The 111,847-nt window shown below is 71.5% G+C and carries 107 protein-coding genes and 1 pseudogene; 50 read left to right on the top strand and 58 right to left on the bottom strand.

What is annotated here, in order from left to right; genetic code table 11:
* The first annotated feature begins 58 nt into the window (after nt 1-58).
* Together ACWC94_RS15745 and ACWC94_RS15750 are read left to right on the top strand one after the other, a co-directional pair.
* On the top strand, nt 59-829 hold the full coding sequence (locus ACWC94_RS15745; RefSeq protein WP_450797272.1) for a 3-hydroxybutyryl-CoA dehydrogenase: 771 nt from the start codon (nt 59-61) through the stop codon (nt 827-829).
* Nucleotides 830-887: 58 nt separating this feature from the next.
* Nucleotides 888-1,499 carry a TetR/AcrR family transcriptional regulator gene (locus ACWC94_RS15750; protein WP_450797103.1) on the top strand — a complete coding sequence of 204 codons (612 nt, stop codon included), beginning with the start codon at nt 888-890 and terminating at the stop codon, nt 1,497-1,499.
* Between the two features lie 102 nt (nt 1,500-1,601).
* Here ACWC94_RS15750 and ACWC94_RS15755 read toward each other — a convergent pair whose 3' ends face one another.
* From ACWC94_RS15755 to ACWC94_RS15765, 3 genes are all read right to left on the bottom strand, one after another.
* On the bottom strand, nt 1,602-1,817 hold the full coding sequence (locus ACWC94_RS15755; protein ID WP_450797104.1) for a hypothetical protein: 216 nt from the start codon (nt 1,815-1,817) through the stop codon (nt 1,602-1,604).
* Nucleotides 1,818-1,920: 103 nt separating this feature from the next.
* Nucleotides 1,921-2,163 (bottom strand): hypothetical protein, encoded by a 243-nt coding sequence (locus ACWC94_RS15760; protein ID WP_450797105.1) that lies wholly within the window; start codon nt 2,161-2,163, stop codon nt 1,921-1,923.
* A 100-nt stretch (nt 2,164-2,263) separates the two neighbouring features.
* The gene (locus ACWC94_RS15765; RefSeq protein WP_450797106.1) at nt 2,264-2,908 is read right to left on the bottom strand and encodes a TetR/AcrR family transcriptional regulator; all 645 of its coding nucleotides are present in this window, start codon (nt 2,906-2,908) and stop codon (nt 2,264-2,266) included.
* A 126-nt stretch (nt 2,909-3,034) separates the two neighbouring features.
* Here ACWC94_RS15765 and ACWC94_RS15770 point away from each other — a divergent pair, with 126 nt between their 5' ends.
* The 4 genes from ACWC94_RS15770 to ACWC94_RS15785 all read left to right on the top strand — a co-directional run bounded on the left by ACWC94_RS15770 (nt 3,035) and on the right by ACWC94_RS15785 (nt 9,692).
* Nucleotides 3,035-3,445 (top strand): nuclear transport factor 2 family protein, encoded by a 411-nt coding sequence (locus ACWC94_RS15770; protein ID WP_450797107.1) that lies wholly within the window; start codon nt 3,035-3,037, stop codon nt 3,443-3,445.
* A gap of 60 nt (nt 3,446-3,505) precedes the next feature.
* The gene (locus ACWC94_RS15775) at nt 3,506-4,258 is read left to right on the top strand and encodes a hypothetical protein (protein ID WP_450797108.1); all 753 of its coding nucleotides are present in this window, start codon (nt 3,506-3,508) and stop codon (nt 4,256-4,258) included.
* 555 nt (nt 4,259-4,813) lie between these two features.
* Nucleotides 4,814-5,212, top strand: coding sequence for an effector-associated constant component EACC1 (locus ACWC94_RS15780; protein ID WP_450797109.1), 399 nt, complete (start codon nt 4,814-4,816; stop codon nt 5,210-5,212).
* A complete protein-coding gene (locus ACWC94_RS15785; RefSeq protein ID WP_450797110.1) occupies nt 5,199-9,692 on the top strand; it encodes a caspase, EACC1-associated type in 4,494 nt (1,497 codons plus the stop codon). Before ACWC94_RS15780 ends, ACWC94_RS15785 begins: the two co-directional genes overlap by 14 nt.
* A gap of 45 nt (nt 9,693-9,737) precedes the next feature.
* On the opposite strand, the gene ACWC94_RS15790 is transcribed toward ACWC94_RS15785, so the two are convergent.
* Nucleotides 9,738-10,145: a YrdB family protein gene (locus ACWC94_RS15790; protein WP_450797111.1), complete on the bottom strand. Its 408-nt coding sequence runs from the start codon at nt 10,143-10,145 to the stop codon at nt 9,738-9,740.
* 124 nt (nt 10,146-10,269) lie between these two features.
* On the opposite strand from ACWC94_RS15790, the gene ACWC94_RS15795 reads away from it, so the two are divergent.
* From ACWC94_RS15795 to ACWC94_RS15805, 3 genes are all read left to right on the top strand, one after another.
* Nucleotides 10,270-10,749 carry a diadenosine tetraphosphate hydrolase gene (locus ACWC94_RS15795; protein ID WP_450797112.1) on the top strand — a complete coding sequence of 160 codons (480 nt, stop codon included), beginning with the start codon at nt 10,270-10,272 and terminating at the stop codon, nt 10,747-10,749.
* Nucleotides 10,750-10,872: 123 nt separating this feature from the next.
* A complete protein-coding gene (locus tag ACWC94_RS15800; RefSeq protein WP_450797113.1) occupies nt 10,873-11,322 on the top strand; it encodes a hypothetical protein in 450 nt (149 codons plus the stop codon).
* A 114-nt stretch (nt 11,323-11,436) separates the two neighbouring features.
* The gene (locus tag ACWC94_RS15805) at nt 11,437-11,712 is read left to right on the top strand and encodes a hypothetical protein (RefSeq protein WP_450797114.1); all 276 of its coding nucleotides are present in this window, start codon (nt 11,437-11,439) and stop codon (nt 11,710-11,712) included.
* A gap of 275 nt (nt 11,713-11,987) precedes the next feature.
* Here ACWC94_RS15805 and ACWC94_RS15810 read toward each other — a convergent pair whose 3' ends face one another.
* The 7 genes from ACWC94_RS15810 to ACWC94_RS15840 all read right to left on the bottom strand — a co-directional run bounded on the left by ACWC94_RS15810 (nt 11,988) and on the right by ACWC94_RS15840 (nt 20,018).
* Nucleotides 11,988-12,143, bottom strand: a complete 156-nt coding sequence (locus ACWC94_RS15810) for a DUF6131 family protein (protein WP_450797115.1) — start codon at nt 12,141-12,143, stop codon at nt 11,988-11,990.
* A gap of 142 nt (nt 12,144-12,285) precedes the next feature.
* Nucleotides 12,286-14,751 carry a SpoIIE family protein phosphatase gene (locus ACWC94_RS15815; RefSeq protein WP_450797116.1) on the bottom strand — a complete coding sequence of 822 codons (2,466 nt, stop codon included), beginning with the start codon at nt 14,749-14,751 and terminating at the stop codon, nt 12,286-12,288.
* Between the two features lie 124 nt (nt 14,752-14,875).
* Complete coding sequence (locus tag ACWC94_RS15820; RefSeq protein WP_031168938.1) at nt 14,876-15,091, bottom strand: DUF4177 domain-containing protein; 216 nt, start codon at nt 15,089-15,091, stop codon at nt 14,876-14,878.
* A 139-nt stretch (nt 15,092-15,230) separates the two neighbouring features.
* On the bottom strand, nt 15,231-17,012 hold the full coding sequence (locus ACWC94_RS15825; protein ID WP_450797117.1) for a glycoside hydrolase family 15 protein: 1,782 nt from the start codon (nt 17,010-17,012) through the stop codon (nt 15,231-15,233).
* Between the two features lie 280 nt (nt 17,013-17,292).
* A complete protein-coding gene (locus ACWC94_RS15830; protein ID WP_450797118.1) occupies nt 17,293-17,823 on the bottom strand; it encodes a DUF488 domain-containing protein in 531 nt (176 codons plus the stop codon).
* Nucleotides 17,824-17,954: 131 nt separating this feature from the next.
* On the bottom strand, nt 17,955-18,800 hold the full coding sequence (locus ACWC94_RS15835) for a lipocalin-like domain-containing protein (RefSeq protein WP_450797119.1): 846 nt from the start codon (nt 18,798-18,800) through the stop codon (nt 17,955-17,957).
* Nucleotides 18,801-18,983: 183 nt separating this feature from the next.
* Complete coding sequence (locus ACWC94_RS15840) at nt 18,984-20,018, bottom strand: Lrp/AsnC family transcriptional regulator (RefSeq protein WP_450797120.1); 1,035 nt, start codon at nt 20,016-20,018, stop codon at nt 18,984-18,986.
* A 114-nt stretch (nt 20,019-20,132) separates the two neighbouring features.
* Here ACWC94_RS15840 and ACWC94_RS15845 point away from each other — a divergent pair, with 114 nt between their 5' ends.
* The 3 genes from ACWC94_RS15845 (at nt 20,133) to ACWC94_RS15855 (ending at nt 23,666) form a co-directional block, all read left to right on the top strand.
* Nucleotides 20,133-21,293 carry a lactate 2-monooxygenase gene (locus tag ACWC94_RS15845; protein WP_450797121.1) on the top strand — a complete coding sequence of 387 codons (1,161 nt, stop codon included), beginning with the start codon at nt 20,133-20,135 and terminating at the stop codon, nt 21,291-21,293.
* A 214-nt stretch (nt 21,294-21,507) separates the two neighbouring features.
* Entirely contained in the window at nt 21,508-22,233 is a 726-nt protein-coding gene (locus ACWC94_RS15850; RefSeq protein WP_450797122.1) for an FAD binding domain-containing protein, read from the top strand.
* Nucleotides 22,234-22,493: 260 nt separating this feature from the next.
* Nucleotides 22,494-23,666, top strand: coding sequence for a carboxylate-amine ligase (locus ACWC94_RS15855; RefSeq protein WP_450797123.1), 1,173 nt, complete (start codon nt 22,494-22,496; stop codon nt 23,664-23,666).
* A 77-nt stretch (nt 23,667-23,743) separates the two neighbouring features.
* Here the strand turns inward: ACWC94_RS15855 and ACWC94_RS15860 are convergent, their stop codons facing one another.
* The 6 genes from ACWC94_RS15860 to ACWC94_RS15885 form a co-directional block, all read right to left on the bottom strand.
* Nucleotides 23,744-26,401, bottom strand: a complete 2,658-nt coding sequence (locus tag ACWC94_RS15860) for an MFS transporter (RefSeq protein ID WP_450797124.1) — start codon at nt 26,399-26,401, stop codon at nt 23,744-23,746.
* Between the two features lie 133 nt (nt 26,402-26,534).
* The gene (locus tag ACWC94_RS15865; protein WP_450797125.1) at nt 26,535-27,011 is read right to left on the bottom strand and encodes a CGNR zinc finger domain-containing protein; all 477 of its coding nucleotides are present in this window, start codon (nt 27,009-27,011) and stop codon (nt 26,535-26,537) included.
* A 101-nt stretch (nt 27,012-27,112) separates the two neighbouring features.
* Nucleotides 27,113-27,487, bottom strand: a complete 375-nt coding sequence (locus ACWC94_RS15870) for a VOC family protein (protein WP_450797126.1) — start codon at nt 27,485-27,487, stop codon at nt 27,113-27,115.
* A gap of 525 nt (nt 27,488-28,012) precedes the next feature.
* Entirely contained in the window at nt 28,013-28,702 is a 690-nt protein-coding gene (locus ACWC94_RS15875; RefSeq protein ID WP_450797127.1) for a GAF and ANTAR domain-containing protein, read from the bottom strand.
* Between the two features lie 248 nt (nt 28,703-28,950).
* Complete coding sequence (locus tag ACWC94_RS15880) at nt 28,951-29,172, bottom strand: ferredoxin (RefSeq protein WP_450797128.1); 222 nt, start codon at nt 29,170-29,172, stop codon at nt 28,951-28,953.
* Between the two features lie 8 nt (nt 29,173-29,180).
* A complete protein-coding gene (locus ACWC94_RS15885) occupies nt 29,181-30,371 on the bottom strand; it encodes a cytochrome P450 (protein WP_450797129.1) in 1,191 nt (396 codons plus the stop codon).
* Between the two features lie 141 nt (nt 30,372-30,512).
* On the opposite strand from ACWC94_RS15885, the gene ACWC94_RS15890 reads away from it, so the two are divergent.
* A complete protein-coding gene (locus ACWC94_RS15890) occupies nt 30,513-31,172 on the top strand; it encodes a TetR/AcrR family transcriptional regulator (RefSeq protein ID WP_450797130.1) in 660 nt (219 codons plus the stop codon).
* A gap of 914 nt (nt 31,173-32,086) precedes the next feature.
* Here ACWC94_RS15890 and ACWC94_RS15895 read toward each other — a convergent pair.
* The 3 genes from ACWC94_RS15895 to ACWC94_RS15905 are packed head-to-tail and all read right to left on the bottom strand — an operon-like array spanning nt 32,087 to nt 35,162.
* Complete coding sequence (locus tag ACWC94_RS15895; RefSeq protein ID WP_450797131.1) at nt 32,087-32,710, bottom strand: NUDIX hydrolase; 624 nt, start codon at nt 32,708-32,710, stop codon at nt 32,087-32,089.
* Nucleotides 32,707-33,165: a hypothetical protein gene (locus tag ACWC94_RS15900; protein ID WP_450797132.1), complete on the bottom strand. Its 459-nt coding sequence runs from the start codon at nt 33,163-33,165 to the stop codon at nt 32,707-32,709. Before ACWC94_RS15900 ends, ACWC94_RS15895 begins: the two co-directional genes overlap by 4 nt.
* Nucleotides 33,162-35,162 (bottom strand): ABC transporter ATP-binding protein, encoded by a 2,001-nt coding sequence (locus ACWC94_RS15905; RefSeq protein ID WP_450797133.1) that lies wholly within the window; start codon nt 35,160-35,162, stop codon nt 33,162-33,164. The genes ACWC94_RS15900 and ACWC94_RS15905 overlap by 4 nt, the downstream gene beginning before the upstream one ends.
* Before the next feature lie 794 nt (nt 35,163-35,956).
* Between ACWC94_RS15905 and ACWC94_RS15910 the strand changes: the two genes are divergently transcribed.
* The 6 genes from ACWC94_RS15910 to ACWC94_RS15935 are packed head-to-tail and all read left to right on the top strand — an operon-like array spanning nt 35,957 to nt 44,359.
* Complete coding sequence (locus ACWC94_RS15910; RefSeq protein ID WP_450797134.1) at nt 35,957-38,746, top strand: phosphoenolpyruvate synthase; 2,790 nt, start codon at nt 35,957-35,959, stop codon at nt 38,744-38,746.
* A complete protein-coding gene (locus ACWC94_RS15915) occupies nt 38,743-40,413 on the top strand; it encodes a hypothetical protein (RefSeq protein ID WP_450797135.1) in 1,671 nt (556 codons plus the stop codon). The genes ACWC94_RS15910 and ACWC94_RS15915 overlap by 4 nt, the downstream gene beginning before the upstream one ends.
* Nucleotides 40,414-40,451: 38 nt before the next feature.
* Nucleotides 40,452-41,546: an SDR family oxidoreductase gene (locus ACWC94_RS15920; protein WP_450797136.1), complete on the top strand. Its 1,095-nt coding sequence runs from the start codon at nt 40,452-40,454 to the stop codon at nt 41,544-41,546.
* Nucleotides 41,543-42,475, top strand: coding sequence for a nucleoside-diphosphate kinase (locus ACWC94_RS15925; protein ID WP_450797137.1), 933 nt, complete (start codon nt 41,543-41,545; stop codon nt 42,473-42,475). The genes ACWC94_RS15920 and ACWC94_RS15925 overlap by 4 nt, the downstream gene beginning before the upstream one ends.
* 10 nt (nt 42,476-42,485) lie before the next feature.
* A complete protein-coding gene (locus ACWC94_RS15930) occupies nt 42,486-43,469 on the top strand; it encodes a ScbA/BarX family gamma-butyrolactone biosynthesis protein (protein ID WP_450797138.1) in 984 nt (327 codons plus the stop codon).
* On the top strand, nt 43,466-44,359 hold the full coding sequence (locus ACWC94_RS15935) for a hypothetical protein (protein WP_450797139.1): 894 nt from the start codon (nt 43,466-43,468) through the stop codon (nt 44,357-44,359). The genes ACWC94_RS15930 and ACWC94_RS15935 overlap by 4 nt, the downstream gene beginning before the upstream one ends.
* Before the next feature lie 118 nt (nt 44,360-44,477).
* Here the strand turns inward: ACWC94_RS15935 and ACWC94_RS15940 are convergent, their stop codons facing one another.
* Entirely contained in the window at nt 44,478-45,542 is a 1,065-nt protein-coding gene (locus ACWC94_RS15940) for a LacI family DNA-binding transcriptional regulator (protein ID WP_450797140.1), read from the bottom strand.
* Nucleotides 45,543-45,874: 332 nt separating this feature from the next.
* Here ACWC94_RS15940 and ACWC94_RS15945 point away from each other — a divergent pair, with 332 nt between their 5' ends.
* The 6 genes from ACWC94_RS15945 (at nt 45,875) to ACWC94_RS15970 (ending at nt 53,192) form a co-directional block, all read left to right on the top strand.
* Nucleotides 45,875-47,173: an ABC transporter substrate-binding protein gene (locus tag ACWC94_RS15945; protein ID WP_450797141.1), complete on the top strand. Its 1,299-nt coding sequence runs from the start codon at nt 45,875-45,877 to the stop codon at nt 47,171-47,173.
* Nucleotides 47,174-47,184: 11 nt separating this feature from the next.
* Nucleotides 47,185-48,246, top strand: coding sequence for a carbohydrate ABC transporter permease (locus ACWC94_RS15950; protein WP_450797142.1), 1,062 nt, complete (start codon nt 47,185-47,187; stop codon nt 48,244-48,246).
* Nucleotides 48,243-49,076: a carbohydrate ABC transporter permease gene (locus ACWC94_RS15955; RefSeq protein ID WP_450797143.1), complete on the top strand. Its 834-nt coding sequence runs from the start codon at nt 48,243-48,245 to the stop codon at nt 49,074-49,076. Before ACWC94_RS15950 ends, ACWC94_RS15955 begins: the two co-directional genes overlap by 4 nt.
* Nucleotides 49,077-49,135: 59 nt before the next feature.
* A complete protein-coding gene (locus tag ACWC94_RS15960) occupies nt 49,136-50,809 on the top strand; it encodes a glycoside hydrolase family 13 protein (RefSeq protein WP_450797144.1) in 1,674 nt (557 codons plus the stop codon).
* 372 nt (nt 50,810-51,181) lie between these two features.
* On the top strand, nt 51,182-52,570 hold the full coding sequence (locus ACWC94_RS15965) for a (2,3-dihydroxybenzoyl)adenylate synthase (RefSeq protein WP_450797145.1): 1,389 nt from the start codon (nt 51,182-51,184) through the stop codon (nt 52,568-52,570).
* 295 nt (nt 52,571-52,865) lie between these two features.
* Nucleotides 52,866-53,192: a hypothetical protein gene (locus ACWC94_RS15970; RefSeq protein ID WP_450797146.1), complete on the top strand. Its 327-nt coding sequence runs from the start codon at nt 52,866-52,868 to the stop codon at nt 53,190-53,192.
* Here ACWC94_RS15970 and ACWC94_RS15975 read toward each other — a convergent pair.
* Nucleotides 53,074-54,030, bottom strand: a complete 957-nt coding sequence (locus ACWC94_RS15975; protein WP_450797147.1) for a MerR family transcriptional regulator — start codon at nt 54,028-54,030, stop codon at nt 53,074-53,076. The two genes, ACWC94_RS15970 and ACWC94_RS15975, sit on opposite strands and share 119 nt — an antisense overlap.
* Nucleotides 54,031-54,254: 224 nt before the next feature.
* Between ACWC94_RS15975 and ACWC94_RS15980 the strand changes: the two genes are divergently transcribed.
* Nucleotides 54,255-54,713 carry a hypothetical protein gene (locus ACWC94_RS15980; protein ID WP_450797148.1) on the top strand — a complete coding sequence of 153 codons (459 nt, stop codon included), beginning with the start codon at nt 54,255-54,257 and terminating at the stop codon, nt 54,711-54,713.
* Between the two features lie 42 nt (nt 54,714-54,755).
* Here ACWC94_RS15980 and ACWC94_RS15985 read toward each other — a convergent pair whose 3' ends face one another.
* From ACWC94_RS15985 to ACWC94_RS15995, 3 genes are read right to left on the bottom strand one after another with little or no spacing between them, the layout of a single operon-like run.
* Nucleotides 54,756-55,607 (bottom strand): class I SAM-dependent methyltransferase, encoded by an 852-nt coding sequence (locus ACWC94_RS15985; RefSeq protein ID WP_450797149.1) that lies wholly within the window; start codon nt 55,605-55,607, stop codon nt 54,756-54,758.
* Between the two features lie 52 nt (nt 55,608-55,659).
* Entirely contained in the window at nt 55,660-58,056 is a 2,397-nt protein-coding gene (locus ACWC94_RS15990) for a glycoside hydrolase family 65 protein (protein ID WP_450797150.1), read from the bottom strand.
* Nucleotides 58,053-58,796: a beta-phosphoglucomutase family hydrolase gene (locus ACWC94_RS15995; RefSeq protein ID WP_450797151.1), complete on the bottom strand. Its 744-nt coding sequence runs from the start codon at nt 58,794-58,796 to the stop codon at nt 58,053-58,055. The genes ACWC94_RS15990 and ACWC94_RS15995 overlap by 4 nt, the downstream gene beginning before the upstream one ends.
* 143 nt (nt 58,797-58,939) lie before the next feature.
* Between ACWC94_RS15995 and ACWC94_RS16000 the strand changes: the two genes are divergently transcribed.
* The gene (locus tag ACWC94_RS16000) at nt 58,940-59,275 is read left to right on the top strand and encodes a hypothetical protein (RefSeq protein ID WP_450797152.1); all 336 of its coding nucleotides are present in this window, start codon (nt 58,940-58,942) and stop codon (nt 59,273-59,275) included.
* A 484-nt stretch (nt 59,276-59,759) separates the two neighbouring features.
* On the opposite strand, the gene ACWC94_RS16005 is transcribed toward ACWC94_RS16000, so the two are convergent.
* Together ACWC94_RS16005 and ACWC94_RS16010 are read right to left on the bottom strand one after the other, a co-directional pair.
* On the bottom strand, nt 59,760-60,317 hold the full coding sequence (locus tag ACWC94_RS16005; protein WP_450797153.1) for a pyridoxamine 5'-phosphate oxidase family protein: 558 nt from the start codon (nt 60,315-60,317) through the stop codon (nt 59,760-59,762).
* A gap of 114 nt (nt 60,318-60,431) precedes the next feature.
* On the bottom strand, nt 60,432-60,938 hold the full coding sequence (locus ACWC94_RS16010) for a MarR family winged helix-turn-helix transcriptional regulator (protein WP_450797154.1): 507 nt from the start codon (nt 60,936-60,938) through the stop codon (nt 60,432-60,434).
* 86 nt (nt 60,939-61,024) lie between these two features.
* Here ACWC94_RS16010 and ACWC94_RS16015 point away from each other — a divergent pair, with 86 nt between their 5' ends.
* Nucleotides 61,025-61,870, top strand: a complete 846-nt coding sequence (locus ACWC94_RS16015) for an SDR family NAD(P)-dependent oxidoreductase (protein WP_450797155.1) — start codon at nt 61,025-61,027, stop codon at nt 61,868-61,870.
* Nucleotides 61,871-61,925: 55 nt separating this feature from the next.
* Here ACWC94_RS16015 and ACWC94_RS16020 read toward each other — a convergent pair whose 3' ends face one another.
* The 4 genes from ACWC94_RS16020 to ACWC94_RS16035 all read right to left on the bottom strand — a co-directional run bounded on the left by ACWC94_RS16020 (nt 61,926) and on the right by ACWC94_RS16035 (nt 65,977).
* Nucleotides 61,926-62,147, bottom strand: coding sequence for a hypothetical protein (locus tag ACWC94_RS16020; protein WP_450797156.1), 222 nt, complete (start codon nt 62,145-62,147; stop codon nt 61,926-61,928).
* 174 nt (nt 62,148-62,321) lie between these two features.
* Nucleotides 62,322-63,566: an LmeA family phospholipid-binding protein gene (locus tag ACWC94_RS16025; protein WP_450797157.1), complete on the bottom strand. Its 1,245-nt coding sequence runs from the start codon at nt 63,564-63,566 to the stop codon at nt 62,322-62,324.
* A gap of 66 nt (nt 63,567-63,632) precedes the next feature.
* Entirely contained in the window at nt 63,633-65,165 is a 1,533-nt protein-coding gene (gene glpK, locus ACWC94_RS16030) for a glycerol kinase GlpK (protein ID WP_450797158.1), read from the bottom strand.
* Between the two features lie 44 nt (nt 65,166-65,209).
* Nucleotides 65,210-65,977 carry an IclR family transcriptional regulator gene (locus ACWC94_RS16035; RefSeq protein WP_450797159.1) on the bottom strand — a complete coding sequence of 256 codons (768 nt, stop codon included), beginning with the start codon at nt 65,975-65,977 and terminating at the stop codon, nt 65,210-65,212.
* 196 nt (nt 65,978-66,173) lie between these two features.
* Between ACWC94_RS16035 and ACWC94_RS16040 the strand changes: the two genes are divergently transcribed.
* Nucleotides 66,174-66,599: an ATP-binding protein gene (locus ACWC94_RS16040; protein WP_450797160.1), complete on the top strand. Its 426-nt coding sequence runs from the start codon at nt 66,174-66,176 to the stop codon at nt 66,597-66,599.
* Here ACWC94_RS16040 and ACWC94_RS16045 read toward each other — a convergent pair.
* Complete coding sequence (locus tag ACWC94_RS16045) at nt 66,596-67,777, bottom strand: PP2C family protein-serine/threonine phosphatase (RefSeq protein WP_450797161.1); 1,182 nt, start codon at nt 67,775-67,777, stop codon at nt 66,596-66,598. The two genes, ACWC94_RS16040 and ACWC94_RS16045, sit on opposite strands and share 4 nt — an antisense overlap.
* Nucleotides 67,778-67,875: 98 nt before the next feature.
* Nucleotides 67,876-68,634 carry an IclR family transcriptional regulator gene (locus ACWC94_RS16050; RefSeq protein ID WP_450797162.1) on the bottom strand — a complete coding sequence of 253 codons (759 nt, stop codon included), beginning with the start codon at nt 68,632-68,634 and terminating at the stop codon, nt 67,876-67,878.
* 199 nt (nt 68,635-68,833) lie between these two features.
* Between ACWC94_RS16050 and ACWC94_RS16055 the strand changes: the two genes are divergently transcribed.
* A complete protein-coding gene (locus ACWC94_RS16055; protein WP_450797163.1) occupies nt 68,834-69,097 on the top strand; it encodes a hypothetical protein in 264 nt (87 codons plus the stop codon).
* 39 nt (nt 69,098-69,136) lie between these two features.
* Nucleotides 69,137-70,051 carry a GNAT family N-acetyltransferase gene (locus tag ACWC94_RS16060; protein WP_450797164.1) on the top strand — a complete coding sequence of 305 codons (915 nt, stop codon included), beginning with the start codon at nt 69,137-69,139 and terminating at the stop codon, nt 70,049-70,051.
* A 171-nt stretch (nt 70,052-70,222) separates the two neighbouring features.
* Here ACWC94_RS16060 and ACWC94_RS16065 read toward each other — a convergent pair whose 3' ends face one another.
* A complete protein-coding gene (locus tag ACWC94_RS16065) occupies nt 70,223-70,360 on the bottom strand; it encodes a hypothetical protein (protein WP_450797278.1) in 138 nt (45 codons plus the stop codon).
* A gap of 112 nt (nt 70,361-70,472) precedes the next feature.
* A pseudogene (locus ACWC94_RS16070) lies at nt 70,473-70,604 on the bottom strand (hypothetical protein); the annotation flags it as partial.
* 194 nt (nt 70,605-70,798) lie between these two features.
* On the opposite strand from ACWC94_RS16070, the gene ACWC94_RS16075 reads away from it, so the two are divergent.
* Nucleotides 70,799-71,356, top strand: a complete 558-nt coding sequence (locus tag ACWC94_RS16075; protein WP_450797165.1) for a DoxX family protein — start codon at nt 70,799-70,801, stop codon at nt 71,354-71,356.
* A gap of 57 nt (nt 71,357-71,413) precedes the next feature.
* Here ACWC94_RS16075 and ACWC94_RS16080 read toward each other — a convergent pair whose 3' ends face one another.
* From ACWC94_RS16080 to ACWC94_RS16110, 7 genes are all read right to left on the bottom strand, one after another.
* Nucleotides 71,414-72,325, bottom strand: a complete 912-nt coding sequence (locus tag ACWC94_RS16080; RefSeq protein ID WP_450797166.1) for an NAD-dependent epimerase/dehydratase family protein — start codon at nt 72,323-72,325, stop codon at nt 71,414-71,416.
* Nucleotides 72,322-73,461: a cytochrome P450 gene (locus ACWC94_RS16085; RefSeq protein WP_450797167.1), complete on the bottom strand. Its 1,140-nt coding sequence runs from the start codon at nt 73,459-73,461 to the stop codon at nt 72,322-72,324. Before ACWC94_RS16085 ends, ACWC94_RS16080 begins: the two co-directional genes overlap by 4 nt.
* On the bottom strand, nt 73,458-74,219 hold the full coding sequence (locus ACWC94_RS16090; RefSeq protein ID WP_450797168.1) for a glycosyltransferase: 762 nt from the start codon (nt 74,217-74,219) through the stop codon (nt 73,458-73,460). The genes ACWC94_RS16085 and ACWC94_RS16090 overlap by 4 nt, the downstream gene beginning before the upstream one ends.
* Nucleotides 74,216-75,694 (bottom strand): class I adenylate-forming enzyme family protein, encoded by a 1,479-nt coding sequence (locus ACWC94_RS16095; RefSeq protein ID WP_450797169.1) that lies wholly within the window; start codon nt 75,692-75,694, stop codon nt 74,216-74,218. Before ACWC94_RS16095 ends, ACWC94_RS16090 begins: the two co-directional genes overlap by 4 nt.
* Nucleotides 75,694-76,434, bottom strand: a complete 741-nt coding sequence (locus ACWC94_RS16100; protein WP_450797170.1) for a glycosyltransferase family A protein — start codon at nt 76,432-76,434, stop codon at nt 75,694-75,696. Before ACWC94_RS16100 ends, ACWC94_RS16095 begins: the two co-directional genes overlap by 1 nt.
* Entirely contained in the window at nt 76,431-77,378 is a 948-nt protein-coding gene (locus tag ACWC94_RS16105) for a 3-oxoacyl-ACP synthase III family protein (RefSeq protein WP_450797171.1), read from the bottom strand. The genes ACWC94_RS16100 and ACWC94_RS16105 overlap by 4 nt, the downstream gene beginning before the upstream one ends.
* Before the next feature lie 209 nt (nt 77,379-77,587).
* Nucleotides 77,588-77,899 (bottom strand): hypothetical protein, encoded by a 312-nt coding sequence (locus ACWC94_RS16110; protein WP_450797172.1) that lies wholly within the window; start codon nt 77,897-77,899, stop codon nt 77,588-77,590.
* Nucleotides 77,900-78,050: 151 nt separating this feature from the next.
* On the opposite strand from ACWC94_RS16110, the gene ACWC94_RS16115 reads away from it, so the two are divergent.
* Nucleotides 78,051-80,570 (top strand): DUF4132 domain-containing protein, encoded by a 2,520-nt coding sequence (locus tag ACWC94_RS16115; RefSeq protein WP_450797173.1) that lies wholly within the window; start codon nt 78,051-78,053, stop codon nt 80,568-80,570.
* The gene (locus ACWC94_RS16120; RefSeq protein ID WP_450797174.1) at nt 80,570-80,962 is read left to right on the top strand and encodes a hypothetical protein; all 393 of its coding nucleotides are present in this window, start codon (nt 80,570-80,572) and stop codon (nt 80,960-80,962) included. The genes ACWC94_RS16115 and ACWC94_RS16120 overlap by 1 nt, the downstream gene beginning before the upstream one ends.
* A 73-nt stretch (nt 80,963-81,035) precedes the next feature.
* Here the strand turns inward: ACWC94_RS16120 and ACWC94_RS16125 are convergent, their stop codons facing one another.
* Nucleotides 81,036-81,491 carry a hypothetical protein gene (locus tag ACWC94_RS16125; RefSeq protein ID WP_450797175.1) on the bottom strand — a complete coding sequence of 152 codons (456 nt, stop codon included), beginning with the start codon at nt 81,489-81,491 and terminating at the stop codon, nt 81,036-81,038.
* A 164-nt stretch (nt 81,492-81,655) separates the two neighbouring features.
* Here ACWC94_RS16125 and ACWC94_RS16130 point away from each other — a divergent pair, with 164 nt between their 5' ends.
* Complete coding sequence (locus ACWC94_RS16130; RefSeq protein WP_450797273.1) at nt 81,656-82,084, top strand: hypothetical protein; 429 nt, start codon at nt 81,656-81,658, stop codon at nt 82,082-82,084.
* A 40-nt stretch (nt 82,085-82,124) separates the two neighbouring features.
* Here the strand turns inward: ACWC94_RS16130 and ACWC94_RS16135 are convergent, their stop codons facing one another.
* A complete protein-coding gene (locus ACWC94_RS16135) occupies nt 82,125-83,633 on the bottom strand; it encodes an MFS transporter (RefSeq protein WP_450797176.1) in 1,509 nt (502 codons plus the stop codon).
* Between the two features lie 39 nt (nt 83,634-83,672).
* On the opposite strand from ACWC94_RS16135, the gene ACWC94_RS16140 reads away from it, so the two are divergent.
* Nucleotides 83,673-84,062 carry a winged helix-turn-helix transcriptional regulator gene (locus ACWC94_RS16140; protein ID WP_450797177.1) on the top strand — a complete coding sequence of 130 codons (390 nt, stop codon included), beginning with the start codon at nt 83,673-83,675 and terminating at the stop codon, nt 84,060-84,062.
* A 74-nt stretch (nt 84,063-84,136) separates the two neighbouring features.
* Here the strand turns inward: ACWC94_RS16140 and ACWC94_RS16145 are convergent, their stop codons facing one another.
* Nucleotides 84,137-84,793 (bottom strand): TetR/AcrR family transcriptional regulator, encoded by a 657-nt coding sequence (locus ACWC94_RS16145; RefSeq protein ID WP_450797178.1) that lies wholly within the window; start codon nt 84,791-84,793, stop codon nt 84,137-84,139.
* A gap of 104 nt (nt 84,794-84,897) precedes the next feature.
* Here ACWC94_RS16145 and ACWC94_RS16150 point away from each other — a divergent pair, with 104 nt between their 5' ends.
* Nucleotides 84,898-85,377: a cupin domain-containing protein gene (locus ACWC94_RS16150; RefSeq protein WP_450797179.1), complete on the top strand. Its 480-nt coding sequence runs from the start codon at nt 84,898-84,900 to the stop codon at nt 85,375-85,377.
* Here ACWC94_RS16150 and ACWC94_RS16155 read toward each other — a convergent pair.
* From ACWC94_RS16155 to ACWC94_RS16165, 3 genes are all read right to left on the bottom strand, one after another.
* The gene (locus ACWC94_RS16155) at nt 85,374-85,583 is read right to left on the bottom strand and encodes a hypothetical protein (RefSeq protein ID WP_450797180.1); all 210 of its coding nucleotides are present in this window, start codon (nt 85,581-85,583) and stop codon (nt 85,374-85,376) included. The two genes, ACWC94_RS16150 and ACWC94_RS16155, sit on opposite strands and share 4 nt — an antisense overlap.
* A 415-nt stretch (nt 85,584-85,998) precedes the next feature.
* Complete coding sequence (locus tag ACWC94_RS16160; protein WP_450797181.1) at nt 85,999-86,427, bottom strand: hypothetical protein; 429 nt, start codon at nt 86,425-86,427, stop codon at nt 85,999-86,001.
* Nucleotides 86,428-86,665: 238 nt separating this feature from the next.
* On the bottom strand, nt 86,666-87,076 hold the full coding sequence (locus ACWC94_RS16165; RefSeq protein ID WP_450797182.1) for a VOC family protein: 411 nt from the start codon (nt 87,074-87,076) through the stop codon (nt 86,666-86,668).
* A 452-nt stretch (nt 87,077-87,528) separates the two neighbouring features.
* On the opposite strand from ACWC94_RS16165, the gene ACWC94_RS16170 reads away from it, so the two are divergent.
* Both ACWC94_RS16170 and ACWC94_RS16175 read left to right on the top strand, forming a co-directional pair.
* The gene (locus ACWC94_RS16170; protein ID WP_450797183.1) at nt 87,529-89,913 is read left to right on the top strand and encodes a phosphoketolase family protein; all 2,385 of its coding nucleotides are present in this window, start codon (nt 87,529-87,531) and stop codon (nt 89,911-89,913) included.
* Nucleotides 89,901-90,107: a hypothetical protein gene (locus ACWC94_RS16175; protein ID WP_450797184.1), complete on the top strand. Its 207-nt coding sequence runs from the start codon at nt 89,901-89,903 to the stop codon at nt 90,105-90,107. The genes ACWC94_RS16170 and ACWC94_RS16175 overlap by 13 nt, the downstream gene beginning before the upstream one ends.
* Before the next feature lie 87 nt (nt 90,108-90,194).
* Here ACWC94_RS16175 and ACWC94_RS16180 read toward each other — a convergent pair whose 3' ends face one another.
* Complete coding sequence (locus ACWC94_RS16180) at nt 90,195-90,815, bottom strand: histidine phosphatase family protein (protein WP_450797185.1); 621 nt, start codon at nt 90,813-90,815, stop codon at nt 90,195-90,197.
* Between the two features lie 265 nt (nt 90,816-91,080).
* Between ACWC94_RS16180 and ACWC94_RS16185 the strand changes: the two genes are divergently transcribed.
* The 7 genes from ACWC94_RS16185 to ACWC94_RS16215 all read left to right on the top strand — a co-directional run bounded on the left by ACWC94_RS16185 (nt 91,081) and on the right by ACWC94_RS16215 (nt 97,354).
* Entirely contained in the window at nt 91,081-92,313 is a 1,233-nt protein-coding gene (locus ACWC94_RS16185) for an ATP-grasp domain-containing protein (RefSeq protein ID WP_450797186.1), read from the top strand.
* Between the two features lie 3 nt (nt 92,314-92,316).
* Nucleotides 92,317-93,567, top strand: coding sequence for an ATP-grasp domain-containing protein (locus ACWC94_RS16190; protein ID WP_450797187.1), 1,251 nt, complete (start codon nt 92,317-92,319; stop codon nt 93,565-93,567).
* Nucleotides 93,568-93,736: 169 nt separating this feature from the next.
* Nucleotides 93,737-94,102, top strand: coding sequence for a DUF1330 domain-containing protein (locus tag ACWC94_RS16195; protein WP_450797188.1), 366 nt, complete (start codon nt 93,737-93,739; stop codon nt 94,100-94,102).
* Nucleotides 94,103-94,283: 181 nt separating this feature from the next.
* Entirely contained in the window at nt 94,284-94,604 is a 321-nt protein-coding gene (locus ACWC94_RS16200) for an AAA family ATPase (RefSeq protein ID WP_450797189.1), read from the top strand.
* Nucleotides 94,605-94,747: 143 nt separating this feature from the next.
* On the top strand, nt 94,748-95,458 hold the full coding sequence (locus ACWC94_RS16205; RefSeq protein WP_450797190.1) for a hypothetical protein: 711 nt from the start codon (nt 94,748-94,750) through the stop codon (nt 95,456-95,458).
* Nucleotides 95,459-95,584: 126 nt separating this feature from the next.
* Nucleotides 95,585-96,385, top strand: a complete 801-nt coding sequence (locus ACWC94_RS16210; protein ID WP_450797191.1) for a thioesterase family protein — start codon at nt 95,585-95,587, stop codon at nt 96,383-96,385.
* 441 nt (nt 96,386-96,826) lie between these two features.
* A complete protein-coding gene (locus tag ACWC94_RS16215; RefSeq protein ID WP_450797192.1) occupies nt 96,827-97,354 on the top strand; it encodes a transglycosylase SLT domain-containing protein in 528 nt (175 codons plus the stop codon).
* Between the two features lie 543 nt (nt 97,355-97,897).
* On the opposite strand, the gene ACWC94_RS16220 is transcribed toward ACWC94_RS16215, so the two are convergent.
* Nucleotides 97,898-99,100, bottom strand: a complete 1,203-nt coding sequence (locus ACWC94_RS16220; RefSeq protein WP_450797193.1) for an alpha/beta hydrolase family protein — start codon at nt 99,098-99,100, stop codon at nt 97,898-97,900.
* Between the two features lie 310 nt (nt 99,101-99,410).
* Here ACWC94_RS16220 and ACWC94_RS16225 point away from each other — a divergent pair, with 310 nt between their 5' ends.
* Complete coding sequence (locus ACWC94_RS16225; protein WP_450797194.1) at nt 99,411-99,848, top strand: PPOX class F420-dependent oxidoreductase; 438 nt, start codon at nt 99,411-99,413, stop codon at nt 99,846-99,848.
* A gap of 295 nt (nt 99,849-100,143) precedes the next feature.
* On the opposite strand, the gene ACWC94_RS16230 is transcribed toward ACWC94_RS16225, so the two are convergent.
* Nucleotides 100,144-100,347 (bottom strand): hypothetical protein, encoded by a 204-nt coding sequence (locus tag ACWC94_RS16230; protein WP_450797195.1) that lies wholly within the window; start codon nt 100,345-100,347, stop codon nt 100,144-100,146.
* A 395-nt stretch (nt 100,348-100,742) separates the two neighbouring features.
* Between ACWC94_RS16230 and ACWC94_RS16235 the strand changes: the two genes are divergently transcribed.
* Nucleotides 100,743-101,252, top strand: coding sequence for a DinB family protein (locus ACWC94_RS16235; protein WP_450797196.1), 510 nt, complete (start codon nt 100,743-100,745; stop codon nt 101,250-101,252).
* A 69-nt stretch (nt 101,253-101,321) separates the two neighbouring features.
* Here the strand turns inward: ACWC94_RS16235 and ACWC94_RS16240 are convergent, their stop codons facing one another.
* Nucleotides 101,322-102,539 carry a glycosyl hydrolase family 28-related protein gene (locus ACWC94_RS16240; protein WP_450797197.1) on the bottom strand — a complete coding sequence of 406 codons (1,218 nt, stop codon included), beginning with the start codon at nt 102,537-102,539 and terminating at the stop codon, nt 101,322-101,324.
* Nucleotides 102,540-102,856: 317 nt separating this feature from the next.
* On the opposite strand from ACWC94_RS16240, the gene ACWC94_RS16245 reads away from it, so the two are divergent.
* Entirely contained in the window at nt 102,857-103,567 is a 711-nt protein-coding gene (locus ACWC94_RS16245) for an SGNH/GDSL hydrolase family protein (protein WP_450797198.1), read from the top strand.
* Here the strand turns inward: ACWC94_RS16245 and ACWC94_RS16250 are convergent.
* The 6 genes from ACWC94_RS16250 to ACWC94_RS16275 all read right to left on the bottom strand — a co-directional run bounded on the left by ACWC94_RS16250 (nt 103,533) and on the right by ACWC94_RS16275 (nt 110,780).
* Entirely contained in the window at nt 103,533-104,474 is a 942-nt protein-coding gene (locus ACWC94_RS16250) for an aldo/keto reductase (protein ID WP_450797199.1), read from the bottom strand. The genes ACWC94_RS16245 and ACWC94_RS16250 overlap by 35 nt on opposite strands.
* 201 nt (nt 104,475-104,675) lie before the next feature.
* Complete coding sequence (locus ACWC94_RS16255; RefSeq protein WP_450797200.1) at nt 104,676-106,259, bottom strand: oxidoreductase; 1,584 nt, start codon at nt 106,257-106,259, stop codon at nt 104,676-104,678.
* A gap of 253 nt (nt 106,260-106,512) precedes the next feature.
* Entirely contained in the window at nt 106,513-107,310 is a 798-nt protein-coding gene (locus tag ACWC94_RS16260; RefSeq protein ID WP_450797201.1) for a LysR substrate-binding domain-containing protein, read from the bottom strand.
* Nucleotides 107,311-107,525: 215 nt separating this feature from the next.
* Nucleotides 107,526-108,239, bottom strand: coding sequence for a peptidoglycan-binding protein (locus ACWC94_RS16265; RefSeq protein ID WP_450797202.1), 714 nt, complete (start codon nt 108,237-108,239; stop codon nt 107,526-107,528).
* Between the two features lie 396 nt (nt 108,240-108,635).
* Entirely contained in the window at nt 108,636-109,487 is an 852-nt protein-coding gene (locus ACWC94_RS16270) for a DUF6424 family protein (protein ID WP_450797203.1), read from the bottom strand.
* Nucleotides 109,488-109,793: 306 nt separating this feature from the next.
* Nucleotides 109,794-110,780 carry a DUF5937 family protein gene (locus tag ACWC94_RS16275; protein WP_450797274.1) on the bottom strand — a complete coding sequence of 329 codons (987 nt, stop codon included), beginning with the start codon at nt 110,778-110,780 and terminating at the stop codon, nt 109,794-109,796.
* A gap of 68 nt (nt 110,781-110,848) precedes the next feature.
* On the opposite strand from ACWC94_RS16275, the gene ACWC94_RS16280 reads away from it, so the two are divergent.
* Nucleotides 110,849-111,757, top strand: coding sequence for an oxidoreductase (locus ACWC94_RS16280; protein ID WP_450797204.1), 909 nt, complete (start codon nt 110,849-110,851; stop codon nt 111,755-111,757).
* Nucleotides 111,758-111,847 lie beyond the last annotated feature (90 nt).

Here is a 111,847-nt window from a genome sequence, read left to right on the forward strand (position 1 = left end):
GGCCGGCCTGCCGGTCACGGTCGTGCAACGCGACGCGCTGGCGGCCCGCGCGGGCCGCCTGCGCATCACCCGCTCCCTCGACCGGGCCACCGCCCACGGCCGGCTCACCGCCGAACGGCGCGAGGCCGCCGCCGATCTGATCACCGTGGTCGACGAGATGGCGGCGCTGCACGACCGCGACCTGGTGATCGAGGCGGTGGCGGAGGACGAGCGCCTCAAAATCGATGTCTTCACCCGCCTCGACCCCGTGGTCACGGGCGAGAACACCGTCCTCGCGACGAACACCTCCTCCATCCCGGTCATCCGGCTGGCCTCGGCGACCAGCCGCCCCGACCGCGTCATCGGCGTGCACTTCTTCAACCCCGTACCGGTCCTGAGTCTGGTCGAGCTCGTCCCGTCGCTGCTCACCTCGCCCACCACCACGACGCGGGCCGAGGAGTTCGTGACCGGCACCCTCGGCAAGGAGGTCGTCCGCACCCGGGACAGGGCCGGGTTCATCGTCAACGCGCTGCTCGTGCCCTATCTGCTGGCCGCCGTCCGCATGGTGGAGTCGGGCAGCGCGAGCGTGGCGGACGTCGACCGCGGCATGGTCCTCGGCTGCGCGCACCCGCTGGGACCGCTGGCCCTGGCGGACCTGATCGGCCTGGACACCACCCGGGCCATCGCCGAGTCGCTGTACACGGAGTTCCGCGAACCGCAGTACTCACCGCCGCCCCTGCTGTCCCGGATGGTGGAGGCCGGACTGCTGGGGCGGAAGTCCGGGCGCGGCTTCCACACGTACGACGAACCGCCGCGGCGTGAGACGGCGCCACCTGCGGGGCCGCGGTGAGGGAAAGCTGAGGGAAGATGGTCATGGCGTACGACCACCGAACGAGGGGAGCCGCAGGGTGTCCACCAAGGTGCGCACGGCAGACACGCGCGAGCGCATCCTGACCGCGGCGTGCGAGGCCATCGCCGAGATCGGTTTCGAGAAGATCCGGATGCGCATGGTCGCCGAGCGGGCCGGCGTGTCGACGGCCCTGCTGCACTACCACTTCGACACGCGCGAGAAGCTGTTCACCGAGGCGATGACCCACTCCTTCGCCAACACCGCCACCGATGTGGAACGCGACGCCGGGACGGCTCCGGCGGCGGTCATCCTGGCCCGCATCCTCCGCAACCTGCTGCCGACCGACCCGGAACTGCACCAGGACTGGCGGCTGTGGCAGGAACTGTGGGTCCGGGCCCTGCGGGACGAGGCCACCCGGGCCTATGCCGTGGATCTGTACGCCCAGCTGCACACCTGGGTCGCCGACGCGGTCCGGCGCGGCATCGCCTCCGGTGAGTTCGAGCCGACCGACGTGGACGAACTCTGCACACTCGTGCTGTCCCTGAGCGACGGCTACGGCATCCGCCTCATGCTGCGCGACCCGGCGGTCACCCTGGACACCGCGCTCGCCTCCATCTGGCGCCATGTCTCCGCGGCGCTGGGTCTGCCGGAGGCTGTGCCGGTGGAGTGAGTTCCCGCCTCGCGGGGCGTCCCTGTCCTGTCGTTCGGGAAGGACCGCCCGGACGGGACGTGACGCCGTTCGGCGACGCCGGGATGATCCAAACGAGAGGGCCTAGCCGGCTCCGCGGTCCAGGACACGGCGGGCCGCCTCCGCCTCGGCCGCCGGCGGGGACAGTTCGTCGAGCGTGTCGAGCTCGTCGTCCGATTCCAGTTCCCGTTCCCAGGCCGCCGCGAGCTTCTCCTGCTCCCGGCGCGGCTTGGCGCCGATCGTCTCCCGGTGATCCGGGTCGAGGGCTGCCAGGAATCGTCCTACCGGATCCGTCGGCATACCGTGCTCCTTGTCGCATGGAGGGGTGCCACTCTGGGTCAGTATGGCCGAATATGCGTGCATCGGCCGCCCGAGTCGCGGGGGGGGGGGAGCACTCCGTGGGCTACTCGACGGCCGGGTCCTCCTGGGAGTGCCGCACCGCCCGCTTCACGGCCTGCTCCACCTCGAACCGGCTGGCCTCGGTGGCCGCGGCGTGCGCGGTGATGGCCGCCTGTACGGCCTCGGACGCCTCGCGCCAGCGGCGCAACTGGGCGTCGTACTCGTCACCGGTCAGGCCCGCGAGCTTCGCGCGCTCTACCTCGGCGGATCGTTCCAGCTTGATCAACTCATCGGGGACCTCTGCCACGGGCACGGATCCTAGACGGAGGGTGTGCCGCGTCGGCCGAGGACTTACCGGCCGATCGGGTAGAGCCGCCGTCGGTCTCGCACCGGGCGGAGTCCCTCCTCTACGCCCCCGCGCGCCGCAGAGCGGACTCCAGGAGCGCTCCCGCCGCCCAGCGCATGACCTCCTTCGCCTCGTCGGCGTCGAGTCCGCACGCGTCGCGGGTCGAGACGAGCGCTTCCACGCCGTACACCAGCATGACCGCCATGGTCAGGCGACGGTGCTCGGCGGGCGGGAGGACGTCGGCGAGGGGTTCCAGGGCGCTGTGGGTCAGGTCCAGGCGGGTGCGGTTGCGGAAGGGGAGATCGCCGGCCCGCTCACCCTTGTCGACCTGCTGCCAGCGGTCCAGGCTCGCCCGCAGCACCGCCCGCCACATGACCTCGTCACCGAGTTGCTCGTCCGCGATCCGGGAGACCACCGCGTCGAGCCGCTCGGCCGGCTCGTCCGGAAGACCGGTCAGGACGTCCGGCGCCCGCATGAGCGTGCGGGCTTCCAGCAGCAGGTCGGAGGGGTGGGAGAAGTATCGATACGCCGTGGCCGTGGACACCCGGGCCGTCTCGGCGGCCTCCGCGATCGTGACCGTCCTGCCCTCGCGCAGCAACGCGACCGCGGCGTCGATGAGCGCGCGCCGCGTACGCAGCTTCTGGTTCCGGCGGCCGTCCCCCGAGCCCTTCGCGCCCCGTGTGCTTCGCGCGCCCCCGTCAGTCATGAGAACAACCTCTTGTTGTGAGAAATTCTTCTCATTACGATAGCACTGTCTCACCACGGGGGCCGCGGGCCGCGTGCGGCGCGAGAAGAGAGGGGGCCTGTCATGGGCTCCACGACACCAGAGGAAATGGAAGCTCTGATCCGGCAGCACATGGCCGCCGAGGAGCGCGGCGACCCGGAGGGGTCGGTCGCGATGTACACCGACGACATCGAGCACGACGTCGTGGGCGACCCCGCGGGCCCGAAGCACGGGGTCCCGGCGGCGCTGGAGTTCTACCGCCGGCTGTGCAAGGACTTCCGCGCCGAGAAGGAGGAGAGGACCCACACGTACTACGCCCAGGACGCCGTCACCATCGAGAACGTGATGACGGGTACGGTCCCGACCTCCTTCATGGGCCTCCCGGGCAACGGCCGGCGGATCTCCTTCCGGATCCTGCACGTCTTCGAGTTCCGGGGCGGTCGGATCTCGCGGGAGAACGTCTGGCTGGACAGCGCGTCGATCGCCGCCCAGCTCACGGCTCCCGCCCAGAACGGCTGACGCCCGTCACCCGGCAAATCCCCGTTCCCTCGCCCCACTTCGCAGAGAAAAGGGACAAGAGTGCGCCACACCTTACGCGTCAGAGACTGGCTCTTCGCCGCCGTCGGTGCCCTCGCGCTGGCGCTGGTGCCGAGCCTCGCCCGTGCGGTCACCACCGCTCCCGCCCAGGACGGCCGGCAGGCGGCGGGCAGGTATCTGAACCTGCAGCAGTGCCTGTACTACTCGGCATCCGCCGCCGACCACTTCACGACCTTCGTGCCGAGCCGGGACAACCGATTCCTGGCCGGCACCAACGTCTCCGACACCCAGGACAGCGCGCCCACCTGCGGTGGAGGCGACGGGAACTTCGGCCTCATCGCCCTCCTGTCAGGCGTAAAACCGCTGGATCTGCGCGCCGGCCGTTACCTGAACCTGCATCAGTGCACGTACTACTCGGCGTCCGCCGTCAACTACTTCACGACGGTGGTACCGAGCCGGGACGGCCGCTTCCTGGCCGGCACGAACATCTCCGACACACCTGAGACACACGTCAGTTGCGGCAGCGGTGACGGCAACTACACCGTCGTTGCCAACCTGTCCTATGTGAAGGCCCTGGACCTGACCACGGGGAGCTTCCTCGACCTGCACCAGTGCGTGTACTACTCGACCGCGAACACCGACCACTTCACGACCGTGCTCGGCGGAGGCGGGGCCTTCTCGACCGGGACGAAGGTGTCCCCGACCGCCGAAACGACCCCAGTCTGCGCAGCCGGAACGCAGGGCTACGACCTGCTTCCCTTCCTGCCGGGCGTCAAGGCGCTGCCGCTGACCTGAGGCGTGTGCCTGCCGTCGGGCTGAGCGGCGGACCGGAGGGGCCGGTCCGGTCGACGACCAGTGAGGATCCGGCCCGTGCGCGGGTCGGGTGGCGACCGGCACCGGCCCGCCCGGCCCGTCAGTGTGCGTCGTCCGTCGGCAGGCCCGGCAGACCGGCGCGGAAGAGACCGACCAGCAGGCCGTACGGCTCGCCGCGTGCGGGGTCCGACGGACGTCCTCGACCCCGCCTGCCGGCAGGACCGTCACGTCGTGACGCGACGCCCGAACGACTCGGTCGCGGCGGACGAACGGGTGGACCCGGTGATGCTGCCGGTGCACGACGGGGTGACCAGCGCCCGGTGCCGCTGACACCCGCGCCCCGCGCCCCACCGAACCCGACGACGCGTCAACTCGCCGCAGAGCCGGGCGTACAGCCGTCCCGGCCGGTGTACACGACGCGTGCGGTGCGGGGTTCGAGGGAGCGGTCCGCGTCACGTCACACCATTCGCTCCACTGACGACCAGTCCCTCTGTCAGGATGACCACGTAAAGGGGCCAGGACTGACGGGAGGTCTGCGTGGAGGAGCGGTTGGTGGTCGAAGTCGCCGGTGACCGGGCTGCCGACGAGCTTCGGTCCCTGCGTGACTGGCTGGTCGCCGAGGAGGAACTGCGCGGACGGGTACGGCTGGAGCTGCCACCCCCGGCGCCGGGTGCCCTGGGCTCGCTCGTGGCGGCACTGACGGTCGCGCTCGGCCCCGGAGGCGTGGCGACGGCCGCCGCCAGCGTCCTGATCTCCTGGCTGCGCCGCCGTACCGGCGACATCTCGGTCAAGGTGGTCCGGCCCGACGGGACATCGGCGGAGTTCAGCGCCACCCACGTCCTCAGCCTGGACGCGGCGGAGGTACAGCGGATCACCGCTGAACTCTCCCGTTCCCTCGGCCCCGTCGACGATCGGGAAACCGGTGACGCAGACTGAGCCGCCCGGCGCGTCCCCGGCCACCGGGCTCGGCTCGCCCGGATCGCGCGCCCTGCTCATCGGCACCGGACGTCACCTCCCCGGCTCTCAACTGCCCGACGTGCCCGCGGTGTCGGCCACCGTCCGGGAACTCGGCCGCACTCTGGTCGACACCTGCGGGCTGCGCCCGGAGAACCTTCTCCCGCCGCTCCTCGATCCCAAGGACCCGATCGAGTTCGGCAACGCCGTCGTCACGGCCGCCAAGCAGGCCGAGGACGTCCTCCTGCTCTACTACGTCGGCCACGGACTGGTCAGCCCGGGCAACGAGCTCTATCTGGCCACGGCCGCGACGGACGACCTGGCCGAGGGGCTGGCGTTCAAGGCGCTGCCGTATCAGGCGGTGCGCGACGCGTTCAGCAACTGCCGGGCGCGCTCCATCGTCGTGGTGCTGGACTGCTGCTTCGCCGGACGCGCCCACGGCTCCTTCGGCACGGCCGCCACCGACGCGTTCGCGCTGGCCTCGCTCAGCGGCAGCTACGTGCTGGCTTCCGCCTCACGGGACGAACAGGCGCTGGCCCTGCCGGGAGAGCCGTACACGGCGTTCACCGGAGAGCTGCTGCGCTTTCTGCACGAAGGCGACCCGGGCGGCCCACCGGGACTCACCCTCGAGGGCGCCTACCGCCATCTGCGCCGCGTTCTGCCGCTTCGGCACCTGCCCGCACCGGAGCGGCACCTCAGCGGCCGGGCCGGGGACCTGGTGCTGGCGGCCAACCCGGCCGCCGCACCCCGGCACGCTCCGCCGGCCGCCCCTGCGTCGCCCGAACGGTTCGACGAACCAATCTGCCCGTATCCGGGCCTCGATCCGTTCACCGCCGACGACGCCAGGTTCTTCTTCGGCCGGGCCCAGGTCACCGCCGAGTTGCTCACGAACCTGGCCGACTGGTCGCAGGACGACGGGCCGGTCGCCGTGATGGGGCTGTCCGGCGCGGGGAAGTCCTCGCTGCTGCGGGCCGGCCTGCTGCCCGCCGTCAAACGCGGCGAACTCCCGCTGCCCGGTGCCGGTACCTGGCCCCAGTTCATCCTCACGCCCGGCGAACATCCGCTGGACAGCCTGGCCGGTCAGCTGGCCCGCCCGACCGGACACCCGAAGGCCGAGCTGATCGCCGAGCTGCGGGCGGACCCGACCCGCTCGGCCGCCCTGATGCGCCGCGCCCTGCACCGGTTGAGCGGCGGCCGGGACGTGCCGGGCGGCCGGCTGCTGCTCGTGGTGGACCAGTTCGAGGAAGTGTTCACCGCCTGCCAGGACGAGCAGGAGCGGCGGAGCTTCATCAGTGCGATCTGCTCGGCCGCGACGGGCGATCAGGCCGCCGCCGGGGCACCGGCCCTGGTCGTGCTCGGTATCCGAGCGGACTTCTACGCCTCCTGTCTGGCGCACCCCGAGTTGGTCGACGTGCTCAAGCACCGCCAGTTCCCGGTCGAGCCCATGACGCCGGGGCAGTTGCGCGAGGCGATCGAGAAACCCGCCGAAGTGGCCGGCCTCGAGCTCGAAACCGGCCTGGCCGACACCCTGTTGCGCGATCTGCGTGCCGACCGCGAGTTCGCCGGCGGCACCCTCCCACTGCTGGCCTACGCGCTCTGGCTGACCTGGGGCCGCCGGGAGGGCCCCACCCTGACCCTCGCCGGGTACGGCGCGACCGGCGGCATCTGGGACGCGATCACCCGACAGGCCGACCGCACCTACGACAGCCTGACCCCGGCTGCCCAACGGGCCGCCAAGCTGATGCTGCTCCGCATGGTCCGGATCAGCGAGAGCACCGAGGACACCCGCCGTCGGCTCGACCTCACCGACCTGCTGGCCCAACGCCCGCCGGACGAGGTCGCCGCCATCGCCGCCGCCCGCGACGCGCTGGCCGGTGCACGCCTGATCACCGTGGACGGCGACAGCGCCCAGATCGCCCACGAGGCGCTGCTGCGCGCCTGGGACCGGCTGCGTGGCTGGATCGACACCAGCCGCGCCGGCCTGCTGGTCCAGCAGAAGCTCCTCGACGCCGCCGAGTCCTGGGAGAGAGACGGACGCGACCCGAGCGGTCTCTACCGTGGCAGCCAACTGGAGCTCGCCCGCGACCAGGTCGGCGACACCGGCCGGCACGGTGGCCACGACGGCCAACTCGGTGAGCTCGCGGCCGAGTTCTATGCCGCCAGCGTACGAGCCGACCGGCGGCGCCGCCGCATACGGACGGGAACAGCCGTCACGCTGATCCTCTTGGTGGTGGCCTCCCTGATCGCGACCGGGTTCGCCGTGCAGGGGCGCAAACAAGCGCAGAGACAACAGCGCTCGGCGATCGCGGAGGCACTGGTGCGCGACGCGGACTCCGCCCGAGGCAACAATCCCAGGCTGGCCCTGCAACTCGGCATCGCGGCCGACAGCCTGGACCACACGCCCGCCACCACCGCGAACCTCCTCAGCAGCCTGTTCCAGCCCTACGCCGGCACCCTCGTGGGCCACACCGGCGTGGTGGCCGGCGTCGCGTTCGCGCCCAGCGGTCGGACCCTGGCCACCGCAAGCCAGGACGGCACCGTCATCCTGTGGGACACCAGCTCCCCGCAGCATGCCCAAAGGCTCGGCCGGCCGCTGCAGGGCCCCAGCTATGGCGTGTACACCGTGGCGTTCAGCCCGGACGGGCGGATCCTCGCGGCCGGCGGCAGCGACCGTGCCGGGCTCACCGTACAGATGTGGGACGTGAGCTCCCCGGGACGACCACGCCGCCTCGGCGGGTTGACCGGCCCGCGAAGCGTCGACACGCTGGCCTTCGCACCGGACGGACACATGCTGGCGGCCGGCGCACCGGACGGCAGGGTCTGGCTGTGGGACACCGGCGACCCCGGACACCCCCACCACCTCGGACAGCCCCTGACCATCCAGAACACGGACGTGTCGGCTTTGGCGTTCAGACCCGACGGCCACCTGCTCGTGACCGGCGGCCTCAACGGCACCGCGGTTCTGTGGGACGTCACCGACCGCTCTCACCCCCGGCGGCTCAAGAACCCGATCAGCCACCCGGACGGGGTGACCGCACTCGGCTTCACCCCCGACGGTCGTACGCTCGTCACCGGCGGCGGAGACGGAAAGGCCAACCTCTGGAACACCGGGAACCCGGACCACCCCGCCTGGGTGAGCCAGATCCCCGCCGGAGTCGCCCCCGTGAAGGCACTGGAGGTGTTCCGGCACCAGATCGACGTGGTATTGGCCGACCATTACACGACCGTGTGGAACACCGCGCAGCCCACCGCTCCCCGCATGATCAACAGTTCCATCAGCGGGGCGTCCAACTGGACCGGCGCCGTGGCGTTCGCCCCGCACGGCACCCTGCTCGCCACCGGGAGCGCCGACAACACGGTGATCCTGTGGCAGAGCAAGGCCACCAACGGAAGCGTTCCTCTCTGGGCCCGAATCGAAGCCAACCCCGGTGGTGTGCAGACGATGGCGCTGCGCCCGGACGGTCACGCGGCGGCCATGGGCGGAGCGGATGGCAAGGTGACGCTGTGGGACCTGGCCGATCCGAAGCATCCCCGCGGAGTCACCCGCAACACCGTGCGCCATGCGGGCAGGGTGTCCGGGATGGACTTCAGCCCCGACGGGCGCGTCCTGGCAAGCGGCAGCCTGGACCACACCGTGATCCTCTGGGACACCAGTGACCTCCACCGTCTCCGCAAGATCACACAGTTCACCGCCAACAACGGCGGAGTCGACGGGCTGGCTTTCAGCCCCGTCGGCCATACCCTCGCCACCGTGGGCGGGGATGCCGCGATCACGCTCTGGGACACGTCGGATGCCTCCCGTCCCAGGCTCGTCGGTCGGCCGATCACGGGGCACCGCGCAGGTGTGGACGCGGTCGCCTTCAGCCCCGACGGACACACCTTGGCCACCGGAAGCTGGGACGGTACGGCCAGACTGTGGAACATCGACGACCTGGCCCGGCCGCGTCCCCTGGGCACGCCACTCTCCGGCCACACCAACTGGGTCACCTCCGTGGCCTTCAGCCCCGACGGACACACGCTGGCAACCGGCAGTCTGGACTCCAGCATCATCCTGTGGGACGTCACCGACCCGGCCCACGCCCAGCACCTCGGCCCGCCGCTGGTCCAGCACAGCAGCTGGGTCCTCGGACTGGACTTCGGCCCCGACGGTCATACCCTGGTGTCCGGCAGCGCCGACCAGACGGCGATCCTCTGGGACGTCACCGACCCCGTCCACCCCTACGACCTCGGCGTGGTCGGCAGCAGCCACACGGACTCGGTCACGTCCGTGGCGATCAGCGCCGACAACAAGACGCTGCTGACCGCCTCCGCGGACGGCATCGTCAACCTGAACAGCCTGGCGAAGCTCGACAACGCGCGTACCCACGCCCGCGACCTCGCCTGCGCCCGGGCAGGTGGGGGATTGGACCCCGAGCAATGGGCCCGCTACATCCCCCCTCTCAAGCCGCAGCACACCTGCTGACGGTGACAGGACGACCGCACGTGCCCCCGCCCACCGCCGCCCCGTTCACCGGCCGGTGTCGGTGGGCGAGGTGGGCGGCCTGCGGCGAAAGATCTCGGCCACCGCTGTGTTGGCGACCACGATGAACGCCATGGCCACGGCGGCGACAGGGTGCCCGGCCCCGTACAAGGCCGCTGCCCCGCCCCCCAGCACGACCGCCTTGACGGCGAGCACGAGGGGCAGCCGTGGCCGCAGCCGCGCCTTGGGTGCCGCGAACAACCCCCACAGCACGATCGCCGACAGGGGCGTTCCCAGGCCGAGCAGGAGGCGAAGGCCTGCGCCGTAGCCGACGGTGAACCCCCACCAGCTCAGACATGCCAGCGCAGCGAGCTCGAGCAGAAACGCCAGGAGTTCGTTGGCGGTGTACCAACCCCGCTCATCGATCACGACCATGGCGTCAGGGCCTTGTGTCATGGAGTCCTCTCGATGCGCCGGGACCCCAGCATGACAGGGCGGTGGCGCGCGCAGTGCCGTTTCCGGGAAGCGCGGACAGACCCCGGGCAACGGCCAGGAGGACTCCTTGACTAGGTTGGGGGGCATGGATGATGACTGGCGGTCGGATCGGATCGGGGCTGCGCTGCGGGGTGAGAACCCGACGGTGCTGCGGCGGCTCGTGTCGGGGTTCGCGGCGATCGGCGACGTTCAGTTCTTGCCGGGTTACTCGGTCCTCCTCGCGGACGAACCGGGAGTTCAACGGTTGTCCGACCTGCCGAGGGCCAAGCGGCTGGCGTTCCTGTCCGACATGGACCGGCTCGGCGAGGCGGTCGAGCGGGCCTGCCGGCGCGTGGACCCCGCCTTCCGCCGGGTCAACCTGGAGATCCTGGGAAACACGGACCCGTTCCTGCACGCGCACGTGTGGCCGCGGTTCGAGTGGGAGCCGCCGGAGTTGGTGGGCAAGCCGGTGTGGCTGTATCCGCCTGACCGGTGGCGGGACGAGCGGTTCCGGCTCGGTCCGCAGCATGACGTGCTGCGGGAGACGATCAGCGGCGAATTGGACAGGCTGGGTTCGACGACCTGACGCGCCGTGGCCCCGCGGGAGCGGTGGGACTCATCGCCGTACAACCCTGGAGCCGGGTGACTGGTCTTCATCACCGTACGAACCGATCCGTCCTTTCCGCGCGGCTTCTTCCATGGGGACCGTATGAGCTTCGTCCGTCACCACACCCGCGGCGTCGCGACCGCGGCCTGCACCGTCCTCATGGCGGGCGTTCTCGGGGCCGTCGGCGCCGGAGCGTCCCACGCCACCACCGCACCGCCGCGGACTCGGGTGATCGCCTCCTCCGTCCTCGGCAGCGACTACAAGATCACCCTGACCGCGGTGCGTTCGCCGCAGGACCAGTACGCCGCCTCCGTACGGCTGCAGGTCTACACCCACACCAGGGGCGCGTGGAAGGAGTCCGACCGGGTCACCGTGGGCGATGTCGACGGGTGGTTCTGGTACCCGCTCACCGGCAGCGGTGCCGTCTGCGCGTTCTCGACCACGAGCACGGAGCCCGCGCCCCTCACCGTGAGCCTGCTGATCACTCCGTCCATCGGCTGCTCCGCGCCCACGCACTACGTCGTGAGGCAGGGCAAGGTCTTCGCCGGCTGATCGGCCAGACACCCCAACGGCGATGCCCGGGGCGGAACCTGACGCTTCGGGATCACCCGATGGAACGAGGACCGCCGGCGTGACATGGGGCTGTCCGAGGTCGTTGACCAGGCTATGAAGAAGATCACTGCGCTCGCCGCGGTCACCGTGGCGGGTTTCTCCCTCGCCACCCCGGCCCATGCCGACAGCGACGGCAACCACCCCAACCACGGTCGCATCAACATCGCCGGCCGGCCCTTCACCGCCGCCAACCTGTGCAAGCAGGCGCTCGGACTCGTCCCCTTCGCCGCACCGTGGACCGGTGACTCGGTGGACGACGCCTGCAACAACCGCGACCACGCCGACCGCGTCCGCACCTGGTCCGAAGAGCCCGGCTCCGGTCAGCGGTGAACGCACGCCGGTACCTGCCGGCGGAGTGCGTCAGTTTCGTCGGGCTGTGGGCGGCCCCGCTCGCGAGGTTCACCGTTGAACGTCGCGAGCGGGGCCGCTGTGTCCGCACATCGGACGCCGACGCGGCACACCCAGCCGGAGGCCGCCGCCCAGCCCGTCTGTCGTAGGCGGGCGCGACCGGTGGCCACCGGGGCCGGGCACGCGCCACCTCCGGGCCCGGGGGACTGACGCGAGCCGGGAGGGTCTGCCCCGGCGGCCGGGAAAGGGCCGGACGCCTACCAGTAGTGCCGCCGGCCGGCGACCGCGTGCCCCATCGAGCCGAGGATCCAGAAGACCGCGCCGATGATCACGAGGATGATCCCGATGGTCCACAGGATCGACAGTCCTGTGACGAAACCGACGACGAGCAGGATGATACCGAGGGCGATCATGACGCGCCTCCTGTTGACGAAACGCTCCTATCCCTGCGGGTGCCCAGAAGTGGAGGGTGTCATCATCCGAAGGCCGGAAATCTGCGGAAGTCCCGGACAGGCGTGATCGGGCAGGACAGCGGACGGCAGCGGGAACGCCGGCTCAGGGAACCCGCCACGAAGCGTCGCTCGGCAACTGCTGCTCCGCCCAGATGGTCTTGCCCGTGGGGGTGTACCGCGTGCCCCAGCGCTGCGCGACCTGCGCGACCAGGAAGAGACCGCGCCCTCCCTCGTCGGTGCTGTGGGCACGGCGCAGATGCGGAGAGGTGTTGCTGGAGTCCGACACCTCACAGATGAGATTGCGTTCGTGGATCAGACGCAGACGGATCGGTCCGCAGGCATGCGTGATGGCGTTGGTGATGAGTTCGCTCACGATCAGCTCGGTGGTGAAGGCGATGTCCTCCAGGCCCCAAGCGGCCAGCTGACAGGCGGTGTTCTCGCGGGCCTCGTGCACCGCCCGGGGATCGGCCGGCACCTCCCAGGAGGCCACCCGGTCGGGGGCGAGGGCGCGCGTCCGGGCGATGAGGAAGGCCACGTCGTCGTGCGGGTGGTCCGGCAGGAGAATGCGGACCATCGTGTCGCAGATCTCCTCCAGCGGCCGGTCGGGGTGGGCCAGGGCGAAGCAGAGCCGCTCGAAGCCGACGTCGACGTCGCGGTCCGAGGCCTCGATCAGGCCGTCGGTGTAGAGGGCGACGACACTGCCCTCCTCCAGTTCGATCTCGGCCGACTCGAAGGGCAGACCGCCCAGTCCCAGCGGGGGGCCGGCGGGGATGTCGGGCAGTTCGACCGGTTCGCTGAGGTGGGCGATGGCGGGCGTGGGGTGCCCGGCGCGCGCCACGCTGAGTTTCCGCGAGATCGGGTCGTAGACCGCGTAGACGCAGGTCGCGCCGATCACCACCGGTCCGTCCGTGGCCGCCTCCGCCTCGTCCGCCAGGCGCACGACGAGGTCGTCGAGGCGGGCGAGCAGTTCGTCGGGGGGCAGGTCCAGGTCGGCGAGTGTCTGTACGGCCGCGCGCAGCCGGCCCATGCTGGCCGCCGCATGGATGCCGTGGCCGACGACGTCCCCGACGACCAGGGCGACGCGGGCGCCGGACAGGGGGATGACGTCGAACCAGTCGCCGCCCACGCCGGCCTCGGCATCGGTCGGCAGATAGCGGTAGGCGACGTCGACGGCACAGTGATCGGGCAGAACCGGCGGGAGGAGACTGGTCTGCAGGGCGAGGGCCGCGTGGTGCTCACGGACGAAACGCCGGGCGTTGTCCACGCACACCGCGGCCCGTGCCACCAGCTCCTCCACGAGCAGCAGGTCCTCCTCGTCGAACGGGTTGGGGTTCTCCCAGCGCAGCAGCGTGACCACCCCCATGGTCACGCCCCGGGCCCGGAGCGGCACCACCAGGTGCGTGTGCACACCGAGGGAGACGAGCTTGGCCAGGCGCTCCTGATCACCGGCCAGCCACCATGTCGTGGGTTCCAGCACCGGATCGAGGATCGGCCGGCCCGTGGTCAGGCACCGTCGTTGCGGGGAGACGGCCGGGTACCCGGTGGGCTCCCCGATGGGGACGATCGCCTCCGGAATCTCCGGGCGGATCGACCGGTGCACCGCCCGCTGCAGAGTGCCCCAGGCGACCGGTCCGGGGGTGAGGTCCCGGGCCGCGAGGACGCCCTGGAAGAGGTCGATCGCCACGAATTCGGCGAGCTGCGGTACGAGGACCTCGGCCAGTTCCTGCACGGTGCGGTCGAGGTCCAGGGTGGTGCCTATGCGCTGTGCCGCGTCGTTGACCAGGGCGAGCCGCTCACGTGCACGGTCCTGGGCGGTGAAGTCGACGGCGGTGTGACACACCCCGAGTGTCTTCCCGTCGATGTCCCTCAGCGGGAACGACGAGCGGAGCCTGAGGTGGCCCTGCGCGTTCCGCCGGGACCGGCCGTGCGGGGGTGGCACGTGCTCGACGGCGGGCGTCACCTGGCCCGACACCAGCGCCTGGCGCGCCTGCCAGTCCACGGCCGACGGCACCTGCCCCGGTCCGGACGGCACCTGCCCCGGTCCAGCGGGAGCGGAGGTGTGCTCGGCCCCGGGCTGCGGGGGCAGGCCCTCCATGGCGACCAGTGCCTGGTTCACCCACTGGAAGCGCAGCTCACTGTCGAGGACGGCGATGCCGATCGGTGACTCCTCCAGCAGGCCGCGCACCACGGCCTGATCGAGTTCCCATCGCCGCGAGTCGGAGATTTCACAGGCCACGGCGAGCCAGCCGGAGCCCTGCTCCGCACTCAGCGGACACGCCCGAAGGGCCAGCTCCACCGGGTGGCCCGCACGGTGACGCGCGGTGATCAGGCCCTCCCAGCCCTCGCCGACCCGCTGCGCCGCGGACAGCGCGGACGTCGGCGAGTCCTCGCTCATGAGCACGGAAGTCGCGGGCCGCCCCAGCACGCTGGGCGCCGGATACCCGAGGAGGTCCTCCGCCCGCTGACTCCAGTAGCGGATCAGACCGTGTCCGTCCACGAGGGCGACGGCGGCAGAGGTGATGCCGAACGGATCGTCCTGGTGCTTGTTGTCCAGATCCCTCAGACCCATGGTGTCGGCCGCATCCGCAGGCGGGTTTTCTCACACCACGGTCTCACATGGACCCGGGTGTGTCTTCGGGCCGACCACCCGGGCCCGTGCGCATGCCGCGGTCCGCGGGGCGACCGCGTGACGGTTACCCGCGCGGGCGCTCGAAGGTCAGCAGCAGCCCCTCCACGGCTCCGGGCCCTATACGCCCCTTGACGTCGGCGGAGGTGATCGCCTTGAGGCCCCAGCCGTCCTCGGCGTGCTTGTTCAGGACCTTCTCCAGTTTGTCGCTGTCCAGCGCGTCGCCGATCAGCGACTCCCGGAAGGTGACGACCTTGTACTCGTACGTGTAACCGCTGCTCATGTGGGGAGTCCTCCTGAACCCGGGTGGGGTGGGCGTGTCAATGGCGGGGCAAGCTAATCATCATCGGGCCGCGCGGCAGAAGGCGGTGGGCGTCCACCGTGTGGCCCGGCCGGGCGGGAGGCTTCGCGGGGCCCGTGCCTCAGTGCGGGAGCGTCGAGGCGTCGTTGAGGCGGACCGCGCACTCCAGCAGGAGGGCGTGGACGAAGGCCTGGGGCAGATTGCCGCGCAGCTGGCGCTGGCGTACGTCGTACTCCTCCGCGAACAGCCCGGACGGCCCGCAGGCCCCCCGGGTCCGCTCGAACCAGCGCAGCGCGCCGGTGCGGTCACCGAGGTGGTCGGTGGCCAGCGCCATGGTGAACCCGCACAGCAGGAAGGCCCCTTCGGCCTCGCCCAGCGGGATTCCCTGGTGGACGAAGCGATAGAGGTACCCGTCATCGGCCAGCTGCTCCTCGATGAAGCGGCGGGTGATGGCGTTGCTCGGGTCGTCGGCGGGAGGAAAGCCGCGGGCCAGGGGCGTCAGGAGAGCGGCCTCCGGCCCGTCGTCGTCGGCGGCCCGCCGCCACCGGCCGTCAGCGCGCAGGCAGCGGTGCCGGGTCTCCGCGAAGACGGCCTCGGCGAGGTCGGCGCACCGCTGTCCCGTTCGCCCCGGCAGCACCCCGGCCACGCGTCGCAGACCGCAGACCACACTCAGCCGGGACTGGGTCCACCACCGTTCGTCCAGTTCCCACAGCCCCGCGTCGGGCCGCCGCCAGTTGTGTTCCACCGCCCGGACCGCGACCGTGACCGCCTGCTCGGCCTCGGGTGTGAGCCGGTCGTGGTGAGCGGCGGCGGCGAACAGTTGCAGCGCCTCTCCGAACGCGTCGAGCTGGAACTGATCGGCCGCGCGGTTCCCGATCCGGTCCTGGCCTCCCGGGTAGCCGGGAAGCGGCAGCCCTCGTTCCTCCGGTACGGGTCCGCCGTCCACGGTGTAGGCCGGGTGCAGGCCCGCACCGTCGGCGAGGACGCGTTCGGCGGTGAAACGCACCGCGGTGTCGAGCAGGTCGTGCGGGCCGTGTGCGGCGACCGCCAGGCCGGCGTAGCTCTGGTCGCGCAGCCAGGCATAGCGGTAGTCGTAGCTGCGGCCGGTGTTCGCGCGTTCCGGCAACGAGGTGGTGACGGCCGCGACCATACCGCCGGAGGAACTCGTCAGGCCGCGCAGGACGGCGTAGGCGTGCCGGGCGTCGCGCGGTGCGGCCAGGCCGGAGCAGTCGGGCACGGCCCGCCGCCACGCCTCCTCCGTCCGCGCCCACAGCCGCTCCGGATCCAGCGGGGCCGCGCTCTCCTTCTCCGACAGTTCCAGGACCAGGTCGTGCTGCTCGCCCTTGCGCAGGCGGAACTCACCGCGCAGGACGGACTCGCCGTGCCACGTGGCCTGTTGCGCTCCGCGGAGCCGCAGCCGCAGACCGTCGGCGTGCGCGGTCCACAGGTCGCCCTCGAGGCGGGGGCCGCGCATCCCGCCCGCGCCGAAACCCGGACGCGGGTCCAGGGCCAGCCGTAGACGTGCCTCGCCCTCCTCGACGCGCATCCGGCGCAACAGCACAAGACGGTCCACAGAGGCCGGCATCGCCAGCGCGTCGCGGCACTCGATCACGGAGTCGGCGGTCACCCACCGGCTGACCCGGATCAGTGTGCCGTCCTCGTAGTACCCACCCCATACGTGCCAGCGGTCCACCGGTTCGACGCCGAAGTACCCCCCGCCGCCGATCAGGGCGGAGAACACCGCGTCACTGTGCCAGCGGGGAGCGCACAGCCACACGATCCGGCCCTCCGGGTCCACCACGGCGCCTCGTTCGCCGTCGGCGAGGACGGCGTAGGCCCGCAGCGCCCACGGCGGGCAGACGTCGTTCGGCACGTGTACCGTCCCGTCCGCTGTGTCACCCATGGCACTGCTGTTTTCCCGGCCACCCCGCCGGGAAACGCCCACTGCGCCGGCCGGGGCCGAACGCGGCGTCTTCAAGGGGTCCCGGTGCGCCTGGGTCCCGTTGCGCCGGGGTCCCGGCGTGCCTGGGTCATCCGGTGTCCTCGGCTACGGCGTCCCAGGCGCCGCTGACCGAGGGCGTGCCCGCCGGCCCGAGGCTGCCCGCGCCGCACCCCGGTCCCCCGGTCCGCGGTCGCGGCCACCGACCCGGCACAAGGCCGTTTCCGGCTCTGCGGAAGGCCGGCTACGAGGTGCCGTCGTAGATCAGAAGACCGTCCTCGCGCAAGCGCGCGCCGGGTGTCACGGTGTGCGCGTCGAGGCGGCCGTTGTGCATGAGGTGGTAGGCCGGTACCCCGCGGGCGAGGACCGCGAAGTCCGCGATGAGGCGTCGGTGGCAGCGCCACCAGACCGCTTCCCGGCACATCACGGCGGTGCGGACGCCGGCGGCCTGGAGCAGTAGCTCGTCCGCGGCGGCGACGAACTCGTCGGAGCGGGTGTGGGCCGCGTAGCCGCGGAAGGAGACGTTGCGCCAGACGGTGTCGGGACTGTCCGGAGGGGGTCTGCGGAACCCGCCGAGGTCGGGCTCCCACCGGTAGGCGATCCCGTGCCGCGGCAGCCACTCGGCCAGCCGCTGCTGGGAGAAGTGCGGGTAGCGGCGGCTCCCCGGGGCGGTGCGTACGTCCACGACGGCTGCCACGTCGGCCTGGAGCAGCAGGGAGACGATCCGCTCGCGCTCGGTGGTGCTGTGCCCAAAAGTGAGCAGAACCCCGTCCATGAGGCCAGAGTCTCCATTTTTCCCGGACCCAGGCGTGCCCGACAGGAGCGCCGGCGACCCCGCCGACCGACCCCGCCGACCGGCGCGGCCGGCGGTATCGGCCCGGGCCGGCCGCGCCCGGTAGGCGGAGGTCAGTGGCCGATGACGTCCGTGTAGCCGTGCCCGGTGATGTCCTGTCCCGCGAGGGTTCCGGTCACGTGGCATGCGCCGGTGTAGGCGGCCTCGGAGCCGGCCAGTCCCCGGTGGGTGATGTCGAGGGACGCGTCGAGGGCGGGAACGGTCAGAAGCCAGTGCCCCTCGTGGTCGGTCCGCTGGGCGTGGGTGATCAGATGCGAGCCGTCGGGCTGAAGTTCCGTGAGCCAGGAGGAACCGTCCCCCGCGGTGTCCCAGACGCTCAGGTACCGGCCGGCGCCGAGGTCCAGGCCGAGCCAGGTGAAGCGCGGGGGCTGGGTGGCCCCGGAGACCCACTGACGGTCGAGCCAGGTGTGTCCGCTGACTCGGTACGTGACCCCCTCGACGGTGAGGGTTCCGGACGCGGTCAGGCCGGGCAGCGCGTACTGCCCCGTCGTGCCGCCGAAGAAGGGGAACACTCCGCTGCCGCCGCTGTAGAGGACAGGACCCTCGCGCCGAAGGGTGAGCCGCACCGAGGCGGTGTCCGTCGCTCCCGAGACGTCGAGTCGGTCCGTGTCTCCGCTCACGGCGAGGACGGAGGTCCGCACGTCGAGCGAGTCCGCGGCCACTTTCACCTCGTCCATGGCTTCGACGGCGTACGTGCCGCTGCTGTGACCGTCTCCTTCCCGGAGCACGGCGACCGTGCTGTGACAGGCGCCCTGCATCAGCATGGTGTGGATCTTCACCCAGAAGACGTTCTCATGGTCGTGCAGCCTGGCGCAGAACCACCAGGAGTCCGCGTTGTCGGGAGAGGTGGGAGCGAGGCCCTCGGCGGCGTCGACCAAGGTCGGTCGGGTCGTGGTCATCGGATCTCCTGTCAGAGGGCGGCCGTTGCCGCATGGACGCGGGGAACGAAGCTGATGGTGCTGGCCAGTTGACCAGTTGACCAGTTTGTCAGGGCGAGGGCTGGATCAGCCTGTGGGGGTCGACCGTCCTGCCGGCGCGGTACCGGTCGCCGGGCCGGGCATGGACTCGGCGCTGACGTGATGTCAGATCGACGGCTCGGCCCAGACGTCGGGCGGGACGATGCCGGTGGACCGGCCGTAGGGGTCGAGCAGCCGCCCGAGGAGCTTGTCGTGGCGCAGGGTGATGACGCGGTCGACGATGTCGAGGCTGGGGTGGGTGGTGGCGAGCTGGGTCTCCAGACGCAGGGCGTCGGCCACGGAGTGCAGGCTTGCCTGCAGGACGAGGTTGTACGGGCCGGTGACGGCGGCGCAGTTGCGGGTTTCGGGCAGGCGGACCAGGGCGTGGCCGATGGCGGGCAGATCGGTGGGCGGAACCCTGACCCAGAAGGTGATGGCGACGGGCCAGCCGCCGAGGGGGCGGGCGAAGTCGCAGCGGAAGCGCAGGACGTCGAGTCGGGTCAGTCGCTCGACACGGCGTTTGGCGGTGGACAGGCTGACACCCAGGGCGGTGGCCAGCGCCTGGTAGGAGGCGCGGCCGTCGTGGACCAACCGGCCCAGGAGGGCGCGGTCGAAGGCGGTCAGGTCACTGGGTCCGGACCGGGGCGACCGGATGGCGGGTGGTGGGGTGAGCCGGGCCCGCTGGTCGGGAGCGAGGGCGGCGATGCGCCACTGGCCGCCCTCGGTGAACATGTGGGTGACGATCCGGGCGTGCACGGCGGTGATACCGGGGATGTGCGGGAGCATGTCGAGGGTGTAGCGGGACAGGGCGTGCAGGTCCCGGGTGGCGACGGTGGCGAGGATGTCGTGGCCGCCGGCCGAGCGCTCAAGAGTGAGCATGTGCGGATGGCCGCCGAGGGCCCGGGCGACGGAGGCGGTGGCGCCCGGGGCGCAGTCGATCTGGGCGTAGGAAAGGCATATCCGGTCCAGCATCCGCGGGCCGGGGGAGAGCGCGACCCAGGCCATGCCGTGCTCGGTGAGGCGGTTGTAGCGGCGGGCGACGGTGACCGGGTCCACCCCGAGGGCGCGGCCGAGCTCGGTCCACGAGGCCCTCGGCCGCAGTTGCAGCGCGTGGATCAGCGCGAGGTCGTCCTCGCTCAGCTGTTGCGCGTCTTCCTGCATCGGCACGTGCCCCTTGGCGAGAATCCTGCGTTTTCCCTTCCCTGAAGGGTCAGTCTCGCACTGTGGAAGGGGCACAGGCTCGCACGGGGCGGGCCGCAGCGGGAGGACCGGGACATGGCGTTCGCCGACTACCAGAACGAGATCTACCGCGCCGGGCTGCACGGTGTGGCACCGCGGCTGCCGATGACCTGCGCGGAGCTGGAGCCGCCGGCCCTGGCCGCGTTGACACCGTCGGTGCGTTCCTACGTCGCGGGCGGCGCCGGGGACGAGTACACCCAGCGAGCCAATGTCACCGCCTTCGAGCAGTGGGGTCTCGTTCCGCGCATGCTGGTCGGTGCGAGGGAGCGGGACCTGTCGGTCGACCTGTTCGGGACGCGCCTGGCCGCGCCGCTGTTCATGGCCCCGATCGGCGTGATCGGGCTGTGCGCCCAGGACGGCCACGGCGACCTCGCCACCGCACGCGCCGCCGCCCGGACCGGCGTGCCGATGATCGCCTCCACCCTGACCGTCGACCCGATGGAGCAGGTGGCCGCCGAGCTCGGCGACACCCCCGGCTTCTTCCAGCTCTACACCCCCACCGACCGGGAGCTGGCCGAGAGCCTCGTCCACCGCGCCGAGAAGGCCGGGTTCAAGGGGATCGTGATCACCCTGGACACCTGGATCACCGGGTGGCGTCCCCGTGACCTCGCCATCAGCAACTTCCCTCAGCTGCGCGGACACTGTCTGGCCAACTACACCAGCGACCCGGTCTTCCGCTCCCGCCTCGCCAGGTCCCCCGAGGACGACCCGGCAGCCGCGGTGATGCGCTGGGCGCAGACCTTCGGCAACCCGCTCACCTGGGACGACCTGCCCTGGCTGCGGTCGATGACCGACCTGCCGCTGATCCTCAAGGGCATCTGCCACCCCGACGACGCCCGCCGCGCCAAGGACGCCGGCGTGGACGGCATCTACTGCTCCAACCACGGCGGGCGCCAGGCCAACGGCGGACTGCCCGCGCTGCACTGCCTGCCCGGCGTCGTCGAGGCCGCCGGTGACCTGCCGGTCCTGTTCGACTCCGGCATCCGCTCCGGAGCCGACATCGTCAAGGCCCTCGCCCTGGGCGCGACCGCCGTCGGCATCGGCCGCCCCTACGCCTACGGCCTGGCCCTCGACGGTACCGACGGCATCGTCCACGTCCTGCGCTCCCTGCTCGCAGAGGCCGACCTCCTCATGGCCGTCGACGGCTACCCCACCCTGGCCGACCTCACGCCCGACACCCTCCGCCGCATCCGCTGACACGAGACGGCCCTCGCGCCCCTGACACCCGGCTCGGCAAGGCGGCCGGGGAGTTTCGCAACCGGGCGGTGCGGGCCGCGCGGCGCACGCCGTGCTCGTGTGAGCCCTGTACGCGCCCCCGCCCAGGCGAGAAGACTGCCTGGGCGGTGGGTGGTTGGCCAGAACCTCACCCACCGGTATGGGTCCGAGTTCTCCGGAAGGCAGGTCGGCTGCTGTGCTGTTGAGGCTGCCCACATCCGTGTCCGAAGCCCAGGAGTGCCTGGCCGAGGGGGCCGTGCCGATCGGCGGGGCGACCCTCGTCTGGGCCACCTGGCAGCGGGACGGGTTTCCTGAACTGGCCATGTCCCTACGGGAGTTGCCGGAGGCCAACGCGCTGGGGCGCGAGACGGTGGGCGGCGCCGTGGTCCTGCACCGGATCGACGACCGGGTACCTGACGTGCTCCGCCTGGCGGCCGCCGGGGTGGGCACCGGGGCCGTGCGGCGGACGGCGACGGTCGGCGGCAACCTCGTCGGCAGTACGCTGCGCTGTCTGCTGCCCGCGGCGCTCGTCCTGGACGCCCGGGCCACGGTGCTGGAATCCGACGGCGTCCAGGAGACGGACATGGCCGAGCTGGTGGCCAAACGTCCTGTCCTCGTCAGCCTGCGCTGGCGTGCACCGATCGCCTCCTCGTACCGCAAACTGGCCGGAGAGGCGGGCGGGCCGCCACCCCTCGTCGTCGCCTCGGCGGTCCACGCCGGCAACGGCGGCAACCACCTGCGGGTCGCCGTACGCGACGGTCATGACGTGCTCAGCGGCAGCGTCACGTACGACACCGGTGCCGATGCCGAGCAGACCGTGCACGCGCTGAGCGAGACGGCCCTCGGCGATCTGCAGGGCTTCGTTTGGCGAGCCGTCCACTCACAGGTCACCGGCCTCCTCGGCGATCGCGGCACGGCCTGATGTGACGGACGGCCGGCCGCTTCGTCCCTCGCCCCGTGCTCCGTCGTGCGGCACCTCCCGCCGAACGTGCGGTCCGCGTGCCCTGAGGGTGGCTTGGCAATCGCTTGCAGCGGCCTCGGCCGAAGGCGCAGCATGGCGGTTCCCACCCGTTGTCCGGCAGGGAGTGGCCCATGCGCCCGAGCTCGTCAGCAGTGAGCGCGAGACGCGCGCATCCCGCGACGAGCGATGCCGGTGTCCCGTGTCTCCCGAAGGGGATGGACGTGCCAGAGCCGCTTGATGCCGTGACCCCTGTTGCCGCCGGCGGGTCCGCGTTCCCGCCGGAGGCGACCGCACCGCCGACGGTCGGTGTGGAGGAGGAGTTCGTCCTGGCCGACCGGCACAGCAGGTCGGCTGTGTACAGGTCCCTGTCCGTCGTACACGCCGCCCGTACGCACCTCGGTGCGCCGCATGCCACACCCGAACTCTCGCAGTCCCAGGTGGAGACCGTCAGCGCGGTGTGCCGTACGGCCGCCGAACTGGAGGGGGAGATCCTGCGATTACGCGCGGGTGCGGCCGTCGCGGCCGCCGAGTACGACTGCCTGCTGGTGCCCAGCGGCACGGCGGTCCTCGGCCGTTCCGGGCCACCACCCCTCCTCGACCAGCCGCGATACCTCGCCCTCGCGCGCCGCTTCGGGCCCCTCGTCCACGACCAGGGTGTCAACGCCTGCCACGTGCACGTCGGCGTGACCGACCGGGAAGACGCCGTGGAGGCGGTCAACCACCTGCGCGGCTGGATGCCCCTGCTGCTGGCCCTCACCGCCAACTCCCCGTACAGCGGCGGGTCGGACACCGGATACGCGAGCTGGCGCTCCATGGTCTGGAGCCGGTGGCCCGCCGCGGGTCCGCCACCCTATCTGAGGGGCGCGGCCCACTACGCGCGGATCGTCGACCAACTCGTGGCCACCGGAGCGGCGATGGACCCGGGGATGATCTACTGGCACGTCCGGCCCTCGGCGCACCTTCCCACCATCGAGGTACGCATCGCGGACGTGATGCCCGACGCCGGGACCACCACCGCGTACGCGCTGCTCGTCCGCGGTCTCGTCGGGCACGCCGTCGAGGCGGCACGCGCCGGCGAATACGCGCCCGAGGCCCCCGACCTGCTGTTGCGGGCGGCATGCTGGCAGGCTGCCCGGCACGGTCCGACGGGCGCCCTGCCCGCCACCCACACCCGCGACTGCGCCGCCACGCCCGTCGGCCGGCTGGTCGAGGAGCTGTGGAAACGGGTCGAGCCGCACCTCAGCCGGTACGGCGACGACCAGTTCGTCGGCGACTGGCTGAGCGACGTCCAGCTCAACGGGACCGGCTTCGCGCGCCAGAGACGTGTCGCGGAACAGTACGCGGGCCGCCTGGAGGCGGTGGTGGACGACCTCGCTGTCGAGCTTCCCGGGTGACGCGCTCGGCGGGCGCGGTGGGCCGGAGCAGGCCGACGAGGCCCATCCGTGTCACCGCTCCCGGCTCCCGCTGTGTGCTACCGGGAAGACTCCTCGTGCGACAGTTCCAGGTCGTGGTCGGTGACGCCGCTCGCGTCCACGCGCAGTGACGCGGCGACCGGCGCATAGCCGCTGGCGACGACCGTGTACTCGCCGCCGGTGAGGTCGGTGAACCCGTAGGCGCCGTCGGGGCCGGTGACCGCCGTGCCGACCACGTTCCCGGCCGCGTCCAGCAGGGTGACCTTGGCGTCGGCGAGCACGTTGCCGGTGGCGGTGCTGACCACACCGTGGAGCCGGGCACCGGGTTCGAGACGGACCTCGTGGGCCTTCGTCGCTCCCGGGGTGACCTCGACCGGCAGGGCCGTAGGGCGGTGTCCGGGCGCGTTCACCGCGAGCGTGTAGCTGCCGGGGACCAGATCGGCGAGCACGAAGGTGCCGTCGGCCGCGGAGGTGCCGGAGGAGACGACCTCGCCGCGTACGTCGGTGGCCACCAGCAGGGCACCTGGCAGGGGGCGTCCGTCGACGGCGTCCCGGACGGATCCGGTGAGGGCGGCGCCGCCGCTCAGCGCGAGGTCGCACTCGGCCGGCTCGTCGCCGACGAGCACCGTGACGGCCTGCGGCTGCCGCGCGTCGGCGGCGCCGATCAGCACGTAGGTGCCGGGGCGGGGGACGGTCACCGCATAGCCCCCGTCGTCGCCGCTGACGGCTCGGTCGAGCTGCCGTCCCCCGACGTCGATCAAGGTGATCACGGCCTGCGGCACCGGTACTCCCGCCCCGTCCAGCACCCGGCCGCGGGCGCCGTACGCCGGGGCGCCCTGAGCGGGTCGGCCCTCCCCGTCAGCGGTGGTTCCGGCCGCGGGCTCGGCCGGGGCCACGGACTCAGTGGCCGCGGCCTCGCCTACGGCTGACGCTCCGACGGCTGCCTCTGCGGCAGCCGACCCCGCGACGGTGGTCGCGACCGGTTCCACAGCCGGGCCGGGCTCCGCAGCCGGGCCGCCGCTCTCCTCGGCGGCCCGCGCCTCCAGGCCGGAGACCTTGCGCAGCGGCACCTCCTTGGTCCACAGCGCGACCAGGAGGCCCAGGACCATCACGGCCGCCGCGATCAGGAACACGAGCTGCATCGAGTCGGTGAAGCCGGCCTTGAACGGCTGGGCCAGGCGCGGGTCGAGCCGCTGGATGAACGAGGAGTCGTCCAGCACACCCGAGCCGCTTCCGCCGCCCGCCCGGGGGTGCTGGAACATCTCCAGCACCGGCGCGTTCGCGGGGTTCGAGCGTACGGCCGGGTCCTGGAGCGCGGCCTGGAAGCCGGGCGTTCCGGACGCGGCCCGGAAGGCCGAGCCGATCTTGTCGCCGACGGTGCTGAACAGCACCGAGAGGAAGACAGCGGTACCTGCGGTGCCGCCCATCTGCCGGAAGAAGGTGGCCGACGCGGTCGCCACACCCATGTCCTTGGGCTCCACGGCGTTCTGCACGGCCAGCGTCAGGATCTGCATGCATCCGCTGAGGCCGATACCGAACAGCGCCATGTACGCCATGGTCTCCGGCAGCGCGGTGTTCCACTGCACCCGGTAGTGGAACAGCACCATGGCCGCGATGATCAACGCGGTGCCGACGATCGGAAAGATCTTGTACTTGCCCGTCTGCTGGATGATGCGTCCGACCACGATGGTCCCGGCGATCATCCCGACCATCAAGGGCAGCATCAGCAGGCCGGACTTGGTGGGGCTGACGCCCTTCACGATCTGCAGGTACAGCGGAACCATCATCATCCCGCCGAACATGCCCATACCGACGAGCACGGACAGCAGACTCATCTTGCTGAACACCGCGCTGCGGAACAGCCGCATCGGGATCAGGGCCTCCTCGCCCATGGCACGCTCGACGAAGACCCACACCACCAGCCCGACCACGCCGACCGCGTAGCAGACACAGGCCTTCGTGGACGTCCAGCCCCAGTCCTGGCCCTGCTCGGCCACGAGCAGCAGCGGCACCACGCCGACGGCGATGGCGGCCGCGCCCCACCAGTCGATGCGGTGCTCGCGCCGGGTGTGCGGGAGGTTCAGCACCTTGGCGACGACGAACAGGGCGATGATGCCGACCGGCACGTTGACCAGGAACACCCAGCGCCAGCCGGCGATGGCCAGGATGCTGCTGCGGCCCGCCAGGAAACCGCCGATCAGCGGGCCGAGCACGCTCGAGGAGCCGAACATCGCGAGCATGTAGCCCTGGTACCGGGCGCGTTCGCGGGGTGGCACGATGTCACCGATGATCGCCAGAGCCAGCGACATCAGACCGCCCGCGCCGATGCCCTGGAAGGCCCGGAACGCGGCCAGCTCGGTCATCGAGGTGGCGAACGAGCAGGCCGCCGAGCCGACGATGAAGATGCTGATGGCTGCCAGGAAGAAGGGCTTGCGGCCGTAGAGGTCGGACAGCTTCCCGTACAGCGGCGTGCTGATGGTGGACGTGATCAGATACGCGGTGGTGACCCACGCCTGTGAGCTGAGTCCGTGCAGATCGTCGGCGATGGTGCGGATCGAGGTGCTGACGATGGTCTGGTCGAGCGCCGCGAGGAACATCCCCAGCATCAGGCCGCTGAGGATCGTCATGATCTGACGGTGCGTCAGGCGGCCGGCCGGTGCGGCCGACGGGGCTATGGCGGCGGCTTCCCCGCGGGGCGGGGACGCGGGCGTGGTCATGCGTGCGGATCTCCTTGCCTCGCCCCGCCACCCGGGCACTGCCCGGCTGGGAGGCTACCCGTGTCGATCATCACTCACTATCCGTTGCTTGCGGCTACCAAGTGAGTCTAGATCCCCGCGGGAGGGGGCCGCATCACGCCGGTGCGGTGGCAGATGCCGTCTTCTTGCGGGCGCGGTACGCGGCCGCCTTGATCCTGTTGCCGCAGGACTCCATCCCGCACCACTGCCGGCGCATGCCCCGCGAGCGGTCGATGTGGGTGCGCGTGCACGCGGGGTTGCCGCACTCCTTCAGGAGGGGCACGTCCGGACCGCTGAGGAGTTCGACGGCGTGGCACGCCACCATGGACAGGGCCTCTTCGGGGGGCGCCTGCGTCCAGCGGCCCGCCGGGGTGAGCCGGGATACCGCGGGCGGTTTGCGTGCGGCGTTGTTCACCACGGTCAGCGCGGCCCCGTCGTACTGTTCGCCGAGCCGGCGGGCGGTGACCAGCCGGTAGATGGCCTCCCGTACGGTCGTCGCCTGCTCGACGTCGGTCTCCCGGCCGAGGGAGACCGCGTCGACGATACCGGACTGAGACCCAGGTCGACGGCGAGGCAGGAGAAGGTCCGCCACGAGCCCTCGGGGTCGTGGGCGGTACCGTGCCGGGTCGTTCGGCGTGGCCGTCCTCTCCTCGGCCATGTCCTCGCGCGGGAGTCACTCCTTAGACCGGTGATCTACAGGTAGGGGCGGGTGATCAGCTCGATCGCGTGACCGGCGGGGTCCTTGAAGTACACCCCTCGGCCACCGTGCTCGTCGTTGATCTCGCCCGGGCGTCGCATCTGCGGATCGGCCCAGTGCTCGATGCCGCCGTCGCGCAGGCGCCGGTACGCCCGGTCGAACAGTTCGTCGTCGACCAGGAACGCGTAGTGCTGCATCTGGATCTCCACCGGCGGTTCGGCGAACTGGAGCAGCACGCCGTCGGTGAGCTGGATGTTGGTGAACGGGCCCCAGGACGGTGCTTCCGGAACTTCCAGGAGCTCCCGGAAGAACCGGGCGGACTCACGGCGGTCCTTGGCGGCGATGATGGTGTGGTTGAACGTGGCTGTCATGCGGCTTGCCTCACTGGTGTTCGACACGGGAAACGGACTCGCGGTGCACGAGCGCGAGGAGGTCCGCGTGCCGAACCGAGGGGGTGCGTTCTGCGCACCCGCTGTGCGGTCAGCCTTCCACCGGATGGCCAATCCGTGTGTGGCGCAGTGCCGGTCCGGTGTTCACGTCGGAGAACATTACTTGATCTTGCAGACTACGCCAACTGGATGAGTCACCCGGGACGCCGCCCGGCTCAGCGCGAGCGCGCCGGTGACCGCGGGACCGAGGGGCTGATCCGAATCGGCGAGGCGGGCTCCACGGCCGCCCCGGCGGCAAGCCCACCGGGGTCCACCCGCCCCATGCCGCGGCGTCTCACCTTGGGCGTCTCCCACTGAGCAAGTGGCCTGCCGAGGCACTGACTTGGCCGTTCCGGCGCCCGGTGCGCGGCGGCCGAAGCGGCACATGAGGCTGTTCCGGCGATGCACGGGTCGCCCCGCTTCCGACGTGGCCGCCGGAGCCGCTGGTGTGGCCGGGTGGGCGTGCGGTTATGACAGACCGCCCCGCTCGCAGACCCGGCGGGCGACCTCCCGGAGCTTGATGTTGTTCTCCTGCGAGTAACGGCGCAGCACGTCGAACGCCTGCTCTTCGGTGAGGTGGTGGCTCCCCATGACGATGCCCATCGCCTCGCCGATCATGTGGCGGGTGGCGACGGCGTTCTCCATCTGGGCGTGTGTGCGGGCGCTGGAGAAGGCGACCGCCGCATGCGAGGCCAGCAGCCAGCCGGCCAGTTCACTGGCCTCCGTGAAGGCGCCGGGCCTGCGCGAGTAGACGTTCAGCGCGCCCAGCTCCTCGTCCTCGGTGTACAGCAGGAACCCCATCATGCTGCCCACGCCCAGCTGGTGGGCCATGGGGGCGAAGGAGGGCCAGCGCGGATGCTCCCGGGTGAGGTCGGCGATACGGAACACCGGCTCCTTCGCCGTGTTGCGGGCCGCGTCGAAGCACGGCCCCTCACCCAACCGCTCCTGCAGCCGGTCACTGTCGACGACGAGCTGCTGGGTGGGCGCGAGCGTCTGCACCGCCGTGCCGTGCAGCACGAGGATGCCGGCCGCGTCGCAGCCCTCGACCAGCTCGGTGGCCGAGCCGGTGATCCGTTCCAGGGTGGTGGCGACCGACTTCTGCGCCAGAAGGTCCCGCGCCATCGACGCCATCTGCTGTGCGAACCGAGCCCAGTCCATCGTGTCCTCCGCCTCTCGGTCCGTCCCGGACAGGCCGTCTCCCAGCATTCCACGCAAGCCTTACCGCGCGTGCGTGGGAGAGCCCCGTTCACCGGGCCCGTCCGCCTGTATATCGGCGGAACGGCTCACTGTCCCGGGACGGCGCACGCGCCGGGGCGGGACGGCCGCCCGCCGGCGGAGGGATCACTGCGGCGGCCGATCGGCTGGTCCCCGGCGTGCCGGTGCCGAGACGGATCCCGGCGTGGAGTTCACTCGCGCGGGCCGATCTCCCTCCCGTCGGCGTCCCGGACGGTGATGGCCAGCATCGGGCAGATGTCGGCGGCCTCCAGGGCGCGGTCGTCGTCCTCGGCGATGCGCTCGCGCACGGGGCGCGCGTGGTCGTCGTCCAGGACGAACAGGTCCGGTGCGGCCCCGGCGCACATCCCGGAGCCGATACAGCGGTCGGAGGCGATGTGCAGCTGCCAGCTCATGGGCCGCCTCACCACCCCACCGGCATGACGCGGGGGCCGCGCACCAGCATCTCGGTCTTCCAGGTGATGTCGCCGGCGACGCGCAGCCGGGGGAACCGGGCCACCAGCGCGCCGACGGCCTCCTGCAGTTCCAGGCGGGCCAGGGGAGCCCCGAGGCAGTGGTGGACACCGTGGCCGAAGCCCAGATGGGCGTTGCCGCTCCGGGAGATGTCGAGGGTGCCGGCCGCGGTGAAGCGCAGCGCGTCCCGGTTGGCCGCGCCGATCGCGACCAGTACCGGTTCCCCGGCCCGCACCAGGGTGCCACCGACTTCGATGTCCTCCTTGGCGTACCGGGGCTGCCCGGCGCCGCTGCCCAGGGGCACGAAGCGCAGCAGCTCCTCGATCGCGCCGGTGATGAGCGCGGGCTCGGCACGCAGCCGGGACAGTGCCTGCGGATGGTCGAGAAGGGTGAGCACGAAGTTGGGGATCTGGGTGGCGGTGGTCTCGTGCCCGGCGACCAGGATGCCGACACACAGGTCGACGAGCTCCAGCTCGGACAGCCGGTCGTCGTGATCGCGCGCCTCGATCAGCGCCGTCATCAGGTCGTCCCGGGGCTGCTCGCGATGGGCGGTGATCAGCTGGGCCATGTACGCGCGCAGCTCTTCGCGGTTGCGGTCGAACTCCTCGGCGGTGAGCGAGCTCGTGGACAGTGCCGCGTCGCTCCACGCGCGGAACCGCGGGCGGTCCTCCTCCGGTACCCCGAGGAGCCCGCAGATCACCGCGACCGGAATGGGCAGGGCGTAGCGGTCGACCAGGTCGACCGGCGGCCCCGCCGCTTCCATCTCGTCCAGCAGCGTCGACGTCAGTTCCCTGATCCGCGGCCGGAGTTTCTCGACCTGGCGCACGGTGAAGGCCTTGGCGACCAGCGAGCGCAGCCGGGTGTGGTCGGGCGGATCCATGCTGAGGATCCCGCTGTCCCGCCTGCCCTCGGAGGCGCGCGGCTCGTCGTGTTCGAGGCCCAGGGCCCGGCTGAAGCGCTGGTCGCCGAGGACCAGCCGCGCGTCCGCGTAGCGGGTGGCGAGCCACGCCGGCTCCCCGTACGGCAGCTGGACGCGTAACAGCCCCGGTGTGTCACGGGCTCGTTCGTACGCGTCGGACAGGGCCAGGTCCTGGCTGGAGTTGAAGGGATAGGCGAGGGGCTCGCGGTCCGTTTCCGTCACTGCTGTCTCCCTTGTGTAAGCACACGCTTACAACGCTACGAGGCGCTCACGGAGCGGTCAACGACGCTAACCGGCCGTTACTCTGACGGCTCCTCGGCAGGCGTGGAGCGGGCCCGGGGCGGACGGCAGAAGGAGCAGAGGGTGGACATCGGCGAGCACACGCGGCAGCACGACCGGCCCGGCGGCCGCTCCGCGAGCGGGGAATCCCCGCACCGCCCGCGTGACGCCCGCGGGACCCGCCTGCGCATCCTCCAGGCGGCCGGCGCGGTCTTCGCCGAGCGCGGATACGAGGCGGCGACCGTCCGTGACATCGCCGGACGCGCCGGGGTGAACCAGGCACTCATATTCCGCTACTTCGGATCCAAGCGGGCCCTGCTCACCGAGGTCATGGCCCAGGGAGGCAAGGAGCATCTGATGAGCACGCCCGCGGACCGGCTGTTCGAGACCGCGCTGCGCGGTGTCCTGGCCGAAGGCGGAAACCACGGTGCGGCCGGTGCGGACCGGCTGCTCGCCGTCTATCTGCGCTCCATCGGCAGCGCCGACGCCGCCCCGGACACCGTGCGCGCGCTGGGGGAGGAGTACGCCGCCGCCCTCGCCGCTCTCTCCTCCGCAGACGACAGCAAGCTGCGCGCGCAGCTCGCCATGGCCTGGCTGCTCGGCATCGGCCTGATGCGGGTCGTGGTCGGCCAGGATCCGCTGGCGAGTGCGGAACCGGACGAGATCTGCGGCCACGTACTCGCGGCACTCGACGGACTCCTGCACGACGAGAAGGCGCCCGGGGGCCGGACAGCTTCGAGCTGATCGTCATCGGCCATGCCTTCCACCGGCTCCGCCGCACCCTGGTCGCCGAGCGCGCCTACGCCTGGCTCCGGCCCGGCGGCTGTCTCGCGCTGTGCTGGTCGACCTCCCCGTGGGTGGGCCCTCAGCCCTGGCAGCGGGCGCTCGACAGCATGCTGCGCCAGTGGCAGCACGACCTCGGGGCGTCGGGCCGGGTTCCGCCCGGACGGGACCGGTCCAGGCAGCGGGATCCCGACCACGACGTGGTGTCGTACCGGGTTCGCGCCCGTCGGGCGCCGTGAGTTCTCCCGCGAGCACCACTGGACCATCCCCGAACTCGCCGGGCACATCCGGTCGACGTCCTTCCTGCCGCCCCCTGTGCCCGCGGACCACGCCGACGCGTTCGACGCAGACCTCACCGCCGAACTGGGCCCCCACACGGCCGACGGCCGCCTCACCGAGACAGCCGGTTTCGCACGCCTATGAACTGGCGCGCAAGCCGGCTCCCGCATGACCGCCGCAGGTGGTGCTCAGAAGGTGAGACCCGCAGGCCACCCCGCCGCCAACAGCTGGTGCGCTTCCAGGGCTTGCCGGCCGGCAGGGTGCGGGCGACTCGCACCGTGAGCCGGCCGCTCTCCGCCGGCCGCCCCCCCCAGGCGGTCCAGCTCGGAGTGTTCCCGTGCGTACTGCGGCACGGACGTGATCGGACCCAGGATGCCGCGACCCGCAGCCGCCCGGACGCCGCCGGCCGACTTCGTCACCCGGCCGCCGTCCCGTACCGCGCGGGCGGCGAGTTCGGGCGCCTCCTTGCGTACCAGCTCGGGGCAGCGCGCCGCCGCGAGGCAGTACGACGTCGGCGAGGGCGATGCCCAGCGAGGCGGCGCACATCAGGTACGCGCGCACCTCGCCGGTGGGGGACCTCGCATCCTGGTGGACCGTCACGTGCCAGGTGCGCTCATCGGGGTCGCGGGACCGCCACAGTCCTCCGCCCTCTCCGCGAACCCCGCCACCGAGGCGTTCGGGGCGTCGGCCCGGGGCGGGTGGCCCGTGTCCGGCACGATGTGGAGGCGGTCGGTGTCGGGGTCGTGGGCGATGGCGTCGCCGGGCATCTGGAAGTGGACCGCGAGCCGAGCCGCCTTGGCGTAGGCGTCCAGACCGGCGCGGCAGTACGCCACCATCCTCGTGCGGAGAGCGTCGAGACGCGCCCACTCCATCGCGTCACACACGTCGGGCTCCGCGATCCGCGGGTCGCCCTGCCACTGCCGGACTTCGAAGAAGAACCCGGTCCGGGACTTCCCGCCAGGGCTTCGATGGTGCACGGTGACGGCGGCCCGTACGTCCGCCGGGTCGATGACGACACCGGTCTCTTCCCGGGCCTCGCGCACCAAGGCGGTGACGACGTCCTCGTGAGGGCCGTCCACATGCCCGGACGGCAGGTGCCACAGACCGGCGGCGTAGACCGGCCCGGCCCGGCGCGACAGCAGCACCTCGGGGCCTTCGTCGGTGTCCCTGCGCAGGATCAGATGGACGTCCAGCGGCTCGGTGTGCCGCCCGCCGCTCACCGGTCACCGCCGGGGCGGCCTGCGAGCAGCTCCCTGAACAGGGCGTCCGCGACCAGCTCTTCGCCGCGGGTGAAGCGTGTGCCGCACAGGCAGCCGGCCACCGTCGACGGTGGCCGGGCGCGCCGCAGCGGGCACCGGTGCTCACTGACGTCACTGGACGCGGACTCGGTGAGGCCGTCCGCGCAGCGGCGGCCGGGCGCGGCGTACACGCCGGCCGTGCCGTCCGCACGGACCATCAGCAGGACCGCCGGAACCCGGCCGGTCACGGCCTCCATACTGGGTTGGAAGGGGAGCGGGCCGACCGGTGCCGCATCCGCGTCCGCCTCCCGCTCGTCCGGTTCGGCGGGCACGGCGACATGCCGACCGGTGAGGACCGGGACGCTGTGTCCGGGGACTTGGCCGCCGTGCCACAGGCAGGCGTCGCCGGTGTCGCCGCGGCGGGCACGAGGCGTCATGCCGCCTCCCCGGCCTCGGGGCGGTAGCCGGCGGCCTGGAGGGTGAACATGGCGGCGTACTCCCCGCCGAGGCCCATCAGCTCCTGGTGCGTGCCGGTCTCGGTGATGCGGCCGCCGTCGAAGACGAAGATGCGGTCGCACTCGACCACGCTCGCCAAACGGTGGGAGATGAGCACGGTGATCCGGTCCGGGCGCGGAGTGTCTCCCAACACCGCCTGGTACACGGCGTGTTCGGCGCGGGGGTCCATGCTGGCGGTCGGTTCGTCCAGCAGCAGCACCGGCGCGTTCTTGTACAGGCCGCGGGCGACGGCGATCTTCGCCCACTGGCCGGCCGACAGCTCCTGGCCGCCGCGGAACCGTTTGGACAGCAGCGCTTCCCACCCGCCGGGCAGGCCGGCGACGACCTGCTCGGCGCCGGAGGCCCGCGCGGCGTCCAGGGCCCGGTGCGGTTCGGCCTCGGTGAGGGTGCCCCGGGAGATCGTGAGGTTGGCCAGCGCGCTGAAGGGGAAGCGGACCGGATCCTGCAGCACGCAGCCCACCCGGGACTGCAGGGACTCGGCGTCCATCTCCCGTACGTCCACGCCGTCCCAGCGGACCGCGCCCCCGTCCTGGGGGTCGTACAGTCCGGCGAGCAGCCGTGCGCAGGTGGACTTTCCGGAGCCGTTGACGCCGACGAACGCGACCGTCTGACCCGCGTGGAGGGTCAGGGAGATGCGGTCGAGTGCCGGGCCGTCCTTGCCCGGGTAGGTGAAGGACACGTTGTCCAGCGTGATGGTCCTGACCGCCTGCGGAGCAGGCAGCCCTCTGCGGCGGGGCTGCAGTGCGCGGCAGCGTTCCTGGAAGGCGAGGAGGTCGTCCACCCACATGGCGTGCTCGTAGACCAGATGAGAGACGTCGACGAGCCGGGTCAGCGAAGTCTGGGCGGCCTGGATGGCGAGGACCGCGCCCGCGCCGGCGGCCAGCGGCAGCCAGCCCGCGATCAGCATGGCGCCGAGCGCCGTGTAGGTGATACCGGTGCCGATCCCTGAGACGGCCCGCCCCGCCAGTGTCAGCCCCGCTGAACTCACGCCGAGACGGGTGTCCTCCTCGGCGATCCGCTTCGTCAGACGGCTGTGCTCCTCCAGCAACGCCCCCTGGGCGGTGTCGGAGCGCAGTTCGGCGGCAGCGTCCCGCTCCAGCAGCAGCCAGGAGAAGACCCGCACCCTGCGCTGCAGCGCGTTCCACCGCTTGAAGGAGTGGAAGCGGGCCCGAGCGGTGCGCACGGCGGCCGCGCCGACGGGCACCACGGACAGCAGGAGCAGTGGCAGCAGGGCCGGGTGCAGGACGCCCAGGACGCCGGCGGTACCCACGAGCCCGAGCAGTGCGGCGGCCAGGGAGACGACCTGGCCGACGATCTGCCGGGCGTAGAACAGCCCGCGGTCGTTGGCCCGGTACGCCTCGTCGTGCCAGTCCGCGTCATCGATGACTTCCAGGCGCACATGAGCGGTCAGATCGAGGAACTCGCACTCCAGCGCGGTGCGGATCTTCGGTGTCACCCGGGCCTGCGCGACGGCGACGCCCGCGTCGAGGAGCGCTCGGGCGGCGAGAAAGCCGACCACGTACAGCAGTTGGGGGACGGCCGCACGGACCCTGTCCGGAGTGGGCCCCTCGGTGAACAGTTGACGCAGCACCGACACCGAGGCCATGAGCCCGAACGCCGTCATGGCGGCCGAGGCCAGCTGCAGGACCACGACCGCGGTGGCCGCACCGCGGTCGGCGTGCCAGGCCAGTCGGCCGATCCGGTGCACGATCCGCGGCAGTCGCGCGAGGATCTGTCCCACCGTGGCCTTGGACGCGGCACCGTCGTACACCGACCAGTACGCCTCCGCCAGACCGTCGGTGATGTCGCCGTCCTCGGGTCCCGCGGGCACGGTGGCGGGCGGCAGCGGTAGTTCCGCGCGGCGGGGGGCCGGTACGTCGCGGTGGGGGGTCTCGGCTGCGTCGCTGTCGGCGTTCATGCTCGCCACCTCGTATCCGGTCGTGCTGCGCGCTGGGCGGCGTCAACCCGGCGCCGGGAGCGGGTGCGGGACGCGGTGGTAAGCCGGGGATGTTCGAATACGGCGGCAGGATTCACCGGGGCGGGGACGGGATTCACGAGATCCTCCAGATGGACGCGCGAGGGGTACTGGTGCTCTAACAACGGCCCTCGCATGGCCCCGTAACGGGCGGATCCGGGGCAGATCGTGGACGCATGTTCTCTTGGGCGGTCAAGGTCAAGTGGGCCTTGCGGTGGAGTGCGTCCGTGTCGCTCGAACAGCCCGGATCATCCCTTCGAGGTATTGCGGGGGGAGCCCTTCGGTCGCGGCACGGGCATGGCGGCGAGGCGCGAGGCGGCGCAGCACGGGGTGGGGGAGCTGCCCGTGTGGAGAGCGGCTGGGTGAAGGTCGTGACCGGGGCGGCCGGCCTGACCACGGCCGGCTGCCCGGCAGGAGTATCCGGGCCGGCCCGGACCCCGACCCGGCCCTGCACGTCCACGTGCGGCTGAGCCGAATCGCCGGTACCGCGTACCGCCAACCGCTATCCGGTCAGTTGCGCGGGGCCGGCTCTCCGGGTCCGGCGCGGCCGGCGCCGCCGTGCGTCACCGCCGTGTCGTCCTGAACGGCGTCGACGGCCGGACAATTGAAAACGTCACGACGGCCGAAAAGCGCCCGCGGTGGGCGCACCGGAGGTTTTGACAGGCCATGCTGTGAAACATTCGGGCGAGATCGCACAACGCGCGCTGGTTGCGTAACCCCCTTGAAAGGGAAACGAGTTGCCCCTGCACGTTCTCACAGCGTCCAGTGACCATTCCCTGATCGCCGAATGGGCCGGTGGAAAAGCAAAGAACCTCCACACCCTGACCAGGTCCGGTTTTCACGTACCGCGCTGGTCCGTCCTCGGCCTGGACGTCTTCGGGGAATTCTGCCGCGACAGCGGACTGGACGAGCACCTGGCACGGCTGCTCGCCGACGGCCGGCCGGCGCAGGCCCGGCGGGCCGCCGAGAAGGCCGCCCGCCTGATCGAAGCCGCTCCGCTCGGCACGCGCGTCACCGAAGCCATCGCCCTGGCCTACCGGCAGGCCGGCGGCGGCGCGGTCGCCGTCCGCTCGTCCGGTGCGGAGGAGGACGGCACACGGCACTCCTTCGCCGGCCAGTTCGACAGCTTCCTCAACGTCCGGGGGCTGGACGACGTCACCGCCCATGTCCGCCGCTGCTGGGCCTCCGGCTTCTCCGAGCGCGTCCTGTGCTACCGCGCCCAGCGGCGGCTGCCGCCCGGCACCGGTGGTGTCGCCGTGATCCTTCAGCGCATGGTGCCGGCCGAGCGCAGCGGCGTACTGTTCACCGCCGACCCGACGACCGGCCGTACCGACCGCCAGGTGGTCAGCGCCGTCCACGGGCTGGGGGAGGGGCTGGTCTCGGGGGCGGTCGACGCGGACACCGTCGTCCTGGACACCGCCACCGGCCGGCCCCTCACCACGGTGACCGGTGACAAGCAGGAACGTTACGACGCCGGATCCGGACCCGGCTGCCGGGTGTCACCCGTCGCCGCACAGGACCGCGCCGCACCGGTCCTGACCGCCGCCGACCTGGCCCTGCTGCACCAGACCGGACGCCGTGTCACCGCCCACTACGGCGCCCCGCAGGACATCGAGTGGGCCATCGCCGACGGCACCCTGTGGATCCTGCAGAGCCGCCCGGTCACCACCCCGGGTCCCGCGCCCGAGCCCGGGGGAGAGCTGCGGATCTGGGACAACTCCAACATCATCGAGAGTTTCAGCGGTGTCGTCTCCCCCCTCACCTTCAGCTTCGCCGCCGCCACCTACGCCAAGGTGTACGACGGCTACGCCCGCGCCCTGGGCGTGCGCGGCGAGCAGTTGCGCGAGGTGGGGGAGTGGACCCCGCACCTGCTCGGTTATTTCCACGGACGGGTCTACTACAACCTGCTCCACTGGTACCGCATGGTGCGCCTGGCTCCGCTGTACCCGCTCAACCGGCGCGTACTGGAGAAGTCTCTCGGGGTCGCCGAGAGCATTCCCGACGAGATTGCCGACGCACTGCATCCGTTCACCCCTCGATCCGGGCCGCGCGCCCGGTTGTCGCGCCTCGTCCGCACGACGGCCTTCGCCTGGAGATTCCTCACCATCCGGAAATCCGTGAACGCCTTCCACCGGGATTTCCACCGGGCGTACGCGATCTTCAACAATGTCGATTACGACGCACTGCCCGGCGACGAGACCCACCGCCGTTTCCGTCGGCTGCAGCGGGAACTCATCGAGAAATGGGGCCCGATGCAGGCCCTGGACGCCACCATCCTGCTCTCCGTGGGACTGCTGGCCCTGCTCACCCGCAGCTGGCTGCCGGCCGCCCCCGAGTGGTTCACCTGGGCCGCGGCCGCCCCCGGCGGCACCGTGGAATCGGCCGAACCGGTGCGGGCACTGCGTGATCTGGCCGCCCGGGCCCATGCCGACCCCGAGATCCTGCACCTGCTGGAGCACACGCCCGACTCCGAAGCCCACCGGGCACTGCGCGAGGCCGGCCACACCCGCTTCCTGGCCGCCGTCGACGCCTACATCGCCGACTACGGCTGCCGCAGCCCCGATGAACTCAAGCTGGAGGTCCCGGACCTGCACGAGAACCCGGCAGGACTGTTCCCGCTGCTGCGCGACGCGTTGCGGGACAGCACGGAGGGCGGCGTCCCGGACCGGGGCGGTGAGGCCGACGCCTACCTCGACGAGCACCTGCGCGGCCCGCGCCGCCTGCTGTACGAGCGGGTGCGGGGCAGGGCCCGGGCGGCGCTCGCCGACCGGGAACGGCTCAGGTTCTGCCGGACCCGGGCCTTCGGCACGGCCAAGCGCATGCTGCGCGCCCTGGGCCGCGACCTGGCGCGCACCGGTGCCATCGATGCCTGGGACGACGTGTTCATGCTGCGTCTGGAGGAGATCGAAGGGGCCTACGAGGGCACGATCCTCCACACCGAACTGCGCGAACTGGCCGCGCTGCGCCGCAGGCGGCTCGCCGCAGACACCGCCCTGCACGCCCCGTCCCGTTTCACGACCCAGGGCGCCCCGTACTGGTCCGGCAACCTGGAGAGGGCCGGCTGGACCGGCGGCCCCGCCGCCCGCAGTGGTGCCCGCGAGTTGCGCGGCACCCCCTGCGGCCCTGGCGTCGCCGAAGAGGCCGCCGTGGTCACCGACCAGCCGCACGACATCAGGGGCGGCATCCTGGTCACCTACCGCACCGACCCCGGCTGGGTCGTCGCGCTGCCCTCGGCCGCCGCCCTCGTCGTCGAACGAGGCAGCCCGCTCACCCATGTCGCCGTTGTCGCACGGGAGTTGGGCATCCCGACCGTGGTCCAGGTCAAGGACGCCACCACCGAGATCCGCACCGGAACCCGGCTGCGCGTCGACGGCGCCGCCGGGACCGTCACCGTACTCGGCGACCCGCCCGACGACGGCGCGACCGCTACCGACGACGGCGCGACCGCCACCGACGACGGCGCGACCGCCACCCAGGGCGGCGCGACTGCCGCCCCGGACGGCCCCCGAACGGAGGCACACCCGTGATCCTCACCGAGGACCGACTGCAGGACCTGCTCGACAAGTCCCTCGCCGAGCTGCCGGGCGGCGTCGAGTGGGCCGTGACCCTCGAGGGCTCGATCGCGGAAGGGTTCGGCAACCCCTCCTCCGACATCGACTTCCTGCTCATCGGCCGCTGCGCGGACGAGCCGCCGACCATGCCGTCACTGCTCTTCGTGGACGGCCGGCGGGTGGAGATCCGCACCCGGTCGGTACGGCAACTCGCCGACCAGTTCCGCGCGGTGGAGAAGGCGGCCGAACGGCCCGGCCGGCTTCCCGAGGACCTCCTCAACCGCTGCCAGCGCCTGCTGCACAGCCACCCGCTGCGCGGTCACGACCTGGTCGAGGAGGTGAAGGCGACGCTGCCCGTCGAACGGTTCCGGCGGATCACCGCCGACTGGTGGGCGCACCGGGCCCGTCAGTCCCTCAGGCAGGCCATGGCGCTGGTGTGCCTCGGCGCGAGCGACGAGGCGGTCGACTGGACCCGCGCCGGACTCCTGCAGACCGTCAAGTCCTGGGCGGCCGGCCTGGGCGAGACCTACCTCGAACCCAAGTGGCTGTCCCTGCAACTGGACCGGACCGGCCGCGCGGACGTACGCGACCGCTACTGGGAGCTGGAAGCCGTCGCCCCCTCATCCGGTGACGCGGATTCCGCCCGCGACCACCTGAGCGCCTGCCTCGCCTTCGCCGCGGATCTCGGACTCACCGGCGTCCCCCGGCGCCCCGAGCGGCTCACCGTCGAACGCGTGGCGGGGGTGACCACCTGGCAGGCCGGCGAACGGGTCCACGTCATCCGCGGCCGGCGCGACGTGTTCGCGCTGGGCGACGACGCCGGCGCCGTCTGGCGCTCCCTCGTCCTGGGCCGGCCCCTGCCCCGCGTGCTGGGCACGGCCGCCGGCACCGGTGTCGCCGACCCCGGCCCGCTGCTGGCCGCCTTCCTGCGCTACGGGCTGGTCCGCCTCGCCTGGAAGGGCGGCGGCACCGTCACCCCCTCACTGCCGCTCGCCGCCCCGCCCGGTCCCGTCACCCCGCCGCCCTCCACCGCACAGCCGCTGCTGTCGGTCCACGGCGCCGCCGTCCGCGGGCCCCGCGCCGTCGACCTGGTGCCGCTGCCCGCCGACCGGTTCGCCGCCGCGGCCATGGCGCTGGTGTGGTCCAACGTGGTCGTCGAGAACGCCGTCGAGGATCTGACCGGTGCCCTGCGACGCCGCCAGTGGCGGGTCGCCGCACTCACCGCCCGCCGCGCCGTGCACGCCGCGCTGCGCGGCCTGTTCAGCGCCCACGGCGTCCATCCACTGCCCGTCGACCCCGACCTCGTACGCCGCCTCGACCTGCTGCCACCGGACACTCGGCCGATCGGGGAACGCGCCGGTGAACTGCTGAGGCGCAGTGTCGACTCGGCGGAACACGGCGACCGCCTGCACGCGGAGCTGCGCGCCTTCATCGCCCAGGCCCGCGGTGCCGTGGGCGCGGGCACCTTCCCGCTGTCCTTCGACTCCGCGGACACCTGGCGGGCCACCCTCCAACTCGGCTACGACTGGCTGCGCATCGGCGCCCACCTCGACGCGGAACTGCCCATCGAAGAGGCCCGCGACCTGCTGGCCGGCCACGGCACCCAGCCCCACCCGGCCCCGCCCCGGCACCAGGACCCGTGAGAGTCCCCCGTCCGACCTTCCGTCCGAAGGAGCCACCGATGTCCGATCCGATGACGGTGCTGGTGACCGGCGCCGGCGGATTCGTGGGCGCGGAGGTGACCGCCCGGCTCACCGCCGAGGGTCACACCGTGCTGGCGCTGCTGCACCACACCCCCGACATCGTCCGCAACAACGGCAGAAAGCTCACGCCCGGCCCGGGCACCCTGACCCGGATCACCGGCGACATCACCCGCCCCGGCCTCGGCATGACCGACGACGACCGGCGGCTCGCCGCCATCGCCGACCGGATCGTGCACTGCGCGGCCGTCACCGACTTCGGGCTGCCGGACGAACGCTACGACCGCATCAACGTCGCCGGCACCCGCCACGTCCTGGACCTCGCCCTCGCCGTCCGCACCCCGCTGGTGCACCTCAGCACCGCCTATGTGTGCGGGGAACGCGACGGCATGGCCCGCGAGGACGAACTCGACGTCGGCCAGCACCCCGGCAACGGCTACGAGAAGAGCAAACTCACCGCCGAGACCATGGTCCGCACGGCCGCGGCGGACGGCCTGCCGGTGTCCGTGGTGCGCCCGACCATCGTCACCGGCGCCACCCGCAGCGGACGCGTCCGCGACTTCAGGACCATCTACCCCGTGCTCCGGATCCTCACCCAGGGCCTGGTACGGACCGTGCCCGGTCACTACGACGCCGTCCTCGACCTGGTCCCGGTCGACCGCGTCGCCGCCCTGGTCGCCGAGGCCGCCATCCGCGCGACGGACGCCGAGGGCCGCACCCTGCACGCCGTGGGGCACGAGCTGACCCTGCGGGACTTCTCCGACGTCCTCGCCGAATACCCCTGTCTCCAGGTGCCGCGCTTCGTCCCGCCGTCCGCGTTCCGCGCCGGGTCCCTGCCGGACCGCGAACGCGCCTACTACGACCGCGTCATCTCCCTGTACGACACCTACTTCCGGCGGCGCGTCCACTTCGACGACTCCCAGGCCGCGGCCTTCAGCAGCCGTCCGGCGCGCACGGGGGCACGGCCGTACCTGCGCCGCCTCCTCGACCACTGCCTCGCCACCGGCTATCTCGGCCCGGCCCCGCGCCGGACGCCGGCCACCGCAGCCCGACCCGACGGGAGCACCCCCCGATGACCCCCGCCCACCTCGCCCGCCCCGCGCACGGCATACCCGTGTCCGCGCTGCTGACCTGCCACCCCGCCAAACAGCGGCTGTACGGAGCGGACACCTACTTCCAGGAGAGCCACGACCAGCTCGCCGCCCTCACCGACGACGTCACCGGATTCGCCCACCGGCACGCCGCGCTGCTGCTGAAGCCGGACGCCGTGGTGGCCCGCAGGCTGGAGGCGGCCGTGGCCTGGTTGACCGGGCGGGGCTTCAGGATCGTCGGAGCGGCGGTCACCCGGCTGACCCGCACCATGATCCGCGCTCTGTGGTACTTCCAGTGGAACCTCGCCACCCCCTACCGCAGAAGGCTCGCCGCCCTGTTCCTGGAGGACGCCGACGCCCTGGTGCTGCTCGTCCGCCCCGACCACCCCCTGGACATCCCCGCGTCGGTCGAACTCACCCGGCTCAAGGGCCCCACGGACCCCGACGCCCGCCGGCCGGGCCAGCTGCGTCACCTCCTGGGCCGCCACAGTTACCTGCTGAACCTGGCGCACACCCCCGACGAGCCCGCCGACGTGCTGCGGGAGCTGGCCGTCCACTTCGACGACACCGCACGCGACCGCCTCTTCCGCTCCGCCCTGGCCGACGAGGACCGCACCGCGGACGCCCTGCGGCTGACCGGCCGGCTGTACGCGGCCACCAAGCCCCGGGAACTCGACTTCGACCCCGCCCTCGAACGGCTGCGCGACACCGTGTCCCGGCAGCCCGGCACCGATCCGACGGCGGCCCCGCGCCCGCTGCTGGAGACCGCGTGGGAGCACGGGATCGGCCTCGACCCGTGGGACACCGTCATCGTCGGATCCAAGGTGCTCCCCATGCGGCACCCGGGCCGCGTCCCCGTACTCGACGGGGCCGACGCCGGGACCTGGCGCCGCCACCTGGACACCCTGAAGTGAGGAGCGGTCCATGCGGTTCACCCGGACACTCGCCAAGGAACTGGTGCACCGGGCAGCGGTCGCCGAGGTCTTCCTGACCGACGCCGAGCGCCACAGCGAGGACGAGCTGCTGCTGGCCGCGCAGCTTCCCCGCCGACACGCCTACTACCACGACACCCTCGGCCCGCCTGCCCACCACGATCCACTGCTGCTGTTCGAAGCGTGCAGGCAGGGCATCTTCGTGGTGGCCCACCGCTACCTCGACGTCCCCCTCGGCCACAAGTTCCTGCTGCGCGCGGTCGAGTTCGAGGTGCCCGACCCGGCGGCCCTCGGCTGCGGTGACCTCCCCGCCGAAGCCGTCATCGCCGTCCGGATCGAGCACCGGTTCCGCACCCGGGCGGCGGTCACGGGACTGCGGCTGCGCTTCACCTGCACCATCGGCACACAGGAGGCCCTGCTGGCCCGCATCGACTACTCCTGGATGCCCCCCGAGGACTGGACGCGCCTGCGGGCCCGTCAGCGGGGCGCACTCGGCCTGCCCGACGTTCCCGTCGCCCTGTCCGGACCACGCGTCGATCCCGCCCTCGTCGGGCGGCGTGACCCGGCCAACGCGGCCATCTCCCCACCCCGCTCCGCAGGCGACGGCACCCGCACAGCCCGACTGGTCGTCGACACCACGCATCCGACGCTGTACGACCACTGGGTCGACCACGTGCCCGGCATGCTGGAGCTGGAGGCCTTCCGCCAGCTCGCTCTCACCGCGGCCGTAGCCGCCGGCACCGTCCGCACACCCACGGCGCTGCCGGTCGGCCTGACCGCGCGGTTCCGCTGTTTCGCCGAGATGGACCTGCCGCTCCGGTGCCGGACCGCTGCGGTGCAGCCCGGCACCGACATCGAGTGCACCCTGCGTCAGCACGGCGCCGTCGCCGCCGAGGCCCACATCCGGCTGGCCGATCCGCCCCGCTCCGGCAGCGCCGGAGTCCTCGCCGGCCGGGCAGCACACGGAGCGGCATGACGTCGTTGCCACAGGCCCCGGGCAGACTGGGCCTCTTCGTGGTGCACAGGTTCCGGCCGCACCTCTACGTCACCTACGGGCTGCTGTGGGTTCTCGCCCTGGAGGGTACGGCGGTCGCGGCCACCGGCACGGCCTGGCGGCCCTCCGGTGCCACCTGGGTGCGGGTCACGAGCGTCGTACTGGCGCTGCTGTTCCTGCGGATGCTGGACGAGCAGAAGGACCTCGCGCACGACCGCGTCCACCACCCGGACCGGCCGCTCGTCACCGGCGCGATCACCACGGCCGAACTGCGCGGCGCGATGACGGCGATCACCGTCGGGGCGACGGCCCTGAACGCGGCCCTCTCGGCCACGGCCGCCCTGCTGCTCCTCGCGGCCCTCGCATACGGGCTCCTCCTCGCCGCCCTGGAACGGCTGTCACCCGCGGTACGCGACCGTCAGCTGCCGAACCTGGCGGTCACCTACCCGGTACAGGCGCTGCTCGGCGCCTATGTGTACGGCTCGCTCGTCGCCGCCGGGACCGTCACCGCCGACTGGCGTGGCGCGGCGCTGCTCGCCTTGAGCGCCTGCGTGTTCCTGCACTTCGAGTTCGCCCGCAAGACGGCATGGGAGGCGCCACCCGGTGCCCGTCTGTACGCGGCGGATCTCGGGCCGCGTCGCAGCGCGGCGGTGACCGCGGGGCTCGCGGCCGGTGCGGTCGGCTGCCAGGTGCTGCTGTGCGCGCCGGACGGCCCGCTCGGGCTGCTGCCCTGTCTCGCGGCGGTCCTGCCCGCCTGGGGTACGCGGCGGTTCCTGTCCGCGCGGCACGGAGGCTGGCCGATGCCGACCGCGACCGGCTTCGTCGTAGCCATGTACCTCGCGCTGACCACGCGTGCGGTGCTACGACCGTGACCGGTGAACTCGCCCTGTGCGCCTGGAGTTGCCGGCCGCCACGTGGGGCGTGCGGCGCGGCCTGGACCTCTGGATCTGGACGTCGGATCCTCACCGGCCCGCGGCCGTGCGCGGGTACTCACGGGCATGTCCGTGCCGTCTCGCCGTCCTGCCGGGGCGGCGCCGGGGGCGGCGCCGTGGTCGCCCGCGGGATCAGCTGGGTGGGCAGGACGATGTGCCGGGTGTGGTCGGCCGCGGTGTCGTCGATGAGTCGCAGGGCGAGTTCTCCCGCGAGCCGGCCCATGTCGGAGGGCGACTGGGCGACGGTGGACAGGTCGAACCACTGGGCGACCTGATGGTCGTCGAACCCGATGACGGACATCCGGTCGGGTACCTGGATGCCGGCCTGGCGCAGGGTGTGGATGACGGCCACGGCCAGCTCGTCCTGTTCGGCGCAGAGAGCGGTGGGCGGCTCGCGCAGGCTCAGCAGCTGTCCGACACCGGTGACGAGACTCCGCGTGTCGTCGGCCGCCATGGTGACCACGAGTTCCTCGTCGACCGGGATGCCCGCCTCGGTCAGCGCCTGCTGGTAGCCGAGCAGGCGTTCGCGCGAGCTGAAGCTGAAGCCGGTGGCCCCCGTGGTCGGCGCGAACGCGATCCGGCGGTGGCCGAGGTTGAGCAGGTGCCGGGTGGCCTTCAGGGCGCCGGCGACGTCGTCGACGTACACACTGGGCCGCCCCTCGGCGTGCTGGCTGACGTAGATGACCGGCATCCCGAGGTCGTCCAGGCGCGCGGTCTCCTCGTCGGTGAGGTCGAAGCCGAAGACCAGCAGCGCGTCCGCGTTCCGGCGGGCCGGGAGACGCTCGAAGAACGAGATGCGCTCGGCCATGTCGGGGATGACGTAGACGTTCAGTTCCCGGCCGGCCGCGCGCAGCAGGGGGCCCAGGCTGGACAGCGCCGATCCCATGAACCACGAGTTGAGCGTCGGTACGAGCACCGCCACGACCCCGGTCCTTCCCGTGACCAGGCTCGCCGCCTGCCGCGAGACCGCGAAGTCCAGCTCCCTGGCGGCCTGTTCGACGCGGTCGCGCACCTGTGGCGAAACGGTCGGAAGGCCGCGCAGGGTGCGCGAGACGGTGGACGGGGAGACGCCGGCCCGTTCGGCGACGTCGGCCATCGTGGGGTGTCGTTGAGCGGGTGGCATGAGCGGAAGTTAGCACAGCCGCGGGTCGCGTGGTCCTCTTCTCGTGACAGCGCTGTCACGCCGCCCCGTCGGCGAGGCTTATGCCCCGTTATGTCCGGTAAACGGCTGCGCACAGCATTCAAATCTGCTCGAGATACCGGCGAGTTACGGATTGACTTCACCCAGGTGCACTCCTAGCGTGCAAGCGTTGTCACGGCGGGGTCGACGCCGTCGCCATGAATCCCTCATTCAAGGCTTTGACCTGTGCATTCGAAGCGCCGAGTGCCGTGACAGCACAGTCTCGTACGGGCGATCAGTCGCGCCTTCGGTTCCGCACGACCAGGAGAGAGACAGTGAAGACCCAGACCACCAGAGCCCTTCAGTGCTCGTCGGCGCTCGTCGCCGCCGCGCTCCTCCTCACCGCCTGCGGTTCCGGCGGTGGCAGTGGCTCCGGGGAGCAGGCCGGGAGTATGTCCTTCGAGGGGCGCGGCCCCATCACGTACGTGGCCGGCAAGGACACCTCCGGAGTGGTGCAGAAGGTCATCGACCGCTGGAACACGCTGCACCCCAAGGAGAAGGTCACCTTCGTCCAGTTGCCGACGGACGCGGATTCGCAGCGACAGCAGATGATCCAGAACGCGGAGACGAAGTCCGATGCCTACACGGTGCTCTCCCTGGACGTCGTGTGGACGTCGGAGTTCGCCGCCCACCAGTGGATCGACCGACTGCCCGAGAAGCAGTTCCCGCTGCAGCGCATGCTCAAGCCCGTGGTGGAGACCGCGAAGTACCGCGGCGGCCTGTACGCGGCCCCGGCCAGCTCGGACGGAGGACTGCTGTACTACCGCTCCGACCTGCTGAAGAAGGCCGGCATCGCCAAGCCGCCCACCACCTGGTCGGAGATGACGGCCGACTGCGCCAAGGTGAGGAAGCTGCCCGAGGCCAAGGACATGTCCTGCTACGCCGGGCAGTTCCAGAAGTACGAGGGCCTGACGGTCAACTTCGCCGAGGCCGTGAACTCCGCCGGCGGTGTCGTCACCGACGCGAGCGGCAAACCGCACGTCGACACCCCCGAGGCCAGGAAGGGCCTGGACTTCCTCGCCGGTGCCGTCAAGAACGGCACGATCCCCAAGGAGGCCGTCACCTACCAGGAAGAGGACAGCCGCCAGGCGTTCCAGTCCGGAAAGCTGGTGTTCCTGCGCAACTGGCCCTACGTGTACGCCCTCGCCGAGAAGAGCGGGCTCGCCGGGAAGTTCGCGACCGCGCCGCTGCCCGGCCTCGACGGCCCCGGATCCTCCAGCCTGGGCGGCCACAACCTGGCCCTGTCGTCCTTCGCGAAGAACAAGGCCACCGCCCTGGACTTCATGAAGTTCTTCAGCGGTGAGGACAGCGCGAGCACGTTCCTGAAGGACGCCTCCCTCGCCCCGCCGTACGCCGACCTGTACGACGAGGCCTCGCTGGTCAAGCAGTATCCGTACCTGCCCGTCCTCAAGCAGTCCGTCCTGCGCGCCGTGCCCCGTCCGCGGGTCGTGGGCTACGGCGACGTGACCTCGGCGATCCAGCAGGAGGCGTACGCCGCGCTGACCGGAAGCAAGAGCAGCGCGCAGGCGCTCAAGGACCTGCAGAGCACCCTGCAGAAGTCCGCCGGGCAGTGAAGGGCCGGATCATGACCGACACGACGATCCCACCCGACACCACGGTGCCCGAACGCCGCGGCACCTCCGGGAGGGAGCCCGCGCCGCCGAGCCCGCGCCGCGGTACGCGCGCCCGGGCGACGGCCGGTTCGGGCCGGATGGCGGCCCTGCTGGTCTCGCCGACGCTCCTGGTGCTGGCCATCGTGGTGCTCTACCCGACCCTCATGGCGCTGCACGAGTCGCTCTACGGACCCAAGGGCCTCGACCCGAGGACCGGTTTCATCCGTACGACCGAGCCGTTCGTCGGGCTGCACAACTACGCCGGCATCCTCGGCGCCGCCGGTGACCGGTTCTGGAACGCCTTCTGGAACACCACGTTCTTCACGGTCGTCACGGTGGGCCTGGAGACGGTGATCGGCGTGGCGATGGCACTGATCATGCACCAGGCCTTCAGGGGCCGCGCCCTGGTGAGGGCAGGCATCCTCGTGCCCTGGGCGGTGCCCACGGCCATCTCCGGCCTGCTGTGGCGGTGGATCTTCAACAGCAACGGCGTGGCCAACGCGATCCTCGGACGGCAGATCCTGTGGACCACCGAAGGCTTCCACGCCAAGGTCGCGGTCATCGTCGCCGAGGTGTGGAAGACCGCCCCCTTCATCGGGCTGCTGGTCCTGGCGGGCCTGCAGGTGATCCCGAAGGAGGTCTACGAGGCCGCCCGCATCGACGGGGCCAGCGCCCCGCGCCGGTTCTGGCACGTCACCCTGCCCCTGGTGAAGCCCGCGCTGCTGGTGGCGGTGCTGTTCCGCTGCCTGGACGCGCTGCGGATGTTCGACCTGCCCTACATCCTCGTAGGCGCGCAGAAGAACTCGGTGGAAACCCTCTCCATGCTCGCCCAGAACGAGGCCTCCAACGTCCGCTTCGGACCGGCCTCCGCCTACGCGGTGATCCTCTTCCTCTACGTCCTGCTCATCGCGCTCGCCTTCGTCCGGCTGCTCGGCGCGGACCTCGTCGGCGACCGCGGCGGCAGGAAGGCGAACCGCAGGAGACGGAGGCCGCGGGGCGTTCCGGTGCCGCGCCGGACGGAGGTGGCGGCATGACCCGCACGGCGACCTGGCGCACCCGGCTGCTGTACCTGGGAGTCGCCGCGGTGGTGGCCTACTGCCTGGCCCCGTTCTACTGGATGCTGGTCTCCAGCCTGCGACGCACCTCCGACATCTTCGACACCTCGCTGCTGCCCGCCCCCGTGTCCTTCGAGAACTACCGGGCGGTGTTCGACCCGTCCCAGGGGTTCACCCGTGCGCTGCTCAACAGCCTGGTGGTCGCCGGTGTCACCACGGCACTGGCGCTGCTGCTGGCCACCTTCACCGCCTACGCGATGGCCCGGCTGGAGTTCCGGTTCAAGCGGCTGATCCTCACGCTGATCATCGCCACCTCGATGTTCCCCGTGGTGTCGATCGTGGTTCCGCTGCTGAAGCTGTTCACCGACATCGGCTGGATCAACACCTACCAGGCGATGATCGTGCCCAGCATGTCGTTCGCGCTGCCCCTGGCCGTGTGGAACCTCACCACGTTCTTCCGGCAGATGCCCGACGAGCTGGAGCACGCCGCGATGATCGACGGCTGCACCCGCGGCCAGGCGTTCCGCAAGGTCATCATCCCGCTCGCCGCGCCGGGCCTCTTCACCACCGCGATCATCACGTTCATCGCCGCCTGGAACGAGTTCCTCATCGCCCTGTCGATGACCAACAAGTCCGCCATGCAGACGGCACCGGTCGCCATCTCCAAGTTCGCCGGCGCGACCCAGTTCGAGACCCCGTTCGGCAGCCAGATGGCGGCGGGCGTGCTGGTCACCGTCCCGCTGGTGGTGATGGTGCTGCTCTTCCAGCGCCGTATCGTCGCCGGACTCACCGCCGGCGCAGCCAAGTAGACACCCGACCGTCCCACACCTCGGACCGTCCCTCACTCCCGAAGGGCCCACTCCACACCATGCCCAGCACCGCGCCGTGGTGGCGCAGCGCCGTCATCTACCAGGTCTACATCCGCAGTTTCGCCGACGCCAACGGCGACGGAGTCGGTGACATCGCCGGCATCCGCTCCCGCCTGCCGTACCTCAAGTCCCTCGGGATCGACGCCATCTGGATCAACCCGTGGTACAAGTCGCCGATGGCGGACCACGGTTACGACGTGGCGGACTACCGCGCGATCGACGCGCTGTTCGGCACGGTGGCCGAGGCCGAGCAGCTCATCGAGGAAGCGCACCGGCACGGCATCCGCGTCATCCCCGACATCGTGCCCAACCACACCTCCGACCAGCACGCCTGGTTCCAGGCCGCCCTGGCGTCGGGCCCCGGCAGCCCGGAACGCGAGCGCTACGTCTTCCGCCCCGGCCGCGGACCCGACGGCTGCGAGCCGCCCAACGACTGGGTCTCCTGCTTCGGCGGGCCGGCCTGGACCCGGCTGCCCGACGGCGAGTGGTACCTGCACCTGTTCGCCCCGCAGCAGCCCGACCTCAACTGGGAACACCCCGACGTCCGGGCCGAGTTCGAGTCGGTCCTGCGCTTCTGGTTCAGCCGGGGAGTGGACGGCTTCCGTATCGACGTCGCCCACGGACTCGTCAAGCACCCCGAACTGCCCGACCTGCCGCCCCGCCGGGAACCGGCGGTGCTGGGCCCCCTCGTCTCCCGGGAACCGTCCGACCCGGGGCCCCGGCAGCACGTCGACCACCCCCACTGGGACCGCGACGAGGTCCACGACATCTACCGCGCCTGGCGCAAGGTGGCCGACGAGTTCCCCGGCGACCGGTCGTTCGTCGCCGAGGCCTGGGCGGACACGCCTGAGCGGCTCGCCGCGTACGTCCGCCGGGACGGCCTGCACACGGCGTTCAACTTCGACTTCCTGATGTCCAGTTGGAGCGCGAAGGACCTGCGCGCCGTCATCGACGACTCACTCGCCATGCTCGGCGCGGTGGGCGCACCGGCCACCTGGGTGCTGTCCAACCACGACGTCATGCGTCACCCGAGCCGCTACGGCCGCCGGACGGTCAAGCGGTGGACCGCCAACGAGCCGTACCGCCCCGAGGGCCCCGCGGACCTCGCGCTGGGCACCCGGCGCGCCCGCGCGGCGGCCCTGCTCATGCTCGCCCTGCCCGGCGGCGCCTACATCTACCAGGGTGAGGAACTGGGCCTGCCCGAGGTCGAGGACCTGCCCGAGCACGTACTCCAGGACCCCGTCTGGGAGCGGTCCGGACACACCGACCGGGGCCGCGACGGCTGCCGGGTGCCCCTCCCATGGGGCGGAGAGTCGGCGCCGTTCGGCTTCAGCCCCGAGGACGCCTCCGCAGCACCCTGGCTGCCGCAGCCCGGTACGTGGGCCGAGCTGAGCGTCGAAGCGCAGACCGGCGACGCCACGTCGATGCTGGAGCTCTATCGCGGCGCCCTGCGCCTGCGCCGTGAACACCCCGCGCTCGGCGACGGCACCCTCACCTGGCTGGACGCCCCCGACGGTGTCCTGGCCTTCGCCCGCGAGCCCGGTTTCACCTGCGTGGTCAACCTGTCGACCGAGTCCTGCCCGCTGCCCGCCCACACCTCGGTCCTCGTCTCGAGCGCCCCCCTCGAGGACGGCCGACTCGCACCCGACCAGGCGGCCTGGCTCGCGGTGTAGAGCAGCGGGCCCACCCCGGACGTCCACCCGGCGCACCTCCGGCCACCGGAGGTGCGCCCGCTACGTCCGGACGATGGTTCCCACCAGGTCCAGCAGGCCCAGGTACGAGCCGCCGAAGGTCTGGTCCTCGTCGGTCGGATGGATCTCCAGGACCCAGCGGGCCTGCCACCCGCCATGGACAGCGCGGCGGAGCGGCTCGTCGTCGTCCGGCAGAGGTACGAACCCGACTCAGGCCCGTTCCTCCTGGTCAGCGGCGCTCATTGGACTTTCCGCCGAGGAAGTTCAGCATCCGTGGTCGGGAAAGCGCATGGTGCGCGGGGAGATTGACGGATTGGGTTGTCAAGGTCAGGACAGCGGTACAGAGGAAAGCGAATGACATCCATGCTCGACGGCTGCACGCCCTGGCCCGAGGAGTTCGTCGACCGCTACTGGGCGGCCGGGCACTGGCGTGGCAATACGCTGGACAACCTGCTGCGCGACTGGGCCCAGCAGCACGGACCGCGCACCGCGCTCGTGCACGGCGGCACCCGGATCACGTACGCGAACCTGAACCGGCGCGTGGACCGCATGGCCGCCGGATTCCGGCTGCGCGGCCTGCGGCCCCGACAACGGGTCGTCGTCCAGCTGCCGAACGTTCCCGAGTTCGTCATCACCGTGTTCGCGCTGATGCGCGCCGGCGCGGTCCCCGTGTTCTGCCCGGTCACGCACCGCGCGCCCGAGGTGTCCCACCTCGTGCGGGTCACCGAGGCTTCCGGCTACGTCGGCCCCTCGACGTACCAGGGCTTCGACCACACGGCGATGGCCGGGGACATCGCGGCCCGAGGGCCCTTCCTGCGGCGGGTGTTCACCCTCGAGACGCCGGCCTCCGCTTCCCCGTACGGCGGCCTCAGGACCGACCCGTCGGGCTGCCACTACTTCCCGCTGGGCTCCGTCGACGCCCCGCCCGGGCCGGCGCTCGCACAGGGCGCCGATCAGGTGGCGTTCCTCCTGCTCTCCGGCGGTGCCACCGCGGCGTCCCACCTCGTTCCGCGCACCCACAACGACTACGCCTACCAGGCGCGGGCCGCCGCCGAGCTGGTGTCCCTCACCGAGAACGACGTGTATCTCGCCGCGCTGCCCGCCGAGTTCAACCTCACCTTCGGCTGCCCCGGCATCATCGGCACCCTCTCCGCCGGCGGCACCGTCGTCCTGGTCGAGAACCCGGAACCCGCCGCGTGCTTTCCGGTCATCGAACGGGAGCGGGTCACCGTCACCTCGCTGGTGCCCGCCGTCGCCCGGCGCTGGTCCGACGAACTCGCCCCAGCCCGGGCCGACTTGAGCAGTCTGCGTCTCGTGCAGATCGGCGGTGCGCCCTTGCGCCGGGCGACCGCCGACCGGATGGGCCCCGCATGGGGCTGTCGCCTCCAGCAGGTCTTCGGCGAGGCCGAGGGGCCGCTCACCCTCACCCGGCCCGCCGACCCCGAGGAGACCGTGCTCACGACACAGGGCCGGCCGCTCTCGCCCGACGACGAGATCCGGATCGTCGACGTCGACGGCAAGGACGTGCCCGACGGGGAGCCCGGCGAACTCCTCGCCCGCGGCCCGTACACCCTGCGGGGCTACTACCGGGCGCCCGACCACAACGCTCGCGCCTTCACCCCCGACGGCTACTTCCGCACCGGCGACCTCGTCCGGCGTACCGGGGACGGCGACCTGGTGGTGACCGGCCACCTCAGGGACCTGCCACGGCGGGCCGACCACGAAGACCCGTCCGGCCTGTGACGGACGGGCCGGCCGGCCGCCCGGGCGGGACACCGTCGCGGTGAGCCGCTCGGCAGCGCAGGCGCGGCATCGGACCGGCTCCGACCCAGCGGGGTGGGCACCGGCCACGTCGGCAACGAGGTGACCGCGGTTCGGGCACACCCCACACCGCCCGACTTGCCCCCGTTCAGGTCGACTCCCGCACCACCAGCCGGCACGGCACCGTGTGCGCCCCGGGTGTCGCGTCCGCCTCGATCTCGGACTGGAGCCGCGGCTGACCGCGGCCGACCCCCGGGTGGACGCCGTACGGGGCTGCGTGGCGATCGGACGCGGCCCGCTCGTGTACTGCCAGGAGCAGACCGACCACCCCGGCGGCGGCCTGGACGACGTCGTTCTGGACACCGGCCGTCCGCTCGCCGCGAAGCACCGCCCGGACCCGCTCGGCGGCGTCACCCGGGTCGTGGCCGTACACCTGCGCCGACCGGCCGTCCCCCGAGGACGGCGAAACCCTCGAAGGGTCTGTCTCACAGCGGGTTCTCGCGCAACCAGGTCAGCACCTGTTCGGCGTGCTCGTCCGGCGGGAAGACGGGGTAGAAGACGTACTCGACCACGCTGTCGCGGACGACGAGGGTCAGTCGTCTGAACAGCCTCGTCCCGGCGGCCTCGAAGGTGGGCAGCCCGAGGGCGCCGGCCAGGTCGAGAGCGGGGTCGGAGAGCATGTCGAAGGGCAGGCCGAGCCGCTCCACGACCTCGTTCTGGTAGTCGCTGTCCTGGCTGGACAGCCCGTACACGCGGCCGGCGCCGGCTTCCAGGAGGTCCTGGAAGTGGTCGCGGAAGCCGCATGTCTCGGGGGTGCAGCCGCGCGCGCCGGGGATGGTGTTCCAGCCTTCCGGCAGGTCGGTGCCGGGGCGGCCGGTGAGGGGATAGACGTAGATCACCGTGCGGCGGGGACCCAGTGCGTCCAGTCGGATCGCTCTGCCCGCGGTGTCCCGCAGCGCGAGGGGTGGCATCGCCGTGCCGGGCAGATGGGCGGCGGCGCCGTCGTCCTCGGGGACGGGCAGGTCCGGGGGAAGGGTCAGGTGGCCGCCGTCCGCCGCCCCGGCCTCCCCGAGGGGTGCGACACCGCTGCCCCGGTGGGCCGCGACCCGCAGGTTGGTGATCAGTGTGGCGCGACGGGCGTTGAGGGCCTCGATGCGCTCGGTGAGTGCGTCGATGGCCTCCCGGTAGGTGGCCAGCGAGGCGGGGCAGTCGTCGGCGTGCGGGCTCCCGGCGGCCAGGCACTCCAGGAAGGGCCGGGTCCGTTCGACGGGGATGCCGAGATGATGGAGCGACCTGATCTCGCGCACGAGGCGCACGTCGTCCTCGCCGTAGTCGCGATAGCCGTTGGCGAGGCGCTCGGGAGTGATCAACCCCAGCGACTCGTAGTACCGCACTGCTTTCGTCGTCACGCCGGCCCGACGCGCAAGCTCACTGATCCTCATGCCGTTCACCTCGCTGTCCACACGCTAGACCCTGCCCTCGGGGGCAAGGTCAAGCGCCGGTCCGGGCAGCCGGGCCGGCGGTCCGCCAGGCCTGTGCAGACGTCCGCCGCAATCCCTTCCAACGTCGTTTGCGTATCCCCCTCACAGGAGGCGACGCCGCCCGAGACAGAGCAATGCTGAGGAGTTTCGCCCGCGTTCACCGCACAGGAACGGCTGGAGTCACCATGAACTCCCTCTCTGCCACCGACATCACCCTGAGAGGACTGGGAGCGTGCTGCGCGATCGGCAACGCGGTGCTGCACGGCCTCCTCGTCCCTGATCACCTCGAGGAGAAGTTCTACATCGGTGTGCTGTTCGCCCTGGGCAGTGCCGTCATGCTCGTCGTGGCCGCGGCACTGGTGACCATGAGGCGTTCGGCAGCCGCCTGGCTGACCGGAGCCCTCGTCAGCCTCGGCATGATCATCGGATTTCTGTTCTCGCGCACCGTCGGTCTGCCCGGCGGCTACTACGAATCCGGCTGGGAACCGCCGTACGGCCCCCTTTCCCTGATCGTGGAAGGGCTGTTCGTCCTCGTCTCCCTCACATGCCTGGGAGCGAGGCAGACGGCCCCCGTCCTCCCGGCACCGCCACACACGGTGGCAGGCGAGCGCACCGCGTCCGGGCGAAGCACCGCGAGGCACTGACCACGAGGAGGGACTGACCACGAAGGCATCAGCACGAAGGCACTAGGCAGTTGGACCGAAACGTGTCAGGACGGTCATGGTCGGCCGGATGTCGCGCACCACTGGCAGCCTCTGCAGCACGGGCCACACCACGCCGAAGTACGCGCCGCGCCCCCGGGGCAGCGGCAGTTCCCGCACCTCGGTGATGGCCGGGTGCGCCGTGCCGACCTTGCGCAGCTCCCCGGCGTCGAGGGCCCAGGGCATGGGCGGAGTGACATAACCCTGGGCCGTCCTCATCCGCCCACGCAGGGTGCGCCGGCTGAACCACCGAGGCACCGCATCGAAGACCAGCGTTCCGCCCGGGAACGCTTCGGCGCAGCCCGCGATCAGCTTCCGCACCTCGGCCGGGCGGAGGTACATCAGCAGGCCCTGGGCGGTGACGAGCACGCCCTGCGAGGCGTCCACCTCGTCCCGCCAGGACAGGTCCAGTGCCGACTGCGCCAGCGTCCGGCGGCGTTCCCCGTCCGGCAGCAGCGCGCCGCGCACCTTCGCCGTCTCCGGAAGTTCGACGCAGAGCCAGCGTGCGCGGCCGTTGTCGACCCGCCAGAACTGTGTCTCCAGTCCCTCGGCGAGCGTCACGACGGTGCCGTGGGGGTGCTCCCGGAGGAAAACCCTGACGGCCTCGTCGAAGGTGCGTACCCGCAGGGCCTGCCCCTGGGCGAGGAACGGGGAGGGCGTGCCGAAGGTCTCCTCGAAGGGGTAGTCGATGCGCTCGACGAGTTCGACGGCCTTCGGATCGTCGAGCACCGGCTGCGGCTGCCGGGCCTCGAAAGCCCGCTGGTAGAGATTCCACAACAACGTCTCGGGGACGCCCTCCAGCTCCAGACCGAGGCGCCGCCGCCCCTCGTGCTCCATCGCGCCTCCCCCTCACTCGTCGCTGTCCGCACGCGGCATGTCCCCCGTCGTGCTACTCGAGTGTCTCAGCCCGCTGCTCCTCCCCGCCGAGCAGGCCCACCGGGTGCCGGCCCGGCGGCTGTTGGGGTTCGGGGCGGGCGGGTACGGGGGGCATCGGGCGGTCGACCGGCTCGTCGGCGGTCACCGTCGTCGGCTCGCCGTGGTGCAGCACGACCAGCGGTGGGCCTTCCACCAGCTGGTACCGCGTACGGGACTGGCCGATGTCCACCTTCAGTCCGCGTCCGCGCACCAGGACGGTGAACGCCACCCTGGACAGCGCTTCCGGCAAGCGCGGTGTGAACGCCAGCCGGTCCTGCTGTCCGCCCTCGCCGATGTAGCGGCGCATCCCCCCGAAACCTGCGACCAGGGCGATCCAGGTTCCGGCGAGGGAGGCGATGTGCAGCCCGTCACGGGTGTTGTGCTCGAGGTCGTCCAGGTCCATCAGCGCGGCCTCGCCGAGGTAGGCGTAGGCCAGCCGCAGGTGCCCGGTCTCGGCGGCGAGCACCGCCTGGCAGCACGCCGAGAGGGAGGAATCGCGCACGGTCAGCGCGTCGTAGTAGGCGAAATTGCGCGCCTTCTGCTCCTCGGTGAAGACGTGCGGGCACTCCATCATCGCCAGGACCAGGTCGGCCTGCTTCACCACCTGCTTGCGATACAGGTCGAAATAGGGGTAGTGCAGCAGCAGCGGGTAGTGATCGGGTGGGGTCGCCTCGAAGTCCCAGCGCTGGAAGGTCGTGAAACCGGCCGACTGCTCGTGGACGCCGAGAGACGCGTTGTACGGCAGCGCCATGCGGGCCGCGGCGTCCCGCCACACCGCGGCCTCCTCTTCGTCGACACCGAGTTCCGCGGCCCGCTCCGGATGTCGCACCGCCACGTCCGCGGCGGCCAGCAGGTTCTGCCGGGCCATCAGGTTGGTGTACAGGTTGTCCCGGGCGAACGCGCTGTACTCGTCGGGGCCGGTGACCCCGTCGATGTGGAAGACGCCTTCCGCGTCGTGGTGACCCAGGGAGCGCCACAGCCGGGCGGTGTCCACGAGGAGGTCGAGCCCCTCGGCGCGCTCGAAGTCCTCGTCCCCGGTCACCATGACGTACCGTACGACGGCCACGGCGATGTCGGCGTTGACGTGGAAGGCGGCCGTCCCGGCGGGCCAGTAGGCCGAGCACTCGGCGCCGTCGATGGTCCGCCAGGGGAACGTCGCCCCGGCCAGCCCGAGCTGGCGCGCGCGTTCCCGTGCCGCCGGCAGGGTCCGGTGCCGCCAGCGCAGCGCCGACGCGACGGCCTCCGGCGCGGTGAAGGTCAGGACCGGCAGCACATAGGACTCGGTGTCCCAGAAGGAGTGCCCGTCGTACCCGGTGCCGGTCAGGCCCTTCGCGGGAATCGCCCGGTTCTCGCCGCGGGCTGCCGCCTGGAGCACATGGAACAGGGCGAACCGCACCGCCTGCTGGATCTGCGCGTCGCCCTCCACCTCGACGTCCGCGCCGGCCCAGAAGCGGTCCAGATACGTCCGCTGGCCGGCGACCAGTCCGTCCCAGCCGGTGCTGACCGCGGCCGCCACCGCCCCGTCCACCTGATCGTGCACGGCCGGCAGCGAACGCTCCCCGGACCAGCCGTAGGCCACGAACTTCACCAGCCGCAGCGGCTGTCCGGGCACCAGGTCCGCGGTCACCGTCAGCCGGCTGACGTCCGGTTCGCTCTGGGCCGTCCAACTCGTGCTCTCCGGCCCCTCGACGAGGTGGTCGGCCGCCGCTCCCACCCGCAGCGCGCTGCGGTCGGTGCGGTGCACGAGCCGAAGCCGGGTCTCCTGTGCGAAGTGCTCCTCGGGCACGAGCGGGGCCCCGGTCGCCGCGGCGACACGGGGGTCGCCCTCGAAGCGGGGCAGCTGTTCGTTGGCGACGAGCTCGGACTGCACGGCCACGGTGGCCGGCCCGTCGACGGCCTCCACCTCGTACACCACCGCGGCCACCGCCCGCTGGGTGAAGGACACCAGCCGGTGAGAGGTGATCCGGACCGTACGGCCGCCGGGCGAGGTCCACCGGGCGGTCCGGCTGAGCACACCGGAGCGGAAGTCCAGAACCCGCTCGTGGGCCAGCAGCCGGCCGTAGCGCAGATCGCACGGGTGGTCGTCGACGAGCAGCCGGATGATCTTGCCGTCGGTGACGTTGATCATCGTCTGGCCGGACTCGGGGTACCCGTAGCCCGCCTCCGCGTACGGCAGCGGGTGCCGCTCGTAGACACCGTTGAGGTAGGCGCCGGGCAGCCCGTGCGGCTCGCCCTCGTCGAGGTTCCCGCGCCACCCGACGTGCCCGTTCGACAGCGCGAACACCGATTCGCTCTGGGCGAGCACCTCGAGATTCAGCTCGGTCTCACGCAGGCACCACGGCTCCACCGTGAAGCTGGGATGAGTGATCACCGCGACTCCAGGAGCTCGGCCAGATCCCGGACCACCACATCCGCCCCGTGCGCCCGCAGTTGCTCCGCCTGGCCCACCCGGTCCACGCCCACGACCACGCCGAACCCTCCCGCCCGGCCCGCCTCGACGCCGGCCAGGGCGTCTTCGAACACGGCCGCCTCGTCCGGGCCCAGGTCCAGGCCGCGGGCCGCCTCCAGGAAGGTGTCCGGGGCGGGTTTGCCGCGCAGGTGACGCTCGTGCGCCACGACTCCGTCGATCCGCTCGTCGAAGAGGTCCTCGATCCCGGCCGCGACCAGGACGTCCCTGCAGTTCGCACTGGACGACACCACCGCGCAGCGCAGGCCGGCCTCCCGCACCGCGTGAACGAAACGGACCGAGCCCTCGTAGGGTTCCACCCCGTCCTCGCGGATCCGCCGCAGCACCAGGTCGTTCTTCCGGTTGCCCAGCCCGTTCACGGTCTCGGCCTCCGGCGGGTCGTCCGGCGCCCCCTCGGGCAGGTGCACTCCGCGCGCCGCGAGGAACGTGCGCACCCCGTCCTCACGGGGGCGCCCGTCCACGTACTCGTCGTAGTCGTCCGCCGCGTCGAAGGGCACGAACGCGGTCCCCTCACGGGTCGCGCGTTCGCGGAGGTAGCCGTCGAACATCTCCTTCCAGGCGGCCGCGTGCACCTTCGCGGTCTGGGTGAGCACCCCGTCGAGGTCGAAGAGGCAGGCACGGACGTGAGCAGGAAGCCCCAGCATGTCGCCGAGGCTAGAAGGCTCGTGCGGTCGGCGGCGGCAGCACACCGCTCGGCGGGCCGGAAGGCACCCACTCGGTGGAGGCAGCCTCTGAGGTTCCTCAAGTGATTTGGCCGACCGCGAAGGTGACAGGCACAGTGATCCACATGAAGGCATTCACGGGGCTGACCAAGAAACACGACGCCGTACTGCTCATCCGGGACTCCGACCTGGTCACGGCGGCGCTCCGCCAGGCGCTGACCGAGGCGTCCCCCGAAGAGCGCCCAGGCCTGGAACGGGCCGCCGCACTCGTCGAGTCCACCGCCGCCGCCACCGAAGCGCAGTTGCGCGCCCGCTGGGTCCGCTCCCGGCTGGCCGCCGTGGGCTTCACCGGGGACGTCGCCTCGGTCGCGGCGGTCAAGGCGCTGCGCCAGGCAGAGCCGGCGCTGAGCCTCCTGGCGTCCGTACAGCTGCAGAGGGACGCGGTGGCCCACCCGGAGTGATCCGGTACGCCGGGCGGCCCGTGTCCCGGACGGTGACGTCGCGTGGCAGCCCGGGCTGACGAGCCCGCGGCTGACCGGACCCGCCGTGGCCGTGACCACCACGGCGTCCAGCGGTGGCAGGTCGCCTCCACGGGGACCACCGGGGCCGGGAGGCCGGGCGGCACCTGGATCGCCCGGCGCCGACCGAGACCACCCGGCACGCCGCCCGCCACAGGGCCGCCCACCGGTGCGGATCACGGCGCCGCCGGACCGGAACTCCCCGCGGCGGTACGTCCGCGGCGACACTCTCCTGTACGACGGACTCGACCGGATCGCGCGCCGATTCCCCGACGCCGACCTGGTGGTGCTCCCCCTCGGCGGTACGCGGTTGCCCGGCGGCTTCGGCGCCGCCCTCGTCGGCCATTCGCCGACGAGGGCGCCCCTCGTGAGGATGTCGGCCACGGACGGCACCGGCGCCGGACGGCGCACCGGAGACCGCCGCCGCTCAGAACGTCCAGCGCGTATGGGTGTAGACCCCGTCGCTCCGGCCGAAGCCGTACGCCGTCTCGGGGACCACCGCGAACACCACCGCGTCCCCCCTTCGGAACGCCTCCCCGATGCCGTGGAAGGTGCCTTCGGGCGAGGTGATGTGCGGCCCGTACTTCGCCTCGTACGCCGCGATGACCTCGTCCAGCGCGGCCGGATCGGTCACCGGCTCGGCCCTGCCCTCGACCACGAGGTCGAGTCCTTCGCCGAGCGAGTTCCCGCCGGTGGTCAGCGCGCAGTGGCTGTCGTGAGCGAGGTTCTTCGCCTTCTGTTCCCCCTTGCCGGTGGAGAAGTACACCACCCCGTCGTGCCAGGCGGCGATCACGGGGGTGACGTGCAGCCGGCCGTCCGCGCGCACCGTGGACACCCAGAAGATCTCGGCGGTCGCCAGCTGCCGCTCGGCCTCGGCCCATGGGGTGGCGGTGACGTCCGCGGCACCCGGGCGGGGGTGGAGCGCGGAACTGTAGCGGGCATCCAGCTCGGACACGGGCTGCTTGGCGGGTCCCTGTGCTCTCATGCGGGTCTCCTTCCTCCCTCCCATGTAAGCCGACCGCCCCGACCGGGAACGTCGCCACGCCGACGGGTCGCCCAAGGCTGGGAAAGGTGACTGTGCGGCCCCGACGGGGTCAGGTCACCGATCGGGTGCGGCAGGACGGGGCGTGGTCGTGGGTTCTTGCGCCAGTCGTGCCTTTTCCGCCTTGAGCTTTTGCCACACCCTGCCGAGGGAGGCGATGTCGTGCTCGTCGAGGAGGTCGGTGAAGACCGGAGCCAGGGCCCCGCGGCGGGTGGCGTCTGCTTCCGCGAACACGCGGTGGCCCTCGTCGGTGAGGGAGACCTCGACCGACCGTGCGTCGCGCGCGGACGGGGTCCGGGCCACCAGGCCCCGGGCCTGGAGGGCGTCGACGACTCGGGAGACCTGGCTGCGGCTGAGCATGGTGCTGTTGCCGAGGACGGAGGCGGGCACGGCCTCGGGGCTCGACGCCAGCCACAGCATGACCTCGAACCAGGACACGGGGAGGTCGTGGGCCTTGGTCAGGGCCCGGTCGACCCGCTCGGTCAGCACGGTCCCGGCCCAGACCAGCCCGTAGAAGGCGTAGTCGGCGGCGGGCATCTCGGCCTGGGGGAGCTTCTTCGGCATGATCCCCAGTATAGGCGTGTTGCGTGCGCACACACATAAAGCTATGTTGTGTGTGCACGCACATAAACGGCCCGAAAGGCTTCACCATGTCCGCCACCCCTCGCACCGTCCTCATCACCGGCACCTCCTCCGGCATCGGCCTGGCCGCCGCCATCGCCGCCGCCCGGGCCGGCTGGCGCACCGTCGCCACCCTGCGCGACACCACCCGCGCCGAGTCGCTGCGCAAGGCCGCCGCCGAAGCGGGTGTCGTACTCGACATCCGTCAGCTCGACGTGACCGACGAGGCGTCCGTCGCCGCCGCCGTCGACGGCGTGATCGCCGACTACGGCCGCCTGGACGCCGTCGTCAACAACGCGGGCGCCGGCCACCTGGGCACCTTGGAGAACGACTCCCTCGCAGACGTTCGCACGGTGATGGAGGTCAACTTCTTCGGCGTGCTGAACGTCTCCAAGGCCGCACTCCCGCACCTGCGCGCCGCCGGCGGGCGCCTGATCACCGTCACCAGCGTGGGCGGTGTCATCGGCCAGCCGTTCAACGAGGCCTACTGCGCCGCCAAGTTCGCGGTCGAGGGCTACATGGAGGGCCTGGCCCCGGTCGCGCGGACGCTGGGCGTGAGCGTGTCCGTGGTGGAACCGGGCGCCGTAGCCACCGAGTTCGTGAACAACATCGGCTTCGACCTCGAGGCCGACATCGACGCCGGCCCGTACTCCGAGGCGCTGCGCCACTACATCGACCGTACCGCCGAGCAGTTCCTTGACGGCAGCGCCCAGACCCCGGCTGCGGCGGCGGAGGCGGTCATGGAGGCGCTCGACGCCGACCGGCCCGCCTTCCGGATCCAGACCTCCGACTGGGCCCGCGCCTTCGTCGGCACCAAGCTGGCCGACGCCGACGGCTCCGCGATCCAGGACCTCACCGCCGCCTGGCTCGCCTGACGGGCCCGACGGCCGCCGGTGCGTGACGGTGGCGGCTGCTTCGAGGTCTGTGGGGTCATCCCAGGGCGGTGAGGGCGGTTGCCGCCGCTGCCGCGCGAAGGCCCGCGGTCTGGAGGCGGGTTGAGCGTGCGGTGAGCAGGACGCGGGCGAGCAGCACCGTCACCGCGGGGTGGAGAGCGGTGAGTACGGCCACGACGGTGAGCCGGCCCTGTCCGGTGGCGGCCAGGAACAGCAGGTTGGCTGCTCGCCGCCGGCGGCTCGGCCGTTTTGCCGTCATCGGCCATGCCGCCGGGGGGGGCAACTCACCAGCCTGGCAGGCGTCCGCCGCACCTCAGCGCCGTGCCGGGTACTGGCCGCCTGCCCGCGGGGTGGACAGGTACGGCGGACCTCGGCCGGCGCCGAACGACGGCCCACCGACCGACGGCTCGCCGACGCCCCGTGCGGCGTGCGTTCAGTGGCCCAGGAGCAGCCCTGTTCCCGACACCTCGGCGCGGATGCCGTCCTTGCCCACCGTCACGCGTCGCAGACTCAGAGTACCCCCGGGGGGTTTCGGGATCTGGAAGGCGAAGGAGAAGCGGTCGGCGATCTGGGGGCGGGTGAGCTGGGTCAGGGCGGTGAGCAGGGACGGGTCCAGGCCCAGCCTTTTGAGGAGTGCCGGGTGGGCGAGTGCGGCGTCCACGAGGTTGATGCGGGTCAGCTGGTGCAAAAAGCGCGGCGCGCCGGTGAGCCGGTGGAGTTCGTCCTCGTCGTGGAGCGCGGCGCGCACCGCGCTGTCGGGGACGCCCAGACGGTGCACGATCTCGGGGAGTGCCAGGAAGGCCCTGATCTTCGCTGCCTCCTGGGTGAGACGTCTCGCTGACGCGGGGGTCAGGTGGAGGCCCTCGGTGGGCCTGGTGCCGGGCCGGTATGTCGCGAGGTCGTCGATGTCGAGCCGTATGCCGTCCACGGAGGTGGCGATGCCGCGCTCCCCGTCGCGCCGGATGCGGGCGTCGGCCCGTACGGTCAGGTCGCGGCCCGCCATGTGCAGGGAGCCGCGGGCCTGGACGAGGCCCGGCCCGTGCGCCGTGAACGCCACCTGGGAGGCGCCGAGTTCACGGTTCATGTCGGCGAAGGACAGCAGGACCTGGCCGTGCACCTGCCGGACGAGTGCGCCGCGCACCGCGGTGGGTCCGTCGCCGTCGATGCGTATGTCGTCCGCGGTGGCGGTGACCTGGGTGAGGGTGACCCGGTGGGCCGGGATGTCGGGGACGGTCACCCTGACCGAGTCCAGGCGCTGTGCGGCCAGTTGCGTGAGGAAGGGGAAGCCGCCGATCCGTACTTCGGGGGCGGCGGCCAGATGCAGTTTGTCCTTCAGCTGTTCCGAGGCCTTGTGCTCGGCGTACAGCAACGCCCAGCGGTCGGCGAGGGTGGCGAGGCAGGCGAGGGTGAGTACCCAGGCGAGGCCCCGGACCACGGTGGGCAGGCCGGTGGCGCGGTTGCGACGGCGGCTGCCGCGCCGGTGGTTGGGGGGTGCCCAGGGCTCCTCGGTGTCGTCCTCCTGCCGGGTCGGCGCGCTGCCCTCGGTGAGGAAGTCGTCCAGCGGATGGTCTGCCAGGGAGGCCAGTTCGTCGTATGGATTCCGGCGGGGTGGAACCCCTTCGGTGGGAGGACCGTCCGACTGAACAGCACGATGCGTCTTTATGTGGGGGGTACGCATCGGTAGATTTGATCACAGAGTGGCACCCACTGTGCAAGTCCTACCTGAAGTAAGGTGCGAAATACGTCACTTCGGCGGGTCCGGCTCGGCTGAGCGCGGCGGTCGGGCCCACCCCAGGGAACGTTCGACCGCCCGCTGCCAGTTGTCGTACTCCGCCTCCCGCAGTCCGGGATCCATGGCGGGCAACCACTGCGCGGCCCGGTGCCAGTTGCGGCGCAGGACTTCCAGGTCGGGCCAGTAGCCGGAGGCGAGGCCGGCCGCGTAGGCGGCGCCGAGGGAGACGGTCTCGGCGACCAGGGGCCGCACCACGGGCACGTCGAGGACGTCGGCCACGAACTGCATGAGCAGGTTGTCCGCGGTCATGCCCCCGTCCACCTTCAGTTGCTGCAGGGAGACCGAGGAGTCGGCGTTCATGGCGTCGACGACCTCGCGTGTCTGCCACCCGGTGGCCTCCAGGACGGCGCGCGCCAGGTGCCCCTTGGTGATGTACGAGGTGAGGCCGACGATGACCCCGCGTGCGTCGCTGCGCCAGCGGGGTGCGAACAGACCCGAGAAGGCGGGGACGATGTAGCAGCCGCCGTTGTCCTCGACCGTCCGCGCGAGGGTTTCGATCTCCGGGGCGCTGCTGATCAGGCCCAGGCGGTCCCGGAACCACTGGACGAGTGCGCCGGTGACGGCTATGGACCCCTCCAGGGCATACGCCGGCCGCTGGTTCCCGATCTTGTAGGCGACGGTGGTGAGGAGTCCGTGCCGGGACCGCACGACGTCGGCCCCGGTGTTCAGCAGTAGGAAGCTCCCCGTTCCGTAGGTGCATTTCGCTTCGCCCGGAGAGAAGCAGGTCTGGCCGAAGAGCGCGGCCTGCTGGTCGCCGAGGGCGGCGGCGAGGGCGACGCCCGGGAGCAGCGAGCGGGCGTCGCCGTACGTCTCGGCGGAAGACCTGATCTCGGGCAGCATCGAGCGGGGGACCCCGAAGAAGGCCAGCAGTTCTTCGTCCCAGGTGAGCGTGTGGATGTTCATCAGCATGGTGCGGCTGGCGTTGGTGGCGTCGGTGATGTGCAGGCCGCCGTCCGTGCCTCCGGTGAGGTTCCAGATCAGCCAGCTCTCCATCGTCCCGAACAGCACCTCCCCGTCGACGGCGCGCTGCCGCAGACCCTTGACGTGGTCGAACAGCCAGCGGATCCGCAGCGCCGAGAAGTACGTCGAGGGCGGCAGACAGCACCGTGCCATGAAGAACTCCTCGCCGGGGCTCTTCCTGAGGTCCTCGACGAGCGGCGCCGTGCGGGTGTCCTGCCAGACGATCGCCCGGCCCACCGGGGCGCCGGTCCGCCGGTCCCACAGCACGGTCGTCTCGCGCTGGTTGGCCACGCCGACGGCGGCGACCCGGCCCATGTCGACCCCGGCGTCGGACAGGGCCTCGGGCACGACGCGTCGCAGGTTCTGCCAGATCTCGACGGCGTCGTGCTCGACCCAGCCAGGCTTCGGGAAGTGCTGCTGGTGCTCCTTCTGTGCGACCGAGACCAGCCGCCCACGGTGGTCGAAGAGAATGCATCGGGTCGAGTTGGTGCCCTGATCGATGGACATTACATACCGTTCAGCCATGATCGGGTCTGCCTTCCGACGGGTCGAGGGGCGGCTGTCCTGGCCTACCAGCGGGCGGCTCCCAGGTCTCGGGAGATCGCGCGCGCCGCTTCACGGATCAGGGTGATCAGACTCGGGCGGGGACGGCCCTGGTTGTCGCAGATCCGCTCGACCGGCCCGGACAGGCCGATGGCGCCGACGACGAGGCCGCCGTGGCCGCGGATCGGCGCGGCGAGCCCGGCCTCGCCCATGCTCATCTCCTGGATCTCGGCGGCCCAGCCGAGTTCCCGCACCTCGCCGAGCGCGCGGGTGAGCCGCTCGCGGTCGACCAGGGTGTGGCGGGTGTACGCGTCCAGGCCCGGCCTGTCGCCGGGCTCGATCGCCGCGGTCCCGTAGGCCAGCAGTACCTTGCCGAGCGAGGAGGCGTGCAGGGGCAGCAGTGAGCCCACGTCCAGGGTCTGGAAGGTGTCGTCGGGCCGGAACACATGGTGGACGATGAGCACGCTGCCCTCCAGGGGGGTGCCCAGGCGTACCGCCTCGCCGCTGCGGGCGGCGAGGGCGTCGGCCCAGTTCAGGGAGCGCGAGCGGAGTTCGTTGACGTCCAGGTAGCTGGTGCCGAGGTGCAGCAGGGCGGCCCCGAGCTGGTACTTCCCGGTCGCCGCGTCCTGCTCCACGAAGTCCACGTGCTGGAGGGTGCGCAGGATGCCGTGGGCGGTGCCCTTCGCCAGCCCGAGCGAGGCCGCCACCTCGCCGAGCCCGAGTCGGCGGGGCCCACCGGCGAGCAGGCGCAGGATCGCCGCCGCCCGTTCGATCGACTGGACTGGGCCGGCCATGAGGCGAGCCTATTACCGCCACGGATGCTTCGCTCCGCGGGTGGACGGCGCCTCGGGGTCGCGGGAAAGGGAGGGGCGTTCGGTAATGCCGACCACCGTTCATTGACGTGCCCGATTTGTCTTCATAGTTTGCTGCGAAGCCGGGATGCGTTGGGACACAGCGCCGGGCCGGCAGTACAGACCATGGGGAGAGACCATGACGGCTCAGCTCAACACGTTGCTTCGGACGGCTTGCGAATACGTGTGTCCGGTGCCCCCCGTCGCCGGTGCCGTCTCGGCCGTTCGCCGACGTGTTGCGGCGGTTCTCGCAGACTGGAGGGTTCTTCCCGAGCTGGTCGAGGACTCTTTGCTCGTGGTGTCGGAGCTGGTCACCAACGCGCTCCTGCACGCCCGCCCCCCGGCCGTACTCCGGCTGTCCTGGATACCCGGCGACGGCGCCTGCACCCTGCGCGTCGAGGTCACCGACGCGGGAGCCTGGCTCCCGATGGGCGGGTCCCGCGCCGGGACCGACCCGGACGAGCACGGCCGCGGCGAGACGATCGTCCACGCCCTGGCGACCCGCCACGGCATGAGCCTCCACCCGGGCGGCGTCACCCGCTGGGCCGATCTCGTCGCGGTCTAGAGCGCGGCCTCCACCGGTGACGGCACGGTGGCCCCTGCGTCGTCCGCGGTCTGCTTGCGGATCAGGAGCAGGGCGGCGTCGTCGTGCAGCCGACCGCCCACATGCCCCAGCAGCTCGTCGTGCAGCGCGGTGAGTGTGCGGGCCGGCTCGTCCGAGACATGGCGGGCGACCCCTTCGGCGAGCGGATAGAACTCGCGCGCGTGGTCGCGGGCCTCGGTGACCCCGTCGGTGTAGAGCAGCAGTTGCTCTCCCACCGCGAACGGCAGCCGCTGCAGGCGAGGGGCCTGGCTCGAGAGGGCACGCAGGCCGAGAGGCGGCGCGGGGTGGGCGGGCTCCACCGCACTGACCTCCCCGGACGCGGAGATAAGCAGCGGGGGCGCGTGTCCGCAGTTGACGACCTCCAGATGTCCGGACGGGGGGTATCCGGCGACCACGGCGGTGACGAAGTCGTCGGGGCCGAGGTTGCGCGCCAGGCTCCGCTCGATCCTGCTGACGACGTCGAGCAGGTCGGGCTCGTCATGGGCGGCCTCGCGGAACACCCCGAGCACGAGTGCGGCGGTCCCCACGGCGGGCAGCCCCTTGCCGCGCACGTCGCCGACGATGAGCCGGACGCCGTGCGGGGTGGGCACCAGGGCGTAGAGATCCCCGCCGATCCGGGCCTCCGCAGTCGCGGCGCTGTAGCGGACGGCCACCCGGAACGGCCCGACGGTCTCCGGGACGGGCTGGAGCAGGGCGTGCTGGGCGGCCTCGGCGACCGAGCGGACGGCCGCGAGGACCCGCTCGCGCCGACCGTGGAGCGCGCTGGCCAGGCCGCTCGCCGCCGTGACGGCGAGCAGGGCGGACAGTACGGCCGTCAGCTCACCGGCGGGTACGGCTCTCCCGATGCCCAGCGCCGTGCCCAGCACCGCGGCGAGGAGACCGGCACACAGCACCCCGCGCGGCCCGTTGGTGGCGGCGGCCAGTGCCGGTCCGGCCGCCAGCAGCGGCAGCCATACCGTGCCCGTCCCTCCGGCGATGTCCATGAACACGACGACGGCGAGGACCAGGACGGGCAGCGCGGGCAGTCTGGGGGCCAGCCGACCGGCGGCACGCCGCCAGGCCGATCCCCAGGTGTCGGCCGCACGCTTTCTGAACAGCCTCGGCTGGTGGTCGCCGCCATGGTGTCGAGCCTGACTCATGTTTCGTCCGCAGTCCTCGCCTCTACGGGGTGCACACCCGGAATGTCCCTTTCGTTCAAGGAAACGGGCTGGGTGCGGCAGCCACAAGGAGCGGATTTTCAGATAGTGAGCGAGAGGCTTCTGGTGATGCGGCTCGCGACCGGGAGCAGCCGTGTCCGGATCTCCTGGATCTGCGCCTGCCGTTCCGCGGGCAGGGAGACGCCGAGCGAGCCGAGTGTGCCGCCGCGGTAGACGGGCACGGCGACGCACACCGTGCCGAGTGAGTACTCCTCCAGGTCCGTGACGGCCGGCGCCAGAGGGGACGACGCGATCCTGCGCAGCAGCTCCGGAAGACTGGTGATCGTCCGTGGTGTGAGGTCGGGGCGGTGGTGCCTGGACAGGTAGTCCCGGCGGGCCTCCTCGTCCAGCTCGCGCAGCACCGACTTGCCCAGGGCGGTGGCGTGTCCGGCGTCCTCGAACCCCACCCAGAGATCCACCCGTGGTGCACGGGGCCCGTCGACGATCTCGGCGACCCTGATCTCACCGTCCTCGTAGAACGTGAGGTACGTGGCGGTGGACAACTCGTCCCGCAGGGCGGTGAGCGTGGGGCGCACGCGGCTGAGCAGCGTCTGTGTGCCGCCGGCCGAGTGCAGGGAGTTCAGTCTGTCGCCCAGGACGAAGCCGCCGTCGCTCAGTTTCCGTACGTATCCGTCGTGCACCAGGGTGCGCAGCAGGTGATAGGCGGTGGCCAGGGGCAGCCCGGTCTCGCGTGCCAGCTGTTTCGCCGGTGCGCCGTTCTCGTGCGCGCTCACCGCCTCCAGCAAACGGAAGGCCCGCTGCACGGACGTGATGAGCGTGGGGCCGTCCTGAGCGCTCATAGGACCAGACTGCGCCGGGCACGTGGCACGGGCAAGGCAGGGATCACCGGCGCAGCCGCTTCACCCGGCCCCTGCTGTACGAGGCGGGCGTCATCGGTGGACCGGCCCGCGCGTCGATACGGCGATCCTCCCCTCGGATAGGTGAGGGTCATGCCCGGAGAACGTGCCGACAGACAACGAAACGCCTCGAAGGATCGCAATGATCAAGTCTTTCCGGATCGTGGCCGCCGCTCTTCTCGCCGCCGGCGGCCTCGGTGTGCACGCGGCCGACGCGTCGGCCGCCGCTCCTCGGGCCGACTCGGCTCCGATCGGTGGCCTCGTTCCCGGCCCCGCGTGGTTCCCGGCGCCGCCCGCGGGTGACGGAGCCGACGGGGCGTCCACGGGCGGGGCGCCGGGCAGGACCGCCGATCCCATCGGCCTGGGACCCCTCAACGTCGCGGTCCCCGCGGTGGGCCTGCTGTAGTGCAGTTCAGGTCCATGACAAAATGGCTAGTGTGATCAGGTGACAGAATTCAGCGTCCTTGGTGACACCACGGAATGGCGGCAGGACTTCGAGCGGCGGCTGCGCGCTCGGTACACGGCGGCCGGGCTCGGCGCCGCCGCGGTGGAGCGCGTGGTCGAGAAGGTACTCGACGGCACCGGTGACTGGACCGTCGCCGAGATCACGGACGCCGGGAACCGCGTGGGACACGTCGCCGTGGTGGTGGCCGACCACAACGGCGCGCTCGCGGGGCGCATCGGCGACCTCCGCGTGGACACGGCACACGCCGGCCGGGGCCACGAGCAGGCCGCCCGGGACTGGGCCGAGGGGTGGTGCGCGCAGCGCGGCGCACGCCGGCTGGACATACGGCTCACCGAGCCCGCCGGCGACCTGTTCGACGACTACGGTGTCCGCGGCCAGCTCAGAATGCGGCGCATCGGCTCCCCGCCGGCACCCCTCGACGGCGTCACGACACGGCCGATGACAGACACCGAATATCCCGAGTGGCTGGCCTCCGAGAAGGCCGCCTACGCCGGTGACATCGTCCGGTCGGGAGCCATGAGCCCCGAGCAGGCCGCACGCAAGTCCGACCGCGACTTCGCGGAGCTGCTTCCCGAGGGCCCGGCCACGCCCGACACCACCTTGCTGGTGCTGGAGGCGGCGGGCGAGCAGATCGGCACCGGCTGGTTGAAGCACGGACACCTCGAGGGGGTCACCTACGGCTACTCGCTGTACATCCAGGAGCGGTACCGCGGCAAGGGGTACGGGCGGGCTGCGATGGCGGCCGGTGAACAGGCCACGCTCGCGGCCGGCGACTCGGCACTGATGTTCACGGTGTGGGGCGGCAACGAGGTGGCCATGAACCTGTACACGAGCGCCGGCTACCAGGTCGTGGAGGAAAGTCGCTCCGTCGACCTTCCCCGCCCCGCGGCCTGACGTGACGCGCCGCGGCACGACGGACGGGCGTCCGAAGCGGGGCGCCGGTGCCCGCGGTCATGAGGCCACACCGGTCAGGGCCGGGAATTCGCTCCGGGAACGGGCGTCGGACCGCAGCAGTCCGAGCAGGGTGGAGGTCAACCGGCCGCCGGGACGGTCGCGCGAGCGGGGTCACGCGACGGAGCGGGCGCTCCCCGGGCTGCGGTCCGTGGTGAACCCCTCGGCCTGGGTAGCCTCGTCGGCGACCCGGACGCCGTAGCGGTAGGCGAGCTTGCCGCCGAGGAACCCCGAGAAACCCAGGGCGGCCACGCTCAGCGCGGACAGGACGAGCCGCCCGATGCCGGCACTTCCACCGCCCGCGTGATCGCGCGTACCGCCACAGGAAGTTGAGGGCGTAGGCGGCGGTCACCAGCAGGTTCAGTGCCATGTGGACCACGGCGGTGCGAAAGGCCGGGGTGCCGCCGGGGATCGCGAACAGGTCGAGGAATCCGGCCGTGGCCGCCAGCAGGGCGCCGATCGGCACGGTCACCAGGGACCGCTGAGGGGGACGCACCGGATCGCTGAGGGCGGCATCCGCCGTCCCCAGGGTGAGCCACCGCCCAGATGCACGGCACTGCCCCCGGCGCAAGGATCGTGTGGGGGAGCGGGCTCTGCGACGCTGTGCGCGGCCCGCCCGTCACCGGTTGCTCGGTGTCTGCCCGAGCTGGGGGAAACGCCCGTCCCGGCGTTCCGACCGGAGCATGTGCCATGTTGTCCAAGCGCATCCTGAACCGTGCTGCTCGTTCCACGGAACCGGTAGCCCAACCCGCCACCGCCTCCACGGTGACCGCCGCCGATGTCGGCCTGCTGCTCATCAGACTGACCTTCGGCCTGCTCATGGCCGCCCATGGAGCTCAGAAGGTCTTCGGGCTCTTCGGAGGCCCAGGCCTGACCGCGACCGGCAAGGGGTTCGCGGCCCTGGGCTATCACCCGGGAAAGCTCTTCGCCGCGATCGGGGGTCTGTCCGAGTTGCTCGGCGGCCTCGGTCTGGCCCTCGGGCTGCTGACGCCACTGGCGGCCGCCGCCCTGATCGGCGTCATGATCAACGCGATGGTCACGGTCACCGCCGCGCATGGCTTGTGGGACGCGGACGGCGGCGTGGAATACAGCGTGTGCATCGCCGTCGTCGCCCTGTCCGTCGCCGCCATCGGGCCTGGCCGACTGGCCGCCGACCGCTTCTTCCGGTGGGGCGGGGGCGGCTGGAAACAGGCAGCCCTGGCCCTCGGCCTCGGCGGCGCCGCCGCCGCGATCACCCTCGCTCTCTGAACCCACCCGGTCAGGGGAGGCTCCTGTCCCCGCGGCTGACGCGGTGTCCCCTGCCGCTCACCCGGCCGGCAGGGCCGCCGTGTAATCCCCCAGCACGCGACCGCCTGTCCACCCCCGTGACTCGGCCTTGGACACGTCCAGCACCACGGAGTTGGCCAGCTGGTCGACCGCGTAACGGCTGAGGAACGCCTCTGTGCGCGGGCGCAGCCGGGCCAGCCACTGGGCGGTGCCCGCTGCGGTGTGCGCGAGGGCTGTCGGAAGGTGGTGGATCCGGGCCCGTACGCCGTGGGCATGGAGGACTGCCCGCACGGCCCGGTCCCTGTCGTACGGCGCCGGGTCGGCGATGTTGTAGGCGCCCGGCGGCCAGTCGGCGGCGGCCAGGCACGCCTCGGTGAGGTTCTCGACGGCCGTCAGGCTGAGGCGGACGCTCGGACCGGGCAGCACCAGCAGGCCGGCCCGGACGCGGGACACCAGCCGCGGCACCAGATGGGGATCCCCGGCCCCGTAGACCGCCCGCGGGCGCAGCACCACGGCACCGGCAGCGAGCGCCAGCGCCTCACCGGCGGCCTTGGTGCGGCCGTACGCGTTCAGCTGGCTGTGCACCGGATGGTCCTCGGCGATCCGGGCCCGGCCGGGGCCGGGCGCGTAGACACTGGCACTGCTCACCCAGACCACCGGCCGGCCGGCGGCGGCCCGGAGGAGACGGGCGGTGCCGTCGACGTTGACGGCACGCATCGCCGCTTCGGCGGGGGAGCCGGGCACCGGGTCGCCGACCGCCGCGGCGCAGTGCACCACGAGGTCGGCGCCGGCCAGGTCCGGCACCTCGCGGGCGGCGTCCCACGGCACGTGCCGGCCGACCGGGCCGGGGCGGCGCCCCACACACAGCACCTCGGCGCCCCGGGCGGCGGCCGTGGCGGCGACATGGGAGCCGCAGAAGCCGCTCGCCCCGGTGACGGCGATCGTGGTCATCGGGCCTCCGCGGGGCCGGTGGTGGAGCGGACGGTCAGGGAACGCCAGCCGGGCAGGGCCGCGGTCCGGTCGACGCGGGCCCGTACGACGCCGGGGCGGTGGGGTGCGAGTGCGGCGAGGGCGTCGTCGAGCTGTGCGCGGGCCAGGCGTGCGCCGGGGCAGGCGTGGGGTCCGGCGCCGAAGACGAGCTGGGCCACCTCGGGCGGTGCGGGGTCGCGGGCGTCCGGGGGATCCGTGTGGGCCCGGGCCGCGTGCCGTGTAACCAGGATCAGGCGGTCCCCCGCCCGTACCGGGCACCCGTCCAGGGTGTCGCCGGCCGCTGCCGCCCGCGGCAGCAGCGGGGAGGGGGCGATCACCCGCAGCAGTTCGGTGACCAGGGCCGGCCGCAGCCGGTCGTCGGCCGCCTGGTCCCACAGCGCCGCGTCGGCACACCAGGCGGCGGCCCGCGGGAGGGCTGCCACCGTGGTGTTGACGGCGGCCACCGCGAGCATCGCCCGCAAGGCCGTTTCCCCCGTCCCGCTGGGCGCGGTGCCCCGGGTGAGCAGGGCCTCCAGACGGGCCGTCGCCGTGGCCGCCGCCCGGGCGGTGCCGGGCAGCCGGGGCCCGGGCAGGTGGTCGCGTACGGCGGCGGCCGCCGCGCGGGCGGCCGCCTCGGCGACACCCTCCGGGTCCCCACCCGTACCGAGCAGCGCGCAGACGGTGGCACCGGCCAGTTCGCGTGCCAGCGGTACCAGGTCGACCGTACGGCAGGTGGCGAGCGGGGCGAGGCGGCGGGTCAGGACCTCCCGCCACACCGGGCGCAGCCGCTCCACCCCGGCCATGCCGAGGCCTTCGGACACCGCACGCCGGGTGGCCCGGTGACCGGCGCCCTCCTGGTCGAACAGTGTTCCGCCGCCGGACAGCTCCCGCGCGGCGCCGCCCGTGGTGCCGGCCGCGGTACGGTCCAGCGGAACTCGGGTGAGGGCGTGCCGGAACGCATCACCGCCGTGCACGAGCACCGTTCCTCCGAGCCGGGTCACCGTCCGGCGGCGGGTGGCGGCGAGCAGGGCGAACAGCGCGGGGTGGGAGCGGGTGTACACGCGTCGGTCGCGGCGGCGTGCCGCCCGGACGCGGGACGGGACGGGCGTGGCGGTCATCGGACGTGCACCTCCTTCGTGTCGGCGGGGCAGTAGCGTCGGTCCCAGGACCACAGGAGGGTCCGGCGCGCGCCCCACGCCCGCAGGCGGCGCAGGCTGGTGTGGACCACCATCCGCTCGGCCCGCGCGATCCGGTCGCTGTGCGTGCGCGCCCGGTTGAGGAACACCACGTCCTCGGGCGGCCCCTGCAGCGGGACGCGCGGTGTGCCCCCGCAGCGCAGGTACAGGGCGGCAGTGACGGCGAGGTTGTGGCCGTGGCACAGCACGTACGGCGCGCGGTAGCGCGGGTGGCGGTGCTCCTTGCGGTACCGGCCGTACAGCGCGGTCGCCCGGAGCACCGCCGGCAGCAGGTACCGCTCGGCGAGCGAGGGGTGCTCGTCCCGGCGTGGCACGCTCCGGCCACAGGCCAGCTCTGTGCCGCGCCCGAACTCCCCGCGCACCGCGGCGATCCAGTCCGCGGCGGGCACACAGTCGGCGTCGGTCCGTGCGAGCAGTGCGGCGCCCTGCCCGATGGCGTACCGGAACCCTGTGTCGGCGGCGGCCCCGGCGCCCGGCTCCTCCTCATCGACGAGGTGCACGGGAAAGGGCGCGGCGGCGGCGAAGCGGCGCACGACATCCGGCGTCGCGTCGGTGGAGGCGTTGTCGACGACGACCAGGGTGAAGCCGGTGTCGGTCTGGGCGGCGAGCGCGGCGAGGGTGGCCCCGATGCCCGCCTCCTCGTTGAGGGCCGGTACGACCACCCACAGCGGCGCGCTCATCCCCGGGCCCCTTCCGCGAGGCGCGTGGCGGCCAGGTGGGCGGTGGCGGCGCGGTCCGGCTTGCGGGAGCGCCCGGACAGCGGGATGTCGGCCAGCAGCACCGCGTCCGGCCGTGCGGACCCCATCCGCTCCAGCGGACCGGTCAGCGCGGCCCGCAGCGCCGCACGGTCGGCACCCCGGCCCGGCTGCACGACGGCGACCAGGCGCTCATCGCCGTCACCGGCCGGTACCCCGACCAGCAGGGCCAGTTCGACGCCGGGCACGTGCAACGCCGGCTCGTACAACCCCGGGTAGATGTTCTCCGCGTGCCGCAGCACCATGTCCTTCAGGCGACCCCGCAGCACGATCCGGCCGCCCTCCAGGTGCGCACGGTCACCGGTGGCGACCCACGGGTCCGGCGCCTCGCCCAGGTACCGGTCCCTGGCCGCCGGGCCGGACAGCAGCAGTTCACCGGAGGCGTCCGTCCTCGCCGTCACCCCCGGCAGCGGAGCGCCCACCAGATCGCCCCCGCCGGTGAAAGCGGCCTTGTCGGCCTGTTCCACCGCGGCGGCGGGGAACAGCTCGGTCAGCGCGTACACGCCCCACGCCTCCTGTGCGCCCGCCTGTTTGACGCGGGTGAGCAGATCGGCGCTCGCCGGAGCCGACCCCGTCCACACCCGTCCGGTGAACCGGGCTCCCGCGGCGAGCAGCAGCCGCAGCTGCGGTGGCGTCAGATAGGTGGCCTGCGGGTCCAGTCGGCGCAACTGCCGGGCCAGAACCCGCGGCGAGCGGGCGGGCAGCGCGACCGGCGCGCCGCTCGCCAGGGACGGCACGAGGACGAAGAACGTCCCGCCCAGCACCGGCCGGCCGGCCTCCACGCGGACCAGCCCGGCCACCGTGTCCATCCCGGCGGCGAGCGAGGAACGGGTGTGCACCACCGCGCGGGGCCGGGACGTGGTGCCCGACGTGAAGACGATGACCGCGTCGCCGTCCTCGTCCACCGGACCCGGCGGGAACACCGACCGGACACCGCTGTCCAACGCCGGGGCACAGCCCGGCAGTCGCGGCCCGACCGTGGCCACCGGCCCCAGCGTCGCGAGGTCCGGCAGGGCCAGGCGCGCCCGGCGGGCCAGCGGGCGGGCCCACCCGGCGACCGCCTGGGCCGTGGCGTCGGCGAGGACGACATCGGGCCGGGCGAGGGCGAGCCGGGCGCGCAGCACGTCCGGTCCCGCGCCGGGGTCCAGCACCGCGACCCGCCCTCCGAGTCGGTGTACGGCGAGCATCACGGCCAGCGCCCGGGGCCCGGGCCGTACCGCGACGCCGACGGTGCTGCCGGGTGCGATGCCTCGTGCGTGCAGGGCGGCGGCGTAACGGTCGCTGAGGTCGGCCAGGTCCCCGCGGGTGGCCCTGACGCGTACCGCTCCGTTCCGGGCGGTGCCGAGGACGGCGGGCCGGTCGGGGCTCTTGCGCAGCGCGTGGGCGAGTGTGTCGAGCATCAGCGCGGGTCCTCCGTGTGCCGGCCCGGGCCCCGGTCGAGGTACCAACGGGCCGTGCCGACCAGCCCGTAGGCGCGCAGCCGCCGGGTGGAGTTCTCGACGACCATGGCGCGGGCGTGGACGACGGCGGTGGTACGGCGCCGGACCCGGTTGAGGAAGAGGCGGTCCGTGGGGGAGGGGCGGCGCGGCATACCGCCGACGGCTTCGTACAGGGCGGCCGTGACGGCCATGTTGTTGCCGGCGTGCATCCGGTACGGCGTGAGGTAGCCGTGCCGGCGCCGGTGCGCCGGGCGCACCCGGCCGAAGAACGCGGCGACACGGACCAGCGTGCGGAAGAGGGCACGCCCGAGGGGCCCGTGCTCGTCTCGACGTGCGTCGATACGGCCGCACACCAGTCCTGCGCCCTGCCGCAGGGCGTCGCGGGCGGCGGCCGTCCAGCCGGGGCGCGGCAGACAGTCGGCGTCGGTGCGGGCGAGCATCGTCGCGCCGTTGCCGATGGCGTACCGGAAGCCGGTGTCCACCGCACAGCCGACGCCCTTCTCCGGCTCGCTGAGGACATGGACCGGGAAGGGCGCCCGGCGGGCGAAGTCGTACGCGATGGCCGCCGTGGCGTCGGTCGAGGCGTTGTCCACGACGACGAGCGTGAAGTCACGGTCCCGCTGGGCCGCGAGCGCGTCCAGCGTGTCGCCGATCCGCGTGGCCTCCTGGTGCGCGGGCACCACCACCCACAGGGCGCTCACGCCTTCTCCCACACCATCGTCATCAGGCTCACGCCACCGCCCAGGCCCACGAACAGCACCCGGTCGCCGGGAAGCAGCCGCCCGTGGACCCGGTCGAGCTGCACGCCCAATGTGGCGCTGGCCATGTTGCCGAGCTCGGGGACCGTGACGACGAGCCGGTCCCGGGGTATGCCGGTGAGCTCCACGAACCTCTCCAGGTACGGCACGGTGACCTGGTGCACCAGGATGTACCGGAAGTCGCCCCAGGCCAGCCCGGTGCGCAGCCTCATCCGGTCCAGCACCGACGTGCCGATCTTCTCGAACACCTCGCGCAGCTCGGTCCCGTCGCCGTGGAAGTACGTGTGCTCGTCCCCGCGGGGGTGACGCGAACCGCCACCGAAGATCCCGCCGACCCGCCAGTGCTCGGAGTGCGTCTCGGTGTCGACATCGAGGATGCCGCCCTGCTCCACGGCCTCCAGCACGACCGCGGCTCCCGCGTCACCGAAGGTGTATCCCGCGAAGCCGTCCCGGAACTGGCCGGGGCCCAAGGGCGCGTGCCGCACCGCCCGGCTCGGGGTCTCCCCGGTGACCACCAGAGCCCGGCGGGCCCGGCCGGCCAGGATCATCGCCCGTGCCGTGTCGATTCCGTTGACGAAGCTGTTGCACGCGTTGGTCACATCCAGCGCATGCGCCCGGGAGCCCAGCTCGGCCTGGACGACGTGGGCGGTCGCCGGTTCGGCCATGTCGCGCGTGGCGGAGGCGAACACCAGCAGATCCACGTCGTACGGAGCCAGCCCGGCCCGGGCCAGTGCCGTACGGGCCGCCCGCACCGCGAGCGTGGAGGCGTACTCGCCCTCCGCCACGGCCCGGCGCGAGGCGATCCCGGTGACGCGTTCGAGCATCCGCGCGGGCAACCGCAGCCCGGACGCCGTGGAGATCCGCTCCTGCAAGTGCTGGGAGGTCACCTCGAGCTCCGGCAGGCAGGACGCCACTGATGTGATGCCCACCCGGAGCACTGGACCTCGGACAGCGTGGTCTGTGTGCATGGGCTGGACGCTATGGGCGGACCGGGACGGCCGGCCTGAGCACGGGTACTCAACTCGCATAGGTAGACGGCCGCCCGCACGGGGGAGGGCGCGCCCGTGGGTGCGCCCTCGATCGCCTGTGGTGACCGCTAGCGGACCACGATGACCACCACCCCGCCGTTGTCGAATCGGTGGTCGAAGCGGTGGTCGAAACAGAACCTGGAGTGGTGGAAGCAGAAGTCCCGGTGGTCGAAGCGGAACCCGCCGTGGTCGAAGCGGAACCCGCCGTGGCCGAAGCAGCGCCAGTCGTCGTGGCCGAAGCACTGGTCGGTGATCACGCCGGTGTGTACGGCCGGGACCGCCGCTGCGGCCGTGCCTGCCGCGCCGATCGCAGCGCCGCCGGCCATCAGCAGGCCGGCCGCGGACACCGCGACGAGACGCCTCGCGCCTTGTACTCGCATGATGGATGCACCCTCTTCTTTCCGGACTGCGCCCTACTCTCAGTACGTCAGCGGCGGGCTTCGGGATTGCGCTTCGGCGGACGGTTACCTTGCGTAGTTGCCGATCGCCGGGCTTGATCGCATTGTCAGTGCCCCCTGCCATCATCCCGCCATGCTCTACGACACCTTGATGGCCGAATCCCGCAGGAGCGACTCGCTCGACGACGTGCGGTCCGCGGCGCTCGACCGCGTCCGCTGGCTCGTCGACCTCCTGGAACGCCAACGGACCGCGTTCCGGCGATCCATGGGGCCCGAGGGCCGGCCATCCGGGGCGGAGGGCGCGGCGACCCGGTCCGAGATCGGCGGCCGCCTCGCGGCCTGCACGGACGAGGAGGGCAGGGCCGCGGTCCTGGTCCTCATGCTGGCCGCCTGCTTCGACGACACGAGCCTGTGGCGGTACGGCACAGAGATCGAGTCCCTGATCCGCCGGGTGCGTGGCTGGACGCCCGACGAGGTCGCGGTGATGCTGCTCCGCGCCACCGAGTACGACATGGGCTTCTGGTTCGCCGACGCACTGCGGCTGGTGCTCAACGCCGTCGAGCAGCTCGACGCCGACGGCCACCGCGCCGTCCTGCCCTGGCTGCGGCATGCGCACATGGAGCTGATGAACACCGCCGTCGAGGCGCGCGGGCGCGCCTCGCTCGGCCAGCGCCTGCGCGCCTCGCTCGGCCAGCGCCTGCGCGCGCTGCTCGCGAGCGCGGACCAGGCGCACATCCCCGAGGGCCTGATCCCCGCCCACGCTCCCTGGGCAGTCCCGCTGAGGGACCGTGCCAAGACCGCTCCGACGCCGGAACTGGCGGATTTCGTAAGGCACTTGGCGAGCCTGTCGGGTCCGCGTCCCGCCCAGAGGTGGCGGCGGACGTGCCTCGGCCTCGTGGACGCGGCCGCGGCGCGGGACCTCATGGCCGACGTGCTGCGGGCGCTGGCCGAGGGTGATCCCCTGTGCAGCAGCACAAGCGGAGCGCACGCCGGCTGGCTCGGCAGCGGCTACCACTACCACTACCTCGTCCACCAGAACGACGGGGACCTGGCGCGCGGCGTCGTCTGGGCGGCCGCGCTGACCGGAGCCCCGGCCGCGGTGCAGCACCTCGGCACGCTGGCTCTGCGCACCGGCGGCGCGGGACCCGGCGTGATCGACGACCTCAAGCTCGCGGGCGCGGCGATCAACGCGCTGGCCGAGAGCGGCGACAAGGCCGCCCTGGAAGCCCTGTGGCGGCTCCAGTCCCGGATCAGGCACCGGGCTCTGCGCAAACAGCTCGACACCGCGCTGGTGACAGCGGCCGGGAAGCACGGCATCACGGCGGCTCAGCTCATCGAGCGCAGCGTGCCGGACCACGGTCTGGGGCCGGACGGATCCCTGGAACGGGAGGTGGGCGGACACCGGATACGGGTGGCGATCGAGGAAGCCACGACCGTACGGCTCACCTTCACACGTCCCGACGGGAAGAGCTCCCGCACGGCTCCGGCCGCCCTGAAGGACGGCTTCCCGGACCAGCTACGGGAGTTGAAGGCTCTGGCCAAGGAGGTACGGGGCACACTGTCGGGCGAGCGGGCGCGGATGGAGGCGCTGATGTCGACCGGACGCGCATGGCCGTACGACGAATGGTGCCGCTACTACCGCGACCATCCGGTCACCGGGACCCTCGTCCGCGGTCTGATCTGGGAGCTCGCTGACGAGGACGGCGAGTGGCGTGCGGTGGCACCGCTGGCCGAGCCGCCCGGCCGGCCCGAACGCGTCCGGTTGTGGCATCCGATCCGGGCGTCGACCGACGAGATCAGGCAGTGGCGGGAGCGGCTCGTCGCCGCGCGGCTGCGGCAGCCGTTCAAACAGGCCTTCCGGGAGATCTACCTGCTCACTCCGGCGGAGCGGGAGACGGGCGGCTACTCCAACCGGTTCGCCGCCCACATCGTCCACTACCCGCAGCTCTACGCGCTGTTCAAGGAGCGCGGCTGGCAGGCCAACTTCCTCGGCCGCTACGACGGCGGCTACGACGGGACGGCGCGGGCCGTGTTCGGCGACGGCGAGTGGCGGGCCTGCTTCCACCACGAGCCCGCCGCGGACGACCGCGGCGGCTACGCACCCGAGCACGCCGCGACCGATCAGGTCCGCTTCGAGCGACGCGACGGCCGGCACTGGCGGGAGACGCCCCTGGCGGAGGTGCCCCCGTTGGTGTTCAGCGAGGCGATGCGTGATGTGGATCTGTTCGTGGGGGTGACCTCGATCGCCGCTGATCCCGACTGGGCCGACCGGGGCGGGGACCGGTATGCCGGGTACTGGCGGGGGGCCACGTTCGGTGAGTTGACGGCGAGTGCCGAGGTGCGCCGGGAGGCGCTGGCACGGATCCTGCCGCGTCTGCGGATCGCCGACCGGTGTGTGCTGGACGGTCGTTTCCTGGTCGTGCGGGGCGATGTGCGCACGTACAAGATCCATCTGGGGTCGGCCAACATCCTGATGGAGCCGGACGACAGTTACCTGTGCATCGTCCCGTCACGTGGCAAGGGCGAGGGCAAGGTCTTCCTGCCGTTCGAGGACGAACGGCTCTCCCTGATCCTGAGCAAGGCGTTCCTGCTGGCCGCCGACACGAAGATCACCGACAACACCATCCTCCACCAGATCGAGCGAGGTGCCTGATGGCCACCGTGACGTTCCGGGACGAGACCGCGACGGGCAAGCCGGTCACCGAGTGGGAGGTCGCCGGCCTGCCGGAACGGATGACCGTACGGGAGTTGATCAGGCTCCGGGTCCAGGAGGAGGTCGCCCGGTACAACGCCCGTCCGGGCAACCGCTTCAACGGCCTCGTCCGCCCCGACGAAGCCGAGACCGACCTGAACGGCTACCTGCTTCGAGAGCCGCGCCGCATCGACTGGGAGCGGCAGGCCACGATCGCCGAACGCGCCTTCCTGGCCAACGGGTTCTTCGTGCTGGCCGGGGATCGCCAGGTCGAGGACCTCTACGAAGTCGTGGATCTCAGCGCCGACCCCGACCTGGTCTTCATCAAGCTCGTCGCCCTGGTCGGCGGCTGAGGGCCCGGCACGTGTCGGCCGGTGGGAGAAGGAGGGGTTCGCGCGTCCTCGGCGCCCGGGGTGGTACGCGAACCTACGGCAGGTCGTCGCGCCCCAGCCACGTCGGTTTGACCGGCACCCCGTCCGCGTACCGCTCGACCTGCTCCTTCGGCTCGACCTGTTCGATGTGCTCGACCGGCTCACCGCGCTCCACCGGCTCCTCGGGCGCAGCGATGGAGTCGGTCGGCTCCTCCACGGGTTGTGGGGCGGCGGGCGCGTCGGAGTCCTCCAGGAGTTCCGCCACCGTGAACCGCGTGGCGAAGGACTGCCATGCCCCGTCCACGACGACGAGGTATCCGTCGCCGTCCCGAAGCAGCCGACGCCGTCTGGGGCTTCTGGGATGCTCGGGTGAGTGGCTCCGGGCCCGCCGCTCCAGCTCCGCGAGCGCCTCGGCACGAGTACCGGAGACGTGCGCCACCACGTGGGCCTCCATGTGCTTGCGCTCCCCGGCGCCCAAGGTCGTCTCGACCACCAGTGCCCACGTCGTCATGTCCTCCGCCCCCTTCACGTTCGTACTGCTGTCTACAGTAGAAGGCGCGGTGAGGACCCGGGTTGGCGGGCGGAGCCCGGCTCTGTGCGTGGTGCTCATGTACTCGGTTGGAGTTGAGTATGTGAGCTCTGGTGGGGGAGGAGGCCGGACGCAACGCTGGGGGCATGCGTCATGGACTACTGAAATCCGCTCCCCACCTGCTCTCGATTCCCGTGCTGACGGGGGTGGCACTGGCTGCGTGGGCTGTCTGGCTGGGCTGGGACCAGCACCGCGACGTCCACGCCGATGGTTCGACGACCGGCCCGTACGAGGCGTGGCAGGTGATCGGGCTGGTGCTGACTCTGCTGGTGCCGGTGTGCTGGGCGGCGTACCGGGGCTACGCCGCGGGTGGTGTGCTGGGTACGACGGTCGGTCTCACTCTAGCGGCCTATGTGGACTGGTCGGACGACTCCAGTGGGCTGTTCGTGATCGGCGTAGGGATGGTCATGATCGGCAGCCTTGCCACGACCTTGGCGGTGACCACCGTGATCGCCTCCCGTAGGAACGGCCTGAGGCGTTCTGGACGTGATGGCATGGTGAACACCGTGCGGTGAGCCGACCGGCGGCGACACCTGGAGTGGTGTCGCTGCCTGGTCAGCGCGCGGCGTTCTCGGTGACCGGCTCCTTCTCGGCCGCTGGACGTCGCGCCGTGGTGGGGGAGCGCAGCAGGGTGGCGCCGAGGAGGAGGGCGACGGCGACGAGGCACGAGCCGATTCGGAAGGCCAGCTGGTAACCACCCGCGAGCGCGGAGGTGGTGCTTGCCCCGTCGCCGAGCAGGGCATCGGTGTGCGAGGTGGCGAGCGTGCTGAGGACCGCGAGGCCGAAGGCGCTGCCGACCTGCTGCATGGTGTTGAACATGCCGGAGGCGATCCCCGAGTCCCGGGGCGTGGCCGCTGACATCGCGAGCGTGGCCAGCGACGGCATCGCGAGGCCGAAGCCGATGCCGAGCGGCAGCAGCGCGGGCAGGACGTCCACGACATAGCTCCCGTCCGCCGGTGCGCGGCCGAGCGCGGCGAGACCTGTCGTGATCAGCGAGAGCCCTGGAAGGAGTACGGCACGCGGGCCGAAGCGCGCGATCAGCATCGGCGAGAGGCCGAGGGACAGGGCGCCGATCGCGACCGATACCGGGAAGATACCGAGGCCGGTGTGTATCTCGTCGAAGCCGAGCACCTTCTGCAGGTAGAGGACGCACAGGAATTGGAAGCTGAACATTCCGGCCACCATGAGGGCCTGGATGCCCATCGCCGCTGAAACGTCGCGCGAGCGGAACACACGCAGGGGCAGGAGAGGGTGGGGTGCCTTCGCCTGGCGGGCGACGAACGCGATGAGCAGGGCGAGCGCCGCGGCGGCGAAGCTCAGCGTGTGTGCGGAGGTCCAGCCGTAGTCGGGGGTCTCGACGATCGTGTAGACGCTGAGCATCAGTGCGGATGTGACCAGGAGCCCGCCCGCGAAATCGGTCCCCTTGTCGAGGCCGACACCATGCTCGGACGCGAGCACGCGCCCGGCCGACAGCGCTGCCGCGATGCCGATCGGGACGTTGACGAAGAAAATCCAGTGCCAGCTGATGGTCTGCGTCAGGGCGCCGCCGGCGAGGAGGCCCATCGAGCCACCGGCGGACTGGACGAAGCTGTAGACGCCGATGGCCTTGGCCCGCTCCTTCGGCTGCGGGAACAGGGTGACGACCATGCCGAGGGTGACGGCGGAGGTCACCGCGCCGCCGATGCCCTGGACGAACCGGGAGACGAGCAGCATCGCCGGATCCTGGGACACACCGCACAGCAGCGAGGCAGCCGTGAAGACGGTCAGGCCGGTGGTGAAGACGCGCTTGCGTCCGATGAGGTCACCGAGCCGTCCGGAGAGCAGCAGCAGACCACCGAAGGGGACCAGATAGGCGTTGACCACCCAGGCCAGGCCCGACGCGGAGAGACCGAGGTCCTGCTGGATGGACGGCAGCGCCACGTTCACGATGGTTCCGTCAAGAATGACCATCAACTGCCCGACACACAGCACAGCCAGCGCCGACCAACGCGATGGACTCACAGATGAGTTGGTTCTCCGCACGACGACCTCTTCCCATGGTGCACGGTTTGTTACAGCAGTCATCCTCTGTAACCATGGGGCGCGGCGGAAGGAGGCACTTTCATGTCACGCAGTCACACCGATGTGTCCGACCAGGTCAGTAACGAGGCGTGCCCGCTCACGGAGGTCCTCGACCACGTCGCGGGCAAGTGGAGCATCGGAATCCTCGTCGCCGCCGCACACGGACCAGTCAGATTCACCGAGTTGGAACGCGCCATCACAGGCATCAGCCGACGCATGCTCACCTTGAACCTGCGCAAGCTGGAACGCGACGGCCTGCTCATCCGGACCGTCTACCCCACCGTGCCGCCCAAGGTGGAGTACAGCCTCACGCCCATGGCCCGCGAACTCCACGCCACCCTCGCCGGGCTCGTCGGCTGGGCGGAACGCCACCGGCCCGACATAGCCGCGGCCCGCGCCGCCTACGACGCCGCCGGCGCACCGGCTTCCTGACGCCTGCCGGGGCACCCGGCAGGCGGTGAACGATCGCCCACGGGTGGACCTCTGAGGCCATGCAGGACATGGTCTCAGCGCGCTTCTTCCGGATCGCTCTGCTCCATGGCGACATACCGGGCGAGGGTCGCGGGTGAGGGTGCGGCCGCAGGCAGCGGTGTGGCGCCTTCCGGGCGCAGTCCGTGCAGGTAGACGGCCACGTGCCGGGCGGCGAGCGCCGCGCTTGCTTCGCCGGGCAGATGCGGCATGGGGCGGCAGGCCATGGCAGCCGCGGTGATCAGGTCCTCCGCGGTGACATCGGCGCGTACGACGCCGGCGGCTCGGCCGGCCGCGATGATCTCCTCGACGCTGCTGCGGATGGAGTGTTGGAGTTCCTGAACCCGTGGATCATGTACGACCGGCCCGCCGATCAAGGGGAGCACGAGGCGTTCGCGCTGCGCCACCACACGCAGGAACAACCGCTCCAACGCGCTCGTGGGATCGGCCAGTTCCTGACGGGCCTCCTGTACCGCCGCCAGGCAGATCTCGAAGCCGTCGACGATGACCTGCCGGATCAGCGCGTCGCGGTCGGGGAACCGGCGATACAGGGTTCCTGGGCCCACCCCGGCGCGGCGTGCGATGTCGTCGAGGGCCACCGCGGTGCCCCGCTCTCGGAAGAGTTCGCGAGCGGCGGCGAGGATTCTCTCGCGGTTGCGCTGGGCGTCGGCGCGCAGGGGCGGCTCAGTGGTCATACGGCGATCGTAAGCGGTCGCGAGATAACTGGAGATTTTTCTCCGCTTCGCGCGTAGGGTGAGAGCTGCCAGATCGGCGTGGGGCCGACAGGGAGGGACCACTCATGTCCGCTGACCGTTTTGTACTGCTGCAGCCCGGAGAGACCCGGCGGACCCGGGTCCCGTTGCCGCCCGGCTTCGGCGTCAAGGTCGCCACCACTGACAGTGAAGGTCGACTCGCCGTCCTGGAGAACCGCCTGGACGTCGATGTCCCGCCCCACGTACACGAGCTCATGGACGAGTTCGTCTATGTCCTGGAAGGCGAGATGGAGATCGACTTCCAGGGGCGGACGTACCGCTTGACACCCGGCATGTGCGCGCTGCTGCCCCATGGCGTCCCGCACGCCATGCGGAACGCCTCCCAGCCCCCGGCACGAGCGCTGCAGGTGTCCACGCCAGGCGGCTGGGACCAGTTCATGGAGGATCTCTTCGAGGCCGGACCCGCGGTGAGGGCCGCCGGCGGCGCGATGGACCTGGAGAAGGTCAATGTGGTCGGCGAGAAATACGGCATGCGCTACACCCAGGGAACGATGACCTTGGACTAGGCGGTTGCGTTTGGTTGGTGCCGCAGCCGCAGCCGCAGCCGCAGCCGCAGCCGCAGCCGCAGCCGCAGCCGCAGCCGCAGCCGCACCTGCTCGTGCGGTGGGCCGTCACGTCCGCAATGCGGGGGAAGGGATGGGCCGGGCCGGTCGGCAGTGATCAGTTCGATCACCGGTTTCTCGCCCGGCGGTTTCTGGGCGGGAGCACTCAACTCGGCCCCGGCCCGTCGGAGCGGATACAGCGTGGCGGTGATCCCGCCGCATATGTATGCAGATTTGGCCCCCGCTGGTCCGCCGCCCGGGACTGGCGGACCAGCGCCTGGGAGGCGCCGTCGCGGGGTAAGTGGAACCTACGCCTCCACCGGCGGTGGCGGAAGACCTGTAGATGTGTGGTCCAGGTCATATTGAGCCGCCCAGGCTGCAGCCGCGGGCCCTCGGCTCACCACCGGAGGCCTCGGCCGTCAGGGCTGGTCGGCGTAGCGATTGAGGGGGAGGCCGGTGGGCCGATGGGGTGCGGCGTGGTCGCCCTGCTCTCGGCACGCCCCAGCGGCCGTCTCGACGGTGAGTGCTCTCCCGTCCGAAAACGGCGAACCGGATGGAGCCACAGCGAGGCGGCCCGGAACGGCATCAGCCGATGAGCGAGCGGAACTCTTCGATCGTACGGCGCCGCATGGTGAGGAAGGCCAGCCAGGAGCCGTCGGCGTAGTGCAGCCGGAAGCGGGCCATCAGCTGTGTCCGTGGCCGGCGTTCGACGCGGGTCACCCAGGCCCGCGGCACCTCCCACACCGGAGTGCCGTCGAGAGGTTGGACGAGTCCGATGCGCTGGTCGGTCACGCGCAGCAGCAACGCGCCGGAGGTGTGTGGCATCTGCGCGGCGATGCTGCCGGCTCCGCCGGACTGGGCGCCTACGCTGTTGACCAGGTCGTTCCCGAGGGAACGGCCGATGGTCGGGCCGATGCCCTTGGCGCTCTTGGCGGGAACGACAGTGCCGTAGCCCAAGAGCCGCTCACCGGGCGCCAGTTGGTTGAGGGCGGAACGCTCGCGGAGGTCGGACATGCGCGTGATCATATGCCGCGCACGTGGGGGATGCGGCACCGGCCCCACATCGCGGCCCGGCTGTGACTCCGGGAGCGGGGGGCGCGTCGGCGGTGACAGCGCCGAGGCCTGCCGCCTCTGTGTATCCGCTCTCGGTTCTCGGTCGGATCAGCCGGGTGCAGAGGTTCAGCATTCTCCGCTGCAGCTTCGGTTCGTTGGGTACGGCGAAGCCTCCCGCCTGAGGCAGCGGCCGTTCGGCTCAGGCCGGCAGGTTCAGTTGCCAGGACACACCGAACCGGTCGTTGACCCAGCCGAACTTCCTGCTGAACCCGTACTCTCCCAGTGGCATGAGCTCCGTGCCCCGGTCGACCAGGGCCGCGTAGAGGCGGTCGATCTCGGGCTCGTCCTCGCACTGCACGAAGAGCGAGACCGCGGGCGTGAAGGTGAAGCCGTGCTTCACCGGGCTGTCGATGCACATGAACCGCTGCCCGGCGAGTGAGAACGTCGCGTGCTGCACGCTCCCCTCCTCGCCCTCGCCCTCGGCACCGTAGCGCGTGACGCTGACGACCTCGGCGTCGTCGAAGAGCGAGACGTAGAAGGTCATCGCCGCCTCGGCGTCACCCTCGAACATCAGGAACGTGGTGATCTTCTGCGACGTCGTGATCTCCATACCGCTCACTCCTCCAGCGCCTCAGACAGTCGGCATACGAGCGCCTCAGACAGTCGACCCGTGGCCACCGTAGCCGGTCGCCTCCTCCGCATCCGGCGGCAACACAGCGCCGACGTGCACAAAGCCCCGGGAGGGAGCGCCGTCGTCATCGGGCGGGCAACGATCGTCGTCCGATCCCCGAGGGGGTGTTCCTCTTCCCCCGAGGGAGTGTTCCCGCGCCTCCATACGGAGCCGGTCACCGAGCGCGAACCGGTGCGGGGGCGGACGCTCTACGGGGTGGACCTGGCGCCATGAGGGCGACCCGAACCACGGACGGTTCGGCCCGGCGACGGGGCCGAACGGCCCCTGTCGGGCACCGGTCGGTTCGCCGGAGGGTGATGTGCTGTGCCCCCAGCGCCGAGGCCCGGCACCTGTCACCCCCCGACCGCCGCCCGAACCGGGAAGGACCACCGATGTCCCTCGACACGCAGCAGGTGTCCACCGGACTCACCGACGAGGAACTCGCCACCCTGGACGCCCACTGGCGCGCCGCGAACTACCTCTCCGTGGGCCAGATCTACCTCATGGCCAACCCCTTGCTGACCGAACCGCTGCGCCCGGACCACGTCAAGCCTCGGCTGCTCGGCCACTGGGGCACCTCGCCGGGCCTCAACCTCGTCCACACCCATCTGAACCGCGTCATCAAGGCCCGCGGACTGGACGCCGTGTGCGTCTGGGGGCCCGGCCACGGCGGTCCGGCCGTTCTGGCGAACTCCTGGCTGGAGGGGTCGTACACCGAGACCTATCCCGACGTCACCCGGGACGCGGCCGGCATGGCCCGGCTCTTCAAGCAGTTCTCCTTTCCCGGCGGGGTGCCCAGCCATGTCGCCCCGGAGACCCCGGGCTCGATCCACGAGGGCGGGGAGCTCGGCTACTCCCTGTCCCACGCCTACGGCGCGGCACTGGACAATCCCGGCCTGCTGGTCGCCTGCGTGATCGGTGACGGAGAAGCCGAGACCGGCCCGCTGGCCGCGTCCTGGCACTCGAACAAATTCCTCGACCCGGTCCACGACGGCGCCGTGCTGCCGATCCTGCATCTGAACGGCTACAAGATCGCCAACCCGACGGTGCTGTCCCGCCTGCCCGAGGCCGAACTCGACCAACTCCTGTGCGGCTACGGCCACGAGCCGATCCATGTCACCGGCGACGACCCGGCCGCCGTCCACCGTGCGATGGCCGAGGCGATGGACACCGCCGTCGACCGCATCGCCGCCCTGCAGCGCGCCGCTCGCCAGGACGGTGTCACCGACCGGCCCCGCTGGCCAGTGATCGTCCTGCGCACACCCAAGGGCTGGACCGGCCCCGCGGAGGTCGACGGACTGCCGGTCGAGGGCACCTGGCGCGCCCACCAGGTGCCGCTCGCGGCCGTCCGCGACACCCCCGAACACCTGCGCCGACTGGAGCAGTGGATGCGCTCCTACCGGCCGGAGGAACTGTTCGACGAACACGGCTCCCCGCGCGCCCACGTACTGGCCTGCGTCCCGCACGGCACCCGACGGCTCGGTGCGACCCCGCACGCCAACGGCGGACTCCTGCTGCGCGAGCTGCCCCTGCCTCCGCTGGAACGCTACGCCGTGGCCGTCGACAAACCCGGCGCGACCCTGCACGAACCGACCCGCGTGCTCGGCGACATGCTGAAGGACGTCATGGCGGCCACCTCCGGCCGGCGCGACTTCCGGCTCGTGGGCCCCGACGAGACCGCCTCCAACCGGCTCCACGCGGTCTATGCGGCCAGCGGCAAGGCATGGCAGGCCGCCACCCTCCCGGTCGACGAGCACCTCGACCGGCACGGCCGAGTGATGGAGATCCTGTCCGAACACACCTGCCAGGGCTGGCTGGAGGGCTACCTCCTCACCGGCCGGCACGGGTTGTTCTCCTGCTACGAGGCGTTCGTGCACATCGTGGACTCGATGGTCAACCAGCACATCAAGTGGCTGCGCACCACCCGCCGCCTGCCCTGGCGCGCTCCCCTCGCCTCCCTCAACTACCTGCTGACCTCCCATGTGTGGCGCCAGGACCACAACGGCTTCTCCCACCAGGACCCCGGCTTCGTCGACCACGTCCTGAACAAGAGCCCCGAAGTCGTGCGGGTCTACCTGCCGCCGGACGCCAACACCCTGCTGTCCGTGGCCGACCATGTGCTCCGCAGCCGTGACTACGTCAACGTCGTCGTCGCCGGCAAACAGCCCTGCTTCGACTGGCTGTCGATGGACCAGGCGAAGGTCCACTGCGCCCGCGGCGCCGGTATCTGGGGGTGGGCCGGCACCGAGGGCGGCACGCGTGAACCCGACGTGGTGCTGGCCTGCGCCGGGGACGTACCCACCCAGGAAGTGCTGGCAGCGGCCCAGTTGCTGCGCCACCACCTGCCCGGGCTGGTGGTGCGGGTGGTGAACGTCGTCGACATCGCACGTCTCCTGCCGAGCGATGAACACCCGCACGGCATGGGCGACTTCGAGTACGACGGGCTCTTCACCACGGACAAACCGGTGATCTTCGCGTACCACGGCTATCCGTGGCTGATCCACCGCCTCGCCTACCGGCGCACCGGTCACCGCAACCTGCATGTGCGCGGATACAAGGAGATCGGCACCACGACCACGCCGTTCGACATGGTGGTGCGCAACGACCTGGACCGCTACCGCCTGGTGATGGACGTCATCGACCGCGTCCCCGGTCTGGCCGTGCGGGCGGCGGCCCTACGCCAGCGCATGCAGGACACCCGGCAGCGCCATCACGTCTGGATCCGCGAGCACGGGACGGACCTGCCCGAGGTGGCCGACTGGTCGTGGGAGAGCTGACCTCCGGCACGGTCGACCGCTGCCACCGGCGTCTCGGCCCCGGACGCCCTCACCGGGCCGAAGCGGTTCGCGGCTCCCGCCCCGGGGAACTCGGCGAAGCCGGACCCCCGGGGAGGGAGGCCCTTGGAGCCCCGGAGGGAGGCATCGAGGCCGGCGACGAGGCGGCCGACGGCACGGACACCAACCGTCGCTGACAGAACGGGGCGGCCGTACGGGCGACCGTACTCCACGGCGGCTGCGGCGGCGCGAGCCGGCGCTCGGCTGCTTGGCCTGGCGCGTATTCAGATGTGCAACTCGGGAAAGCCGGTCCAGCGCAGCTCGGCGGGCAGGTGCCGCATGTCGTTGGAGACGAGGACGGAGGCCGGCCGACCGGGCGCGTATCGGATGACCGTGAGCGCCGCGTTGCCGTGGTTGAGGCCGAGCCAACGCCACTTCGGCGCATACATGGCGTCCCGGACGAGCCAGGCGACGAGGAAGTTGTGGGTGACGACCAGTTCGTGCCGTTCCTCCTCTCCCTCCACCGGCCCCGTGAACAGATCCAGCGCCCGGCGGGCCAGCGCAGGCCCCTGCTCCCGTTCCTCGTCGGTGGCGCCGGCGAGGAAGCGGAGGAAGAAGTCTGCTGACTCCGCCGGGAGTTCGTCCCTCGTCGGCACATGCGGGACGTAGTCCCCGGCGACTTCCGAGACGTGCAGAGGGACGTTCTTCAGCTGGTCGCCGATGAGACGTGCGGTCTGCTCCGCCCGTGGCAGCGGACCATGGTGGACAGCGGCGAGGGGGACGTCCCGGAGGCGCCGGCCGAGCAGCTCGGCTTGCCGACGGCCGCCCTCTGTCAGCCCGCTCTCGTCCGGCGACGCCTCACCGTGCCGCACGAGATAGAGGTAACGGGTGGCCGTGCCGGACATGCCGAACTCCTTTGCGTCCACGAGTGATCTTGTACATCCACGGACGCCGCCTCCTTCGGCGCCGGTTCCCAGGGACCCTGGCTCAGAGGTCGTCGGCCGGTTGCGGAAGACAGGTGTGTGCTTGTCGCTTCCGCAAATTGAACCCCCGGGACCCGTGCCTTCGCAGACGGCTGGAGCTTGCTACAACGGAGGTCGTGAAATCTCCTCCCTGCTCTGGGTGTTACGTTCATGGCCCCGGCCCGGCGGGTGCGGTCTACTACGCGGCGTGAAGAGGATCCTGCTGATCGAAGCGCTAGCAAACTCGGGCCCCTATGTACTGGACGCCGCCCGTGCACTCGGCGCGCACGTCTTCGTCGCGACCCACGAGGACGTCTACGAGAGCTACCCCGCCGCTCTGCGCGACAAGATCCACGGCACGGTGTTCACCGACCTGACCGACCCCGAACGGGCGCTGGCGGACCTGACCGCGTTCGCCGGGGCGACGGGCATCGACGCGGTCGCCGGCTGCTGGGAGGTCTTCACCCCGCTCGTCGCTCACCTGGCAAGCCACCTGGGGCTTCCCGGGAACGACCCCGGGCGCGCCCAGGCCTGCCGGAACAGGGCGGACATGGCCCGGACCTTTCACGCGGGCCACGTGCCCGCGCCGAGAACGGTCAGCGTGCACACGGCCTGGCAGGCGGCACACGCCCTCGGCCGCGCCGGCATCGGATTCCCGGTCGTCGTCAAACCCGCCGAGCGGGGCGGCTCCCGGGGCGTCAGCATGGCCGACAGCCCCGAACAACTCGACACCGCCGTACAGCACGCCCAGTCCTGGCCGATCGCCGCCCCGCACGGCCTGCCCATGGATCAGCGCGTCGTCGTCCAGGAGTACGTCCCCGGCCCCGCGTTCAGCCTCGACACCGTGGTCCGCCGCGAGGAGTACTTCCATCTGCCCCTGGTCGAGAAACACACCACCGACGGCACCAACCGAGCCGAGACCGGTCACACGTGCCCCGCCGCACTGCCGCCCGCCGATCTCCACGCCGTGCGGACGGCCGTCGAAGTGGCCCTTTCGGCGCTCGGCATCCGCAACGGCGTCGCCCACACCGAACTCAAGATCCCGCCCGACGAGGGCCCCGTCGTCATCGAGGTGGGTGCCCGCCTGCCGGGAGACCACCTCGTGGACGTCGTACGCCGTGCCTCGGGCATCGACGCCGCCCGGGCCTACCTCCAGGCCGTCCTCGACGAGAAGCCCGACATACCCGCGCCCCGCGACGGCGCGTGCGCGATCCGGTTCCTCACCCCGCCGCGCGCCGGCACCTTCCACGGGGTGACCATCGCCGGCCGGCACACCGGACTCGTCGACCAGGAGATCACCACCCCGCCCGGTGCCACCGTCGGCAGCGCCCACGGCGACTCGGCCCCCGTCGGCCACCTGGTCTTCGCCGCCCCCACGCCCGCACAGGTCAACGCCGACGCCGCCCACGCACTCGCGCACACCCGCATAGAAGTGAGCTGACACATGCAGCGCATCGCCTTCCTCCGGTCCGTCGACATCCAGCGCGCCGACCCCTACGTCCACGGCATCGCCCCCGCCCTGGCGCGGCTCGGCGCCGAGGCCCGCCTCTTCCACACCCACGGAGACTGCCGCCCGGACCTGTTCCCCGGCACGAGCGAGCGGCTCGACCCCGCCGCTACACCGGACGAGTTCGTCAAGCGCGTGCGCGCCTGGGGAGCCGACGCCGCCGTGGCCATCTCGCTGCCGGACGAGAACGCCCTGCGTGACGCCGTGGTCAAGGCCAAGCTCGAAACGGTCGGCATCCGCACCGTCATGACGCCCCTCGCCACCACGCGCGTCCTGTGCGACAAGTGGGAGACCAAGCGGGTCCTCGAGACGCACGGCATCACCACCCCGCCCGCCGTCCTGGTCGACAGCGACCTCCTCAACGACCGGGCGCTGCCCGTCCCGGCCTACCCCGACGCCGTCCGCCTCGCCGCTCAGGACATCGGCTACCCCCTCATGGCCAAGCCGTTGTGGGACTCCACCAGCATGGGCATCGAGTTCATCCCGGACCCGGCCGCCCTCGATCGCCACCTGGCCGCACGCCCGGCGGCGCACGCGGTCCTGGAGAAGTGCGTCACCGGACGGCTCTGCTCGGTGGACATCGTCGGAGCCGGCGGCCACTACACCGTCATGCCCCTCATCTGGACCGGAACCGCGGGAGGCCCTCCCGCCTTCACGTTCGAGGACCTCCGGTACGTCGCCCCCGCCCAGGACGACGACTTCCGGCCCACCGCACAGCGCCTCGTGGACCTGTGTGCGGAACTCGGGGTCGAAGGCTCCGTCAACGTCGACATGATCCACGCCGACGGCGACTACCACGTCCTGGAGATCAACCCCCGCATCGGCGGCGCCACCACCCTGTCCATCGCCGCCAGCGGACTCAACACCTTCGCCGTCCTGCTCGACATCCTCAGCGGCGCCTGGCCGACCCGGACCGGAGCCCCGGCCGAACGCTTCGCCATCGAGTGCCTCACCGCGAAGCCCACGCCCGCGCTGCTCGCCGAACTCCGCGCCCGAATCGACCTCGTCACCTGTCACGACCTGGTCATCGACGGCCACGACCACGGCGGCATCCTCACGTTCACCGTCAACCCCGGCGACGAACAGCGGGCGGTGAAGGAACTCGGCACGCTGTGCGCACAGACCGGCTTCATCCCGGCCCCCATGCTCGACAAGATCCGCCGCGTCCTGACTCCCGAGGCCGGCTGAACATCCCCACCAGCGGACGCCGGGCGCGCCGCGCTGCCCTGCGCCGGGCTGACTCCACGTCGTTGGTGGTGACTACCTCAGAGGTAATCGCCGGGCGCTGGTCCTCGAGGCTACGTTCGGAGCGTCGTTCCGCACGGGGAAGACAATCGAGCCGGTAAAGGAATCCGACGTGTCCGCCTATGGCTTCGCGCATCTGCGCAACCGTCGTCACCACCCCGACACCCTGGAGTACTTGGAGCGCATTCAGGCCACTCTCGACCCTTTCCACGGGCGCTTCGTCGTCCACGGCCCTCCGGCCGACGTGCTGGAGGGCACCTGGCCCGGCAGCATGGTGCTGATCGAGTTCCCCGACCTGACCACAGCGCGTGCCTGGTACGCGTCCCCCGCGTACCAGGAGATCCTGAGGCTTCGGATCGACCACATCGAGGGGGACGTACTGCTGATCGAAGGCGTCGGACCGGAGTACGACCCACGCGAACGCGCGGCGAAGCTCCGGGTGGAGGCGGGACGGCCCGGCGATGACAGTGGGGCCTGATCCGGCAGGACCCTCCACGTGGCGGTCCGTGCGACCACGACACCCCAGGTCCGGTGGCCCGCATCGTTCGGACGTTCCCGCACATGACCTCACTGGGACCGAAACTGGCTCCGTGGCACGGCAGATGAGCACGGTGGTGCTGATGTGTGGTCTTCCCGGGGCGGGCAAGACCACCTGAGCGATGGAACTGGTGCGCGGCCAACAGCGGCAGGAACTGGTTGAGTTGATGCTGTCCGGGCGCGACGTGGTGGTGGACTACAGCTTCTGGAGCCGAGCCGCCCGTGAGGATTACAAGGCACTGATCGAAAGCCACGGTTGTCGTTGGGAGCTCATCCACCTCAAGGCCGACCGGACGACGCTCGAGCGTCGCCTCGCGGTCCGGAACGGCGAGAACGGCGCCAACTCCGTCACCGTGGACGAGAAGTTGCTCCACCGCTACCTGGCCGACTTCGAGGAACCGGACGGTGAGGGGGAGCAGGTCTTCACCCAGTCCTCTGCCTGAGGGCCTGAAGCGGTGCTGCGGGGGAGAGAGACGGTCATACTTCCCGGGCTGCACGTCGCGTCATTCCCCGGTTGCTGGTCGTGAGTCACCCGGCAGCGGAAAAGCCTTCGACCGCCGGGCCAGGCCGGTGCCATGATCCGCGCGTGACAACGTCGAAGCAAAGCATGGTCCGGGCCGCCGCCCGCAACAACGCCGAGTGGTGCGCGGCGATGAGCCGATCGCACGGCTTGACGGGCGAGTTCGGCACGCAGGCTTGGGCAGCCCCGGCCCGCACGCCGCTGTACTATCCCGACGCGGTGACGCTCGTGCCCGGTGTCGAACCGGCCGCGCTGGCGAAGCGGATCGACACCACGGCGCCCGGCGCCTCCGTCAAGGACAGCTTCGCCGACCTCGACCTGACCGAGGCCGGCTTCCACGTCCTGTTCGAGGCGCAGTGGATCCATCGCCCGGTGGGTGCAACGGCCATCGCGTCGAATCTTGACTGGGACGTGGTGGACGCTCCGGATGCGCTGCGTGCCTGGGCACTGGCCTGGGACGACGGGGACGGCAACGCGGACCTCTTCCGGCCCGGACTGCTCGACGACCCCGCCACCTTCGTGCTCGCCGGACGAGCCCCGGGCGGCCGGGTGGTCGCCGGAGCGGTGGCGAGCCGCAGCGACGAGGTGGTCGGAATCTCCAACGTCTTCGCATCGGACGGCGGACCTGACACCGCCTGGCCGGTCGTACTGGGGGCGGTGCAACGCCTGTTCCCGGCCTTGGCAGCGGTCGGCTACGAGCACGGTGACGGCCTGGAGGCCGCCGTGCGCCACGGCTTCGAGCCGATCGGTCCCCTGCGGATCTGGCTCCACGGATAGAGCGGCTCCGGCGGCGAGCAGCCGCCCGGCTCTCCTGTGAAGTCCTCCCGCGGAAACCCCTGCGAAGTGAACAAGCGCTTAGTAACATGAGGGCGTCGGGAGTCCGCGCGGCAGGAAGGGGCAGTTGTGCCGACGTCGCAAGCCGAGGCCTTCTATGAGCGGGAGGGCGCGGGCCGGTTCCTGCCCACCGCCTACACCCGGGGGCCCTGGGACGCCGACTCCCAGCACGCCGGCCCGCCGGCAGCCCTGCTCGCCCTCTCCGTGGAGCAGCGGCCGGGCGGACGGCCGGACATGCGGGTCGCCCGGCTCACCTACGAGATCATGCGCCCGGTCCCGATACGGCCGCTGACCGTGGCCACCCGCGTGCTGCGCGCCGGGCGCAACGTCGAACTCGTGGAGGCGGTGCTCACCCCCGACGGCGGCCAGGAGGTGATGCGGGCGACGGTACTGCTGATGAAGACCGTGCCGGACTCGGTACCGCGGGTGTCACCGGGCCGGCAGGTGCCCGGGCTGTCGGCCGCACCCCTGAAATCGTTCTTCCCGGTCCCCTGGGAACAGGGCTACCACACCGCCATGGACCTACGCTTCGCCGCCGGTTCCTTCCTCGAGTCCGGCCCGGCCACCGCGTGGATGCGGATGAGGGTCCCCCTGGTCGAGGGGGAGGAGATCGCGCCGCTCAGCCGGGTGCTGACGGCCGCCGACTCGGGCAACGGCGTCAGTGCCGAGCTGGACTTCCGCCGCTACGTCTTCATCAACGCCGACCTCACCGTCAGCCTGCACCGCCACCCCGAGGGCGAGTGGGTGTGCCTGGACGCCCGGACGATGGTGGACGGCGCGGGCATCGGTCTGGCCGAGTCCGCTCTGCACGACGAGAAGGGGCCGCTCGGCCGCAGCACCCAGAGTCTGTACGTGGCCGCGCGCGGCTGAGACGACGGGCACGGCCACGGGCGGCCACGGTCCGGCCCGTCATCGGTGACGGCGTAGAGGCGCACGAGGGCGAGTCCGCCCGTTGCCCGGCAGCCTCGCCTGGGGGTGCTGGATGTGCGGTGGGGGGTGACGCCCCCCACGAGAGCCATGTCACGTCCTACCGTGCCTAGTAGCACCATCACGCCCCTATCAGGCCATAAAGCCCTCATAACGGCCGAATCTGGACATTCCTCCGTAGTTGGGTAGTACGTCACATCCTTGCGCCGGTTTCCGCACCCCGCTAACCATGTTTCTCGTTGCCGGAGCCGCGGGACGCACCGGGCCTACATCCCCAGGCCCGCCCGCCGTGCCCTGCAGCACGGGGCCTCGCCCCGACGCCCTACAGGCCGCGACCGACATCCGGCCGGCGCCTTACGACGTCCCCACAGGAGAGACCCCTTCATGACCGCGATCACCGCCACCCGCCGCCTTGCCCGCCTCCGTACCCTCGCCCTGACCGGCATCGCCACCACCGGCGCCGCGACCGTCGCGCTCACCCTGATGCCGGCGTCCGCGCAGGCCGCCGAAGCACCGCAGGCGATCGCCGCTCACCAGGTCGCCGCCCTTCCCAGCGGCAGCCACACCGACCCCAAGGGCACCAGCGGCACCGCGGGCAACCTCGACGGCTGGATCAAGCAGTCCCTGGCGATCATGAAGGCCAAGGGCATCCCCGGCAGCTACGAAGGTCTCAAGCGCAACATCATGCGTGAGTCCGGCGGCAACCCCAAGGCCCAGAACAACTGGGACGTCAACGCGAAGCAGGGCACGCCGTCCAAGGGTCTGCTGCAGGTGATCGACCCCACCTTCAACGCCTACCATGTCGCCGGCACCGCCCACAGCGTCACCGACCCGGTCGCGAACATCACCGCCGCCGCCAACTACGCCGCGCACCGCTACGGCTCCATCGACAACGTCAACTCCGCGTACTGATCCCGCACACCCTCACGCGGGCAGCAGGGCTGCGGTTCGTTCCCGGCGGCGACGGCGTCACGGTCTCGCCGCAGCGCATCGAGAAGTGACTCGCTGGCAGCGGCGATCCGTCCCAGCGCCAGGCCCGTTCCGGGCCACGGCATCGTTGAGGTGACGGTCATGCGGACCTGCCGAGGAACTCACCGCTGTCGACGGGGTCCGCACGGCGGCGGTGACCGCCCACTTGGCCCTCAGGACGAGGACCGTCGCCGCGGTGCCCCCGGGGCGGGCGATCAACTGACGTTGCCGGGGTGTACCCCGATCCCGCCGGGACTGACCGCCTTCCCCCGGATCGGCCCGAGCGCAGCCCCATGACGCCGGGTCGGCCCCGGCGGGCGCACGCCGGCCGAGTGCCCGGTCGCACGCCCTGCCGGCCGGCCACCTCGGCTCCGACACCCCGCACGGGCCACCCGAAGGCCGCCCCGAACTGACACGCACGCTGTTCCTCGCCCCGCACCCTCGCGCGCTGTACCGGAACCGCCGAGCCAGGCAAGCGGCGTCGCCTCACGGCAGGAAGGTCACCTCCGGGAAGGCCCTGGACGGGCCGTCGAGCAGGTGCCCGCGTCGGTCGCGCAGGTGGAGGTCGAAGAAGGCGAGCGGGTACGACTGCTGGATGCGTACCGCCCGGTCCGGGGCGAGGGTGCCGATCAAGGCACGCAGCTGCGCGTCGCTCATCTTCACCACCTCCGCCAGCTGTGGGATCAGCACCTGGTTGTCGCCGTAGGACGAGTGGACGGCACCCGCGGCCTGGATGTTGAGCCGCCACCCGCGCAGGTGCGTCCAGAACTCGGCGACACTGGGTTCCTCGGCCCGGGTGAACTGGGCGGTCATCATCATGAACGGCCGGTCCAGATCACTTGTGATGGTGGGCAGCATAGGACCGTCGAGGCTCAGCCCGGCCCGGACGCGGGGATCGTCGAGCATGACGAGGGCGGTCGCCGTCCCGCCCTTCGACCAGCCGAACATGCCGATGCGGCGCGGGTCGATCGCGCAGGCCAGGCCCTCCGGCAGCGACCGGCCGTCGGCGTCGGGACTGTGCCCGGCGGCGAGGTCCTCGACGCGGTCGAGGACGAAGCGGATGTCGGCGGCGAAGTCCGCCGGGCCCATCGCGCGGTCATGGTCCGGGACGAGAACCTGCCCGTCGGGGAACTCGGTGAAAGCGTCGTAGGTGTGGTCCACCGTCACCACCACGTAGCCGTGGCTGGCGAGTTCCTGCACCATGACGGTGTGGTCGGCGCGGTGGCTGTGGGCGCCGTGCGAGTACACGACGACGGGCAGCAGCTCGCGACCGCTCCGCCGTGCCGGGGCCCCCTGGTGGCCGGCGGTGAGCGGCACCTGCGCGACGTCGGCGGGGAAGTCCGCGGACGTGAGCAGCGCCCGCAGGCCGGCGGGGGCCATCCACGGCGCCAGGGGGTGGTGATCGACGTCCCGGGCGGGATACCAGACACTCGCCATCAGCTCCCGATGGCGCCCCGGGCCCGCCACGGGGTCCGGGCGGGCGGCGTCGACAAGGTGCAGTGCCACTGTGCCCACCGGGTACGGCCCGGTGGGTGCGGGCAGGGTGAGCCGGGCCGGGGCCGACGCACCCGAGGCCGCCCGGGCCGGCCCGGCGAGGCCGAGCGGCACGGCCGCGCCGACCGCCAGCGCGGCTCCCAGAAGGCGACGGCGCGTCAAGGTGTCTCGACTGGTGAACGGTGTGGTGGTCACGACCCCTCCCTGGGTCTCCTGGACGGAACCGGACCCAACTGCCTGACCGTCAGCTGTGCCCGCGGTCGCGCACCGGTGTGCTCTCCAAGATCCGTGCGCATGTGCGCAACGCTGTCATCCGCCGCGGCCGGGCCGCATCCGCCCACCGGATGCACTCCACCACCTCCTCAACCCACGGATCTACCTCCGCAGGCCGACGGAGCCACCTCGCTCCAGCAGCCCGAGCGCTGTGACAAGTGCCTGAGGCACCGTCAAGTGAGCTGCTGTGACAGGGTGATGACGCAAGCGAGGATCAAAGGGAGGAGCGGTCATGGCGGTGGAGCTGAACGAGACGGTGCGCAGGCGGCTGGAGGAACCGAACTTCTGGTACGTGGCCACGGTGACGCCGGACGGGGCTCCTCATGTGTCCCCGATGTGGGTGGATCTGGAGGACGGGCTGATCGTTTTCAATACCTCGGTCGGCCGGATCAAGGAGGAGAATCTCCGCAACGACACCCGCGTCCGTCTCTCGCACGCCGACCCCGAGAACCCCTACGACCGGGTGCAGATCTCCGGTCGCGCGGTTCGCTTCGTGGAGGGCGAGGAGGCCGAGCGTGGCATGGACCGGCTGGCCCTCAAGTACCTGGGCCTGAACGGGTACCCCTGGCTTGTCGAAGGCGAGCGCCGGGTGCATGTCCTGGTCGAGCCGGAGCGGGTGCGCCACATCGTCGGCGTCGAACCGTTCCGGCCGGGAGTCATCCCTTCGTGAGGGCGGGTAGGGCGGGCCCACCCGGCGTCCCGTCCGGTGCCGCGACATGCTGCTGTACGGGCGTGGCGCCGACGTTCTCGCGCCGGCAGGGTCCGCCGCCCCCCAGCCCGCGGACCGGCGGAGGGGCCCGGCTGTCGGTGTCCGCCCTGGCCGGTGGGCGGCCGGGTCCTCCTGGGCCAGCCGCCGCAGTATGGCGACCGCCTCCTCCCCCCTGGCGAGGACGTCCTCGTGCCGGTTCAGCTCGGCCAGTGGCAGCGTGAGCTTGATGAGGGAGAGGGCCAGGAGCTGATCGGCCTCAGGGCGGCTGAGGCGCCGCCAGAGCGCCACGGCTTCTTCGTAAGTGCGTCTCTTCGTGCCGGCCGGTCGCCGTCAGCAGTCGGCCGAGCATTTCCAGGGCCACCGCCAGATCGAACTCGTATCCCTCGTCGCCCTGCGCCAGGCACCGCCAGGCGTCGACCTCCTGCTCACCGGCCTCGACGGCCCGGTCAAGACGGTTCACTGCCGCCAGGGGCCGCCCGAGGCTTCTGAGTGAGAGCGCCGGGCGGAGTCGGTGGGCCGCCGGGGCGGCCTGGGAGAGCCGCTGAAGGATCGCGACGGCCTGTGTTCGTTCCCGCATTGAGGTCCTGCTGCCACTGCGGCCGCCGCTCCCCGCGGGACGGGGGCGTCGGCGGCTCCCTACCGTCCGCCGGGCCTGCTCCGGCCCGGACCGCTACGAGGGAGTCCACCCCTCCATGACAGCACGGCGGCCATCGGCGGAGAGGCACAACGGCAAATCCGCCCAACTCGGTTGCAGCACGGCCGGATGACTCCTGCCGAAGATCCACCCCGGTTCAAGGCGGCCGAACGGCGCGGTGTACGTTCGATGCCCCAGGTCGCCACCGAGAGGAACCCACCGTGACTGTCGAACGCATTGGTCCGCCCCTTTTCGGTACGGAGCGGGAGACCCTGCGGGCGTTCCTGGAGTTCCACCGGGCCACCCTGGCGATGAAGTGCGAGGGGCTGACGGAGGACCAGCTCAAGGAGCGGTCGAGCCCGCCGTCGACCCTCTCCCTGCTCTCCTTGGTCCGCCACATGGCCGAGGTCGAACGGGCCTGGTTCCGCCGGGTGTTCGACGACAACGCCGCCCCGATGGTCTGGTCGGAGAAGGAGTTCGACTTCCAGGCCGCGTACGACACCACGGACGCGAGCGCCGAGGAGGCGTTCGCGGCGTGGGAGGCCGAGGTCGAGCACTCGCGCCGCATCGAGCGCGAGGCCGAGTCCCTGGATCTCGCGGGACACCAGCCGCGCTGGGGCGAGGACGTGTCCCTGCGGATGGTGATGCTGCACATGATCCTGGAGTACGGCCGCCACAACGGCCACGCGGACTTCCTCCGCGAGGGCGTGGACGGCACGGTCGGCGCCTGACACCCCACCGCCGGCATGAGGGGGGCACGCTCAACCCCTATGGCGGGACCGCCCCTCTGCTGCCGGCGTTCAACGCATCGGGCCATGCGCTGCTGCGACTCCGTCGATGCAGGCGACGAACGTGACGAAGCCGGGCCGGGCGGTGCCGTCGGTCACTACGAACGTGCTCGCCGGATGGCTGCGGAGCAGGCACGTGTCATAGCGGACGACGGAGGGCAGTGCCGTCCGCGACTCGGGTCCGCGGTACTGGTGACGGCCCACCAACTGGCAGGAGTCGTAACGGATCAGCGGTCCGCGCGGCCCTACCGCGTAGCGATGCGTGCGCATATCGGCGGAGAAGTCCTTGCCGGCGGTGGCGGTGGCGGTGTCGTCGCAGTCGTTGAAGTGGACCGTTCCGCTGTTCCACACGCAGTCGATGACGACCACGTCCGGGCCGCGCACCTCGAAGCGGATGTCCTCGGCGTGGAAGCGCTGGACGGCGTCGTAGTGCTGTGCCACGGGGAAGCGGAAGAACGTGCTGGTGGTGCCGTATTCATGGGTGGCTTCGGGGCGTCGGCCCGTGATGACGTAGGAGCCGCCGCGGCAGGTGATCGAGCCGCCGTAGGGGAACTCCAGGAAGTTGCCCCATTCGTACTCGACCTTCATGTCCGTGAACCAGTAGTTCAGGAACTGGTCCTGGTCGTTGGGGTTGGTCTGTCCGTGCCGTGAAACGCCCGAGTAGAGAAAGGCGCGGCGATAGCTGCCTCCGACCTGGCACGCCTCCCAGCGCATCTCGGAGTTGTTGTTCGTGCCGCCCAGGGCGAGGCCGTACTCCCAGGCTCCCGTCCACTCGCACTCCGAGAAGCGGTAGTCCTGCGCCTGCCCCGTCGAGTAGGAGGTGAAGAACGAGGCGCCCGGGGTGGCCGAGTGGAACCGCATCCGCTCGAAGGACAGGTTGGACCAGGAGTCCTCATTGCGGCACAAGAAGGAGCCCGGTCCGGTCTTCGGGCGGAAGACGAGGGTGGTCATGCGCTTGCCCGCCCCGCAGAATCGCAGTCCGTTCGCGGGCCGCGGCGGTGCCACACCGTTCATCAGCGCATGCGGCCGGGTGATGAGGAAGTCACCGGCCGGAATCTCGATCACCAAGCGACCGATGCCGTCCCGGACCCGGGCGGCGGCGACAGCATAGGCGAGTTCGAAGGCCGCGGTGTCGTCGGTCCGCCCGTCGCCCACAGCTCCCAGGTCGGCCACGTTGATGGCCGACGGCCGTACGGGAGCCGTACCGTCCGGTGCCGTCCTGGTGCTCACCGAAACCTCGCCCCGCAGCAGGTGCCGGCGGCTGACCTGGGAAGCATCGGCGCCCGATTCCCTCAACATCCCGGTCGGCTCACTCCCAACGGCACACCCGATATCAGCTCAAACCATGCATGATCCGAACATATCAAAATGAGGTGCGCATCAAATGGCCCGGACGAGGTGTCATGCGTAAAAAGCCGTCGGATCGCCGCCGGGAACCGCGGGCGTGCCCGATCGGCAGCCTCGTGCCCCGCACACCCCGCGCGACCAGCTCCCCGATCGGATGTATTGCATGGGTGACGTTTCCGTTCACGCCTTAACCTCAGGCCATGGCGAGATCTTCGCGTTCGCAGCGTCCGGGCCGGCTGATACCGGGACCCGGACGCACGCTGGTCGTCGTGCTCATGGCCGCGCTGACATGTCTCCCCGGCGCCCCCGCCCGAGCCGACAGCGCCGCTGCCGACGCCACCGCACCGGGCCTTCGGCTGTTCGTCCTGGGCGACAGCATCGCCGGCGGCAGTGACCAGGGCGGCAACGGACCGCATGGCTGGCCCGCGCTGGTCGCCGTCCGGCTGGGGCTGAGGCTGACTCTGGACGGGGAGGGCGGAACGGGCTACACCACCGCCGGCACGCAACCGGGCCGACGGTCCTACCCCCAGCGGGTCGACGCCGCTGTGGCGACGGCGCCCGACGTGGTGATCGTCGAAGGGTCCCGCAACGACGTCGATCCGAGACGAAGCAGGACCGCCGCGGTGGCCACCCTCCGCCGTCTGCGCGCGAACCTGCCCCATGCGCGGATCCTGGTCATCGGGCCCCTCTACTCCGACCCGCAGCCGGTCGCCTCGCGACCGGTCGACGACGCCGTCGCCGCCGCGGCGGACGAGGTGCCCCTGCCCTATGTGTCCGCGGTGCGGCGCGCGTGGTTCACCGGATCCGCCCACCGGTTCATCGGCAGTGACGGCGTCCATCCCACGGACGCGGGACACGCCTACCTCGCCAACCTGATCAGCCCCGAACTGTCCCGGCTGTTGGCGTACTAGTGCCTGTGCCAGGGTGCGACGGGCCGATTGAATCGAGGAGCCGATGTTCTTCCGGCGTGAGCCGGAGTGCGCCGGCTGCCACGTTGTCGACGAGGTGTTCCGGGTTGCCCGTTCCCGGGATGGCCAGCACATGAGTGCCTTGCCGCAGGGTCCAGGCCAGACGGACCCGTGCGGGTGAGACGCCGTGTGCGCGGGCCACAGCGCGGACCTGGTCGTGCTCGGCCCGGACCGCTCCGGCCTCGCGTCCCTTCCCAGCGATGGCGAAGAAGGGTACGAACGCGATGCCCCGCGCGGCGCAGGCCCGGAGCATCTCGTGCCCGCCGGGGGCGTCGATGCCGTAGCGGTTCTGGACGCAGACCACGGGTGCGATCTCCTGAGCCTCGGACAGATGCTCCGGGCGGGCGCCGGCGATACCGAGATGGCGGATGAGTCCTGCGTCGCGCAGCTCGGCCAGGGCTCCGAAGTGTTCGGCGATGGACTCCTGCCCCATAATGTGCAGGTTGACCACGTCGAGGTGGTCACGGCCGAGTTGGCGCAGGTTCTCCTCGACCTGGCCGCGCAGTTGGTCCGGCCGCGCGGGGGTGGCCCACTCGCCGTCGGCGTCCCGCACCGGGCCGACCTTGGTGGCGATGACGAGGTCGTCTGCATAGGGTGCCAGCGCCGAGTTGATCAGTTCGTTGGCCGAACGCAGCCGGGAGAAGTAGAACGCCGCGGTGTCGATGTGGTTGACGCCGAGGCCGACTGCGCGTCGGAGAACGTCGAGCGCCTGGCCGCGATCCCTGGGGGTGCCCTGGTGGAAGGCGGCACTGCCGGTCAGGCGCATCGCGCCGAAACCCATCCGGTTGACCTTCAAGTCACCGAGCATCCAGGTGCCGGCTGCTGCCGCAGAGACCCTGTGTGACGTCAACTCTCCATCAGCTCCATCCCGGTCGGCCATCGTCCGCGAACGGTTCACGGTGCGGCGGTCTCGGAGTATGCGCAGGTGAAGAGCGTGACGGGAAGGCGCGGAGCGTCGGGGAATGTCACAGCGTGACCGGGAACCCCGGACGGTCATTCCACGTTGTCACTGGTGACGCTTCCGTTCGGTCGACCCTGCGGGGTGGGTCTGTCATTGTCGGCTGAGCGCTCGGGAGACGCCCGCCGTGACTGTGGTGGCGAGGATCCATCCAGCCGCGATCAGTGTGTAGGCGAGCCATTGCGCGGCGCCGCGTGGCGCGAATGCGGCCTCCTGCCCGAAGCCGATGACCGGTAGCAGCAGATCGAGTGTGTAGAAGAGGGCGTTGAACGCCGGGGCTTTCCCCGCTTCGAGCGGCGCGGGTGCGTGCAGGTGGAAGAACACCGTGCCCACAGCGAGCAGAGCCGAGAGCCACAGGCCCGCGCGCAGTGGCCGGTAGCCGTAGCCGACGGTCGCGTCCTGGACGTGACCCCACAGGCGGGCGGGCAGGGGAAGCGTGGTGCGGCGGTGCCGTTGCTTGGCGAGCAGCACGGTGCGTGCTTCGTCCTCATGCCCCAGGCGCCGGTAGATCCCGGCGAGTTGTTCGTACGGTTGCGGGAGGTAGCCCTCACTCCCGCGGCGAATCCACACGAGGCGCTCCGCAGCCGTGAGCGGGGAGGACAGTGAGTCGTACGTCGTCCCGGACAGCCGTACATCGGCAGGCCAGGTGTCCGGGTGGTCGTGCAGGAGGCCGAGCCGGGCACCGCTCAGATCGACGGTACCTTCGGCTGGTACCGCGGTGCGCAGGTCGCTCTCCCGGGCCTGGGTCAGGTTCAGACTGACCGCTGAACCAGCGGAGTTGGCCAGTGTGGCGTCGCGGAAGCTGAGGACCGTACCGATGTGACTGCCGTCGAGTCTGACACCCCCGTCCGTGGACAGACCTTGGCCGAGGTCGAAGTTCCGGGCGACGGTCACGTCGACCGCCTCCAGCGCGACGTCGCCGGGATTGCTCAGCCGAGCGCCGCAGAAGCCGATCGCCGACGAGGTGGAGGCACCGGACAGGATGATTCGGCCCTCGGCGCGGAAGCCCGGGTGAAAGGTGAAATCCCCGACGCCTTGGACTCGGTAGGCGTCCAGAGCGTGACCTCCGGGATTGCTCAGACTGGCGCCTTCCAGATCCAGTTCCCCGGCTATGGAGGCACCGGAGAGGCGGAACCCTCCCTCGACGGAAAGGTTCGTGCACAGCACGTCGCCGCCGAGGTCGGCACCGACTGCCGAGATGGCCTCGACGCCGGGCGCCGTGATCGCGGTGTCGCACAGATCCAGGTCGTGGTGGACTCGGGCCCGCGTGAGCACCAGCGGACCGGTGAGGCGGCACCCCGACAGAACGAGCCGCCCGTCGACCCGGGCACCGTCTGCGGCAAGACCCGGCAGGCTGCACCCTTGGAAGACCAGCTCGCGGGCTTGGGTGCCCCGCAAGAGGGGAGTTGCTTCAAAGCGGCACTCGGTCAGGACGACCGGCACGGGAATCTCCGTGAAACCCAGGTCCAGCCGGCCTGTGATCAGCGCACCGGTCACGCGCAGCGCAGGCCGGTCGACCGGGGCGTGTTCGCCGGCGTCCAGCAGCAGCGCCGCGAGGACTGCCGCCCGGACCACCGGTTCCGATGACGGCGAACCTTCCCGGAGGTCGAGGGCGCGGCCGCTGGGGAACGCGTTCCATACCTGTGCTTCGTAAGGGCTGAGTGTGTCGAGGTCCACGACGGATGATCTTCTCGGCGAACCAACGGCCCGCACAAGCCCACGGTCGGCTCGTCGTGGCCCGTCAGGAAGCTGATGGATCCGACGTGCCGAGGAGCGGTCCGGCGTCGGTTCGAGCGCCGCCGGTCACCGGGCGGCGGCTGCACTTCAGCTGGTCAGCGCATTCCGTCGGTTGGCCGCTGCAGCGGGGATCCGATCGGGCCGAAGGTCTCCGCGTACGTGGGGCGGATCGCTCGCCGCCGCGTCACGCCCGTCACGTAGGGACGTCGGCGTGGGCGGCGGCCTTGCTCGGGTGCCCGTCGGCGCGGGCGGAGACGGCGTCAGCCGTGGCCCGGGCGAACGCGGCGATCAGCGGCGTCTCGGCGACCGTGCGCCACACCAGCGCCCACCGGCAGGCGGGGGCGTCCCGGACCGGGACGAAGGCCAGGCTCGGCCACGGGTAGAAGTCGGCCGCCTCGGCGGATACTCCGGCGACCCCGCGGCCCGAAGCGACCAGGTGGAGGATTTCGTGCCAGGTGGCGGCCCGCGGCCCGCGCCGGATGGGCCGACCGGCGGGGGTCCGCAGCGGGTGGAAGGCCGCGTCCATGGTCTCGGAGATCGACTGCCCACGGACGAACACGCAGTCCCCGAGGTCCTCCAGGCCGACCGACTGCCGGGCGGCCAAGGGGTGGTCGGCGGAGAGCATCAGTGACACGGGAGCGGTGTGGACCGGCGGGCCGACGGTGCGATCGGACCCGTCGACGGGCAACCACACCAGGGCGACGTCGACATCGCCGGCGCGGACGGCCTCCAGGGGAACTGGCGGCTGGAGCTCACGGATCCGCACCTCGGCGCCCGGGTGGCGGGAGCGGAACAGCTCGACCGCGTCGGCCACCGCCCAGGGATGCGGGCCCATACAGCCCAGCGTCAGCATCCCGGAGATCCCGCGGGCGGTGGCCGAGACGGTCTCGATCCCGTCCATGATCTGCCGGTAGCCGGCGCTGAGTTCCCGGTACAGCTGCTGCCCGGCCGGGGTCAGCCGGACCGCGCGGGTGGTGCGGTCGAACAGCATTGATCACCGTCCGGCCGCGGCGAGAGGGTGGAGCCCTTCATCCGACGTCCGACAGGTCGGCGGCACCAGCCCGCACTTCCACAAGACGATGTCCGAGTCGTTCTACGTCCTCTCCGGTGAGATAAGTCCTTCAAGACCCGCTCAACACCGTCCTGGCCCTGCTCCCCCGAGGTCGGCGCGGGCCGCCAGGGAGCGCTGAACGGCCTTTGGGGCTCCTAGTAGGGGTGTGGAGGCCGGTGTGGATCGGCTTGCTGTACCCGTAGGGCGAAGTCCGAACCGGAACGGTTCACGTGATAGCGGTCGCGGACGTAGTTGATCGTGGCGCACATGTCCGCGACCACGTCGTACGGCGTCGTCGCGGTACCCGCCTGGTGGTAGGTGGCGAAGGTGGAGGGAATGCACTGGGTGGCGCCCCGCGAGCAGTTCTGCGGGTGGCCGTCGGGCGCCTTGGGGCCCCGCGCGTTGACGTCGCGGACGTTCACCCGGTTCTGGTTGTAGCTGGACTCGCGCTCGGTGATGGTGACCAGCGCCGGTACGCCGTAGCGCGGTTCCATGCCGGTCAGTTCGCACGCCCTGCGCGCATAGCGCCGCATGGCCTCCGGCCCGACATCGTCGTGCGGATCGCGGTAGGTTACCTGGCTGAGACTGAGCCGTCCGCTCCCCGTCGAGGACTCGGCTTTCGTGCAGTCGACGGTGAAGCCGGCGCGTCGGCCGAGCGCGGTGAGTGAGGCGCAGCCGGGTATGCCGTCGGCGTCGGCTCCGGTGAAGCCCTGGGCGAGCTGTTCGGCGCGGTAGGCGGCCTTGGTCTGCTCGTCGAAGATGCCCGTGGGGCCGTGTGGGATGTTGTGGCCATGCGCGATCAGGGCTTTCTGTACCGTGCGGACGTCCTCGTTGCTCTTCCCGAAGCGGACGTTGGACAGTGCGACCATGACGGCTCGCCCTCTTTCGTGTCGTCAGCCCCAGGGAGCCACGGTGAGCCGGACGCGTGCGTCCTCCCCGAGGGGGCGAGTCCTGGCTCTCCCTTCACCCCGTGGGAGCTTCCACAGGGGGTGCGCAGACTGCCCCGGGCGTGATCTTCGGTGACCTCGGCCACAGCGTCCCGGCGAGGACCGTGCGGGACACGCGTGTGCGCAGCGCGACGCATGCCAGCAGGCGCTGACCGTTGCGGCACAGATCGAGGGGCCCGGCATCGCATTCCAGCCGGAAATGGCCGAGCAACCGCAATTCAGGAGGTGAAACCACCTTGATCGCCTCGCTCGACGGCGTACCGCCGCCCATCAACGCGGGTCGGGTGTGTCACAGGTTCCGGGTAATCCTCTCGTCATTCACCGGCCGCCGTGGGCCAACGGTCCGGAGGCGGTGCGCCGACCGGGAGGGACCTGATGGGCGAAAGCCTGCCGGGCCACCGTGCTGTTCGCCGGCAGAACGGCCATCAGCCCACGGTCCTGCGCCTCCGCGACCGTGGCTGCGGCTTCGCTGCCTTCGGGGACGAAGGTCAGGCGGACGTGCCCGTCGCCGGAGCCGCGGCGGTCCACCGGCGCGACGGCGCCGTGGGTGCCGTCGGGCAGGGTCACCCACAGCTGGAAGTCGTCGTACCGGACGAAGTCCGCGCCCTTCACCGGCCAGGGATAGTGGTGTTCACCAGGCACGCTGGGAAGGATCCCCTGGTGGTTCCCGTGGCTCAGCGGCACGCACGAGTTGAACAGGGAGTCGGTCCACGCCTCGACGCCGTCGGCGTCCTTGATCGGCGTGCGCAGCAGGTCCTCGGCGCGCTCGTAGCCGAGTTCCGCCAGGGCGGGCAGGGTGAGCGGGAAGGCGTCGACCAGCTCGGCCGCCTCCTGTCGGAGTCGGTCCACCTTCTTGGGGTCGGCGCAGAACTGCATGCTCCATTCGATGCCGACCCGGGCGCGGTACATCCGCCAGCCGCTGGATCCCTTGACCCAGAGGCTGCCGCCGTGGTGCATCTCCCAGTGCTCGGAACCGTTCGGTCCAGGATCTACGGGCCTGGGCCCGTAGGGCAGGTCCGGGTCCTCCATTTCCCGGAGGATCGCGTGTGCCGTCTCCTTGGCGGCGCGGAACTGCGCGGACTCAAATCGCTTCGGGTGCTCGACGAGGCGGATCTTCCACGGATGATTCTCCGATTCGATGCCGCCCGGCGGAAGATCGGTGTGGGCCATGACTGACCTCCTCGGCCCGGCCCCACGGGCTCACACCCGCTCGCGGGGCGGAGTCTCCCCCCTTCCATCGTCCGCCTCGGAGCGATCGGTCGCGACTCGAACAGAGACTCCGCCAGGTACGGGACGCGTGGCAGGGACCACGACGCGCACCGATTCGTGTGACGGCCCCGTCACCTTCTGGAAGGAGACGGGTCTCTTTTTCAGCAACGGCGCAAGATCTCGTACCAGTGCTGCTTTCGACCGGGCGCCGGTGACGGTCGAAGGACCCGCAGGCATGGGCGGTCCAGGGGCCTACCCATGAACCGGTCACTGGCAGGCGGCGAGGACGGATTCCGCGACCGAGGTGCGCGCGTACAGCACGGAACGGCCGGCCCGGTGCGCGGTGACGAAGCCTGCCTCGCGCAGTGCCGTCAGGTTCTGGGAGACCCCGGCCATGGAGGTGCCGGTACGGTGAGCCAGTTCGGTGGTGGTGGCCGGTGTCTCCAGTTCGGTGAGCAGCAGGGTCCGCGAGCGGCCCAGGACGGCGGAGAGGGCGGCGGTCCCGGTGGCGGGGCGGCGTTCCCACAGCGCGCCGACGGCGCGCGCCCGGTAGGCGAGTTGCGGCGGGTCCGGTGGTGCGACCCGTGTGGACAAGCCCGGTCCCTTGAAGGCGGAAGGAATCAGCAGCAGCCCCGCGCCCGCCGATTCCCGGGACATGGGCCGCTTTCGGCGGACCAGGCGCAGTACGTCGTCGTCCCAGCTGACCAGCGGGTGCAGGTCGTTGATGAGGTGACCGGCACCGTGCTCGGCGGCCTGCCGGGCCCGGTGGAAGACGTCGGCGTCGAGCACGGTGCGCACGCGCGCCCAATAGGGCGCGAGCGCCAGCTCCCAGTAGGTCTCGATTTCCTCCACGACCCGAACCAGACGGGCTCGCGGGTCGGCATACAGCGATCGCAGCCGGGCCCCCATGCCGCCCTGGTGGCGCCCGAGATGGTCGAGGTCCCGCCGGATACGGTCTGCGGACGTGGCCGTGATCGCGGCCAGTTCCTCCGCCAGTGCGGGAGCCGGCCCAGGAGGTGCCGGATTGAGGAAGTCGGGAATGTAGCCCGAGGCCGGGATCAACTCGGCGAGCCACCCTCTGTCCAGCCCGGAAGCCGCCACCCGTGGCCGTACCTGCTGCAGCCAGCGCCGGTGCACGGGATCTTCGGCACCGGAGCTCAGCAGCCGGAAGCTCGTTCCGACCTCCCACATCGGTGAGACGGCGAACCGCATCTGCGCCAGATCACTCGCCGAGAACGCCAGCTCCGCCAGCACAACCACCCCAGGATTCAGCCATATCCGAATCGATGGCGGCCACCCTAGCCCGTAGAGATCATTCCGGCATGAACTCGCAGACGATCACCGCAGCGGCATCGGGCACCTGGAAGCTGGGAGACCTGACGGTCAACCGGATCGGCCTCGGAACGATGCGCCTGCCGCAGACCGGCGAAGCACTCGTCGCCGACGCCGTCCCGCGCGACCGTGACCAGGCGATCAGCGTGCTGCGCCGCGCGGTCGAGCTCGGCGTGAACCACATCGACACCGCCGCGTTCTACTTCTCCGCGCTGCTCTCCGCGAACGAGCTGATCAACCGGGCCCTGGCGCCGTACCCGGAGGACCTCGTGATCACCACCAAGGTCGGGCAGCCACGCGACCCCTCCGGAGCCTGGCTGCCCCATGCCACGCCTGATCAGTTGCGCGGGCTGGTGGAGGAGAACCTGCGTCAGCTCGGCCGGGACCACCTGGACGTGGTGAACCTGCGCGTCGTCGGAACCGATTCGATCGCCGAGCGTTTCGGCGCGCTGGCCGAGCTGCGCCAGGCAGGGCTGATCCGCCACCTGGGGATCTCCAACGTCACCCCCGCACACCTTGCCGAGGCCCGGAGCATCGCCCCGGTGGTGTGCGTGCAGAACATGTACGGTCTCGGTGTGCGGCCCGACCAGGACACGTTCGTCCGCTCCTGCGGTGAGCAGGGTGTCGCGTTCGTACCGTTCTACGCGATCGCCGCTTCCGGACGCCAAGCCGGGGCGAGCGGTGGCGAGCGCCCGGAGCTCCTGGCCGTCGCCCGGGCTCACGGGGTCAGCCCCGCGCAGGTCCGGATCGCCTGGACACTGCACCGCGGCCCGCACGTGCTGGCCATCCCCGGCACCGGCGACCCCGGCCACCTGGCATCCAACGTGGCCGCCGGCGCCCTGCGACTCACCGAAGCCGACCTCACCCTCCTCGACTCCCTTCATCGCCAGGCAGGTTGAGCGGCTGTCAGGCCACGGCCGCCCGAGAAACCCACGGCTGGAGGACGGCACCGAGAGGCCGCGTCGTTTCTCACCTCTTCCGGTCGGGAA

It is taken from the genome of Streptomyces sp. NPDC001135 (assembly GCF_053598395.1).

Excerpts from the sequence above, each read along its gene's own strand:
- ACWC94_RS15950 (WP_450797142.1), top strand. The coding sequence starts at position 47,185 with ATGACCGACACGACGATCCCACCCGACACCACGGTGCCCGAACGCCGC.
- ACWC94_RS15940 (WP_450797140.1), bottom strand. The coding sequence starts at position 45,542 with ATGCCACCCGCTCAACGACACCCCACGATGGCCGACGTCGCCGAACGG.
- ACWC94_RS16020 (WP_450797156.1), bottom strand. The coding sequence starts at position 62,147 with ATGACGGCAAAACGGCCGAGCCGCCGGCGGCGAGCAGCCAACCTGCTG.
- ACWC94_RS16085 (WP_450797167.1), bottom strand. The coding sequence starts at position 73,461 with ATGACCGCCACGCCCGTCCCGTCCCGCGTCCGGGCGGCACGCCGCCGC.
- ACWC94_RS16160 (WP_450797181.1), bottom strand. The coding sequence starts at position 86,427 with ATGTCCGACCTCCGCGAGCGTTCCGCCCTCAACCAACTGGCGCCCGGT.
- ACWC94_RS16115 (WP_450797173.1), top strand. The coding sequence starts at position 78,051 with ATGCTCTACGACACCTTGATGGCCGAATCCCGCAGGAGCGACTCGCTC.
- ACWC94_RS15925 (WP_450797137.1), top strand. The coding sequence starts at position 41,543 with ATGACCCCCGCCCACCTCGCCCGCCCCGCGCACGGCATACCCGTGTCC.
- ACWC94_RS16260 (WP_450797201.1), bottom strand. The coding sequence starts at position 107,310 with ATGCTGTTCGACCGCACCACCCGCGCGGTCCGGCTGACCCCGGCCGGG.
- ACWC94_RS16130 (WP_450797273.1), top strand. The coding sequence starts at position 81,656 with ATGCGTCATGGACTACTGAAATCCGCTCCCCACCTGCTCTCGATTCCC.
- ACWC94_RS15805 (WP_450797114.1), top strand. The coding sequence starts at position 11,437 with ATGAAGAAGATCACTGCGCTCGCCGCGGTCACCGTGGCGGGTTTCTCC.
- ACWC94_RS16145 (WP_450797178.1), bottom strand. The coding sequence starts at position 84,793 with ATGACCACTGAGCCGCCCCTGCGCGCCGACGCCCAGCGCAACCGCGAG.
- ACWC94_RS16040 (WP_450797160.1), top strand. The coding sequence starts at position 66,174 with ATGACGGCTCAGCTCAACACGTTGCTTCGGACGGCTTGCGAATACGTG.
- ACWC94_RS15870 (WP_450797126.1), bottom strand. The coding sequence starts at position 27,487 with ATGACAGCCACGTTCAACCACACCATCATCGCCGCCAAGGACCGCCGT.
- ACWC94_RS16225 (WP_450797194.1), top strand. The coding sequence starts at position 99,411 with ATGGCGGTGGAGCTGAACGAGACGGTGCGCAGGCGGCTGGAGGAACCG.
- ACWC94_RS16000 (WP_450797152.1), top strand. The coding sequence starts at position 58,940 with ATGAAGGCATTCACGGGGCTGACCAAGAAACACGACGCCGTACTGCTC.
- ACWC94_RS16165 (WP_450797182.1), bottom strand. The coding sequence starts at position 87,076 with ATGGAGATCACGACGTCGCAGAAGATCACCACGTTCCTGATGTTCGAG.
- ACWC94_RS15985 (WP_450797149.1), bottom strand. The coding sequence starts at position 55,607 with ATGGAGCACGAGGGGCGGCGGCGCCTCGGTCTGGAGCTGGAGGGCGTC.
- ACWC94_RS16075 (WP_450797165.1), top strand. The coding sequence starts at position 70,799 with ATGTTGTCCAAGCGCATCCTGAACCGTGCTGCTCGTTCCACGGAACCG.
- ACWC94_RS15935 (WP_450797139.1), top strand. The coding sequence starts at position 43,466 with ATGACGTCGTTGCCACAGGCCCCGGGCAGACTGGGCCTCTTCGTGGTG.
- ACWC94_RS15975 (WP_450797147.1), bottom strand. The coding sequence starts at position 54,030 with ATGAGGATCAGTGAGCTTGCGCGTCGGGCCGGCGTGACGACGAAAGCA.
- ACWC94_RS15995 (WP_450797151.1), bottom strand. The coding sequence starts at position 58,796 with ATGCTGGGGCTTCCTGCTCACGTCCGTGCCTGCCTCTTCGACCTCGAC.
- ACWC94_RS15790 (WP_450797111.1), bottom strand. The coding sequence starts at position 10,145 with ATGACACAAGGCCCTGACGCCATGGTCGTGATCGATGAGCGGGGTTGG.
- ACWC94_RS16050 (WP_450797162.1), bottom strand. The coding sequence starts at position 68,634 with ATGAGCGCTCAGGACGGCCCCACGCTCATCACGTCCGTGCAGCGGGCC.
- ACWC94_RS15755 (WP_450797104.1), bottom strand. The coding sequence starts at position 1,817 with ATGCCGACGGATCCGGTAGGACGATTCCTGGCAGCCCTCGACCCGGAT.
- ACWC94_RS16120 (WP_450797174.1), top strand. The coding sequence starts at position 80,570 with ATGGCCACCGTGACGTTCCGGGACGAGACCGCGACGGGCAAGCCGGTC.
- ACWC94_RS16005 (WP_450797153.1), bottom strand. The coding sequence starts at position 60,317 with ATGAGAGCACAGGGACCCGCCAAGCAGCCCGTGTCCGAGCTGGATGCC.
- ACWC94_RS16135 (WP_450797176.1), bottom strand. The coding sequence starts at position 83,633 with ATGACTGCTGTAACAAACCGTGCACCATGGGAAGAGGTCGTCGTGCGG.
- ACWC94_RS16270 (WP_450797203.1), bottom strand. The coding sequence starts at position 109,487 with ATGGCCCACACCGATCTTCCGCCGGGCGGCATCGAATCGGAGAATCAT.
- ACWC94_RS16245 (WP_450797198.1), top strand. The coding sequence starts at position 102,857 with ATGGCGAGATCTTCGCGTTCGCAGCGTCCGGGCCGGCTGATACCGGGA.
- ACWC94_RS16125 (WP_450797175.1), bottom strand. The coding sequence starts at position 81,491 with ATGACGACGTGGGCACTGGTGGTCGAGACGACCTTGGGCGCCGGGGAG.
- ACWC94_RS16190 (WP_450797187.1), top strand. The coding sequence starts at position 92,317 with ATGCAGCGCATCGCCTTCCTCCGGTCCGTCGACATCCAGCGCGCCGAC.
- ACWC94_RS15920 (WP_450797136.1), top strand. The coding sequence starts at position 40,452 with ATGTCCGATCCGATGACGGTGCTGGTGACCGGCGCCGGCGGATTCGTG.
- ACWC94_RS16015 (WP_450797155.1), top strand. The coding sequence starts at position 61,025 with ATGTCCGCCACCCCTCGCACCGTCCTCATCACCGGCACCTCCTCCGGC.
- ACWC94_RS16170 (WP_450797183.1), top strand. The coding sequence starts at position 87,529 with ATGTCCCTCGACACGCAGCAGGTGTCCACCGGACTCACCGACGAGGAA.
- ACWC94_RS16055 (WP_450797163.1), top strand. The coding sequence starts at position 68,834 with ATGATCAAGTCTTTCCGGATCGTGGCCGCCGCTCTTCTCGCCGCCGGC.
- ACWC94_RS16045 (WP_450797161.1), bottom strand. The coding sequence starts at position 67,777 with ATGAGTCAGGCTCGACACCATGGCGGCGACCACCAGCCGAGGCTGTTC.
- ACWC94_RS15955 (WP_450797143.1), top strand. The coding sequence starts at position 48,243 with ATGACCCGCACGGCGACCTGGCGCACCCGGCTGCTGTACCTGGGAGTC.
- ACWC94_RS15860 (WP_450797124.1), bottom strand. The coding sequence starts at position 26,401 with ATGACCACGCCCGCGTCCCCGCCCCGCGGGGAAGCCGCCGCCATAGCC.
- ACWC94_RS15900 (WP_450797132.1), bottom strand. The coding sequence starts at position 33,165 with ATGACGCCTCGTGCCCGCCGCGGCGACACCGGCGACGCCTGCCTGTGG.
- ACWC94_RS15905 (WP_450797133.1), bottom strand. The coding sequence starts at position 35,162 with ATGAACGCCGACAGCGACGCAGCCGAGACCCCCCACCGCGACGTACCG.
- ACWC94_RS15770 (WP_450797107.1), top strand. The coding sequence starts at position 3,035 with ATGGAAGCTCTGATCCGGCAGCACATGGCCGCCGAGGAGCGCGGCGAC.
- ACWC94_RS16280 (WP_450797204.1), top strand. The coding sequence starts at position 110,849 with ATGAACTCGCAGACGATCACCGCAGCGGCATCGGGCACCTGGAAGCTG.
- ACWC94_RS15845 (WP_450797121.1), top strand. The coding sequence starts at position 20,133 with ATGGCGTTCGCCGACTACCAGAACGAGATCTACCGCGCCGGGCTGCAC.
- ACWC94_RS15930 (WP_450797138.1), top strand. The coding sequence starts at position 42,486 with ATGCGGTTCACCCGGACACTCGCCAAGGAACTGGTGCACCGGGCAGCG.
- ACWC94_RS16265 (WP_450797202.1), bottom strand. The coding sequence starts at position 108,239 with ATGGTCGCACTGTCCAACGTCCGCTTCGGGAAGAGCAACGAGGACGTC.
- glpK (WP_450797158.1), bottom strand. The coding sequence starts at position 65,165 with ATGGCTGAACGGTATGTAATGTCCATCGATCAGGGCACCAACTCGACC.
- ACWC94_RS15880 (WP_450797128.1), bottom strand. The coding sequence starts at position 29,172 with ATGAGCTGGCAGCTGCACATCGCCTCCGACCGCTGTATCGGCTCCGGG.
- ACWC94_RS15810 (WP_450797115.1), bottom strand. The coding sequence starts at position 12,143 with ATGATCGCCCTCGGTATCATCCTGCTCGTCGTCGGTTTCGTCACAGGA.
- ACWC94_RS15825 (WP_450797117.1), bottom strand. The coding sequence starts at position 17,012 with ATGGGTGACACAGCGGACGGGACGGTACACGTGCCGAACGACGTCTGC.
- ACWC94_RS16010 (WP_450797154.1), bottom strand. The coding sequence starts at position 60,938 with ATGCCGAAGAAGCTCCCCCAGGCCGAGATGCCCGCCGCCGACTACGCC.
- ACWC94_RS16150 (WP_450797179.1), top strand. The coding sequence starts at position 84,898 with ATGTCCGCTGACCGTTTTGTACTGCTGCAGCCCGGAGAGACCCGGCGG.
- ACWC94_RS15960 (WP_450797144.1), top strand. The coding sequence starts at position 49,136 with ATGCCCAGCACCGCGCCGTGGTGGCGCAGCGCCGTCATCTACCAGGTC.
- ACWC94_RS15875 (WP_450797127.1), bottom strand. The coding sequence starts at position 28,702 with ATGGACTGGGCTCGGTTCGCACAGCAGATGGCGTCGATGGCGCGGGAC.
- ACWC94_RS15830 (WP_450797118.1), bottom strand. The coding sequence starts at position 17,823 with ATGGACGGGGTTCTGCTCACTTTTGGGCACAGCACCACCGAGCGCGAG.
- ACWC94_RS15765 (WP_450797106.1), bottom strand. The coding sequence starts at position 2,908 with ATGACTGACGGGGGCGCGCGAAGCACACGGGGCGCGAAGGGCTCGGGG.
- ACWC94_RS15795 (WP_450797112.1), top strand. The coding sequence starts at position 10,270 with ATGGATGATGACTGGCGGTCGGATCGGATCGGGGCTGCGCTGCGGGGT.
- ACWC94_RS15835 (WP_450797119.1), bottom strand. The coding sequence starts at position 18,800 with ATGACCACGACCCGACCGACCTTGGTCGACGCCGCCGAGGGCCTCGCT.
- ACWC94_RS15820 (WP_031168938.1), bottom strand. The coding sequence starts at position 15,091 with ATGAGCAGCGGTTACACGTACGAGTACAAGGTCGTCACCTTCCGGGAG.
- ACWC94_RS16110 (WP_450797172.1), bottom strand. The coding sequence starts at position 77,899 with ATGCGAGTACAAGGCGCGAGGCGTCTCGTCGCGGTGTCCGCGGCCGGC.
- ACWC94_RS15840 (WP_450797120.1), bottom strand. The coding sequence starts at position 20,018 with ATGCAGGAAGACGCGCAACAGCTGAGCGAGGACGACCTCGCGCTGATC.
- ACWC94_RS16200 (WP_450797189.1), top strand. The coding sequence starts at position 94,284 with ATGGAACTGGTGCGCGGCCAACAGCGGCAGGAACTGGTTGAGTTGATG.
- ACWC94_RS15800 (WP_450797113.1), top strand. The coding sequence starts at position 10,873 with ATGAGCTTCGTCCGTCACCACACCCGCGGCGTCGCGACCGCGGCCTGC.
- ACWC94_RS16180 (WP_450797185.1), bottom strand. The coding sequence starts at position 90,815 with ATGTCCGGCACGGCCACCCGTTACCTCTATCTCGTGCGGCACGGTGAG.
- ACWC94_RS15965 (WP_450797145.1), top strand. The coding sequence starts at position 51,182 with ATGACATCCATGCTCGACGGCTGCACGCCCTGGCCCGAGGAGTTCGTC.
- ACWC94_RS16215 (WP_450797192.1), top strand. The coding sequence starts at position 96,827 with ATGACCGCGATCACCGCCACCCGCCGCCTTGCCCGCCTCCGTACCCTC.
- ACWC94_RS16095 (WP_450797169.1), bottom strand. The coding sequence starts at position 75,694 with ATGCTCGACACACTCGCCCACGCGCTGCGCAAGAGCCCCGACCGGCCC.
- ACWC94_RS16035 (WP_450797159.1), bottom strand. The coding sequence starts at position 65,977 with ATGGCCGGCCCAGTCCAGTCGATCGAACGGGCGGCGGCGATCCTGCGC.
- ACWC94_RS16140 (WP_450797177.1), top strand. The coding sequence starts at position 83,673 with ATGTCACGCAGTCACACCGATGTGTCCGACCAGGTCAGTAACGAGGCG.
- ACWC94_RS16025 (WP_450797157.1), bottom strand. The coding sequence starts at position 63,566 with ATGCGTACCCCCCACATAAAGACGCATCGTGCTGTTCAGTCGGACGGT.
- ACWC94_RS16080 (WP_450797166.1), bottom strand. The coding sequence starts at position 72,325 with ATGACCACGATCGCCGTCACCGGGGCGAGCGGCTTCTGCGGCTCCCAT.
- ACWC94_RS16090 (WP_450797168.1), bottom strand. The coding sequence starts at position 74,219 with ATGAGCGCGCCGCTGTGGGTGGTCGTACCGGCCCTCAACGAGGAGGCG.
- ACWC94_RS15980 (WP_450797148.1), top strand. The coding sequence starts at position 54,255 with ATGAACTCCCTCTCTGCCACCGACATCACCCTGAGAGGACTGGGAGCG.
- ACWC94_RS15815 (WP_450797116.1), bottom strand. The coding sequence starts at position 14,751 with ATGGGTCTGAGGGATCTGGACAACAAGCACCAGGACGATCCGTTCGGC.